This is a genomic window from Streptomyces sp. NPDC002057, from assembly GCF_040296665.1.
In the GTDB taxonomy this organism is placed as follows: Bacteria; Actinomycetota; Actinomycetes; order Streptomycetales; family Streptomycetaceae; genus Streptomyces.
Window position 1 is genome coordinate 111,944 of sequence record NZ_JBEOXR010000002.1, and the last position, 114,682, is coordinate 226,625.

Annotated in this window: 106 protein-coding genes and 1 tRNA gene (2 of these 107 cut by a window edge); 61 read left to right on the plus strand and 46 right to left on the minus strand. The window is 71.5% G+C overall.

The annotated features are described in order from the left end of the window. Nucleotides 1–575, plus strand: the 3' portion of a protein-coding gene (locus ABT129_RS02340) for a DUF4240 domain-containing protein (RefSeq protein WP_351895513.1). The gene continues 31 nt to the left of window position 1, outside the view; only the last 575 of its 606 coding nucleotides appear in the window; its start codon lies off the left edge, out of view; it ends in the stop codon at nt 573–575. Here the strand turns inward: ABT129_RS02340 and ABT129_RS02345 are convergent. Both ABT129_RS02345 and ABT129_RS02350 read right to left on the minus strand, forming a co-directional pair. Then, nucleotides 572–1,447, minus strand: coding sequence for a lytic polysaccharide monooxygenase auxiliary activity family 9 protein (locus ABT129_RS02345; RefSeq protein WP_351895515.1), 876 nt, complete (start codon nt 1,445–1,447; stop codon nt 572–574). The two genes, ABT129_RS02340 and ABT129_RS02345, sit on opposite strands and share 4 nt — an antisense overlap. Before the next feature lie 190 nt (nt 1,448–1,637). Continuing rightward, nucleotides 1,638–2,468 (minus strand): lysozyme, encoded by an 831-nt coding sequence (locus tag ABT129_RS02350; RefSeq protein ID WP_351895518.1) that lies wholly within the window; start codon nt 2,466–2,468, stop codon nt 1,638–1,640. 229 nt (nt 2,469–2,697) lie between these two features. Between ABT129_RS02350 and ABT129_RS02355 the strand changes: the two genes are divergently transcribed. Further along, the gene (locus ABT129_RS02355) at nt 2,698–3,303 is read left to right on the plus strand and encodes a MarR family winged helix-turn-helix transcriptional regulator (RefSeq protein WP_502981636.1); all 606 of its coding nucleotides are present in this window, start codon (nt 2,698–2,700) and stop codon (nt 3,301–3,303) included. Here ABT129_RS02355 and ABT129_RS02360 read toward each other — a convergent pair. Beyond that, the gene (locus ABT129_RS02360; protein ID WP_351895522.1) at nt 3,281–4,090 is read right to left on the minus strand and encodes a hypothetical protein; all 810 of its coding nucleotides are present in this window, start codon (nt 4,088–4,090) and stop codon (nt 3,281–3,283) included. The genes ABT129_RS02355 and ABT129_RS02360 overlap by 23 nt on opposite strands. A gap of 358 nt (nt 4,091–4,448) precedes the next feature. Between ABT129_RS02360 and ABT129_RS02365 the strand changes: the two genes are divergently transcribed. Genes ABT129_RS02365 through ABT129_RS02385 form a run of 5 tightly spaced genes read left to right on the plus strand, consistent with a single transcriptional unit; the run spans nt 4,449 to nt 10,326 of the window. Next, the gene (locus ABT129_RS02365; RefSeq protein WP_351895525.1) at nt 4,449–7,457 is read left to right on the plus strand and encodes a sensor histidine kinase; all 3,009 of its coding nucleotides are present in this window, start codon (nt 4,449–4,451) and stop codon (nt 7,455–7,457) included. Next, complete coding sequence (locus tag ABT129_RS02370) at nt 7,454–7,945, plus strand: roadblock/LC7 domain-containing protein (RefSeq protein WP_351895527.1); 492 nt, start codon at nt 7,454–7,456, stop codon at nt 7,943–7,945. The genes ABT129_RS02365 and ABT129_RS02370 overlap by 4 nt, the downstream gene beginning before the upstream one ends. Continuing rightward, nucleotides 7,942–8,373, plus strand: a complete 432-nt coding sequence (locus ABT129_RS02375) for a DUF742 domain-containing protein (RefSeq protein WP_351895529.1) — start codon at nt 7,942–7,944, stop codon at nt 8,371–8,373. Before ABT129_RS02370 ends, ABT129_RS02375 begins: the two co-directional genes overlap by 4 nt. Next, the gene (locus ABT129_RS02380) at nt 8,354–9,061 is read left to right on the plus strand and encodes a GTP-binding protein (protein WP_502981625.1); all 708 of its coding nucleotides are present in this window, start codon (nt 8,354–8,356) and stop codon (nt 9,059–9,061) included. The genes ABT129_RS02375 and ABT129_RS02380 overlap by 20 nt, the downstream gene beginning before the upstream one ends. 29 nt (nt 9,062–9,090) lie before the next feature. After that, entirely contained in the window at nt 9,091–10,326 is a 1,236-nt protein-coding gene (locus ABT129_RS02385) for a styrene monooxygenase/indole monooxygenase family protein (RefSeq protein ID WP_351895532.1), read from the plus strand. A gap of 245 nt (nt 10,327–10,571) precedes the next feature. On the opposite strand, the gene ABT129_RS02390 is transcribed toward ABT129_RS02385, so the two are convergent. The 4 genes from ABT129_RS02390 to ABT129_RS02405 form a co-directional block, all read right to left on the minus strand. Then, complete coding sequence (locus ABT129_RS02390) at nt 10,572–12,035, minus strand: C40 family peptidase (protein ID WP_351895534.1); 1,464 nt, start codon at nt 12,033–12,035, stop codon at nt 10,572–10,574. A 74-nt stretch (nt 12,036–12,109) separates the two neighbouring features. Then, nucleotides 12,110–12,394 (minus strand): DUF8847 domain-containing protein, encoded by a 285-nt coding sequence (locus tag ABT129_RS02395; RefSeq protein WP_351895536.1) that lies wholly within the window; start codon nt 12,392–12,394, stop codon nt 12,110–12,112. 82 nt (nt 12,395–12,476) lie between these two features. Beyond that, entirely contained in the window at nt 12,477–13,199 is a 723-nt protein-coding gene (locus ABT129_RS02400; protein WP_351895540.1) for a TetR/AcrR family transcriptional regulator, read from the minus strand. Nucleotides 13,200–13,245: 46 nt separating this feature from the next. Further along, nucleotides 13,246–14,181: an AurF N-oxygenase family protein gene (locus tag ABT129_RS02405; RefSeq protein ID WP_351895543.1), complete on the minus strand. Its 936-nt coding sequence runs from the start codon at nt 14,179–14,181 to the stop codon at nt 13,246–13,248. A gap of 225 nt (nt 14,182–14,406) precedes the next feature. Here ABT129_RS02405 and ABT129_RS02410 point away from each other — a divergent pair, with 225 nt between their 5' ends. Next, nucleotides 14,407–15,516, plus strand: a complete 1,110-nt coding sequence (locus tag ABT129_RS02410; RefSeq protein ID WP_351895545.1) for a ferritin-like domain-containing protein — start codon at nt 14,407–14,409, stop codon at nt 15,514–15,516. A gap of 56 nt (nt 15,517–15,572) precedes the next feature. Further along, the gene (locus ABT129_RS02415) at nt 15,573–16,412 is read left to right on the plus strand and encodes a hypothetical protein (protein ID WP_351895547.1); all 840 of its coding nucleotides are present in this window, start codon (nt 15,573–15,575) and stop codon (nt 16,410–16,412) included. Nucleotide 16,413: 1 nt separating this feature from the next. On the opposite strand, the gene ABT129_RS02420 is transcribed toward ABT129_RS02415, so the two are convergent. From ABT129_RS02420 to ligD, 7 genes are all read right to left on the minus strand, one after another. Next, a complete protein-coding gene (locus ABT129_RS02420; protein WP_351895550.1) occupies nt 16,414–17,889 on the minus strand; it encodes a penicillin-binding transpeptidase domain-containing protein in 1,476 nt (491 codons plus the stop codon). Between the two features lie 66 nt (nt 17,890–17,955). After that, nucleotides 17,956–19,335: an FtsW/RodA/SpoVE family cell cycle protein gene (locus tag ABT129_RS02425; protein ID WP_351895552.1), complete on the minus strand. Its 1,380-nt coding sequence runs from the start codon at nt 19,333–19,335 to the stop codon at nt 17,956–17,958. 145 nt (nt 19,336–19,480) lie between these two features. After that, complete coding sequence (locus tag ABT129_RS02430; RefSeq protein WP_351895555.1) at nt 19,481–20,752, minus strand: ATP-binding protein; 1,272 nt, start codon at nt 20,750–20,752, stop codon at nt 19,481–19,483. Next, nucleotides 20,749–21,549 carry a hypothetical protein gene (locus tag ABT129_RS02435; protein ID WP_351895557.1) on the minus strand — a complete coding sequence of 267 codons (801 nt, stop codon included), beginning with the start codon at nt 21,547–21,549 and terminating at the stop codon, nt 20,749–20,751. Before ABT129_RS02435 ends, ABT129_RS02430 begins: the two co-directional genes overlap by 4 nt. A 358-nt stretch (nt 21,550–21,907) precedes the next feature. Then, complete coding sequence (locus ABT129_RS02440) at nt 21,908–24,040, minus strand: HEAT repeat domain-containing protein (protein WP_351895559.1); 2,133 nt, start codon at nt 24,038–24,040, stop codon at nt 21,908–21,910. 185 nt (nt 24,041–24,225) lie between these two features. After that, complete coding sequence (locus ABT129_RS02445) at nt 24,226–25,113, minus strand: ATP-dependent DNA ligase (protein WP_351895561.1); 888 nt, start codon at nt 25,111–25,113, stop codon at nt 24,226–24,228. Between the two features lie 194 nt (nt 25,114–25,307). Continuing rightward, entirely contained in the window at nt 25,308–26,204 is an 897-nt protein-coding gene (gene ligD, locus ABT129_RS02450) for a non-homologous end-joining DNA ligase (protein ID WP_351895564.1), read from the minus strand. Between the two features lie 60 nt (nt 26,205–26,264). Here ligD and ku point away from each other — a divergent pair, with 60 nt between their 5' ends. After that, on the plus strand, nt 26,265–27,299 hold the full coding sequence (gene ku, locus ABT129_RS02455) for a non-homologous end joining protein Ku (protein ID WP_351895566.1): 1,035 nt from the start codon (nt 26,265–26,267) through the stop codon (nt 27,297–27,299). Nucleotides 27,300–27,344: 45 nt separating this feature from the next. Here ku and ABT129_RS02460 read toward each other — a convergent pair whose 3' ends face one another. The 3 genes from ABT129_RS02460 to ABT129_RS02470 form a co-directional block, all read right to left on the minus strand. Beyond that, a complete protein-coding gene (locus ABT129_RS02460; RefSeq protein WP_351895569.1) occupies nt 27,345–29,072 on the minus strand; it encodes an AAA family ATPase in 1,728 nt (575 codons plus the stop codon). A 169-nt stretch (nt 29,073–29,241) separates the two neighbouring features. Next, nucleotides 29,242–30,225 carry a quinone oxidoreductase family protein gene (locus tag ABT129_RS02465; RefSeq protein WP_351895571.1) on the minus strand — a complete coding sequence of 328 codons (984 nt, stop codon included), beginning with the start codon at nt 30,223–30,225 and terminating at the stop codon, nt 29,242–29,244. Nucleotides 30,226–30,626: 401 nt separating this feature from the next. Beyond that, a complete protein-coding gene (locus tag ABT129_RS02470; protein ID WP_351895573.1) occupies nt 30,627–31,319 on the minus strand; it encodes an HAD family hydrolase in 693 nt (230 codons plus the stop codon). A gap of 954 nt (nt 31,320–32,273) precedes the next feature. On the opposite strand from ABT129_RS02470, the gene ABT129_RS02475 reads away from it, so the two are divergent. Then, complete coding sequence (locus ABT129_RS02475; protein WP_351895576.1) at nt 32,274–32,936, plus strand: hypothetical protein; 663 nt, start codon at nt 32,274–32,276, stop codon at nt 32,934–32,936. Further along, on the plus strand, nt 32,937–33,386 hold the full coding sequence (locus tag ABT129_RS02480) for a hypothetical protein (protein ID WP_351895578.1): 450 nt from the start codon (nt 32,937–32,939) through the stop codon (nt 33,384–33,386). Nucleotides 33,387–33,669: 283 nt separating this feature from the next. On the opposite strand, the gene ABT129_RS02485 is transcribed toward ABT129_RS02480, so the two are convergent. The 3 genes from ABT129_RS02485 to ABT129_RS02495 all read right to left on the minus strand — a co-directional run bounded on the left by ABT129_RS02485 (nt 33,670) and on the right by ABT129_RS02495 (nt 35,806). Further along, nucleotides 33,670–34,065 (minus strand): hypothetical protein, encoded by a 396-nt coding sequence (locus ABT129_RS02485; RefSeq protein ID WP_351895580.1) that lies wholly within the window; start codon nt 34,063–34,065, stop codon nt 33,670–33,672. A gap of 480 nt (nt 34,066–34,545) precedes the next feature. Further along, on the minus strand, nt 34,546–35,292 hold the full coding sequence (locus ABT129_RS02490; RefSeq protein WP_351895582.1) for a hypothetical protein: 747 nt from the start codon (nt 35,290–35,292) through the stop codon (nt 34,546–34,548). Nucleotides 35,293–35,587: 295 nt separating this feature from the next. Next, nucleotides 35,588–35,806, minus strand: coding sequence for a GntR family transcriptional regulator (locus tag ABT129_RS02495; protein WP_351895584.1), 219 nt, complete (start codon nt 35,804–35,806; stop codon nt 35,588–35,590). Nucleotides 35,807–35,868: 62 nt separating this feature from the next. On the opposite strand from ABT129_RS02495, the gene ABT129_RS38025 reads away from it, so the two are divergent. The 3 genes from ABT129_RS38025 (at nt 35,869) to ABT129_RS02505 (ending at nt 37,461) form a co-directional block, all read left to right on the plus strand. Next, nucleotides 35,869–36,108: a hypothetical protein gene (locus ABT129_RS38025; protein ID WP_502981626.1), complete on the plus strand. Its 240-nt coding sequence runs from the start codon at nt 35,869–35,871 to the stop codon at nt 36,106–36,108. Nucleotides 36,109–36,709: 601 nt separating this feature from the next. Beyond that, nucleotides 36,710–37,084, plus strand: coding sequence for a hypothetical protein (locus tag ABT129_RS38030; protein WP_502981627.1), 375 nt, complete (start codon nt 36,710–36,712; stop codon nt 37,082–37,084). Between the two features lie 32 nt (nt 37,085–37,116). Beyond that, a complete protein-coding gene (locus ABT129_RS02505; RefSeq protein ID WP_351895586.1) occupies nt 37,117–37,461 on the plus strand; it encodes a hypothetical protein in 345 nt (114 codons plus the stop codon). A gap of 210 nt (nt 37,462–37,671) precedes the next feature. Here ABT129_RS02505 and ABT129_RS02510 read toward each other — a convergent pair. Next, nucleotides 37,672–37,743 (minus strand) — tRNA-Arg (locus ABT129_RS02510). A 160-nt stretch (nt 37,744–37,903) separates the two neighbouring features. Here ABT129_RS02510 and ABT129_RS02515 point away from each other — a divergent pair. The 25 genes from ABT129_RS02515 to ABT129_RS02635 all read left to right on the plus strand — a co-directional run bounded on the left by ABT129_RS02515 (nt 37,904) and on the right by ABT129_RS02635 (nt 63,655). Next, complete coding sequence (locus ABT129_RS02515) at nt 37,904–38,386, plus strand: response regulator (protein WP_351895588.1); 483 nt, start codon at nt 37,904–37,906, stop codon at nt 38,384–38,386. Between the two features lie 98 nt (nt 38,387–38,484). Next, nucleotides 38,485–39,576, plus strand: coding sequence for an ArgS-related anticodon-binding protein NrtL (nrtL, locus tag ABT129_RS02520; RefSeq protein ID WP_351895590.1), 1,092 nt, complete (start codon nt 38,485–38,487; stop codon nt 39,574–39,576). A gap of 18 nt (nt 39,577–39,594) precedes the next feature. Then, complete coding sequence (gene lysA, locus ABT129_RS02525) at nt 39,595–40,986, plus strand: diaminopimelate decarboxylase (RefSeq protein ID WP_351895592.1); 1,392 nt, start codon at nt 39,595–39,597, stop codon at nt 40,984–40,986. 136 nt (nt 40,987–41,122) lie between these two features. Further along, on the plus strand, nt 41,123–42,412 hold the full coding sequence (locus ABT129_RS02530) for a homoserine dehydrogenase (RefSeq protein ID WP_351895915.1): 1,290 nt from the start codon (nt 41,123–41,125) through the stop codon (nt 42,410–42,412). Between the two features lie 7 nt (nt 42,413–42,419). Further along, nucleotides 42,420–43,490 (plus strand): threonine synthase, encoded by a 1,071-nt coding sequence (gene thrC / locus ABT129_RS02535; protein WP_351895595.1) that lies wholly within the window; start codon nt 42,420–42,422, stop codon nt 43,488–43,490. A gap of 292 nt (nt 43,491–43,782) precedes the next feature. Beyond that, nucleotides 43,783–44,700: a homoserine kinase gene (gene thrB, locus ABT129_RS02540; RefSeq protein WP_351895596.1), complete on the plus strand. Its 918-nt coding sequence runs from the start codon at nt 43,783–43,785 to the stop codon at nt 44,698–44,700. Between the two features lie 417 nt (nt 44,701–45,117). Further along, a complete protein-coding gene (gene rho / locus ABT129_RS02545) occupies nt 45,118–47,175 on the plus strand; it encodes a transcription termination factor Rho (RefSeq protein ID WP_351895598.1) in 2,058 nt (685 codons plus the stop codon). 194 nt (nt 47,176–47,369) lie between these two features. Then, on the plus strand, nt 47,370–48,467 hold the full coding sequence (locus tag ABT129_RS02550) for an LCP family glycopolymer transferase (RefSeq protein WP_351895600.1): 1,098 nt from the start codon (nt 47,370–47,372) through the stop codon (nt 48,465–48,467). A 167-nt stretch (nt 48,468–48,634) separates the two neighbouring features. Then, the gene (gene rpmE / locus ABT129_RS02555; protein ID WP_351895602.1) at nt 48,635–48,853 is read left to right on the plus strand and encodes a 50S ribosomal protein L31; all 219 of its coding nucleotides are present in this window, start codon (nt 48,635–48,637) and stop codon (nt 48,851–48,853) included. A 97-nt stretch (nt 48,854–48,950) separates the two neighbouring features. Further along, complete coding sequence (gene prfA / locus ABT129_RS02560; protein ID WP_351895605.1) at nt 48,951–50,027, plus strand: peptide chain release factor 1; 1,077 nt, start codon at nt 48,951–48,953, stop codon at nt 50,025–50,027. 56 nt (nt 50,028–50,083) lie between these two features. Next, entirely contained in the window at nt 50,084–50,929 is an 846-nt protein-coding gene (prmC, locus tag ABT129_RS02565) for a peptide chain release factor N(5)-glutamine methyltransferase (protein WP_351895607.1), read from the plus strand. 49 nt (nt 50,930–50,978) lie between these two features. Beyond that, nucleotides 50,979–51,626 (plus strand): L-threonylcarbamoyladenylate synthase, encoded by a 648-nt coding sequence (locus tag ABT129_RS02570; protein WP_351895610.1) that lies wholly within the window; start codon nt 50,979–50,981, stop codon nt 51,624–51,626. Further along, entirely contained in the window at nt 51,623–52,270 is a 648-nt protein-coding gene (locus ABT129_RS02575; RefSeq protein ID WP_351895612.1) for an arsenate reductase/protein-tyrosine-phosphatase family protein, read from the plus strand. The genes ABT129_RS02570 and ABT129_RS02575 overlap by 4 nt, the downstream gene beginning before the upstream one ends. Nucleotides 52,271–52,313: 43 nt before the next feature. Beyond that, nucleotides 52,314–53,585 (plus strand): serine hydroxymethyltransferase, encoded by a 1,272-nt coding sequence (gene glyA / locus ABT129_RS02580; RefSeq protein WP_351895614.1) that lies wholly within the window; start codon nt 52,314–52,316, stop codon nt 53,583–53,585. Between the two features lie 118 nt (nt 53,586–53,703). After that, entirely contained in the window at nt 53,704–55,017 is a 1,314-nt protein-coding gene (locus ABT129_RS02585; protein WP_351895617.1) for an MraY family glycosyltransferase, read from the plus strand. A gap of 262 nt (nt 55,018–55,279) precedes the next feature. Next, nucleotides 55,280–55,693, plus strand: a complete 414-nt coding sequence (locus ABT129_RS02590) for a Cg1360 family ATP-synthase-associated protein (RefSeq protein ID WP_351895619.1) — start codon at nt 55,280–55,282, stop codon at nt 55,691–55,693. Nucleotides 55,694–55,915: 222 nt separating this feature from the next. Beyond that, nucleotides 55,916–56,725 (plus strand): F0F1 ATP synthase subunit A, encoded by an 810-nt coding sequence (atpB, locus tag ABT129_RS02595; RefSeq protein WP_351895621.1) that lies wholly within the window; start codon nt 55,916–55,918, stop codon nt 56,723–56,725. Nucleotides 56,726–56,817: 92 nt separating this feature from the next. Beyond that, a complete protein-coding gene (gene atpE, locus ABT129_RS02600) occupies nt 56,818–57,051 on the plus strand; it encodes an ATP synthase F0 subunit C (RefSeq protein ID WP_030553531.1) in 234 nt (77 codons plus the stop codon). Between the two features lie 41 nt (nt 57,052–57,092). Further along, nucleotides 57,093–57,638 carry a F0F1 ATP synthase subunit B gene (locus ABT129_RS02605; RefSeq protein ID WP_351895624.1) on the plus strand — a complete coding sequence of 182 codons (546 nt, stop codon included), beginning with the start codon at nt 57,093–57,095 and terminating at the stop codon, nt 57,636–57,638. Further along, complete coding sequence (locus ABT129_RS02610; protein WP_351895626.1) at nt 57,635–58,450, plus strand: F0F1 ATP synthase subunit delta; 816 nt, start codon at nt 57,635–57,637, stop codon at nt 58,448–58,450. Before ABT129_RS02605 ends, ABT129_RS02610 begins: the two co-directional genes overlap by 4 nt. Before the next feature lie 146 nt (nt 58,451–58,596). After that, nucleotides 58,597–60,195, plus strand: a complete 1,599-nt coding sequence (gene atpA, locus ABT129_RS02615) for a F0F1 ATP synthase subunit alpha (RefSeq protein ID WP_189834234.1) — start codon at nt 58,597–58,599, stop codon at nt 60,193–60,195. A 20-nt stretch (nt 60,196–60,215) separates the two neighbouring features. After that, the gene (locus ABT129_RS02620; protein WP_267045870.1) at nt 60,216–61,133 is read left to right on the plus strand and encodes a F0F1 ATP synthase subunit gamma; all 918 of its coding nucleotides are present in this window, start codon (nt 60,216–60,218) and stop codon (nt 61,131–61,133) included. Further along, nucleotides 61,133–62,575 carry a F0F1 ATP synthase subunit beta gene (gene atpD, locus ABT129_RS02625; protein ID WP_351895629.1) on the plus strand — a complete coding sequence of 481 codons (1,443 nt, stop codon included), beginning with the start codon at nt 61,133–61,135 and terminating at the stop codon, nt 62,573–62,575. Before ABT129_RS02620 ends, atpD begins: the two co-directional genes overlap by 1 nt. Before the next feature lie 112 nt (nt 62,576–62,687). Further along, on the plus strand, nt 62,688–63,062 hold the full coding sequence (locus tag ABT129_RS02630; protein ID WP_317873976.1) for a F0F1 ATP synthase subunit epsilon: 375 nt from the start codon (nt 62,688–62,690) through the stop codon (nt 63,060–63,062). A gap of 146 nt (nt 63,063–63,208) precedes the next feature. Then, nucleotides 63,209–63,655, plus strand: a complete 447-nt coding sequence (locus tag ABT129_RS02635) for a DUF2550 domain-containing protein (RefSeq protein ID WP_351895631.1) — start codon at nt 63,209–63,211, stop codon at nt 63,653–63,655. A gap of 72 nt (nt 63,656–63,727) precedes the next feature. Here ABT129_RS02635 and ABT129_RS02640 read toward each other — a convergent pair whose 3' ends face one another. From ABT129_RS02640 to ABT129_RS02650, 3 genes are all read right to left on the minus strand, one after another. After that, nucleotides 63,728–65,575, minus strand: coding sequence for a glycosyl hydrolase family 18 protein (locus tag ABT129_RS02640; RefSeq protein ID WP_502981629.1), 1,848 nt, complete (start codon nt 65,573–65,575; stop codon nt 63,728–63,730). 123 nt (nt 65,576–65,698) lie between these two features. Continuing rightward, complete coding sequence (locus tag ABT129_RS02645) at nt 65,699–66,352, minus strand: response regulator (RefSeq protein WP_351895634.1); 654 nt, start codon at nt 66,350–66,352, stop codon at nt 65,699–65,701. Continuing rightward, nucleotides 66,349–67,545 carry a sensor histidine kinase gene (locus tag ABT129_RS02650; RefSeq protein WP_351895636.1) on the minus strand — a complete coding sequence of 399 codons (1,197 nt, stop codon included), beginning with the start codon at nt 67,543–67,545 and terminating at the stop codon, nt 66,349–66,351. The genes ABT129_RS02645 and ABT129_RS02650 overlap by 4 nt, the downstream gene beginning before the upstream one ends. A 151-nt stretch (nt 67,546–67,696) precedes the next feature. Between ABT129_RS02650 and ABT129_RS02655 the strand changes: the two genes are divergently transcribed. Continuing rightward, nucleotides 67,697–68,320 carry a hypothetical protein gene (locus ABT129_RS02655; RefSeq protein ID WP_351895638.1) on the plus strand — a complete coding sequence of 208 codons (624 nt, stop codon included), beginning with the start codon at nt 67,697–67,699 and terminating at the stop codon, nt 68,318–68,320. Here ABT129_RS02655 and ABT129_RS02660 read toward each other — a convergent pair. Next, nucleotides 68,240–68,812 (minus strand): cob(I)yrinic acid a,c-diamide adenosyltransferase, encoded by a 573-nt coding sequence (locus tag ABT129_RS02660; RefSeq protein WP_351895640.1) that lies wholly within the window; start codon nt 68,810–68,812, stop codon nt 68,240–68,242. The genes ABT129_RS02655 and ABT129_RS02660 overlap by 81 nt on opposite strands. Nucleotides 68,813–69,155: 343 nt before the next feature. Between ABT129_RS02660 and ABT129_RS02665 the strand changes: the two genes are divergently transcribed. From ABT129_RS02665 to ABT129_RS02675, 3 genes are all read left to right on the plus strand, one after another. Then, nucleotides 69,156–70,004, plus strand: coding sequence for a 3-hydroxyacyl-CoA dehydrogenase family protein (locus ABT129_RS02665; RefSeq protein WP_351895641.1), 849 nt, complete (start codon nt 69,156–69,158; stop codon nt 70,002–70,004). A gap of 126 nt (nt 70,005–70,130) precedes the next feature. Further along, nucleotides 70,131–70,454: an STAS domain-containing protein gene (locus tag ABT129_RS02670; protein ID WP_030210572.1), complete on the plus strand. Its 324-nt coding sequence runs from the start codon at nt 70,131–70,133 to the stop codon at nt 70,452–70,454. A 329-nt stretch (nt 70,455–70,783) separates the two neighbouring features. Further along, on the plus strand, nt 70,784–73,453 hold the full coding sequence (locus ABT129_RS02675; protein WP_351895644.1) for an ATP-binding protein: 2,670 nt from the start codon (nt 70,784–70,786) through the stop codon (nt 73,451–73,453). 81 nt (nt 73,454–73,534) lie between these two features. Here ABT129_RS02675 and nucS read toward each other — a convergent pair whose 3' ends face one another. Further along, nucleotides 73,535–74,206 carry an endonuclease NucS gene (gene nucS / locus ABT129_RS02680; RefSeq protein ID WP_351895646.1) on the minus strand — a complete coding sequence of 224 codons (672 nt, stop codon included), beginning with the start codon at nt 74,204–74,206 and terminating at the stop codon, nt 73,535–73,537. A 250-nt stretch (nt 74,207–74,456) separates the two neighbouring features. Here nucS and ABT129_RS02685 point away from each other — a divergent pair, with 250 nt between their 5' ends. Then, a complete protein-coding gene (locus ABT129_RS02685; RefSeq protein ID WP_015036224.1) occupies nt 74,457–74,849 on the plus strand; it encodes an SCO5389 family protein in 393 nt (130 codons plus the stop codon). A 170-nt stretch (nt 74,850–75,019) separates the two neighbouring features. On the opposite strand, the gene ABT129_RS02690 is transcribed toward ABT129_RS02685, so the two are convergent. Beyond that, nucleotides 75,020–76,054 carry an LLM class flavin-dependent oxidoreductase gene (locus ABT129_RS02690; RefSeq protein ID WP_351895650.1) on the minus strand — a complete coding sequence of 345 codons (1,035 nt, stop codon included), beginning with the start codon at nt 76,052–76,054 and terminating at the stop codon, nt 75,020–75,022. A 198-nt stretch (nt 76,055–76,252) separates the two neighbouring features. Between ABT129_RS02690 and ABT129_RS02695 the strand changes: the two genes are divergently transcribed. Then, entirely contained in the window at nt 76,253–76,582 is a 330-nt protein-coding gene (locus ABT129_RS02695) for an Rv1322 family protein (RefSeq protein WP_351895652.1), read from the plus strand. Nucleotides 76,583–76,766: 184 nt separating this feature from the next. Here the strand turns inward: ABT129_RS02695 and ABT129_RS02700 are convergent, their stop codons facing one another. From ABT129_RS02700 to mce, 7 genes are all read right to left on the minus strand, one after another. Then, on the minus strand, nt 76,767–77,603 hold the full coding sequence (locus ABT129_RS02700; protein WP_351895655.1) for an ABC transporter permease: 837 nt from the start codon (nt 77,601–77,603) through the stop codon (nt 76,767–76,769). Beyond that, complete coding sequence (locus tag ABT129_RS02705) at nt 77,600–78,754, minus strand: ABC transporter ATP-binding protein (RefSeq protein WP_351895657.1); 1,155 nt, start codon at nt 78,752–78,754, stop codon at nt 77,600–77,602. The genes ABT129_RS02700 and ABT129_RS02705 overlap by 4 nt, the downstream gene beginning before the upstream one ends. A gap of 310 nt (nt 78,755–79,064) precedes the next feature. Continuing rightward, nucleotides 79,065–79,844, minus strand: coding sequence for an ABC transporter permease (locus ABT129_RS02710; protein WP_351895659.1), 780 nt, complete (start codon nt 79,842–79,844; stop codon nt 79,065–79,067). A 3-nt stretch (nt 79,845–79,847) separates the two neighbouring features. Continuing rightward, the gene (locus ABT129_RS02715; RefSeq protein WP_351895662.1) at nt 79,848–80,816 is read right to left on the minus strand and encodes an ABC transporter ATP-binding protein; all 969 of its coding nucleotides are present in this window, start codon (nt 80,814–80,816) and stop codon (nt 79,848–79,850) included. Between the two features lie 89 nt (nt 80,817–80,905). Then, nucleotides 80,906–81,841 (minus strand): coiled-coil domain-containing protein, encoded by a 936-nt coding sequence (locus ABT129_RS02720; protein WP_351895664.1) that lies wholly within the window; start codon nt 81,839–81,841, stop codon nt 80,906–80,908. A gap of 114 nt (nt 81,842–81,955) precedes the next feature. Beyond that, the gene (gene scy, locus ABT129_RS02725; protein WP_351895920.1) at nt 81,956–86,446 is read right to left on the minus strand and encodes a polarized growth protein Scy; all 4,491 of its coding nucleotides are present in this window, start codon (nt 86,444–86,446) and stop codon (nt 81,956–81,958) included. A 185-nt stretch (nt 86,447–86,631) separates the two neighbouring features. Then, the gene (mce, locus tag ABT129_RS02730) at nt 86,632–87,084 is read right to left on the minus strand and encodes a methylmalonyl-CoA epimerase (RefSeq protein WP_351895666.1); all 453 of its coding nucleotides are present in this window, start codon (nt 87,082–87,084) and stop codon (nt 86,632–86,634) included. A gap of 137 nt (nt 87,085–87,221) precedes the next feature. On the opposite strand from mce, the gene ABT129_RS02735 reads away from it, so the two are divergent. Both ABT129_RS02735 and meaB read left to right on the plus strand, forming a co-directional pair. After that, nucleotides 87,222–88,424: an acetyl-CoA C-acetyltransferase gene (locus ABT129_RS02735; protein ID WP_351895669.1), complete on the plus strand. Its 1,203-nt coding sequence runs from the start codon at nt 87,222–87,224 to the stop codon at nt 88,422–88,424. 35 nt (nt 88,425–88,459) lie between these two features. After that, entirely contained in the window at nt 88,460–89,416 is a 957-nt protein-coding gene (meaB, locus tag ABT129_RS02740; RefSeq protein WP_351895671.1) for a methylmalonyl Co-A mutase-associated GTPase MeaB, read from the plus strand. Nucleotides 89,417–89,508: 92 nt separating this feature from the next. Here the strand turns inward: meaB and ABT129_RS02745 are convergent, their stop codons facing one another. From ABT129_RS02745 to ABT129_RS02760, 4 genes are all read right to left on the minus strand, one after another. Further along, nucleotides 89,509–89,985: a MarR family winged helix-turn-helix transcriptional regulator gene (locus ABT129_RS02745; protein WP_351895674.1), complete on the minus strand. Its 477-nt coding sequence runs from the start codon at nt 89,983–89,985 to the stop codon at nt 89,509–89,511. An 83-nt stretch (nt 89,986–90,068) separates the two neighbouring features. Beyond that, the gene (locus ABT129_RS02750) at nt 90,069–90,854 is read right to left on the minus strand and encodes an AIM24 family protein (protein WP_351895676.1); all 786 of its coding nucleotides are present in this window, start codon (nt 90,852–90,854) and stop codon (nt 90,069–90,071) included. After that, the gene (locus ABT129_RS02755; protein WP_351895678.1) at nt 90,851–91,501 is read right to left on the minus strand and encodes an AIM24 family protein; all 651 of its coding nucleotides are present in this window, start codon (nt 91,499–91,501) and stop codon (nt 90,851–90,853) included. The genes ABT129_RS02750 and ABT129_RS02755 overlap by 4 nt, the downstream gene beginning before the upstream one ends. Next, nucleotides 91,501–92,139 carry an AIM24 family protein gene (locus ABT129_RS02760; protein WP_351895681.1) on the minus strand — a complete coding sequence of 213 codons (639 nt, stop codon included), beginning with the start codon at nt 92,137–92,139 and terminating at the stop codon, nt 91,501–91,503. The genes ABT129_RS02755 and ABT129_RS02760 overlap by 1 nt, the downstream gene beginning before the upstream one ends. Nucleotides 92,140–92,246: 107 nt before the next feature. Between ABT129_RS02760 and ABT129_RS02765 the strand changes: the two genes are divergently transcribed. Both ABT129_RS02765 and ABT129_RS02770 read left to right on the plus strand, forming a co-directional pair. Continuing rightward, nucleotides 92,247–92,591: a DUF3817 domain-containing protein gene (locus ABT129_RS02765; RefSeq protein WP_351895683.1), complete on the plus strand. Its 345-nt coding sequence runs from the start codon at nt 92,247–92,249 to the stop codon at nt 92,589–92,591. Then, on the plus strand, nt 92,588–92,881 hold the full coding sequence (locus ABT129_RS02770; RefSeq protein ID WP_351895685.1) for an MTH1187 family thiamine-binding protein: 294 nt from the start codon (nt 92,588–92,590) through the stop codon (nt 92,879–92,881). Before ABT129_RS02765 ends, ABT129_RS02770 begins: the two co-directional genes overlap by 4 nt. A gap of 83 nt (nt 92,882–92,964) precedes the next feature. Here the strand turns inward: ABT129_RS02770 and ABT129_RS02775 are convergent, their stop codons facing one another. Beyond that, nucleotides 92,965–93,957 (minus strand): ArsR/SmtB family transcription factor, encoded by a 993-nt coding sequence (locus ABT129_RS02775; protein ID WP_351895687.1) that lies wholly within the window; start codon nt 93,955–93,957, stop codon nt 92,965–92,967. A 79-nt stretch (nt 93,958–94,036) separates the two neighbouring features. Here ABT129_RS02775 and ABT129_RS02780 point away from each other — a divergent pair, with 79 nt between their 5' ends. The 4 genes from ABT129_RS02780 to icmA all read left to right on the plus strand — a co-directional run bounded on the left by ABT129_RS02780 (nt 94,037) and on the right by icmA (nt 98,117). Then, nucleotides 94,037–95,449: an MFS transporter gene (locus ABT129_RS02780; RefSeq protein ID WP_351895689.1), complete on the plus strand. Its 1,413-nt coding sequence runs from the start codon at nt 94,037–94,039 to the stop codon at nt 95,447–95,449. A gap of 9 nt (nt 95,450–95,458) precedes the next feature. Continuing rightward, nucleotides 95,459–95,968 carry a MarR family winged helix-turn-helix transcriptional regulator gene (locus tag ABT129_RS02785; protein ID WP_351895692.1) on the plus strand — a complete coding sequence of 170 codons (510 nt, stop codon included), beginning with the start codon at nt 95,459–95,461 and terminating at the stop codon, nt 95,966–95,968. A gap of 43 nt (nt 95,969–96,011) precedes the next feature. Further along, nucleotides 96,012–96,344 (plus strand): DUF3817 domain-containing protein, encoded by a 333-nt coding sequence (locus ABT129_RS02790; protein WP_351895694.1) that lies wholly within the window; start codon nt 96,012–96,014, stop codon nt 96,342–96,344. A 72-nt stretch (nt 96,345–96,416) separates the two neighbouring features. Further along, on the plus strand, nt 96,417–98,117 hold the full coding sequence (gene icmA / locus ABT129_RS02795; protein WP_351895697.1) for a coenzyme B12-dependent isobutyryl-CoA mutase large subunit: 1,701 nt from the start codon (nt 96,417–96,419) through the stop codon (nt 98,115–98,117). A gap of 178 nt (nt 98,118–98,295) precedes the next feature. Here the strand turns inward: icmA and ABT129_RS02800 are convergent, their stop codons facing one another. Next, a complete protein-coding gene (locus ABT129_RS02800; RefSeq protein ID WP_351895699.1) occupies nt 98,296–98,928 on the minus strand; it encodes a TetR/AcrR family transcriptional regulator in 633 nt (210 codons plus the stop codon). Between the two features lie 328 nt (nt 98,929–99,256). On the opposite strand from ABT129_RS02800, the gene ABT129_RS02805 reads away from it, so the two are divergent. The 5 genes from ABT129_RS02805 (at nt 99,257) to ABT129_RS02825 (ending at nt 104,821) form a co-directional block, all read left to right on the plus strand. Then, nucleotides 99,257–100,234: a tetratricopeptide repeat protein gene (locus tag ABT129_RS02805; protein WP_351895702.1), complete on the plus strand. Its 978-nt coding sequence runs from the start codon at nt 99,257–99,259 to the stop codon at nt 100,232–100,234. 592 nt (nt 100,235–100,826) lie between these two features. Further along, nucleotides 100,827–101,489, plus strand: a complete 663-nt coding sequence (locus tag ABT129_RS02810) for a DUF6230 family protein (RefSeq protein ID WP_351895704.1) — start codon at nt 100,827–100,829, stop codon at nt 101,487–101,489. A gap of 104 nt (nt 101,490–101,593) precedes the next feature. Beyond that, nucleotides 101,594–102,145, plus strand: coding sequence for a DUF6114 domain-containing protein (locus ABT129_RS02815; protein ID WP_351895706.1), 552 nt, complete (start codon nt 101,594–101,596; stop codon nt 102,143–102,145). After that, complete coding sequence (locus tag ABT129_RS02820) at nt 102,135–103,427, plus strand: hypothetical protein (protein WP_351895709.1); 1,293 nt, start codon at nt 102,135–102,137, stop codon at nt 103,425–103,427. Before ABT129_RS02815 ends, ABT129_RS02820 begins: the two co-directional genes overlap by 11 nt. A gap of 455 nt (nt 103,428–103,882) precedes the next feature. Beyond that, entirely contained in the window at nt 103,883–104,821 is a 939-nt protein-coding gene (locus ABT129_RS02825) for a hypothetical protein (RefSeq protein ID WP_351895711.1), read from the plus strand. Nucleotides 104,822–104,906: 85 nt separating this feature from the next. On the opposite strand, the gene pyk is transcribed toward ABT129_RS02825, so the two are convergent. The 3 genes from pyk to pta all read right to left on the minus strand — a co-directional run bounded on the left by pyk (nt 104,907) and on the right by pta (nt 109,763). Then, a complete protein-coding gene (gene pyk, locus ABT129_RS02830; RefSeq protein ID WP_351895713.1) occupies nt 104,907–106,337 on the minus strand; it encodes a pyruvate kinase in 1,431 nt (476 codons plus the stop codon). Nucleotides 106,338–106,419: 82 nt separating this feature from the next. Then, nucleotides 106,420–107,673: an acetate kinase gene (locus ABT129_RS02835; protein WP_351895715.1), complete on the minus strand. Its 1,254-nt coding sequence runs from the start codon at nt 107,671–107,673 to the stop codon at nt 106,420–106,422. Next, on the minus strand, nt 107,670–109,763 hold the full coding sequence (gene pta / locus ABT129_RS02840) for a phosphate acetyltransferase (RefSeq protein ID WP_351895717.1): 2,094 nt from the start codon (nt 109,761–109,763) through the stop codon (nt 107,670–107,672). The genes ABT129_RS02835 and pta overlap by 4 nt, the downstream gene beginning before the upstream one ends. A 332-nt stretch (nt 109,764–110,095) precedes the next feature. On the opposite strand from pta, the gene ABT129_RS02845 reads away from it, so the two are divergent. Together ABT129_RS02845 and ABT129_RS02850 are read left to right on the plus strand one after the other, a co-directional pair. Further along, complete coding sequence (locus ABT129_RS02845) at nt 110,096–111,121, plus strand: ATP-dependent 6-phosphofructokinase (protein WP_351895720.1); 1,026 nt, start codon at nt 110,096–110,098, stop codon at nt 111,119–111,121. Nucleotides 111,122–111,478: 357 nt separating this feature from the next. Then, the gene (locus ABT129_RS02850; RefSeq protein ID WP_351895722.1) at nt 111,479–112,642 is read left to right on the plus strand and encodes a helix-turn-helix domain-containing protein; all 1,164 of its coding nucleotides are present in this window, start codon (nt 111,479–111,481) and stop codon (nt 112,640–112,642) included. A gap of 13 nt (nt 112,643–112,655) precedes the next feature. Here the strand turns inward: ABT129_RS02850 and ABT129_RS02855 are convergent, their stop codons facing one another. From ABT129_RS02855 to ABT129_RS02865, 3 genes are all read right to left on the minus strand, one after another. Then, complete coding sequence (locus ABT129_RS02855) at nt 112,656–113,402, minus strand: tyrosine-protein phosphatase (RefSeq protein WP_351895724.1); 747 nt, start codon at nt 113,400–113,402, stop codon at nt 112,656–112,658. A 105-nt stretch (nt 113,403–113,507) separates the two neighbouring features. Continuing rightward, nucleotides 113,508–114,116: a helix-turn-helix domain-containing protein gene (locus tag ABT129_RS02860; RefSeq protein ID WP_351895922.1), complete on the minus strand. Its 609-nt coding sequence runs from the start codon at nt 114,114–114,116 to the stop codon at nt 113,508–113,510. A 281-nt stretch (nt 114,117–114,397) separates the two neighbouring features. After that, a protein-coding gene (locus ABT129_RS02865) for a response regulator (RefSeq protein WP_351895726.1) crosses the window boundary here: on the minus strand, nt 114,398–114,682 show its 3' portion. It continues 411 nt past the right edge of the window; the window shows 285 of its 696 coding nt (coding positions 412–696); the start codon falls outside the window, past its right edge; it ends in the stop codon at nt 114,398–114,400.

A 114,682-nucleotide genomic window follows, 5' to 3' on the forward strand; every position in this document is an offset into this window, starting at 1 on the left:
ACGAGTTGAGCCGCCGCCCCGGTGACCGGGACGAGCGGCTGGAGTGGCTGCGGACGGAGTTGCTCCGCCGACCTGCCGCGGAGAGCGTGGAGTTCCAGGTGCGCCTCGAGGACGCGGGCGAGGCCGCGGCGACGCACGCGCTGTGGCGGGCGGCGAACCGGATCGAGGGCGGTGGCTGCACCGACGACGGCTTCGACTACTTCACGCTCTGGCTGGTGGGCCAGGGGCGGAAGGTGTACGAGTCGGTCGTCGCCGACCCGGACGCGCTGGCCGACGTGCCCGAGGTGCGGGGCCTCGTGGGGCGCCACCAGGACGAGTGGGACGACGACGAGTGGCCCGAGTGGGAGGAGCTCGACTATGTGGCGCAGGACGCGTACGACGAGCTGACCGGCCAGGAGGACGACGACGGCGAGGAGTTCCTCGACGCCGTCGAGGAGCTGGCCGAGGAGCTCGCGGACGAGCTCGCCGACGGCCGGGGTTGGGAAGAGGACGGCGAACCCCAGGGGGCTCGACCGGAGGGGTTGGCGCTGCCCCGGCTCACCGCCCTCTTCCCGCTCGGGAGATCCGGCTCCTAGGAGGCGGACGTGTTCCGGCGGCGGCCCAGGAGGAGGCTGCCCGCCGCGAAGACGGCGAGGCCGCCCGCGCCCGCCAGGGCGAGGGGGAGCGGCGAGGAGGGGGTCGTCGTGGTCTCGGCCGAGAGGGCCGGCGCCTGCTCGTCGCCGCCGTGGCCCGCGTGGCTCACGGTGGACAGGGACGCGCCCGCAGCGATCTTCGCCTCGGTCGGGGCCTTGGCCTGCGCGGGCGCGGCCGCGGCGCCGAAGGTGACGTCCGAGCAGCTGTAGAAGGCCTCGGGGCTGTCGTTGCGCTGCCACACCTTGTAGACGATGTGGCGGCCGGTGCGGGCGGGGAGGGTGCCCGTGAAGTTGTAGAAGCCGTCGGTGGCGGTGCGGGAGGTGTTGTGGACGGCGACGGGGGTCGCGTCCAGGTCCGACCACTTGAGGGGCTGCGTGGGGTCGAAGCCCGGCTTGGTGATGTAGACGGTCATGGTGCCGGCGTGGGCGGCGGTCACCCGGACCTTGAAGTCGAAGGAGCCGGCGGCGACGGCGGTCGCCGGCCAGTCGGTGCGCGCCCAGTCGAGGGCCCGGTACTTCTCGCGGTTCGCCGAGCAGAGCTTGCCGTCCGGGATGACCGCCTGGTGCCGGCCCGCGGCGTTGGCGATGTTGACCTCGTTCCAGTCGTAGAGCGGCTGGGTGCCGGAGTCGGCGACGAGGTCCTTGCACACCTGTGACCTGGGCGTCTCGGGGCCCTCGGCGTAACAGGCGGCCACCCGGCTGACGGGGTTGAAGACGGCACCGTGGGCGCTCGCGGTGGTGGGGGTGAGGCTGACGAGTGCGGCGGCGGCGGACAGGGCGGCCACGCCGGTGGCGGTACGGCGGGAGGACTGCATGCGGGGGCTCTCTCTCGTGCGTGGGGGAGGACGGAACGAGCAACGCGCGCTGAGCGCCGGGAAGTTGAATACCGGGCGATCGGCGTAGAGCGTCGCATTGGTCCATACCAATAGGCAAGGGGGTCGGCCGGAAAAGCCGAAGCGGCCCCCGGGGTGCCGCACACCCGGGGGCCGCTTCGTGAGACGCGCGTCAGCCGTTCGCGAGCGCCTGCACCCGCGAGAGATCGCCGTTGAAGTGGTTGTGGTCGCCGACCGTGGGACCGGAGGACGTGTACTGCCACATCGTGTAGTACTGCCAGCCGGCCGGGAGTTCGCCCACGGTGGCGGCGTACCGCGCGACCCACAGCGGGTTGGTCGCGGCGAAGCCGGCGTAGTTGCCGGTGCACTGGGTCCACCAGCTGGTCGCCGTGTAGATGACGGCGTCCCGGCCGGTCCGGGCCTTGTACCGGTTCAGGAAGTCGCGGATCCAGGTCACCATCCCGGCCTGGGTCTTGCCGTAGCAGGTCGCGCCGTACGGGTTCCACTCGATGTCCAGCACCCCCGGCAGGGTCCGCCCGTCCGGCGACCAGCCGCCGCCGTTGTTGACGAAGTAGTCCGCCTGGGCCGCGCCGGTCGTCGTGTCCGGGGTGGCGAAGTGGTACGTGCCCCGGATCATGCCCACGTTGTACGAGCCGTTGTACTGCTGGGCGAAGGAGGTGTTCTTGTAGTACGTGCCCTCCGTCGCCTTCACGTAGGCCCACCTGACGCCGCTGTTCCACAGCGTGGCCCAGGCGACGTTCCCCTGGTGGCTGGAGACGTCCACGCCTTCCGTCTGCGCGGCCCGGCCGGAGCCGCCGCCGGGTGCGCCGTCGCGCCCGTCGTGGGCGAGGACGCCCATGCCCATGCTGGCGGAGCCCCGCGCGGGAACCTGCCGGACGCCCGGGTCCTGGGCGGCACCGGCGGATCCGGCGAGGGGGAGGAGGAGGGCCAGGGCCGCGAGCGCGGCACCGGCGAGGGTCGTTCCGGATCTGTGCACACGCATTGCGTGCCTCCGAAAGGATCGGTGGGGGAGCGATGTCGACAGGCCTGGTGTGGACATGTCAGCGATGACGCCGGGGACGACGCTACGCACGTAGACCCGGCCGGCGGAAGGGGGCCCGGACGCCGCCGTTGGTCTACTCCTGCGAAACTCTGAAGGAGCTGCGGCGATGGCCTCGGCCGGAAGAAACTTTCAACGGCCGGAAAGCCGTCGGCGGGCCGTGAGAGAACTCCTGAGAGGTGCTGACGTGCACGGAAGCGGTACGGGAAGCGAACACCGGGACACCCCGTCCGTGAGCGGTACGGGAAGCGGGCGCGGGGACACCCCGTCCGCGAGCGGTACGGGAAGCGGGCGCGGGGACACCCCGTCCGCGAGCGGTACGGGCCGGGCCGCCCCGCCCGTCGCGGTCGACCGGGAGTTCCTCGCGCTCGAACGCGAACTGGCGGTCTTCCTGCGCCGCGCCCGCGCCCAGTCCGGCGAGATGGCCCGCGAGGTCCACCCCGAGCTGGAGCCCGCCGCCTACGGCCTCTTCGTCCGGCTCGACGACGCCGGCCCCCAGCGGGCCACCGAACTCGCCGGATACTTCGGGGTCGGCAAGGCCACCATGAGCCGGCAGCTGCGCGCCCTGGAGGACCTCGGGCTCGTCGCCCGCGACCCCGACCCCGCCGACGGCCGCGCCTCGCTCGTCCGTCTCACCGAGGAGGGGCGGAACCGCTTCCGGCGCGTCCGCGACGCCCGGCGCGAGCGCTACGTCCGCAAGCTCGCCGACTGGGACCGCGCCGAGGTCGCCGAACTCGCCCGCCTCCTGAACCACTTCAACGTGCGCGCGGAAGGCTGACCGGGCCGAGCTCCAGGAACGCGGCCGTCGCGTCGTCGTGCAGCTTCCAGCGGCGTATCCCGCCCGCCCTCTCGTCCGCCGCCTCCAGGGTCCGTACCCGCTGGAGCAGACCGAGCGCGCCCTCCTTGCGCAGGACGCCGTGGCACTCCGCCCAGTCGCCCTCGGCGAACAGCTCCACCCAGCGGCTCGCCCCGTCCGTCAGCGCGGCCAGGGACCGCACCTCCGCGCGCGGGCTCGTCCCCGTCACCGCCCGCTCCGCCACCGCCGGGTCGGCCGCCGCCGTGAAGAAGCCGCCCTCCCGGTTCCGCAGCCGGTCCGTCGCCGCGAGGGAGCGCAGGATCTCGTCCGGTACCCGGTCGAGCCGGTCGTCGAGCACGGCCCGCACCGCCCCCTCCGGCGACTCCAGGAGGAGGACGGAGTCGGAGAGGACGAGGTGTTCGACCGAGGTGTCGCCCCAGCGGGCGAGCACCACGGTTGCCTGAGGGGTACGTACGTGAGAAAGGTCACAGGTGTCCCGGTGGGCTTCCGCGGTGCGCCGGATTGCCCGCGACAGGATCTCGGACAGGGACATGTCCGGCCGGGAAGCGGACAGTTCGGTCAAAGCCCCGCCGAGCCGCGCGGTGAACCACGGCACGGTGTGCACACAACCGTCATCACCGGCGGGTGGTGTGACGCCGTCGAGGAGGACGACGGTTCCCCCGCCGCCCGAAGCGGGCAGGGCGGTGGCCACCCAGTCCTCGTTGGGGCGTTCGGGGCTGCCGGGGAGGGAGGCGACATCGCTGCGCATGACGACCAGTGTGCCCGGCCCCGCACACTCCTTCACCGGACCTGCAAATGACCGGAAATGGCCTGTACCAACCCGCGGAGGGCGGCGGGAGAGGCGGAACAGCCACCTCCGCGGAGCTGCGGGCGGGCATCCTGCCAAAGCCCGCCCGGAAGATCCAACCGAGGGCTTTCCGGGCCCCGGCGCGCCACCCGGAGAAGTTGTTCGCCAACTCATGAGTGTTGTTCACTCGTTCGGGTGGCGGAGCGGCCGATGCGCGCCCCCTTCCCAGAAGCGCTGGAATGGTCGGAAGCCGTACCAGGGGTGGGGGCGCTCCATGTGACCGGCCGTCACCTCTGCTTTGTGGGCGGACGAGTCAAGAATGCGAGCACCGGTGCAGATGAAGCGGCCTCGGAGCAAGAACGGCACGCGGAGCCAGACCCCCGGTGCAGCGCCGACCGCGGAGGGCACCGCCACGGCACCCCCCGCGCAGACGCAGCCCCAGGACCCCGCGCGGTCCCAGCCTCCCGCCGGCCGCGCCAAGCGCGTCCGCAACCGGCTGGTCGCCGGTGTCGCCCTCGTGGGCATCACGGTCCTCGTCGCCGGAGCCCCCGCGATCCTCACCTCCTCCGCCCAGCTCAACGACGCCCAGAGCCTGGTCACCCTCGCCGAACTCGACCGGCAGGCCGTCACCCTGGCCCACTCCCTCGCCGACGAGCGCGACGAGGTCGTCGCGTACATCGCCGCGGGCCGTGACAACCAGACCGGCGACACCAAGGACAAGCGGCAGATCACCAGCACCCGGTCCACCCGGGTCGACCGCCAGATCGACGAGATCCGGCCCGCCGCCTCCGTCGAACTCCGCCGCGACCTCGCCGGGATCCCCTCCGTCCGCCGCACCGCCCTCACCGGCAAGGGCACGGCCCTGGAAGCGCACCGGGCCTACACCCAGGTCATCGGCAAGCTCCAGGTCCTCGCCGACGAACTGGCCGACCAGACCCCGGCCCGCGCCGCCGACACCGCGCTCACCGAGGCCACCCGCGCCCCCGCGGCCCTCGGCCGCGCCGTCGAGCAGGCCTCCGCCGCCCGCGGGCTGCTCCTCGCCGCGCTCGCCGTGCCGCAGCCCGAGCCCACCGGCGAGGTCAGCTACGACCCCGAGACCGGCACCTACGTCCCCGACGTGCCCGCGGGCGCCGCCGAGGCCGACCGGGCCCGCGACAACCTCACGGCCGCCGCCCAGCAGGCCCGGGTCCGCGAACTCGCCGCCCTCGGCGACTTCGACCAGGCCGCCGGCTCCGCCGCCCGTGACTCCTTCGCGGCGACCGTCGCGGGCCCCGACGTCAAGAGCGCCGAGCGCTCGCTGGCCTCCCTCACCGACCAGCCCCGGCTGACGGAGACCGAGCGCGAGACCGACCCGGCCGGCCTGGAGGCCGCGCTCTCCGCCCGTATCGAGCAGATGCGCGGCGTCGAGTCCGCGCTCGCCGCCGAGCGGGTCGAGCGCCTCGGCGCCCTCCGCGACGACGACGTCACCGCCCTCGAACTGCGCATCGCCTTCCTCGGCGGCTGTCTGCTGGTCGCGATCGGCATCTCCACGTACGTCGCCCGCACCCTCACCCGGCCGCTCGCCGTCCTCCGCATCGGCGCGGCCCGGCTCGCCGGCGCCCCCGCCCCGCAGGCCGAGGAGCCGATCCGCTTCACCGGCCGCAACGACGAGTTCGCGCAGGTCGTCCGCTCCCTGAACACCCTGCACGGCAAGCTCTCCGGCCTCGCCGTCCACAGCGAGCGCCTCAGCGACGGACAGGCCGACCTGACCGCGGCCAAGGAGGCCCTCGGCGCCGAGCTGGCCACCCAGCGCGCCGAACTGCAGGGCCAGGTCGCCCTTCTGACCGCCGACCTCGAACGGCTCAGGAGCACCGTCCACCACACCTTCGTCAACCTCTCGCTGCGCAGCCTCGGGCTCGTCGAGCGGCAGCTCGGCGTCATCGAGAAGCTGGAGGAGCGCGAGCAGGACCCGGACCGCCTCGCGACCCTCTTCAAGCTCGACCACATGGCGACCGTCATGCGCCGACACAGCGAGAACCTGCTGGTCCTCGCCGGACACGAGCACGTCCACGGCCACGCCGGGCCCGTCCCGCTCGTCGACGTGCTGCGCGCCGCCGTCAGCGAGATCGAGCGGTACGAGCGGGTCACCATCCAGTCCCTGCCGCCGCACGCCCAGATCGCCGGCTTCGCCGCGGACGACCTGAGCCACCTGATCGCGGAACTCCTGGAGAACGCGACCTCCTTCTCGCCGCCCGACGCCGAGGTCCAGCTCTCCGGCTGGCTCCTGGAGTCCGGTGAGGTGATGCTCTCCGTGCAGGACGCGGGCATCGGCATGACCTCCTCCCGGCTCGCCGAGCTGAACGCGCGCCTGGCCGAGGCCGACCCGGCCGCCTTCGAGGGCGAGGGCCTCGGCATGCGGGTGACGGCGCTGCTCGCCGCCCGCCACGGCGTCCGCGTCGAGCTGCGCGAGCAGCAGCCGGGCGGTACGGCGGCCGTCGTGGTCCTGCCCCGGCCGCTGCTCCCCACCGCCCCGCCGGCCGCCGTGACGGAGCCGGTACGGGTGGCGGGCGCGCCGCCCGCGCTCCAGCTGCCCGGTTCGGCCGCGGAGGCGAACTCCAACACCCTGCAGTCCCGGAACCGCGACCCCCTCGTCGAGGCGGCCGAGCGGGCGTTCCTGGCGGCCGAGGTGAACGCGGCGAAGGAGCGGCACGAGCCGGAGCCGGCCGCGCCGGTGGAGCCGGGGCCGGGGACGCCGTTCGAGCCCGCGTACGACGCGGCGACGCCCGCGTACGCCCCCGAACCCGCGTACGAGGAGCCCGTTCCCGACGCGCCCCACGACGAGCCCGGCGCCCCCCGCGAGTCCGTCTCCGAGACCACGCTCCAGGTCCGGCTGCCCGACCCGCCGCCGGAGCCGGACGCCCACGAGCGCGCCGCCGACGTGGCCGCCGACCCCGCGCCGCACACCGGGCCCGCACCGGCGGAGCCCGTACCCGCGGAGCCGGTACGCACCGGCACCGGACCCACCGGGCCCCCGGCGCCCTCCGACCCGGAGCCGGTCACCGACCAGCCGGTTCCCGGGCCGCGCGGCCCGCGGGGGGAGCGGGTCACCGACAAGGGCCTGCCCAAGCGCACCCCGCAGGTGGTCCGCCCGGCCGGCGCCGCCACCACGCCCCGTCAGGGCGGCGTGGACGCGGAGGCCCTGCGCCGCCGGCTCGGCGGCTTCCACCAGGGCGCCAAGGCAGGGCGCCGCGACGTGGAGGCCGAGATGGACACGGCGGGCACGGAAGCCGTAAGGACTGCACGTACAGAGGAGATGACGGGGGACACAGTCGAGGAGGCACGCAGTTGACTGCGACGGGAACGTTCGGACTGAGCACGGAAGCCCGCAACCTGCAATGGCTGCTGGGGAATCTGGTGGAGGAGGTGCCCGGGGTCCACTCGGTCGCCGTCGTCTCCTCCGACGGCCTGATGCTGCTCTCGTCGGACCCGGCCGCCCAGCAGAGCACGACGGCCGCCGCCGAAGCCGGCCGTCCCGACGGGCCGCGCGGCTCCAGCGCCGATCTGGCCACCATCGTCTCCGGCATCGGCAGCCTGACCATCGGCGCCGCCCGGCTGATGGACGGTGGCGGGGTCAAGCAGACCATGGTGGCGATGGAGGAGGGCAGCGTCTTCGTGATGTCGATCAGCGACGGCTCGCTGCTCGGCGTGCACGCCACGCCCGACTGCGACATGAGCGTCGTCGCCTACCACATGGCGCTCTTCGTGGGCCGCGCCGGTCACGTACTCACCCCCGAAGTCCGCAGCGAGCTGCGCAAATCGATGGAGAGCACCCAGTGACGTCAGTTTCGTCGGCCTACCCCGGGCCCCACGCCCACCGGCTGCCGGTACGGGGAGACGGGCGCCGCCCCGCGCGCGTGCGCCCGTACTCGCTGACCGGCGGTCGTACCCGCTTCGGCCACGTCCTGCTCGTCGAGACCTTCGTGGCGGCGCTCGAAGCGCCCGCCGTGCGCAAGGTCCTGACGGACGGCGGGCCCGGCGCCCGCGGTCTGATGCCGGAGATGCGGGCCATCGTCGAGATCTGCCGCCGGATGCGGACGGTGGCGGAGATCTCGGCGCTGTTGAAGATGCCGTTGGGGGTCGTCCGGGTGCTCCTCAGCGACCTGGCCGACCAGGGAAAGATCCGTGTGTACGGGACCGGTCACGGCACCGGCCAGCCCGACCGCGCGCTCCTCGAAAGGGTGCTGAGTGGACTCCGTCGTCTCTGACGCCTCCGCCGTCTCCGATGCTCCGGCGGTGGCGGGCATTCCCGCGCAGCCCCAGGCGCCCGACACCGATCTGTTCCGACGGGATACCGCCGGCCCGGACCCCGAGGACGGCGCGCGGGACTGGCAGCTCGACCACACCCGTGCCCCGATCGCGACGAAGATCGTCGTCGCGGGCGGCTTCGGTGTCGGCAAGACCACCTTCGTCCGCGCGGTCTCGGAGATCACCCCGCTCCAGACCGAGGCGCTGATGACCCGGGCGAGCGAGGACACCGACGACCTCACCGCCACCCCGGACAAGATCACCACCACGGTGGCGATGGACTTCGGCCGGATCACGCTCGACAACGACCTGGTGCTGTACGTCTTCGGTACGCCGGGGCAGCAGCGCTTCTGGTTCATGTGGGACGACCTGGTGCGCGGGGCGATCGGGGCGATCGTGCTCGCCGACACCCGGCGGCTCACGGACTGCTTCCCGGCCCTGGACTACTTCGAGAGCTGCGGACTGCCGTACATCGTGGCCGTCAACCACTTCGAGGGCACCGAGCTGTTCGAGGCGGACGACGTCAGGGAGGCCCTGACCGTGCCCCCGCACGTGCCCGTCGTGATCATGGACGCGCGCAAGCGGTACAGCGTCGTCGAGAGCCTGCTCGCGATGGTCGCGCACGCGCTCGAAGCCACCCCCGAATAGTTCTCCCCGTCACGCCAGGAGCACCACCCATGCGGAAGATACTCATAGTCGGCGCCGGTCAGTCCGGTCTGCAGCTCGCCCTCGGCCTCCAGTCGCAGGGGTACGAGGTCACCCTCATGTCGAACCGGACGGCGGACGAGATCCGGGCCGGCCGGGTCATGTCCACCCAGTGCATGTTCGACACCGCGCTCCAGCACGAGCGGGACCTCGGCCTCAACTTCTGGGAGTCCCAGGCCCCGAGGATCGAGGGTCTGGGCGTCTCCGTGGCCGCCCCCGACTCCAGCCGCGCGATCGACTGGGTCGGCAGGCTCGACGGGCACGCCCAGTCCGTCGACCAGCGGGTGAAGATGGCCGGCTGGATGGAGACCTTCGCCCAGCGCGGCGGCCAGCTGGTGATCCACGGCGCGGCCGTCGGCGACCTGGACTACTTCTCCCGCAGCTACGACCTGGTGCTGGTCGCGGCGGGCAAGGGCGAACTGGTCTCGATGTTCGGCCGGGACGCGTCCCGCTCGCCGTACGACGCGCCGCAGCGCGCCCTCGCCGTCGCCTACGTCCACGGTCTCGGCCCGCGCCCCGAGCACCCGGAGTTCGACGCGGTCCGCTGCAACCTCGTCCCGGGCGTCGGCGAACTCTTCGTCATGCCGACCCTGACGACCGGCGGCCGCGCCGACATCCTCTTCTGGGAGGGCGTCCCCGGCGGCCCGCTCGACGTCTTCCAGGGCGTCAAGGACCCGGCGGAGCACCTCTCCCTGACGCTCGAACTGATGGAGAAGTTCACGCCCTGGGAGTACGCGCGGGCCACCCGGGTCGAACTGACCGACGCGGGCGGCACCCTCGCCGGCCGGTACGCGCCGACCGTCCGCAACCCGATCGGCCGCCTCCCCGGCGGCGGTCTGGTCCTCGGCGTCGCCGACGTGGTCGTCGCCAACGACCCGATCACCGGCCAGGGGTCCAACTCGGCCTCCAAGTGCGCCGCCGCGTACCTCGCGTCCATCGTCGAGCACGGCGACAAGCCCTTCGACGAGGAGTGGATGCAGGCCACCTTCGACCGCTACTGGGACACCGCCCAGCACGTCACCAAGTGGACGAACGCGATGCTCGGCGTCCCGCCGGAGCACGTCCTCAACCTGATCGGCGCCGCGGGCCAGCTCCAGCCCGTCGCCGACCGCTTCGCGAACGGCTTCAACGACCCCTCGGACTTCGAGAACTTCTTCTTCGAGCCGGAGAAGACGTCGGCGTACCTGGCCGAGGTCACGGGCGCCTGACGGCCGAGCGCCCACGGCCGGCGGCCCACGGGCTGCCGGCCCCCCGGCTCCGCCGCGCTACAGCGGTCCGGACGTCCGGGACAGGGACGGTGTGCCGCGGCACCCCGCACGCGTGACCGCGGCTACGGCCGGCCGTTCGAGCCGCGTGAACGCATCGGCGGTGGACGTACGACCCGCCCCGCCCCTCCGGACACACCGGCCGCCACGTCCGGCGGGGGCGCCTCGCGCCGACGCGGACGTGTGGTTCAGCCGCGGTCGTAGCCCTCGTCCCCGCCGTCCCGCGCCCCCGCAGGAAGCGGCGGCGGGGTGTACGACGCCAGGGTCTCGCCCTCGGGGTCGGGGCGAACGGCGCCGAGCAGCGGGTTCGCCGCGATCGGGGAGACCTTCACCTTCCCGCCCGGCCGCGGCGCCTGCACCACCAGGCCCTCGCCGAGATAGACCGCCACATGGGTCGCGCCCGGGAAGTACACCACCAGGTCCCCGGGGCGGAGCTCCGCCAGCTCCACCCGGGGCAGCGTCGCCCACTGCTCCTGGCTGGTGCGCGGCAGCTCCCGGCCCGCCGCCGCCCACGCCCGCTGGGTCAGGCCCGAGCAGTCGTACGTCCCCGGGCCCTCCGCCCCCCACTCGTACGGCTTGCCGATCTGGTCCACCGCGAACCGCAGCGCCTCCGCGCCCGCCCGGGACGGGGTGCGCCGGCCGTCCAGGACACCGGTGTCGAGCAGTTCGCGCTGCGCGCCCGCCGTCTGGACCCGCTCCAGCTCGGTGAGCCGGGCCAGCTGCCCGGGGGAGAGCCCGGCCAGCAGCTTCTCGACCTCCGCGAGCCTGGCCCGTACCTCGTCGCGCCGGGTGCGCTGCGCGGCGGCGAGGGTCTGCTGACGGTCGAGCGCCTTCCGGGAGGCGCTCGCCAGGGTGCCGGCCTGCCGCTCGGCCCTTTCGAGCCGGGAGACGGCCGTGGCCCGGTCGCGGGCCGCGCGGGACATCAGATGCCCCTGGTCCAGGGCCGACTGGGGGTCCGGCGCGAGGAGCAGCCGCAGGTACGAGGAGAACTCGGACCTGCCCTGGTACTGGCCGCGGGCGATCCGGCCGGCGGCGGCACGGCCCTCGGCCAGCGCGGTACGGGCGGCGGTGAGCCGGGAGGTGACCTTCCGGGTGTCGGTGGTCTGGAGCCTCAGCGCCTCCTCGGCGGCGTTGAACCGCTCGGTGGCCTCCTCCGCCTGCTGGTAGAGGGTGCGCATCCGGGTCAGCAGGGCGGTGACGGAGTCGCCGCCGGGGGGAGGGAGGGCGTCGGCGTCGACGGTGGCGTCGGCCGTGGCCCCGTCGGTGGTCGGGGTGGGGGAGACGGCCGGGGAGGTGGCCGGGAGCTCGGGGGGCGGGTCGACGGGGCCGAGTCCCGCCGCCGCCCCGACCGGGTCGATTCCCGCCGCCCCGACCGGGTCCGACTCCGTCTCCGTCTCCGACTTCGTCTCCGTGTCCGCGTCCGGGGCGTTCTCCCGCTCGACCGGTGTCGTCGCCCCCGCCTCCGGGTCGACCGGCCCCACCGGCTCCGCCGCCGGGTCGGCCCAGGCGATGGGCGCCTCCACCGGGGGGTCGACGGGCGGTTCCGGCGCGGCCGCGCCCGCCGGGCCCGCGCCCATGAGCGCCACTCCCGTGAGCGTGCTCGCCACGGCGAGCGCCCCCGTGCGGACCGTACGCGGCAGCCTTCGCGACACGTCACCACCTCCACGGGGATGATGACGCGTCACTTCATCCGATTACCGTACGGATGGGGGCGCGCCCGGCGGCCTCACCCGTTCGGCTCCGTGCCCTTCGGCTTCGACCACGGCCACCTCAGCTCCCGCCGCTCCCGGCCCTCGGGCGCGTACTGGTAGACCCAGCCCCGCTGGAGACCCAGCCGCTTCGTGTACCCCGCGGGCTCGCGCCGGTACGTGTACAGGGTCGGCGGGCGTCCGTCGTGGGCCGGGACCGGGACCTCGTACCACTTCGGCGGGTGGCCGGTCGGGCCGAGCAGGATCGGCAGGGCCCGGCCGTCGAGGGGGCCGCCACGGAAGGGGGTGTTCTCGCTTCTCACCCCTCCAGTGTCCCCTCCGGTCCCCCGGCCCGCGTTCTCCCCCGTCTCCTCCCCGTCCCCTCCCGGAGGGCCTCGCCGCCGGTCAGATCAGGTGGGCCGCCTCGCCGACCACCGGCGCCACCCGGCGGGCCAGCCTCGCCACCGGCCCCTCGGGCGTCTCCTGGGCGAGGAGCCGGGCGACGACCCCCGCCGTCTCCTCGTCGCTCGCCGTGGTCGCCGCGAGCAGGGCGACGAGATGGTCGACGAGCCAGTCCCGCAGCTCCGGGGCCGGGGGCCGCTTCTCCTCGTCGAGCCAGATGAGCGAGGCCGCCTCCACGGCGGCGATCCACGTCCTGACCATCATGCTCAGCCGGGGTCCTGGCCGCTCCGCCCCGAGGTGGACGAGGATCTGTTCGGCGGCGGCCCGCCGCACCTCGTCGACGATCGCGGTGGTCCGGGAGGTCTCGGCGACGCTGCCGCCGCGCAGCAGCGCGCTGAACCCGGCGTCGTGCTCGTCGACGAAGGCCAGGTAGCGGTCGAGCACCCGGCCCAGCCGCTCGGTGGGCGGTCCCACCGGCGGCTCGGTGAAGCAGTGGTTCAGCGCGTCGGCGGAGGAGCGCAGGGCGGCCTCGTACAGCTGCTGCTTGCCGCCGGGGAAGTAGCGGTAGACGAGGGGCCGCGAGACGCCGGCCGCCTCGGCGACGTCGTCGAGCGAGACGTCCTCGGGCGTCCGGTGGGCGAAGAGCCCCTGGGCGGCGTCGAGGAGCTGCCCGCGCCGCTGCTCGACGGTGAGTCTGCGGTACGCGGGAGTGGCGGCACTCGTCATGACCGCAGCGTAACCGCGCGGTGGCCCGCCCGGTCAGGGGGAGCCGTCAGGCGAGCAGCCCCGAGGACTTCCAGAGGCGGCGTCCGGGGCCGCGCAGGAGGCCGATGTCGTCGAGGAAGTCCGTGAGGCGCCCGGCGCCGGACCGCATGATCTCGCGCCGGTGTCCGCTCGCCTTCACCTGGGCGACGGCCTCGCGCCGGTCCAGGCCCACGGCCTCGTACACCCGGGGGTTGACGAAGCAGGTGGAGAAGACCCGGGCGGCCTCGCCGCAGCTGAGCCGGGTGAACTCCCGCTCCCAGCGCGGGGCGGTCGCCATCTGGCGCCGCAGCTCCTCGCGGGCGTACCGCACGTGGCGGGCCTCCTCGACCACGTGGATGCGGGTCACTCCGCGCACCAGGGTCTGCACCCGCTCGTCCGGGAAGGTCAGGCGCTGCATCCAGTCGAGGATCTCCTCGCCGAGGAGGGTCGCGGCGAAGGAGCCGGGGGTGGTGGAGACGGTCTTCAGGACGCGCGCGAGGTTGTGGTAGACCCTCGGCACCGGGTAGGCGGGGGTGCCGCCCTGCTCGATCAGCCGGGCGAACATCATCGAGTGCCGGCACTCGTCCGCGATCTCCGTGAGCGCGTAGCGGACGTGATGGCTGGTCAGCGACTTGTCGTAGATGTGCCGGACGAGCAGCTGCATCAGGATGATCTCGAACCAGACGCCGAGGGAGGCCAGTGAGGCCGCCTCGTGGCGCGAGAGCGCGATCCGCTGCTCCTCGGACATCCGGTGCCACAGCGGGGTGCCGTAGAGGGAGAGGAGCTCGGGCGGCCAGAACCACTTGCCCTCCTCGAACGGCGCGTCCCAGTCGAGCTCGGTGTCCGGGTCGTAGGAGTGCTTCCGGGAGGACTCCAGGAGGCGTTCGGCGACCTGTTCGCGGTCGCGCAGCGGACCCAGGGCGTCCCGGAGGAGGCTGAAGTCGGGCTCGGTGAAGGGGGTCATGGTCGCGCACCTCGCTGTGCTGGCCGTCGTGGCGTCACCGGTGGTCACCTCTTATGAGACTGCCCGTCAGTAAGCCCGTCAATCCCTCCCGCACGGCAACTCCCGCTCCCGTCGCACTTGTTGACGATCCGTCTACCAACGTGTGAGCCTGGCCGGAGGACCCGCACGGCCCGCACCACCGCAGCGCACCACGGGAAAGGCCCGACCCCACCCAAGGAGGCGTCAGTGTCGACGCGCGACCTCTACACCACCGCCCCGTCCTCCCCGGGCTGGCAGGTGCCCGCCACCGGCGCCGCCCGGTTCTCCTGGGAGTACGGCGACGGCCGCGAGCGCCTCCTCGCCCTCTACCAGAAGGGCAAGGACAAGCAGTGGGACGGCGCCACGCGGATCGACTGGGACCTGGAGGTCGACCCGTACGACCCGCTCGGCACCCCCGACGAGGTCCTGACCCTCCACGGCACCCGCCACTGGGCGAAGATGACCGAGAAGGACAAGGGCGACCTGCGCCGGCACTACACCTCCTGGCAGTTCAGCCAGTTCCTCCACGGTGAGCAGGGCGCCATGATCTGCGCCGCCCGGATCGTCGAGTCCGTGCCCGACCTGGACGCCAAGTTCTACTCGGCCACCCAGACCATGGACGAGGCCCGGCACGCCGAGATCTACGGCCGCTTCCTCCAGGACAAGGTCGGCATGCTCTACCCGATCAACGACAACCTGCGGGGCCTGCTCGACGACACCCTGCGCGACTCCCGCTGGGACATGCCCTACCTCGGCATGCAGGTCCTCATCGAGGGCCTCGCGCTCGCCGCGTTCGGCATGATCCGCGACACCACCGACAAACCGCTCCCCAAGCAGATCCTCGCGTACGTGATGCAGGACGAGGCCCGGCACGTGGCCTTCGGACGGATGGCCCTGCGCGACTACTACAAGCAGCTGTCCGATGCCGAACTCCGCGAGCGCGAGGAGTTCGTCATCGAGGGCTGTCACCTGATGCGCGACCGGCTGCGCGGCGTCGAGGTCCTGGAGAACTTCGGCATCCCGCGGAAGGAGGCGGAGGAGCTGACCGAGCAGAGCGAGTTCCTGCACCTCTTCCGCAAGCTCCTCTTCAGCCGGATCGTCCCGTGCGTCAAGGACATCGGCCTCTGGGGCGAACGCCTCCAGAAGGCCTACCTCGACATGGGCGTCTTCGACCTCGGCGACTCCAGCCTCGACCTGCTGATGACCCAGGACGAGGAGATCGCGGAACGGCTCGACGCGGAACGCTTCGCGCGGGAGGAGCGGGCCAGGGTGACGGAGGTGGCGGACGCGATCGCGGAGGGGGCGGCGGGGGAGTGAGCCCGCCCCCGCACCCGGAGAGCGGCCTGTCACAGGGGTGACGTAGCGTGCCCGTCATGACCATGCCGCCTCCGCCGCACCAGCCGCCCCACAACCCGTACGGCGGACCGGTACCGCCCCCGGGGCAGCCCGGCGCCTTCGGCGCGCCGCAGGGCTACCCGCCGCAGGGCTTCCCGCAGCAGGGGGTTCCGCCGCACGGCGTCCCGCCGCACCACCAGGGGCCCGGCCCCGGAGGCTGGGGACAGCCGCCCGTGGGACGGCCGCCGAAGAAGGGCCTTTCGGCCGGCGCGATCGTCGCCATCGTCATCGGATCCCTGGTCCTGGTCGGCGGTCTCGGCTACGCGGTCAAGGCGGGGCTCGACGGCGTCGCCGGCGACTTCCCCGAGCCGACGCACAAGCTCGTCGTCCCCAAGACCCTGCTCGGCGGCGAGTACACGCTGGTCTCCGACCTCTCCGACACCCAGGGCAAGGAGATCGAGGAAGCCCCCGATCTCACGGTGAAGGACGCCACGGCGGCGGTCGGGCAGTACGGCGCCGAGGACGACTCCGTCCTCGTCCTCTCCGGGCTGTACGGACGCATCAGGAACGGCGAGTCCACCCGTGGCTCCATCCTCAAGGGCGCCGCCACCGAGAAGGGCTCCGAACTGGTGGTCAGGCCCAAGGACTTCACCCCCGCCGGGTACGGCGTGACCATCAGGTGCCAGGTCACCACCTCGCGGAGCGGACTCACCACGACCACGCTCCCCATGTGCGCCTGGGGCGACGGCAACACGGCCGCCGCCGTGGCCCTCGTCACCCCGGAGTCGGCCACCGCCGACCCGCGGGACATGGACCTGGCCGGGCTCGCCGAGAAGACGGCCAGGATCCGCGCGGAGATCCGCAAGCCGATCGCCTGACCTACCCCCGCGCCTCGGCCTCCAGGCGGAGCGCCTCCTCCATCACCGCCTTCGCGATCGGGGCCGCGCTGCCGCCCCCGCTGATGTCCGTACGGGCGGCCTCCGCGTCCTCCACGACCACCGCCACCGCGACCGCCGGCTGGGCCGCGTCGTCGGCCTGCGCCCAGGCGATGAACCAGGCGTACGGGGTCCCCGTGTTGCCGAAGCCGTGCTGCGCCGTGCCCGTCTTGCCACCGACGCGGGCCCAGGGGATCGCCGCGTTCGTCCCGGTGCCCTCCTCGACCGCCTTCACCATCAGCCGCTGGAGCTGGATCGCCGTCGACGGGTTCATCGCCTGCCGGTAGCTGCGGCGGCCCGTGCGGTCGACGGTCGTGCCGCCCGAGGTCGTGGTGCGGTCGACGAGGTACGGCTGGGCGATCTCGCCGTTGTTGGCGACGGCCGCCGCGACCATGGCCATCTGGAGCGGGGTCGCCGTCGTGTCGAACTGCCCGATGGAGGAGAGCGCCAGCTGGTCCGGGCTCATCTCCCGGTCGAAGTTGGACTTCGCCACCCAGGACGGCACCCGCAGCCCGGTGTCGTTGAAGCCGAACCGTTCCACCGCGTCGACCATGCCGGTCAGCCCCACCTCCACCCCGAGGCCGGCCATCACCGTGTTGCACGACCACTGGATGGCGTACGCGAGGGAGGCGTCGGCGCAGCCCGTCGCCTCGTTCGGCAGCACCTGCCGGGTGCCGGGCAGCACGAACGGGTCGGGGGTGTCCGTCGGCGCGTCCACGTCCCGCACCGCCCCGGAGTCCAGCGCCGCGGCGGCCGTCACGATCTTGAACGTGGAGCCCGGCGGGTACGTCTGCCGCAGCGCCCGGTTCAGCATCGGCTGGTTCGGCGAGGTGTTGAGCCGCCTCCAGGCGTCCTCGACCTTCCTGCCCGTCCCGGAGAGGACACCGGGGTCGTACGAGGGCGAGCTGACGAGCGCCAGGAGGCGACCGCTGTGCGGCTCCACCGCGACGACGGCGCCGCGCTTCCCGCCGAGCCCCCGGTAGGCGGCCTCCTGCATCGAGGAGCGGATCGTCGTCACGACGTCACCGCCGGGCTGCCGGCCCCGGGTGAGGTCGTTCCAGAGCGGCAGCGGCGCCAGCACGGACGCGGTGCCGGACAGGATCCCGTCCTCGGCGTGCTCGACGAGGGTCGTGCCGTAGGTCTGGGAGGAGTAGCCGGTCAGCGGGGCGTACAACGGCCCCTGCCGGTAGGTCCGTTCCCAGCGGAGCTGCTGCCCGCTGTCCCGCGAGCCCGTCACCGGCTTCCCGTCGACGACGATCTCGCCGCGCGGCTCCGCGTAGCGCTTGATCGCGATCCGCCGGTTGGCGGGGTTGTCGTCGAGCGACTCGGCCTCGAAGACCATCACGCGGGCGGAGTTGACGAGGAGGGCGACCAGGAGGACGAGACAGAGCGCAGCGGCCCGCCGCGCGTACCGGATCACGGGGCGCCCCCCTGCGGGCCGTACGACCGTTTCACCGGGCGCCCTCCTCCGCCACGTACGACCGGGTCACGACGCGCCCTCCTTGACGGGCGCGAGGGTCCCCGTGTCCGCGTCGTCGGGCTGGGGTGCGCGGGCCGAGTCGCTGACGCGGATGAGGAGCGCCACGATCACCCAGTTGGTGACGACCGAGGAGCCGCCCTGCGCCAGGAACGGCATCGCCATGCCGGTGAGCGGGATGAGCCCCATCACCCCGCCCGCGATGACGAAGACCTGGAGGGCCACGATCGAGGCGAGCCCGATCGCGAGGAGCCGTCCGAAGGGGTCGCGCAGCGAGAGGCCGGCGCGGTAGCCGCGGGCGACGAGCAGCGCGTACAGCAGGAAGAGCGCGGTGAGGCCGACGAGTCCCAGCTCCTCGCCGGCCGTGGCGAGGATGAAGTCGGACTTGGTGGCGAAGCCGATGAGGACGGAGTGGCCGAGGCCGAGCCCGGAGCCGAGCATTCCGCCGGCGGCGAAGGAGAACAGCGACTGGGCGAGCTGCCCCGGCCCCTCGCCCGCCCGGATCGAGGCGAAGGGGTCGAGCCAGTCCTCCACCCTGCTGTGCACGTGCGGTTCGAGGGAGCCGACGAGGAAGGCCCCGGCCGAGGCCAGGACGAGTCCGACCGCGATCCAGCCGGTCCGTCCGGTCGCCACGTACAGCATGATCACGAAGAGGCCGAAGAAGAGCAGCGAGGTGCCCAGGTCCCGTTCGAGGACCAGCACGCCGACGCTCAGCAGCCAGATCGCCACGATGGGTCCCAGCACCCGGCCGGTCGGGAACTGGAACCTCCAGATCTTGCGGCCGGTGTACGCCAGCGCGTTGCGGTTGGCGGCGAGGTACGCGGCGAAGAAGACGGCGAGCAGGATCTTGGCGAACTCGCCCGGCTGGAAGGAGAGGCCGCCGATCCGGATCCAGATCTTGGCGCCGTTCACGGCGGGGAAGAAGATCGGCAGGATCATCAGGGCGAGCGCGGCGGCCACCGACACGTACGCGTACCCCTGGAGCGCGCGATGGTCGCGGAGCAGCAGGACGACCACGATGAAGAGCGCCACCCCGAGCGTCGACCAGACCAGCTGCGTCGCCGCCGCCTGGTCGTTCGGCGTCTCCAGGTCGAGCCGGTAGATCAGGACCAGGCCGAGGCCGTTGAGCAGCACCGCGATCGGCAGGAGCAGCGGATCGGCGTACGGGGCGCGGAACCGGACCGCGAGATGGGCGACGAGCGCGAGCAGGCCGAGCCCGGCTCCGTAGCGGGCGGCGTCCGGCGGTACGGCTCCGCTGCGGGCGAGTCCGACCTCGGCGTAGCCGCAGACGGAGATGAGGACGGCGCAGACGAGGAGGGAGAGTTCCACGCCGCGGCGCTTCGGCAGGCGCACCCCCGGCGGGGGGGCGTCCGTGCGCGGTGCGGTCATGGCCGCAACGTAGCAAGCGGTATGCCCTATGTCCCTTTTGTGTGACGGTGTGCCGTGGGCGGTCTGTCCGGGCCGTGGACGGTCCGTCCCCGCGACGGGCGGTCCGCGCGGGCCGCGAGGGGCCCGTCCGGACCGCGCGGCGCCGTCAGTCCTCCCGCGCCGGGTCCGCGAAAGCCACGTACTCGGGCAGCCTCAGCCGGGCCTCGGCTCCGCCGCCCTGCGCCCCGGTGAAGCGCAGCTCGGCACCGATCACCTCGGCCTGCCCCACCGCGATCGTCAGCCCGAGGCCGTGCCCCTTGCCCCCGCTCTCGGTGCGGAACCGCTGCGGCCCCGACTCCAGCAGGTACCCGGGATAGCCGGGCCCGTGGTCCCGCACGGAGAGCACCGGCCCGTCCACCGTCACCACCACGGGCGGGGACCCGTGCTTGTGCGCGTTGGCCACCAGATTGCCGAGCACCCGCTCCAGGCGCCGCCGGTCCGTCTCCACCGTCGTGTCCCGGACGACCCGCACCTCGGTGTCCGTGCCCGACGCGCGCACCACCCGCTCGACGAGCGGACCGAGCTCGTGCACCGCCAGGTCCACGGTCTCGTTGCGGGCGTCGAGCCGCGAGATCTCCAGGAGGTCCTCGGTGAGGGCGCGCATCGCCCGCACCCGGTCCCGTACGAGCTCCGAGGGCCGCCCCTCCGGCAGCAGCTCCGCCGCGGCCGAGAGCCCGGTCAGCGGGGTGCGCAGCTCGTGCGCCACGTCGGCGGTGAACCGTTGCTCGCTCTGCAGCTTGCTCTGGAGCGAGGACGCCATCGTGTCGAGCGCCCCGGAGACCGTGGCCACCTCGTCCTGGGGGCGCGAGGGGTCCTTCGTACGGGGGTCGTCGACGCGCGCGTCGAGGTCGCCGGCGCTGATCCGGCGGGCCACCTGGGCGGTGAGGTGCAGCCTCCGGGTCACCCGGGTGACGGCGAAGGCGCCCACGAGCAGCGTCGCCCCGATCGCGAGGACGGAGGAGCCGACGATCGAGCGGTCGAGCGCGTCGATCGTCTCGGCGCTCTGGGTGTAGTCGACGCGTACGGCGAGGGCGCGGCCGTCGGCGGGACCAGCCGCCCACATCGTCGGCCGGCCCCGGTCCTCGGCGACCACCGTGCCGCGCTCGCCCCGGACGGCCAGCGCGCGGAGGGAGGCCGGCAGGCCGGGCGGGTCGATCCCGGCGAACCGGGGGAGCGGCTCGCCCGCCTCGTAGAGGCGGGTGACGTCGGTGAGCCGCGCCAGCGCCTTCTCCCGGGAGTCGTTCACGGTCTGGCCGGTCACCGACACGTGGACGAGGATGCCGAGCAGCGCGGCGAGCGCGCAGCACATCACCGCGATGAAGACCGCGGCCTTCCAGGTCAGGGTCGCGGTCCAGGCGGGCAGCCGGGGGGCCCTCACGGGCCCGGCTCGTCGGGCACGGGGAGCGGGGCGGGCGCGTCGGCGGCGGGCTCCGGCAGGGTGGGCGTCGGGGTCGGTGTCGGACTCACGAGGCGGGGCGCGGGCACGGTCGAGGGCCCGGTGCCCGCGGGCTTCACCCGGATGATCTCGTCACGGGTCGGCAGCATGCTGTGCTGCTGCTCGTCCCAGGACCAGGCGGTGCGGTACTCGTACCCCGGGATGCCCGCCGAGCCGACCCGCATGATCAGGTCCCGGCCGGCCAGCTCCACGCTGATGACCTGGTCGACGGTGGACATGATGCGGGTCAGCCCGCCGTTCTCGGCGAGGTAGACCCGCACCCCGATCTGCTGGTCCGGCATGCGGATCCCGACGATCAACTCGTCCCGGCCGTTGCCGGTGAGGTCGTGGTAGTACGGCCGCATCACCGGACAGGCGGCGGGCGCGGTGCCGCAGGCCTCGATCGCGCGGGCGGTCTCCTCGTACATCCCGTCGCCGCCGGTGTACGTGTCGGGGTGGGCGCGCACCTCGGCGGCGACGACCTTCACGGCGTCGAGGGAGTGGACGTCGTTGTCGGGGACCTGGACGCCGGGGACGCGCGCGGTGTCGGTCTCCCCGTAGTCGATGGGCGGGTTCGTGGCGGGCGGCAGGTCGGGCCAGAGCCGCACGGGCCCCACGGCGGTGGGCGTGGCCCCCGCGCTCCGGAGACCGCCCTCGGAGCGCCCGCAGCCGGCGAGGCCGCCGAGCGCGAGGGCGCACAGGACACCGGCGGCGGCGATCTGCACTCCGCGCGGTCTCACACTGCTCCTCGTTCGGTCGGCCGACGGGGCGAGGCCGGTCCGGGCCCGCCGCTCCTTGTAGACCCTATGCGGAATCCGAGGGGAAGTCCCTTTTGTCTGTTCGTAGGGTTGTCCGATACGCAACGGACCCCACGGCCCTCCTGGACGGCGAGCGGGCCGCCTCAGGGGCGGGCGCTCGGGGCCGGGCCTCCGCCGCGGGCCCGGGAACGCCTTCCGCCGCGAGCGCCCGAGCGGCCTCGCCGGAGGGAACGGAAGCCGCGCTCGGGCGCCGCCCCCGCGGGCTTCGGACACGGGCCCCGGAGCCGGGCGAGAGCGCGTTCAGGGCGTCGCGGGGCGGACGGGAGTGCGACGACAGGGCCTAGAACCCGCCCCGCTCCATCCTCGCCAACGCCGCCCGGCACACGGTCAGGAGCTTCTCGTCGAGGTGGATGTCATGGCTGCCGGAGGCGCCCTCGCGGGCGTTGTGGCGGCGACGGCGGGTCAGCTCGGTGAGGATCACCAACTGCGCCTCCGAGGCGGCGGGACCCATCTCCGCCAGGCACTCGGCCACGTCCACGCGCGCGTGCCGGTTCTCCTCCCAGGCCGCCAGCAGCACCGGCAGCGTCGCCGCCGTGTCCCCGGACACCCGCCACAGCGCCGCCGCGCTGCGGACCCGCACCCACAGGTCCCGCGAGGCCAGACCGGGCCGCAGGGCCGGGGCCAGCGCCGCCGCGGCCGGGCCGATCTCGCCCAGGGCCTGCGCGGCCGCGCACAGGTCCGCGCCCGGAGCGCCCGGCCGCAGCCACCGTTCGAGCGCCGGCAGGACCTCGCCCAGGTCACCCTCCGCCGCCCACAGGGCGCGCGCCGCCGTCGTGGAGACCGTGGCCGACTCGGCGGCCAGGAGTCTTCGGATGTCCGGCAGGGCGTCCGAGGCGGCGGGACCGAAGGCCGCCAGCGTCCGCAGGGCCGCCTCCCGCACCCAGTCGCGCCGGTTCGGCGGCGCCCCCCGCAGGACCCGCAGCACCTCAGGCACGGCCTGGTTGCCCCGTACCGCCGCGAGGGCGTACAGCAGCGGCGCCGCCCGGTCGTACAGCCGCTCGTCCAGCTCGACCTCGGCGAGCCTGCGCCGCAGCAGCGGGGCCAGCATCGCCGCCGAGGGGCCGAGGCCGTCCATGGCGTACAGCAGCTCCCGCCGCACCTTGGGCTCCTCCAGGGCGCGGGCGAGCAGCGGCACCGCACGGGTGTCCCCGGCGCGGGCCAGCGCGAGGAGCGCCGCGTCCCGCCCGGACCGTCCGACGAAACCGCCCTGACCTCCGCCCTGTCCCCGGCGCGGCGCGGTCCCGCCGCCCCCGGGCCCGCCCGCGCCCGTGGCCAGACGGTCCACCAGCGCGTCGGCGGCGGGCGCGCCCAGCTCGAAGAGCCGCTCCAGGAGCGAGGCGGCGGCCTCCCGCAGCCGGGGCTCGGGATCGTGGAGCTGCGCGCCGACGAGCCGGACGACCTCCTCGTACCGCCCGCGCCAGATCCGTATCAGCCCGCCGCACAGCCAGATCGCGTCCGAACGCTGCCCCCAGTCGGGGCTGCGCAGCTGCGCGAGGATCAGCGCGATGCGGTCGTCGACCCGGTCGTCGAGCGCGGCGTGCAGGGTCCGGAGCAGCTCCTCCGTCCAGGGGGCCGGCCGCCCGGCCGCGTGCTCCTCCAGGAGCTCCCTGACCTGCCCGATGAGGGTCGGCGTCGCGGCCCGCTCCGTGCCGGGGGAGACGGGCCGGTGGGCCGAGGTCCGGATCTCCTCCAGGAGCCCCGTCACCCACGGCACGATGTCGTCCGGGATCTCCGCGGGCGCGCACCGGGCCTGCTGCGCGAGGGCCGCGAGCCGCAGCCCGGGGTCCTGCGCGGCGCGCGCGAGCCACCCGAGCCACTCGACGGTCTCCGTGCGCAGCGCGGCGTGCCGCAGGGCGATCCGTCCGACGGCGGCGACCAGGGCGAGCCGCACCTCGGTGTCCCGCTCGACGGTGAGCCGCTCCCTCAGCAGGGTCAGCACCGTGGCCGGCTCGGGGTGCAGCGAGGCGAGCGCGCAGGGCGCGGCGAGCCGCACCTCGGGGTCGGCGTCCGACACCAGCCCGAGGAAGACGTCGGCGCCGGCGGCGATGGCCGCGGCGGCCATCGCGTAGTTCGCGGCGGGGATGAACTCCTCGTCGTCGGGGTCGAGCGCGTCGAGGAGTTCCTCGTCGTCGTCGAGTTCGATGCCGCCGATGCTGGTGAGCAGCTCGACGATGCTGCCGCGGTCCTGGACGGCGGGGTCGGCGACGAGTTCGAGGAGGAAGGGGATACAGGCGAGCGTGGAGTCGTAGACGTCACCCTGGTGGTGCACCGCCCCGTACATGCCGTCGAGCGCCGTCTCCCGCTCCGCGAGGTCGGCCGAGGCGAGTCCGCGGAGCAGCTCCGGCACGTCGTCCGCGGGGCCGTACGCATGCCCCAACGAGGCCCAGTCGACCTCCTCGATCCCCGTCAGCATTACCGGCCGCCTTCCCCGTGAGCGCCATACCAGGCAGCAAGTGTGCACCACGGGAAGGACGGCAAGGCCTTACCGACGACACCGGCCGCGCACGGGGCCCGAGTTGCGGTCTCTTTGCGCCATGTACGGTGCGCAGCAAGGCAGTTGCACTCCGTGCCGACCCCGAGCGGGGGCGCGGCGGCGGTTCATCCCTCCGACCGCACCCGGACGAACGCCGCGTTCTCCTGCCGCTGCCTCCCCGCGCGCTGCCGCAGCTCCACGGGAACCGGCGGCTCCACCCACCGCACCGGTCCGTGCTCCGGGTCCCGGGCGAGCGGACCCGCGCGGTCGCCGACCAGCGAGCCGACCTCGCGCGCCTGCGCCGGGGTGAGCCGGGGCGAGGTGGTCACCGTACGCCCGTCGGGGAGCCGCACGACCAGGGCCCGGGGCCGGTCGGCCGGGCCGACGACACCGAGCAGCACGCCGTCGCTCGTGTCCACGTGCCGGATCTTCCGCCAGGCCCAGGTGGAGCCCGCCCGGTAGGTCGAGCCCAGCGACTTCGTGACGATCCCCTCGACCCCCGCCTCCCGCAGGTCCCGGAACCACGCGCGCGCGGTCCCCTCGTCCAGGGTGGCGAGGACGCGCTGGAGCGGCGGCCCGGCCTCCCGGAGGGCCGCGCCCAGCAGCTCCCAGCGGTCCCGGAGCGGCAGGCCGCGCACGTCGCGCCCGGGGACGGCGAGCAGGTCGAAGGCGATGTACGAGACCGGCACCCCCTCCCGCGCGCGGTCCGCGGGCGAGCGGAGCAGGTCCGTGAAGCTCAGCCGTCCCTCCCGGTAGGCGCACAGCTCCCCGTCGAGCACGATCCCGGGCGGCAGCCGGTCGCGCAGGTGCGCGGCGATCCCGGGGAACTCGGGGGCGAGGTCCCGGCGGGAGCGGGACTGCAGGACGACCCTCCCGTCGCCGAGGACGAAGGCGAGCGCACGGAACCCGTCCAGCTTGAGCGAGTACTGGAGCTCCCGGGGCGGCTCCTTCTGCGCGGGGATCTCGTCGGCGGACCGGGGCCGCATGACGTCGACGGGCGGCGTGAGGACCACGGTCCGGGGCTCCGCGGCGCCGCCGCCGGGGGCGGTCCCGCTCGCTGCCGTACGCCCCGGGACGCCGTCCCCGGCCCTCCCGTCCCCGGCCCCACGGCCCCCGCCCCCGCGCCCCCCGACCCCGTGTCCCTCGGTGCCACCACCGGCGGGGCCGGGGGCCCCGCCGGTGTCCGCCGCCCCGCCCGCGCCGCCCTTCACGGCACCTCCCCCGCCCGCCCGGCCGCGAAAAGAGGGGCCAGGAGCTCCCCGTACCGCTCCAGACGTGGCGCGATGTCGTCCATGAGGAAGACCATGACCCCGGGGTCCGAGCCGGGGCGGGCGCACTCCTCCACCTCGTCCCAGGTGACCGGGGCGGAGGCGGCGGGCCGGGCCCGCGCCCGCAGGGTGTAGGGAGTGGCGGTGGTCTTGGCGGCGGCGTTCTGGCTGTGGTCGACGAAGACCTTCCCCGGCCGCAGCGCCCTGGCCATCCGGTGCACGACCAGCTTCGGCAGCGCGGCCTCCGCCTCGACGGCGAGCAGGCGCGCGTACGCCGAGACGCGCTCGGACGGCGTCGGCACCACCGGGACCAGCAGGTGCAGCCCCTTGGCCCCGGAGGTCTTCGCGAAGGCGTCGAGACCGTCGGCGGCGAGCCGCTCGCGCAGGTGGAGGGCGACCCGGCAGCACTCGACGACCGTCGCGGGCGGCCCCGGGTCGAGGTCGAACACGAGGCGGTCGGCGACGGCGGGCGAGGCGGCCCGCCACTGGGGCGTGTGGAACTCCACGACGAGGTTCGCCGCCCACATCAGCGAGGGCAGGTCCTCGATCACTACCTGCCGCGCCCGGGGGTCCTCGGAGCGGGGCACGGGGGTGGTCCTCACCCAGGAGGGTGTGCCGGGCGGCGGATTCTTGGTGAAGAACAGCTGCCCGTCCGGACCGTCGGGGTAGCGCAGGAAGGAGACCGGACGATCGCGCAGATGCGGCAGGATCGCGGCCCCCACGGTGGCGTAGTAGTGGAGCAGCTCGCCCTTGGTGGTGCCGGTGGCCGGGTGGAGGACCTTCCCCAGGTTGCTCAGCGTGAGGCGTCGCCCCTCCACCTCCGTGATCGGCGTCATACGATGAGAATCCCACGATTGCCGACAAACCGTGCTGATCCGACCTGGAAGGGACAACACGTGCGATCCATCTGGAACGGCGCCATATCCTTCGGCCTGGTCAGCATCCCGATCAAGCTGGTGAACGCCACCGAGAGCCACTCCGTCTCCTTCCGCCAGATCCACACCGAGGACGGCGGCCGCGTCCGCTACAAGAAGGTGTGCGAGCTCGACGGCGAGGAGGTCCCCCAGGCGGAGATCGGCAAGGCGTACGAGGACGCCGACGGGTCCATGATCCCGATCACCGAGGAGGACCTGTCCGCGCTGCCGCTGCCCACGGCCAGGACCATCGAGATCGTGGCCTTCGTGCCCGCCGGCGAGATCGACCCGCTCCAGATGGACGCCGCCTACTACCTCTCGGCGAACGGCGTCCCCGCCGCGAAGCCGTACACCCTGCTCCGCGAGGCGCTCAAGCGCAGCGACAAGGTGGCCGTCGCCAAGTACGCCCTCCGGGGACGGGAACGGCTCGGCATGCTCAGGGTCGTGGACGACGTGATCGCCATGCACGGCCTGCTCTGGCCGGACGAGATCCGGGCCCCCGAGGGAGTCGCCCCCGAGACCCCGGTCACCGTCCGCGACGCCGAACTCGACCTGGCGGACGCCCTGATGGCCACCCTCGGCGAGGTCGACATCACCACGCTGCACGACGACTACCGCACCGCGGTGGAGGAGCTGATCGCGGCGAAGGCGGAGGGCGGCGAGGGCGTCCCGGCCCCGGCCCCGGGGGAGGAGTCCGGCGGCGGCCAGGTCATCGACCTGATGGCGGCACTGGAGAACAGCGTGAGGGCGGCGAAGGAGGCCCGCGGCGAGGACGCGGTGGTGACCGAGCTCAAACCGCGCGCGACGCCGAAGGACACGGACACGAAGAAGTCCACGTCCCGCGCCACGGCGAAGAAGACGGCGGCCCCGGCCCACAAGTCGACGTCGACCAGGAAGACGGCGGCGAAGAAGACCGCGACGAAGTCGACGGCGAAGACCACGGCGAAGAAGACCCAGGCGAAGACCACGGCGAAGACCCAGACGAAGAAGCCGACCCCACGCAAGCGGACGGCATGACGGTGGGGGGCTGGCCTCGACCGCGTGAGGCCGCCGCCCCGGGTCTCACCCGGTGGCGGAACGCAACTCCTCATAGGCCGTGTTGATGTCCACGAAGCGCACGGTGGTGAGGTCCTCCCGGCTCGGGGCGCTGCTCTCGCCGTGCGTGTCGTACAGGCGCAGATCGCGCGCCGAGGCCGCCTTGCGGCAGAGCTCGCGCGCGAACCGCCCGTTGCCGAGCTGGTCCACCAGGCCCTCCCGCACGACGCGGTGGAAGTGCGCGTCGAGCACGGTGGCCGCGTCCTCGTCGAGCGCGTCGCCCTGGGACTCCAGCACGCCGCGCGCGATCCGCAGGAGTTCCTCCGCCGCGTACGAGGGGAAGTCGACCCGCGTGTTGAAACGCGAGGTGAGCCCGGGGTTCGCGGCGAGGAGCCGGGTCATCTCCTCGGGGTAGCCGGCCAGGATCACGACGAGCCGGTCGCGGTCGTCCTCGGCGCGCTTGAGCAGCACCTGGAGGGCCTCGTCGCCGAAGGCGTCGCCACCGGAGTAGCCGCTGTTGCTGAGCGCGTACGCCTCGTCGACGAAGAGGACGCCACCGAGGGCGGAGTCGATGACCGCGCTGGTCTTGAGGGCCGTCGAACCGAGGTGCTGCCCCACGAGGTCGACCCGCTGGGTCTCGACCACCTGACCCGTCTCCAGCATGCCGAGCCCGGCGAAGATGTCGCCGATGATGCGGGCCACGGTCGTCTTGCCCGTGCCCGGCGGACCCGCGAAGACGAAGTGCTGCGGCCCGGCGGTCGCCGGAATACCCTGCTCCTTGCGGACGGTGGCCATCCGGAGCTGGGCGACGAGCGTCCGCACCTGCCGCTTGACCGGGTCGAGGCCGATCATGCGGTCGAGCCGGGCGAGGGCCTCGTCGAGCAGGCTCTCCGTGGCGCCGGCGCCGTCGGCCCCGGACGGAGGGGTCGCGGCCGAGGGCCCCTGCCGAGCCGGCGCCGGGGCGGGGACGGGTGCCGGCGTGGGAGCGGGGACGGAGGGCGGCTCGGGGACGCGGGCCCGGGCGCGCTGGGCGACATCGAACAGGTTGGGGGAGCAGCGGTAGGCGTACTGGAACTGGCGCAGGGCCTTGTCGTGCTCGCCGAGGCCCTCGTGGGCGAGACCGCGCAGATAGGCGACCTCGGCCTCGAACCTCCCGCCGCGCTCCAGGGAACGGGGGAGCGGGGCGACGGTGCTCAGGACCTCGTGGAAGATGTGCTGGTCGGCGAGGGCGTAGCCGACGTACAGCAGGGCCTCGTCGCTGAGGAACGTGTCGCCGATCCCGCGCGAGTACTCCAGGACCAGGGGCCAGTTCTTCTTGAGGAAGGCGTAGCGGGTACAGAGGAACCGGGTCTCGTCACAGTCGAGGAGGGCGGTCAGCAGTCTCGGCTCGGCCACGTCGACACGGCCCTCGGTGAGCAGCTTCGCCAGGCCGGCCAGCCAGAGGTCACGCGCGGTCTCCAGCCGGAAGGTGACGTAGACGCCCAGGTCGAACCGGGAGTGCAGCGTCAGCCCGGCCTGCGCGCGCAGCGCCCCGAAAGACCGCCGGTGCGCCTCCATGGCGTCGACCGCCTCGTCCCGCCGCCGACCGGTGGCATGGAGCCCGAGCCACGCGTCGGCGGCCGTCGGATCGTGCTCCAGGGCCTCGTCGAACCGAAGCGCCGCCCGGTCGAACTGGCCCTGCCGGAGCAGCGCCACCCCTTCACCCCAGGCCCGCTCGCACTTCCTGGCGGACCGCCTGGACACGTCGCCGGGCATGGTTCCTCCTGTACTGACCCTCATGACGTCCCATCAGCACGTCACCCCCGAAAGCGATCTGGTCAGAGCGTAGTACGCCTCCACCCGGCCAGGCCCTCACGAGGTCACGGACCGACGCACGGAGTCCGCGACCTCGCGGGGGCCACCGCCATCACCGCCATCACCGCCATCACCCCCGAACCCTCAGCACGGCCTTCCCGATGTTCCGGCCGGCTTCGAGCAGCCGCTGGGCCTCCGCCGCGTCGGCCAGGTCGTACTCGGCCGTGATGTCGATCCGTACGGCACCGGAGGCCACACGTCCCAGCGCGGCGAGGGTGTGCCGACGGAGGGCCTCGGGGTCCCGGCGGGAGAGGTCGCCGATGTTGTAGCCCGCCAGGACGCGGTTGTTCTTCCACACGGGAAGGACCGGAAGGCTCAGGTCGGGGTGGCCGCCCGCCTCGCCGTAGACGACCACCCGGCCGAACGGGGCCAGTGCCTCGAAGCTCTCCAGGCGGGTGGCGCCGCCGACCGGATCGAGGACCAGGTCCACGCCCCGCCCGGCCGTCGCCTCCCGTACCGCGTCCGCGAAGCCGTCCCTCAGGAAGACCTCGTCGTAGCCGAAACGGCGCGCGTACTCCGCCTTCTCCCCGGTGCTCACGGTGCCGTACACCGCCGCCGCCCCGAGCGACCGGGCGAGCTGCGCCGCCGCCGACCCGACCCCGCCCGCCGCGGCGTGGACCAGCACCGTGTCACCGGCCGCGATCCGGCCGGCGCCGGCGAGCACGCCGTAGGCGGTCGTCAGAACGAGCGGGGCGGCACCGGCGGTCCGCAGATCGAGCCCCAGGTCACCCAGGGGGAAGACGAACGACGCCGGCGCGGACACGTACTCCGCGTAGCCGCCGCGGTCGGGGAGGTACGCGGCGACCTCCGCGCCGACCGCCGGCGCCGTGACGCCCGCACCCAGCGCCACCACGGTCCCCGACACCTCCAGACCGGTCACGGTCTCACCGTCGGGCGCACCGAAGTCACCCAGGCGGTGCTGCACCTCGCCGTAGTTGACCCCGGCGTACGCGACCCGGACCAGCACCTCACCGGGCCCGGGCTCCGGCTCGGCCAGCTCCACCAGCCGAAGAACCTCCGGCCCCCCGACCTCCTTGAACGCGACCGCCCTCATACGTCCCCCCTCCACAGGCGCCCCGAACCCGCCGACACCCCTGCTCGTCCCGACCACTTCCACGCACCGGAACCCACCCCACCCCACCCGAATTCCCAGCCCCGCAACACGACACGAGCCCGCAACAAACAGCCAGAGATCCACGGGCCCACCGCGATCCAGCGTGTTCTGGAGTACAGGACGTCCCCGGTCCGCCAGGCCGTGGAGATCGACGATCCGGAAGAGCTGACCCGGCCGTGCGACTGCTGGGGGCGCACATGGCCCGCTGCCGAACGGCGGATGCACGCCGACTTCGGTGAAGCGGCTTCGAGCGGGACCAGCCGCGGTGCCTGCCCGCCGTCTCCGGCCCGTGTCTGCTCAACTCTGCCCGGGTCGACGGCGGGCGGCGTGGGAACCCCTGGCTACGTCGTGGTGAGGGCGTCGGCGATGGCCTGCATGTCCCCGGTGATGACGTCAGCCTGCTCCTCGGCGAACTGCACCGCCTTGTCAGGCGTGTTGGCATAACCGATCACGGTTGCGCCTGCCGCGTGGGCCGCCTGGATGTCCGTGAGCGAGGCGCCGATCAGGGTGCAGCTCGTGACGTCGATGTGCATCTGCTCGGCTGCCGTGATGAGCGGGAAGGGGTTCGGCTTCATCAGGTGCGGCTGCTCGGAGGGCCGACCCACGATCTTCGTGACGCACTCCTCCAGGCCGTGGAGCCCCAGGAAGACCCGCACGCACTCGGCCGAGTTGTCGCTCACCACCGCGACGCCCCGGCCGGCCGAACGCGCGGCCTGGAGCGCTTCCGCGGCTCCTGGCGTCGGCCGTCCCGCCACCGCCACGGCTCGGACCTCGGCGGCGGTGAGGGCCTGCTCGATCTTCTGGCCCAGCCCTGTGTCGGCCTCGTGCGCGATGCGCAGGACCTCGATGGGGTCGTCCGTCCGGGCGGCCTTCGCGCCCGCGGCTTCATCCTGGGCGGAGAGCAGGGCGGCCAGCTCCCGCGCGACCTCGGACGCCGGCAGTCCCGCGAACACGTCGCACACGGGCCCGTCGAAGTCGAAGAGGATGACGCGGGCGTCCGCCAGGATCTCGATGAGCGGGTCAGCGTGTGTCACGGCCGAAGTTCCTTCCGAGGTCTCCCGGACGCTGCGGAATCACATCCGGGCTTGCTGGGACGAGCGGGAGAAGAGGACGGGTCCTCGATCGTCTCGCCCCGGGCGACGACCTTGTCGCGGCGGACCGGGCAGCACCCGAAGATCGCGCCCGCGAACGCCGAGCCGGTCTCCGCGACCACACCGAGGTATCCAAGCTCGGTGATGGCATCCAGGCCGCTGCTCGTCCGGCCGACCATGATGTCACGCATGCGACCGCGTGCCGCTGTCCGCCGACGCCGCCCTCCACCCGCACCCGCACACACAACAAGACCCCGTCCTCAGCGTTTCCGCTGTTGACGGGGTCTGTGTGGCACTTCTCGCGAAGTGCCCCCGGCAGGATTCGAACCTGCGCACACGGCTCCGGAGGCCGTATGAAATAGCGCTATGGCAGCAGCTCAGCTGCTTGTAGTGAGTAGGCCGCTGCCCTTCAGTCCACCAATAGGCCACGCCATCGGATGCCTGCGCGAGCAGCTAGGGGGACCGCCCTTCACCCGTCTGATGTAACTTTGGCGGCAGTATGCGACTCTATGTAGTCAGCGATGCACTGTAGGGGGACCTTAGTGGGGGAAGAGCTGCTGCCCCGGAGTCACAAGGACAAGGCCGTGAGAGCTGCCTTGGAAGAGATCCTGGGTGGCGGGGGCTGGAGCCTGCGGAAGGGTGGCCACTGGGGCCTCCTCACCTGCGACGTCGGATGCCATCGGATCTCGATCAGCGGGACACCCCGAGTCGCGGAGCGACACGCGCGTGACGTGCTTCGGGAGGCTCGCACCTGCCCGCTGCCGGATGGGGACCCGAGATCCAAGAAGCGCGCGACCTGAAGGGTGGATGGCTTTCCGCTTGACGGGACCCGCTGCGGGTACCGTACTGTTGACGTGTGTCAACAGGTTGCATCGGAAGCTAGCTGGGGGAGCAACGATGAAGACCTACAGCTTGAAATTTGAGGTACAGGACGTCTCTGACGTTGCACGAGTCGAAGAACTTTTCTACAACCACTTTGATGGATTGGTTGCTGAGTCCTTCGGGCGCCTTCTCCTCACCGTCTACATGGACGGTCACGAGAACGGCCCCATGGCTGCTAAGTGTGCTGCGACAGAGCTTGAGAAGTTGCTCGGCGTTACCGTAGCCCGACTCGATAGGGACTTGGTGGACGCTGCGGAGATTGCCCGCAGGTGTGACAGAAGTCGCGAGAGTGTTCGGCAGCTGATTGAAGGAACGCGGCGTAAGGGGACGCCTTTCCCCACGCCAGCCGGAGCGCCCAATGGGAAGCGCATCTGGGAATGGTCGGTGGTGAACGAGTGGCTTCGCGTAAACGTTCCGGAGTCTGCGGAGCCAGAATTCGGGTTGTCCCGGGATGAGATGACGCTCGTTGATGGTTGGCTCCTGCGGTGGCGTTCCCTGCCGTGGGAACAGCACGTAGGGATGGAATTCCGTGAGATCACTGCAACGCTCAGAAATGAGTCTGTGCAGACTAGATCTCCCCGAATTAACCAAGCCTGGGTCAAGTCATGGAACGTCAACGTCACCAGTCGAGTCATCAGGGAGCCGGCTGCTGCCGCGGCTCCGGAATGTGGTGAATAGATGGCGTTTCTGATTCCTCGCGCCGAAGAGCAGAGGCAGCTAGCGGCTCCGGTAAACGCGTGCGCGGAACTACTGGATGTTCGAATCTTCTTGCTGCATGGGGAGGCCCTGAAGGTTGACGTAACGTCCGACCTTCAGGAAATCGAGACTTTGCAGACCAATATGGGGATCGGGCGAGATGGTTCTCATATTACGTACCAGTTTGAGCATGTGCTGACGGCGCAAGACTTGGATGGCACGGATGCGCTGAAGGTCCAGGTCAACCTCGGTGTGCTCTTTGGGTTCCCTGACGAGAGTGACCCCAAGGGTGCTGTTTCCGAAGAGAGCCTTGTCGCGTTTGGTTACACGACGGCCCAACTTGCTGCACATCCTTATCTCAGGTCGGCAGTAGCTGATGTGACTTCGAAGCTAGGATTTCCGCAGGTAACGCTGGGCCTGCTTAAGTCGTAACTCGCGTTGCGGCGATGCGGCACTTTTTCGTAGCGACTGGTGTCCTCCTGTCGAAGGTCCCGAGCCGTAGTCGCTTCGGGACCTTCGACATGGCGCCCCGGCAGGATCCGAACCGGCGACCCCCGCTTCGCAAGAGCGGGAGGGCGTCCCTACACCTGTCCTGCACGATTGAGGGCTGTGCTGATCCCCTGCGCAGGCTCCGACAGCTCCCCTCTTCCACCGTGGTTCCCCGCCCTATCTGGCACGGGTGTGGCACGACCGTGAAGCCGTCGACGGGGGGTACCTACCAGTCGCGCCACTTGTCCGTGAGCTCGTATCGCCCGAGCCCGTGCCGGGCGGCCAGCGCCACCACATCGATGCCGTGCTGAGTGAGAGCCTTGTCGATGTAGTCACACAACGCCTCGCGTTCGTCCGTCTCGTAGCCGCAATGGATGTCGTCCACGGCATTCAGGGCCAGGACGACGCGCTCCACCGCGGCGAAGACCTGGACATCCTCTGCGCCATCCAGCCCGGCTACCTCCTCGTCGAAGGAGTCGAGGACGGTGTCGGTCGCCACCAGGAGCTCATCCGGGTACAAGTCAGCCATGCAATCACAGCCAGGATCCAGGGTGCCGGCAGCCAGTTGCTCAGCCTCACGCGCTATGCCCTCGCGCCAGCTTGTTGTCGGTCTCTCAGCCATGGCGCGGACCGTACAACTCGCCTCTGACAGCAGGGACGCTGCGGGACCGACATGAGCTTGGGAATCACCGATCTTTGACGCCTGATAGGTGCTTTGAACTGCGGAAACGGGCGCCGAGCCGAGCCGTGCGGCCCCTCTCGGCACCCGTCGTTATCCGTGGTTCCGTCGTACCTGGCACGGAAATGGCACGGCGACCTCTTCGTCTCGAAGCAACTCGGGTGGGAGTTCTGCCTTGGGCCGATGCCTCTCTCACCTGCGCTAATGGTCCGCAGACGTCCACGCCCGTCCGCCACTGTTCGTCGGCGTTGTCACGCAGTTAGACACTCACCGCGCAACGTCCTCTGATGGCAGGGCTGCTTTCAGTACCAGCTTCTATGGTCTCAAGCGCGCGGTCGGCTTCCGGGGACCCATGGGAGTCAGGGTGGGAACGGCACCGGTTGTTGAGGTCAGCAGTCCGCCAGTGGACCGTGCACGTATCGGTCAGAAGGGAGGTTCGAGATCACCGCGACCATCCCTGTGTGGCCCCCAGTCCCAGGACTCCTCCTGGATAAGTTCAGGGTCGGGGACGTCATGGCCCCATGTCCTGAGTGCCTTCCAGGCAACGCGCCGGTTGAGGTCGTCACTGCTGGTGCCCAGGATGTGGCGCGCGTGCACGGCGAGGTGATCGCGGTGCTCGGCGAGCGCGGGGTGTTCGGCGAGGATGATCACGGCGAGGGCGGCGGCTTCACTCACGTCCTCGTGGCTGTTCTGCAAGAAGGGCGCGACAGCTCGATAAAGCATCGTGCGCAGGTCTCGGAAGGCCGTCACGGCGGTGTCGTGGGTGAGGAAGCCAGGGAAGTACTGCTCGGTGCGGTCGACAATCTCGTCGGAGGCGTCGTAGGCCGTGGAAGCCAGCCAGTTCAACAATGTCGCGCGGATGGGGACGTTGCGATAGGGCCGTAGGGTCATGGCCGCCGGGTGGGTGAGGATGCCGGCGACATACATGGCGACGGGGGCTGTGGCTTCGTAGATGCTGTTCTGGTGCCCGACCAGCTCACTCAGTTCCGACAAAGCGGTGACCTGCACCTTGGGGTCGGGCTCCAACAGCCGCGACAGGATCTTGGGAAGGTCCTCACCGTTCCCGAAAGCTGTCTGGAGCGAACCCCAATCGGTCTCCGCCAGGACTACCTGGTAAGGCGGCAAGCCAGCCTCGTGAGGCGCCCTGGCCTTGGAGCTGTTGTGGTTCACAGGCCAAACCTAAACCAGACTTCTGACGCGATTCCCTTCAGGTCAACTCGGTCTGCGGTCCTGCTGTCGTGGCTTCCTCCTGTCTCCGTCTGATCGGACACGCATGGGGTACGGCTTGGAGTGCTCGTGACTGGACGACACACTGATCGACCACGGCGATAGCGGTACCGACGCGGAGCGACCACACCGGCCTCTGCCACTTCGCGGCAGCAGCTGCTCCTCATCCGCCCCTTCCCGGTGGTGCGGTCGCCTCACGCTCCCGTCATCCGTGACGGCGGGGGTACGGCGCCCCGCCCTACGGCCGCAGTCCCGCCGGCCGTTCCGTCCGGTTGCGCACGTAGACGCCGCTGCCCTTGCGGGAGATGACTAGACCTTCGTCTTCGAGGTCCCGCAGCGCGCGCTGGATCGTGGCCCGCGCGAACCCGTAAAGCTCCGTCAGTTCCTTGTGGGACGGAAGCTTCTCGCCGGGAGCCAGCCGCCTCGTTCGGATGGCAGCGCCGCGGCTGGTGGCCACCTGCTCGTAGGGGGCACGGTCGTAGTCTGGGTCGAGGGGCTCGGGGGCAAAGGTCCAAGCTGATGCGAGCGGCTCGCGACGGCGAGGAATTCGACACCAAATCCGGCCTTCCGGGCTCCATGGAGGAGAAGAAGTCTGCTCTGATTTGGTACGTCTTCGCCCTGAAATACCTGGCCATGAAGTGGCCGCACGCGGAGCCGAACACGCGCGACGGGATCAACGAATCGCTGACCTCGGTCACGACGGCCCTTCTCGGTGATCGTCCGGGCGCCCGTCAGATGAGTTGCTCCGTCGGGCGCTGAGGAACTGGGTGTTTGTTCTGCCCGGGCCTGACGACCGCGAACTGCCGACCGAGATCGGCAATGCACTGCTCTGGGTGGCGAAGGCTTCCCGCCCGCTCTCCGACCTTGCCGACCCGGTGACCGGGCCTCGACTCGCTCAAACTCAAGCTGGACGGCACGGCGGCTGCTGCCGAGACTGTACGGCGAGCGTCGGACCCTCGTAAAAGCCGTGCACTACGCCGTTGATCTGGTGGAGTTCACCGAGAACCCCTCTTGCAGCGATCCGCTGGCAGAAGCCCAAGGTGTCCAGCGAGGTGGACCCGAGGGTCGTCGCCAACCCTGAGCAAGCCAGGTCCATCCTCCGCGCGGTCTCGTACATCGGCGGCTACCGACGCGCCCGCGGCCGGCGCCGTGTCGGGCTGTTCGCGGGTATGTACTTCAGAGGCTTCCGGCCCGCCGAAGTCGTAGGCCTGGCGGAGTCGGATCTTTCCCTTCCCAACTCCGGCTGGGGCTCCGCACTGCTTCACCGGACTCGCCCGAGCGTCGGGAAGCAGTGGACGGACACAGTGAGAGCCGCGACAACCGCGGCCTGAAGAATCGGCCGACCGAGGACGTCCGCCGGGTGCCCATCCCGCACCGGCTCGTGTCCGTCTTCCAGGAGCACATCGAGACGTTCGGGACGGCCGAGGACGGACGCCTGTTCTTCAGCGAGAACGGGGGAGCGGTCTCCTCTTCGACGTACTACCGGGCGTGGCGGGAAGCCCGCGCGCTCGCGCTCCCGCTGGCCGCTGTCGCCTCCCCGCTCGCTCGGCGCCCCTACGATCTCCGGCACTCTGCCCTCTCCACGTGGCTCAACGCGGGCGTGGACGCCACCGAGGTCGCCGAGCGAGCCGGCAACAGTGTGGAGGTGCTGCTGAGCCGGTACGCGAAGTGCCTGGACGGTTGCCAGGAGGTGGCGAATCGGCGCATCGAAGATCTCCTGAGGGAGTACGAGTGAGTGCGGTTGGCCACCTGCTGCATACTCCGGGCGTGGACATATCCGATGAAGGGCCGACGCTCGATCGCCAGTGGATCGACCTGGGCAACAACGTGTGTGGCATGCTCCGCGGTTGCCGTGACGCTTCCGCCGTGGCTGCTCGCTTCGTCGGTGCAGGCTGGAACTCCCTTTCATCGTCCTGGCACGGCTACGAGCTGGAGACCAGCTGGTGTCAGATCGAGATCGATCCGATCGACGGCCCGAACGTACTGCTCAACGGCGTTGTCGACCCTGCTCGCCTTGATGATCTGGGGCGGCTTCTCAGCTACTTCGGGTTGCCCTACGAGCTGGAACTGAGCGATGAGGACGACGTCCTGGTGCGAGAGATCAGAGGGTGATCCGCCACCGACTGCAAGACCCCTGGAGCTGTCCGGGCGCCTTCGTCGTTCCCTGGACCGACCTGCGCTGATGCCGCGAGATCCTGTCCACGAATAGTCCGCGGACCCCGACATGCGACCGCTCAGCCCTGCTCACGCCCGCACACACAACAAGACCCCGTCCTCAGCGTTTCCGCTGTTGACGGGGTCTGTGTGGCACTTCTAGCGAAGTGCCCCCGGCAGGATTCGAACCTGCGCACACGGCTCCGGAGGCCGTTGCTCTATCCCCTGAGCTACGGGGGCGTCCGCCGCGTTCGGCGGCGACGGGTAGAACCCTACCAGCTCTGCGGGAGTGGCTGTGAACAGGTATTTCCGGGGTGTCACCAGGGGCTCGGTCCCCCGCACGGGTCAGAAGTGGGTAAAACCCGGACGCGGCCGTCGGGGGCGGCCTACTCTCGTTCGTGTGTCAGGCGTGCCCGGCCGGGTGCTCGTTGTCGACGACAACAAGGTGATCCGGCAGTTGATCAGGGTCAATCTCGAACTCGAGGGGTTCGAGGTCGTGACCGCGGCCGATGGTGCCGAGTGTCTGGATGTCGTACATCGGGTTCGTCCTGATGTCGTCACCCTCGACGTCGTCATGCCCCGTTTGGACGGGATCAAGACGGCGGAGCGGCTACGCGCCGATCCGCGGACCAGTCATCTCCCGGTCGCGATCATCAGCGCCTGCGGCGAGCACGAGGTCGCCGGTGGGGCCGCCTCCGGTGTCGACGCGTTCCTCGCCAAGCCCTTCGAACCCGCCGAGCTGGTGCTCGTCGTACGTCAGTTGATGCACCGCGAGCGGCGTGAGCGGCCGGAGGCGGCCGGGCCCGACGGGGGAGAGGAACCGGCCGCAGTCGACGGCCGGCAGGAGCCCCGACGCGCCGGGAGCGCGACCCGTCCGCACTGAGCCCGGTCTCCTGGGCCGTGGAGCCCCGTCGCGGCCAGGGTGCCCGCATGGCGAAACCGGTTCGCTTTCCGCCCCCCCTCCTCCCCTACGCTTGTCCCGTGACCCCCGCGGACCTCTCCCTCACCGTGCTGCACGCCGTGCGCCGCGCGGTCGACGACGGCGCGCTGCGGGTCGACGTACCCCCGGTCGTCAAGGTCGAGCGGGCCCGCCCCGGCGGGGTCGGGGAGTACGCCAGCAACATCGCCCTCACCCTCGCGCGGCCCGCCGGGCGCACCGCCCTCGACGTGGCCGGGATCCTTCGGGAACGCCTCCGTGACGCCCCCGGGCTCCGGGGCGTCGAGATCACCGGGCCCGGATTCCTCAACTTCACCCTCCGCCGCGACGCCGGCGCCGAGCTCGTGCGCGCGATCCGCGAGGCCGGGAGCGCGTACGGGAGCGGCACCGCCCTCGCCGGGACCGCTCCCGTCCGCTTCGCCGGCCCGGACGACCTCGCCCGCCCGAGTGGCCTCGGTGAGCGGAGTGACCTCCATGGCCTGGGTGAGCCGGCCGGGCCTGCCCGCACCACCCGCACCACTGGCACCGCCCGTACCCCCCGCCCCGCCGACCTGACAGAGTCGCGGGCCCTGATCGTCACCTCGACCGTCGTTCGGCTGCTGCGGGGGCAGGGGGCCGACGCGGGGTTCGGTGGGGGCGAGCGGGTTCATGTGCGGGCGGGGGAGTACCGGCCCGAGGTGCTCGGTGTCGACGCCGCCCGGTGGGCCCTGCTCCGGCCCGCGCCGCAGGACCGGCCCCTCGACGGGGCGCCCCTCCTCGTCCAGCACGAGCGCAACCCGCTCTTCCGCGTCCGGTACGCCCACTCCCGGGTCCGTAGGCTGCTCGTCAACGCGGCGCAGCTCGGCTTCGGTCCCGCGTACGAGACACCCGTCGACGCCCCCGTACTCCTCGGCCTCCTCGGCGACCACCCCACCGTCCTCCTGGCCGCCGCCCGCCACCGCGCCCCCGACCGGGTCGCCCGGCACCTGGAAGCCACCGCCGACGCGCTGCTCGCGTTCCAGCACACCGTTCTGCCGCTCGGCGACGAGAAACCCTCGGCCGCCCACCGTTCCCGGCTGGCGCTCGCCGAAGCCGCCGGGACGGTGCTCGCCGGTGGCCTCTCCGTGCTCGGCATCAGCGCACCCGACCGGATCTGAGAGAGCAGAAGAACAGACATGAGCCGTTCCGCCCACCCCGCAGGGCCCCGTCACGCCGACGTCCTCCCCGAGGGCCACTACTCGGCGCCGCCCGCCGACCTCAACGTCCTCGACCCCAAGGTGTGGTCCCGGACCGTCGAGAGGGACGAGCGCGGCGTCGCGACCGTCGGCGGGCTGAGCGTGACCGACCTCGCCGAGGAGTTCGGGACCCCCGCCTACTTCCTCGACGAGGCCGACTTCCGCGCCCGTTGCCGCGCCTGGGGCGACGCCTTCGGCAAGGACGCCGACGTGTTCTACGCCGGGAAGGCCTTCCTCTCGCGTGCCGTCGTGCGGTGGCTCAAGGAGGAGGGGCTGAACCTCGACGTGTGCTCCGGCGGGGAGCTCACCACCGCCCTCTCCGCCGGGATGCCGGCCGAGCGCATCGCCTTCCACGGCAACAACAAGAGCGAGGACGAGATCCGTACGGCCGTCGAGGCCGGCGTCGGGCGCATCGTGCTCGACTCCTTCCAGGAGATCGTCCGCGTCGCCCACGTCGCCCAGTCCCTCGGCCGCCGCCAGCCCGTGCAGATCCGGGTGACCGTCGGCGTCGAGGCCCACACGCACGAGTTCATCGCCACCGCCCACGAGGACCAGAAGTTCGGCATCGCGCTCGCCGGCGGTCAGGCGGCCGAGGCCGTGCGCAGGGCCCTGAAGCTCGACGGTCTCGAGCTCATCGGCATCCACTCGCACATCGGGTCGCAGATCTTCGACATGGCCGGGTTCGAGGTCTCCGCGCGGCGCGTCGTCCAGCTCCTCGCCGAGGTGCGGGACGAGCACGGCGTCGAGCTGCCCGAGATCGACCTCGGTGGCGGCCTGGGCATCGCGTACACCTCGGACGACGACCCGCGCGAGCCGCACGAGATCGCGAAGGCGCTCAACGAGATCGTGGCGCGGGAGTGCGAGGCCGCCGGGCTCCGTACCCCTCGTATCTCCGTCGAGCCCGGGCGGGCCATCGTCGGGCCCACCGCCTTCACGCTCTACCGGGTCGGCACGATCAAGCCGCTCGAAGGGCTGCGGACGTACGTCAGCGTCGACGGCGGCATGTCGGACAACATCCGCACCGCCCTGTACGACGCCGAGTACAGCGTCAGCCTCGTCTCGCGGACCAGCGACGCCGCTCCCATGCTCTCCCGGGTCGTCGGCAAGCACTGCGAGAGCGGTGACATCGTCGTACGGGACGCCTTCCTCCCCGCGGACCTGGCGCCCGGCGACCTCATCGCCGTGCCGGCCACCGGCGCGTACTGCCGCTCCATGGCCAGCAACTACAACCACGCGCTCCGGCCGCCCGTCGTCGCCGTCCGCGACGGCGAGGCGCGGGTGATCGTGCGGCGCGAGACGGAGGAAGATCTCCTGCGCCTCGACGTCGGATGATGAAATAGTCGAGTGATGAAATAGATGTCTCAGGATCCGGACGAGGGGCGGAAACCCCCGTCCGGTGAGTGAGACTGGTTCCACCGTAGAGATACGACCGTAGAGATACGAAGTAGGACGAGAAAGAGGTCGGATGATGCGTACGCGTCCGCTGAAGGTGGCGCTGCTGGGCTGTGGAGTGGTCGGCTCAGAGGTGGCGCGCATCATGACGACGCACGCCGACGACCTCGCCGCGCGCATCGGCGCCCCGGTCGAGCTCGCCGGCGTGGCGGTCCGCCGCCCGGACAAGGTCCGCGAGGGCATCGCGCCCGAGCTGATCACCACCGACGCCACGGCCCTCGTCAAACGGGGGGACATCGACGTCATCGTCGAGGTCATCGGCGGGGTCGAGCCGGCCCGCACCCTCATCACCACCGCCTTCGAGCACGGCGCCTCCGTCGTCTCGGCGAACAAGGCGCTCCTCGCCCAGGACGGCGCGAACCTCTACGCCGCCGCCGAGGAGCACGGCCAGGACCTCTACTACGAGGCCGCCGTCGCCGGCGCGATCCCGCTGATCAGGCCGCTGCGCGAGTCCCTCGCCGGCGACAAGATCAACCGCGTGATGGGCATCGTCAACGGAACGACGAACTTCATCCTCGACAAGATGGACAGCTCGGGCGCCGGGTACTCCGAGGCGCTCGACGAGGCCACCGCCCTCGGGTACGCCGAGGCCGACCCGACCGCCGACGTCGAGGGCTTCGACGCCGCCGCCAAGGCCGCCATCCTCGCCGGGATCGCCTTCCACACGCGCGTGCGCCTCGACGACGTCTACCGCGAGGGCATGACCGAGGTCACCGCCGCCGACTTCGCCTCCGCCAAGCAGATGGGCTGCACCATCAAGCTGCTCGCCATCTGCGAGCGCGCCGCCGACGGCGGCTCGGTCACCGCGCGCGTGCACCCCGCGATGATCCCGCTCAGCCACCCGCTCGCCTCCGTCCGCGAGGCGTACAACGCGGTCTTCGTCGAGGCGGAGGCGGCCGGGCAGCTCATGTTCTACGGCCCCGGCGCCGGTGGCGCTCCGACCGCTTCGGCCGTCCTCGGCGACCTCGTCGCCGTCTGCCGGAACAAGCTCGAGGGGACCACCGGTCCCGGCGAGTCCGCGTACACCCAGCTGCCCGTGAGCTCCATGGGCGAGGTCGTGACGCGGTACCACATCAGCCTCGACGTGGCCGACAAGCCGGGCGTCCTCGCCCAGGTGGCGACGGTCTTCGCCGAGCACGGCGTATCCATCGATACGGTGCGCCAGCAGGGCAAGGACGGCGAGGCCTCCCTCGTCGTCGTCACCCACCGCGCGCCCGACGCGGCCCTTTCGGGGACCGTCGAGGCGCTGCGCAAGCTCGACACCGTGCGCGGTGTCGCCAGCATCATGCGTGTTGAAGGGGAGTAAAGGACCCATGACCCACAAGGGCACCCACCAGTGGCGCGGCATCATCGAGGAGTACCGGGACCGCCTTCCGGTCACGGGCACGACGCCGGTCGTCACGCTCCGTGAGGGCGGCACGCCGCTCGTTCCCGCTCAGGTCCTCTCCGAGCGCACGGGCTGCGAGGTGCACCTCAAGGTCGAGGGCGCCAACCCCACCGGCTCCTTCAAGGACCGGGGCATGACCATGGCCATCTCCAAGGCCAAGGAGGAGGGGGCGCAGGCCGTCATCTGCGCCTCCACCGGCAACACCTCCGCCTCGGCCGCGGCCTACGCGGTCCGCGCCGGAATGGTGTCGGCCGTCCTCGTGCCGCAGGGCAAGATCGCGCTCGGCAAGATGGGCCAGGCCCTCGTGCACGGCGCGAAGATCCTCCAGGTCGACGGCAACTTCGACGACTGCCTGACCCTGGCCCGCAGCCTCTCCGAGAACTACCCGGTGGCGCTGGTCAATTCGGTCAACCCGGTCCGCATCGAGGGCCAGAAGACCGCCGCGTTCGAGATCGTGGACATGCTGGGCGACGCGCCCGACATCCACGTCCTCCCCGTGGGCAACGCCGGCAACATCACGGCGTACTGGAAGGGGTACCGCGAGTACGCCGCCGACAGGCTGGCGACCCGCACCCCGCGCATGTGGGGCTTCCAGGCCTCCGGTTCCGCCCCGCTGGTGCGCGGCGAGATCGTCAAGGACCCGTCGACGATCGCCACCGCGATCCGCATCGGCAACCCGGCCTCGTGGGACTACGCGATCGCCGCGCGCGACGAGTCGGGTGGCTTCATCGACGAGGTGACGGACCGTGAGATCCTGCGCGCCTACCGCCTGTTGGCCGCCCAGGAGGGTGTCTTCGTCGAGCCCGCCTCGGCCGCCTCGGTCGCCGGTCTGCTGAAGGCCGCCGAGCAGGGCAAGGTCGACCCCGGCCAGACGATCGTCTGCACGGTCACCGGCAACGGGCTCAAGGACCCCGACTGGGCCGTCGCCGGCGCGCCGCAGCCGGTCACCGTTCCGGTCGACGCGGCCGCCGCCGCCGAGCGCCTCGGCCTGGCCTGATCCCCACCCCCGCGCGAGGAGCGGCACCCGTTCCCCGCGCGGGGAAACGCACTGATCGAAACCCGATCAGGAACGTACATAGGCGCACAGGTTGGCTCGCGACACGCATCGTGCGCCTCCTGTGCGCCCTATGTCGCGGCAGAACCTTCCTTCGATAGGCTGTACCGAACCCGCCCCGACGCATATGCGCGGTGTTGTTGCCGTTGTCGCCTCCGTGGCCGAAACGGACCCCGGGTTTCCGAGTACTTCTCTTGAACTACCCGTTGTCGCAATCAAGGAGAGTCATCGAGCGATGGCCGGTCCAGCGTTCCGCGCCGCCGCCGTACGGGTGCGCGTCCCCGCCACCAGCGCCAATCTCGGTCCGGGCTTCGACGCCTTCGGCCTGTCGCTGGGTCTCTACGACGACGTCGTCGTCCGTGTCGCCGACTCCGGACTGCACGTCGACATCGCCGGCGAGGGGGCCGAGACGCTCCCGCGCGACGAGAGCCACCTGCTCGTACGCTCCCTGCGCACGGCCTTCGACCTGCTCGGCGGGCAGCCGCGCGGCCTCGAGGTCGTCTGCGCCAACCGCATCCCGCACGGCCGCGGCCTCGGCTCCTCCTCCGCCGCCATCTGCGCCGGCATCGTCGCCGCCCGCGCCGTGACCATAGGCGGGGACGCCAGGCTCGACGAGGCCGCCCTCCTGGAGCTGGCCACCGAGATCGAGGGTCACCCCGACAACGTCGCCGCCTGTCTCCTCGGCGGATTCACGCTCGCCTGGACCGAGTCCGGTGCCGCGCGGGCGATCAGGATGGATCCCTCGGATTCCATCGTTCCGGTGGTTTTCGTCCCCGGGAAGCCCGTACTGACCGAGACCGCCCGCGGTCTGCTCCCGCGCACCGTCCCCCACGTGGACGCCGCGGCCAACGCCGGGCGCGCCGCCCTCCTCGTCGAGGCCCTGACCCGCCGCCCCGAGCTGCTGCTCGCGGCCACCGAGGACCGGCTGCACCAGGAGTACCGGGCGCCCGCGATGCCGGACAGCATCGCCCTGGTGAACCGGCTGCGGGCGGACGGCGTCCCCGCGGTCATCTCCGGCGCCGGCCCCACCGTGCTCGCGCTGGCCGAACACGGGACGGCCGACAAGGTCGCCCTACTGGCGGGCGAGGGATGGGCCGCGAACCGGCTCGACCTCGACGCCTCCGGAGCGAGCGTCCTTCCGCTCGCGCCCTAGGCGCGCGGCGGCCGGACGCCGGGCGGCGTCCGGGACAGGAGATTGCCGGTGAGGGAGAGGGGGAATGTTTGTCGGAGCCGGTAGTGTTAACCTCAAGTCAGCACCCGGCGCCTTTGTGGCGCGGTGCTGAGTGTCCCCATCAGGGACCACCGATTCTTCCGGGAGCCTCCCCAACTGCCTGAGCAGCCTGCCTGAGCAGTTTCGAGCACGCTCCGGAACCGGCACGACACCCCTCGCTCTATTTTCCAGTGAGGGCCGAGCAGGGGGCGCTCGGGCCGGACCCACAGCACGTTTCTCTCCGCCGTACCCGGCGGGACCACCGCCCCGGACACGGTCCACCCACACGGGACCGCTGCCGGACAGCACAACCGGTCGCCGAGCCAGATGGCCGACGTCCGCTCCAGGGAAGGACCCTTCGTGAGCGACACCACCGATCTGATGGGCGTGACTGCCGACAGCAGTGTCGACGCCGCCGCGCCCGCCGCAGGTGCTGCCACCGGCGGCACCGCACGGCGCCGCCGCTCCGGCACCGGCCTCGAGGGCATGGTCCTGGCCGAGCTGCAGCAGGTCGCGTCCGGCCTCGGCATCAGGGGCACCGCGCGCATGCGCAAGAGCCAGCTGATCGAGGTCATCAAGGAGGCGCAGGCCGGTGGAGGCTCCGCCGCCCCCGCCAAGGCCGCGGACGCCGCCGAGACCAAGCCGAAGCGCCGCGCCACCTCCAAGACCCGTACGGGTGAGACCGCTGCCGAGGCCGCCGAGCCCAAGGCGGAGAAGGCCGAGAAGGCCGTCGCCCAGCAGCAGATCGACATCCCGGGCCAGCCCGCCTCCGACGACCAGCCCGCGGGCGAGCGTCGTCGTCGCCGTGCCACCGCCCCCGCCGGTTCGCCGGAGGGCGAGGCCAAGGCCGAGGCCGCGCAGGTCGTCAAGACCGAGGCCCGTACCGAGGTCAGGACCGACGCGGGCACCGACACCAAGGCCGAGGCCGCCGTCGACGGCGCCGAGGGCCGTGGCCGCCGTGACCGCGGCGAGCGGGGCGAGCGCGGGGAGCGCGGCGAGCGCCGTGAGCGCCGTGACCGTCAGCGCGACCGCGGCAAGGGCGACGAGCAGCAGGGCGGTGGCCAGGGCGGCCAGCGCCAGCGCCAGGGCGGTCAGGGCCAGGGTCAGGGCCAGCAGGTCCAGAGCCAGGGCCAGCAGGGCGGCCAGCAGGCCGGCCCGCAGGACGACTACGACGACGAGGCCGGCGGCCGTCGCGGCCGTCGGGGCCGTTACCGCGACCGTCGCGGGCGCCGTGGCCGTGACGACTTCCAGGCCGGCGAGCCGCAGGTCGCCGACGACGACGTCCTGATCCCCGTCGCGGGCATCCTCGACATCCTCGACAACTACGCGTTCATCCGGACCTCGGGCTACCTGCCCGGTCCGAACGACGTGTACGTCTCCCTCGCCCAGGTCCGCAAGAACGGTCTGCGCAAGGGTGACCACGTCACCGGTGCCGTGCGTCAGCCGAAGGAGGGCGAGCGCCGCGAGAAGTTCAACGCGCTGGTCCGCCTGGACTCGGCGAACGGCATGGCCGCCGACTCCGGCCGCGGCCGCCCCGAGTTCAACAAGCTGACCCCGCTCTACCCGCAGGACCGGCTCCGTCTGGAGACCGACCCGGGCGTGCTGACCACGCGGATCATCGACCTCGTGTCGCCGATCGGCAAGGGCCAGCGCGGTCTGATCGTGGCCCCGCCGAAGACCGGCAAGACCATGATCATGCAGGCGATCGCCAACGCGATCACGCACAACAACCCCGAGTGCCACCTGATGGTCGTCCTGGTCGACGAGCGTCCGGAAGAGGTCACCGACATGCAGCGGTCGGTCAAGGGCGAGGTCATCTCCTCGACCTTCGACCGTCCGGCCGAGGACCACACCACCGTCGCCGAGCTGGCCATCGAGCGCGCCAAGCGTCTCGTGGAGCTGGGTCACGACGTGGTCGTCCTGCTCGACTCGATCACCCGCCTGGGCCGCGCGTACAACCTCGCGGCGCCGGCCTCCGGCCGCATCCTGTCCGGTGGTGTCGACTCGACCGCGCTCTACCCGCCGAAGCGCTTCTTCGGTGCCGCGCGCAACATCGAGGACGGCGGCTCGCTGACCATCCTCGCGACCGCGCTCGTCGACACCGGTTCGCGCATGGACGAGGTGATCTTCGAGGAGTTCAAGGGCACCGGCAACATGGAGCTCAAGCTCGACCGGAAGCTCGCCGACAAGCGCATCTTCCCGGCCGTCGACGTCGACGCCTCGGGTACGCGCAAGGAAGAGATCCTGCTCGGCGCCGACGAGCTCGCCGTCACCTGGAAGCTGCGTCGCGTGCTGCACGCGCTCGACCAGCAGCAGGCGATCGAGCTGCTGCTCGACAAGATGAAGCAGACGAAGTCGAACGGCGAGTTCCTCCTCCAGATCCAGAAGACCACCCCTGGAGGGAACAGCAACGACTGACGCGAGAGCTGCGTCACACGACGGAAGTCGGACCCCGCGTCCGTAACCCTGTCGTGACCTGCGTAAACACCGCGCCCACCGTGCCCCGCACGGTGGGCGCGGTGCTGTGCTCACCCAAACCTCACAGGCCCGTATGCAACCCTTTCGGGTGCTTCGCCGTCACACATGGTGAAACCGAGGGCCGAGGGAAGACGATGACCGAGCAGAGCAAGAGCGGCCGAATAGGCGGCGCGGGAAGCGGCCGCCGCCGCAAGCCCGCCGCCAAGCGCAGCCGCCGAACGGCGATCCTGGCGTCCGGGGCCGCAGCCGTCCTGGTGCTCGGCGGCGCCGGACTCGGATACGTGTACGTCAAGCTCGACGGCAACATCGAGGGCGTCGACATCAACGCCCAACTGGGCACCGACCGCCCCGACGACGTCGACGACGGCTCCATGGACATCCTCGTCCTCGGCTCCGACTCCCGCTCCGGCGACAACGGCGCCTACGGCGAGGACGAGGGCGGCGCCCGCTCCGACACCGCGATGGTCGTCCACGTCTACGAGGGCCACAAGAAGGCCAGCGTCGTCTCCGTACCCCGCGACACCCTCGTCGACCGGCCGGCCTGCACCGACCAGCGGGGCACCGCCGTCGCCGCCGAGCGGCGGGCCATGTTCAACACCGCGTACGAGGTCGGCGGCCCCGCCTGCGCCGTCAAGACCGTCGAGTCGATGTCCGGCATCCGCATGGACCACTACATCGAGGTCGACTTCACGGGCTTCAAGAAGCTCATCGACGAACTCGGCGGCGTGGAGATCACCACCACCGCCGCCATCAAGGACAGCAAGAGCCACCTCGACCTCGCGCCGGGCACCCACACCCTGGACGGCGAGCAGTCCCTCGGTCTCGTCCGCACCCGCAAGAGCGTCGGCGACGGCAGCGACCTCGGCCGCATCCAGCTCCAGCAGGCCTTCATGAAGGCCTTCATCGACCAGGTCAAGGACGTCGGCGTCTTCACCAACCCGAAGAAGCTCCTCGACCTCGCCGACGCCGCCACCAAGGCCATCACCCCCGACTCCGAACTCGACTCGGTCCAGGAACTCATGGGCTTCGCCAAGGGCCTCTCCGGCATCGGCGCCCAGAACGTCCACATGGTCACCCTGCCCGTCGAGTACGACCCCCGGGACCCCAACCGCGTCGTCCCCCTCGAAGCCCAGTCGCGGCAGGTCTGGACGGCCCTGAGGAAGGACCTGCCCATCCCCGCGTCGGCGACGAAGGACGCGGCCACCGGCAAGGCCGACGGTGTCGTGAAGTAGCCGCCCGACCACGGTCGTGAACCGTCAGGGACGCCCAGGAATACCTGCGGCCCGACCCCGGTTTTGGGAGATACGGCCGGTCCTGGCAGACTGGTACGTCGGCCCCGGTTCACGTCTGCCGCAATCCGCGGCGGCGACCCGGAGCCCTCCCGAAACTAGGAGACACCTTGAAGCGCGAGATCCACCCCGAGTACGTCGAGACCCAGGTCAGCTGCACCTGTGGCGCGTCGTTCACCACCCGGAGCACCCTGACCGACGGCACCATCCGTGCCGAGGTCTGCTCCGAGTGCCACCCGTTCTACACGGGCAAGCAGAAGATCCTCGACACCGGCGGCCGCGTCGCCCGCTTCGAGGCCCGCTTCGGCAAGGCCGCCGGCTCCAAGTAGCGAGCCCCTGCGCCGGTCCACGGTCGCCCCGCGCGGGTGACCGGGACCGGCGCTTTGCCGTCCCCGTAGCAACTGACGAAAACCCCAGGAGCCCCCGATGTTCGAGGCGGTCGAGGACCTGGTCGGCGAGCACGCCGGCCTTGAGACGAAGCTCGCGGACCCCTCGGTCCACGCCGACCAGGCGAACGCGCGCAAGCTGAACAAGCGCTACGCCGAGCTGACCCCCATCGTCGCCACCTACCGGTCCTGGAAGCAGACCGGTGACGACATCGAGACCGCCCGCGAGCTGGCGCACGACGATCCCGAGTTCGCCGCCGAGGTCAAGCAGCTGGAGAAGGACCGGGAGGAGCTCACCGACAAGCTCCGCCTGCTCCTCGTCCCGCGCGACCCGAGCGACGACAAGGACGTCATCCTGGAGATCAAGGCGGGCGCGGGCGGCGACGAGTCCGCCCTCTTCGCCGGCGACCTGCTCCGCATGTACCTCCGGTACGCCGAGCGCGTCGGCTGGAAGACCGAGATCATCGACGCCACCGAGTCCGAGCTGGGCGGCTACAAGGACGTCCAGGTCGCCGTGAAGACCAAGGGCGGCAACGGCGCCACCGAGCCCGGCCAGGGCGTCTGGGCCCGGCTCAAGTACGAGGGCGGGGTGCACCGCGTGCAGCGCGTGCCCGCGACCGAGTCGGCCGGCCGCATCCACACCTCCGCCGCCGGCGTGCTCGTCACGCCCGAGGCCGAGGAGGTCGAGGTCGAGGTCCACGCCAACGACCTGCGCATCGACGTCTACCGCTCGTCCGGCCCCGGCGGCCAGTCGGTCAACACCACCGACTCCGCCGTCCGCATCACCCACCTGCCGACCGGCATCGTCGCCTCCTGCCAGAACGAGAAGAGCCAGCTCCAGAACAAGGAGCAGGCCATGCGCATCCTGCGGTCCCGGCTCCTCGCCGCCGCGCAGGAGGAGGCCGAGTCCAAGGCCGCCGACGCCCGCCGCAGCCAGGTCCGCACCGTCGACCGGTCCGAGAAGATCCGTACGTACAACTTCCCGGAGAACCGGATCTCGGACCACCGCGTCGGATTCAAGGCGTACAACCTGGACCAGGTGCTCGACGGAGACCTCGACACCATGATCCAGGCGTGCGTCGACGCCGACTCCGCCGCGAAGCTCGCCGCGGCGTAAGCGGCCCCATTGGCGTAAGTTCCCCAAGCCCCACCCCCGCACCACGGAGGACCAGCGTGAACCTGCTGCTTGCCGAGGTGGCCCAGGCCACCCAGCGGCTGGCCGACGCCGGCGTTCCCTCACCGCGTTTCGACGCCGAGGAGCTCGCCGCGTTCGTGCACGGCGTCAAGCGGGGGGAGCTGCACAACGTCAAGGACGCGGACTTCGACGCCCGCTACTGGGAGACGGTCGCCCGCCGCGAGGCCCGCGAACCCCTCCAGCACATCACCGGGCGGGCGTTCTTCCGGTACCTGGAGCTCCAGGTCGGACCCGGGGTCTTCGTGCCCCGGCCGGAGACCGAGTCGGTCGTCGGCTGGGCCATAGACGCCGTCCGCGCCATGGACGTCGTCGAACCCCTCATCGTCGACCTCTGCACCGGCTCCGGCGCCATCGCCCTCGCCATGGCCCAGGAGGTGCCGCGCTCGCGCGTGCACGCCGTGGAGCTCTCCGACGACGCCCTCGTGTGGACCCGGAAGAACGCCGAGGGCTCCCGGGTCACCGTCCACCAGGGGAACGCGCTCAGCGCCCTCCCCGAGCTGGACGGCCAGGTCGACCTGGTCATCTCCAACCCGCCGTACATCCCGCTCACCGAGTGGGAGTACGTCGCCCCCGAGGCCCGCGACCACGACCCGGAGATGGCCCTCTTCTCCGGCGAGGACGGCCTCGACACCATCCGCGGCATCGAGCGCACCGCCCACCGGCTGCTGCGCCCCGGCGGCCTCGTCGTCATCGAGCACGCGGACACCCAGGGCGGGCAGGTGCCGTGGATCTTCAACGAAGAGGCCGGCTGGGCCGACGCCGCCGACCACCCGGACCTGAACAACCGGCCGCGCTTCGCGACCGCCCGCAAGGCAATGCCATGACTGTCATGACCGCCATGACGAACGACGTGTACGAGGAGGCCGGGAACTGATGGCACGGCGATACGACTGCAACGAGGCGACCGACCGCGTGACGGGTCTGCGCGAGGCCGCGTCCGCCGTCCGCCGGGGCGAGCTGGTCGTGCTGCCCACCGACACCGTGTACGGGATCGGGGCGGACGCCTTCAGCAGCGAGGCCGTGGCGGACCTGCTCGCCGCCAAGGGCCGGGGCCGCAACATGCCCACGCCCGTGCTCATCGGCTCCCCGAACACCCTCCACGGCCTGGTCACGGACTTCTCCGAGCAGGCCTGGGAGCTCGTCGACGCCTTCTGGCCCGGCGCCCTCACCCTCGTCGCCAAGCACCAGCCGTCCCTCCAGTGGGACCTCGGCGACACCCGGGGCACCGTCGCCATCCGCATGCCGCTGCACCCGGTCGCGATCGAGCTGCTCACCGAGGTCGGCCCGATGGCCGTCTCCTCGGCCAACCTCACCGGCCACCCGTCGCCGGAGGACTGCGACGCCGCCCAGCAGATGCTCGGCGACTCCGTCTCCGTCTACCTCGACGGCGGCCCGACCCCCGGCATCGTCCCCTCGTCCATCGTCGACGTCACGGGCAAGGTCCCGGTGCTGCTGCGCGAGGGCGCGCTCTCGCCGGAGGAGCTCCGGAAGGTCGTACCCGACCTCGAGGTGGCACATTGACCGCCCCTGAGGGGCGTGGCATAGCGGGGTTCGACGACAGCAGCACCTTCCGCATCCTCCACGTCAGCACCGGCAACGTCTGCCGCTCGCCGATCACCGAGCGGCTGACCCGCCATGCCCTGAGCGACCGCCTCGGCGACCCTCTCGGCGGCGGCCTGATCGTGGAGAGCGCGGGCACCTGGGGCCACGAGGGCGCCCCGATGGAGGCCAACGCGGAACTCGTCCTCGCCGACTTCGGCGCGGACTACAGCGGCTTCGTGGGGCGCGAGCTCCTCGACGAGCACGTCATCCGCGCGGACCTCGTCCTGACCGCGACCCGCGACCACCGCGCGCAGGTCATCTCCATGGGCCACTCGGCGGGTCTGCGCACCTTCACCCTGAAGGAGTTCACCCGCCTGGTCCGCGCGATCGACCCGGCGACCCTCCCCGACGCCCACGACGAGGGCATGGTGGAACGCGCCCGCGCCCTGGTCCGCGCGGCGGCGGCTCTACGCGGGTGGCTCCTGGCCCCCTCGGTGGACGCGGACGAGGTCAACGACCCGTACGGCGCCCCCATCACGTTCTTCCGCTCGATCGGCGACGAGATCAACCAGGCGCTCGACCCCGTGGTGACGGCGCTGACGGGTGTGCGGGCGCGCGACTGAGTCTCGACGGGCGGGCCGGGGGGTGGCTGCCTACATTGGGGACATGCCGGTCACCGCGCCCCCCGATGAGGATCTCGACGTCCTGCGCCGACAGGACCCCGAGGTCGCCGACGTGCTGCTCGGTGAGGTGCGGCGGCAGGCCGACAGTCTGCAGCTGATCGCCGCCGAGAACTTCACCTCGGCCGCCGTCCTCGCGGCCCTCGGCTCCCCCCTCGCCAACAAGTACGCCGAGGGCTATCCCGGCGCCCGGCACCACGGCGGCTGCGAGTACGTCGACGCCGCCGAGCGGATCGCCGTGGAGCGGGCCACCGCGCTCTTCGGAGCCGACCACGCGAACGTGCAGTCCCACTCGGGCTCCTCGGCCGTCCTGGCGGCGTACGCGGCCCTTCTCAGGCCCGGTGACACGGTCCTGGCCATGGGCCTGGAGCACGGCGGGCACCTCACGCACGGTTCGCCCGCCAACTTCTCCGGTCGCTGGTTCGACTTCGTCCCGTACGGCGTCGACGCCGAGACCGGGCTCGTCGACCACGAGCAGGTCGCCGCGCTCGCCCGACACCACCGCCCCAAGGCGATCGTCTGCGGCTCGATCTCGTACCCCCGCCACCTCGACTACGCGGTCTTCCGGGAGATCGCCGACGAGGTCGGCGCCTATCTGATCGCCGACGCGGCCCACCCCATCGGCCTGGTCGCCGGGGGAGCGGCCCCCAACCCCGTCCCGTACGCCGACGTGGTCTGCGCGACCACCCACAAGGTGCTGCGCGGCCCGCGCGGCGGACTGATCCTCTGCGGCGAGGAGTTCGCGGGACGGATCGACCGGGCGGTGTTCCCGTTCACCCAGGGCGGCGCCCAGATGCACACGATCGCGGCGAAGGCGGTGGCCTTCGGCGAGGCGTCCACCCCGGCGTTCACCGCGTACGCCCATCAGGTGGTCGAGCACGCCCGGGTGCTCGCGGCCGCCCTCGCCGCCGAGGGCTTCGCGCTGACCACCGGCGGCACCGACACCCACCTCATCACCGCCGACCCCGCGCCCCTCGGCATCGACGGCCGGACCGCCCGCGCCCGGCTGGCCGCCGCCGGCATGGTCCTCGACACCTGCGCCCTGCCACGCGCCGGAGGCGCATATGACACGGCCGGGGACGGGCGCGGCATCCGGCTCGGTACGGCCGCGGTCACCACACAGGGCATGGGCGCCCCCGAGATGGCCCGGATCGCCGCGCTGTTCACCGTCGCGCTGCGCGACGACGCCTCGGAGACCGCTCGGGTACGGGCGGAGGTACGGGCGCTGACCGGGCGTTTTCCCCCGTATGGACGCTGATCGGAAGCCGGGGAAAGTCCCCGTGCAACCGTTCTCGGGGTACAGGTGTCTCCAAGCACATGGACGGCACGGCTAGGGTGTGGGGCTGAGATGGCCAGCTATTCCTGTGGGGCAGCCCGTGCGTGATTACCTGCTGACGCTCTGTGTCACGGCCGCTGTGACCTATCTGCTCACCGGTCCGGTGCGGAAGTTCGCCATCGCGACCGGGGCGATGCCGGAGATCCGCGCCCGTGACGTACACCGAGAACCGACACCGCGGCTCGGTGGCATCGCCATGTTCTTCGGGCTGTGCGCGGGACTCCTCGTCGCCGACCACCTGCAGAACCTGAACAGCGTCTTCGAGCTCTCCAACGAGCCCCGGGCGCTGCTCTCCGGTGCCGCCCTGATCTGGCTGATCGGCGTGCTGGACGACAAGTTCGAGCTGGACGCCCTGATCAAGCTGGGCGCGCAGATGATCTCGGCGGGCGTGATGGTCGCGCAGGGTCTGACGATCCTGTGGCTGCCGATCCCGGGTGTCGGCGTGGTCTCGCTGACCCCGTGGCAGGGCACGCTCCTGACCGTCGCCCTGGTCGTCCTCACCATCAACGCGGTCAACTTCGTCGACGGTCTCGACGGTCTCGCCGCCGGCATGGTCTGCATCGCCGCCGCCGCCTTCTTCCTGTACGCCTACCGCCTCTGGTACGGCTACACGATCGAGGCCGCCGCCCCCGCGACGCTCTTCACGGTCATCCTCATGGGCATGTGCCTGGGCTTCCTGCCGCACAACATGCACCCGGCGCGGATCTTCATGGGCGACTCCGGCTCCATGCTGATCGGTCTGATCCTGGCGGCCTCGGCCATCTCGATCACCGGTCAGGTCGACCCGGACGCGCTGAAGATCTTCGAGGGCTCGACCCGGCAGGCCACCCACGCCGCCCTGCCCGTCTTCATCCCGCTCCTGCTGCCGCTGACGATCATCGCGATCCCGATGGCGGACCTGGTCCTCGCGATCGTGCGCCGCACCTGGAAGGGCCAGTCGCCGTTCGCGGCCGACCGCGGGCACCTCCACCACCGGCTGCTCGAGATCGGGCACTCGCACAGCCGCGCGGTGCTGATCATGTACTTCTGGTCGGCGCTGATCGCCTTCGGGACGCTGGCCTACTCGGTCCACTCGGCGTCGATGTGGATCGTCCTGTGCGTCGTCGCGCTGAGCGCGATCGGTCTGGTGCTGCTCCTGCTGCCGCGGTTCGCGCCGCGCGCCCCGCGCTGGGCCGAGTCGGTCGTACCGCCCCGTTACCGCCGGCGCAAGAGGGTTCCCGTCGTGGAGGCCGTTCCGGAGCCCGTCGTGGTGCCGGAGGAGCGGATTCCGGTGCCCGCGGGCATCAACGGAGCCACCGCCATCGGCAACCGGGCGCGCTTCACCGACCGGCGGAAGGCCGGAACGCCGAGTTGACGAAAGCCGCATCGGCGGCCAATAGCAGACAAGGCGCCTTCCTGTCGCGCACACACGCGCGGTGTAACTCTCATGTGTGACAGTTGGCACACCTTATGGGTAAAGACCTATTCAAATAGTTTGTGATACGGTTCACGAGACCCGGCGACAGTGCCGAAAGACCGTAGTGCGACGGTCCGTTGGCCCCGAGACCCACCTCGGACCGGGCTTACGCTCGTCCATGACGACACCATCGCCCCCTCCATCAAGCGGAGACACCGCCATGCCGTCCAACGACGCACGCACCCTGCTGCACGCCGCCATCCCCACCGCTGCCGTCGGCGCGATCGCCACGGTCATCAGTGGCGTGATCGCCGGTGGCAAGGGAGCGCTCGGCGCCGTCGCCGGCACTCTGGTCGTGATCCTCTTCATGGGTATCGGGCTCGTGGTGCTGCAGCGGACGGCGAAGAAGTTCCCGCAGCTCTTCCAGGCCATGGGGCTCTTGCTCTACACGACCCAGCTGCTGGTCCTCTTCGTTTTCCTCGCCCTGCTGAAGAACACCTCCGTGTTCGACTTCAAGGCGTTCGCCTTCACGCTGCTCGCGACGACCGTGGTGTGGGTCGCCGCACAGGCCCGGGCCTACATGAAGGCCAAGATCATGTACGTCGACCCCGAGAACACGGGGTCGAAGTCGTGAAGGGTAGGGCCGGGATAAAGCCGCGTTCGGCTTCCTGCTATCGTCCGGTGCCAACTGCGGCACTGCGGGCGCGGGCATCCGAGACGCCTGTCCCAGCGCGAGGCTCGATGCCGAACCGCCGCCCCCTTATCCGTAAGACCAGTCCAGTGCCGACCCGCGGCTGCGTGCCGCGCCGACACAACGAGGTTGCCGTACCTATGCGCCACGCTGAAGGAGCCCGCGGTGAGTGCTGACCAGACGCTTGCCTTCGACCCGGATTGCCACATCTTCACCGGATGTGGCTTCCCGGCGCCGGGCCTGCACACGTTCATGTACGAGCCGATCGCGACGTGGGGTGGCTTCGAGCTGACGAAGCCCATGCTGCTCGCGGTCCTGGGTTCGATCGTGGTCGTCGGGTTCTTCTGGGCCGCCTTCAACAAGCCCAAGCTGATCCCCGGCAAGATGCAGATGGTCGGCGAGGCCGGCTACGACTTCGTGCGCCGCGGCATCGTCTACGAGATCATCGGCAAGAAGGACGGCGAGAAGTACGTCCCCTTCATGGTGTCGCTGTTCTTCTTCGTCTGGATCCTGAACCTCTGGTCGATCATTCCGCTCGCCCAGTTCCCGGTCACCTCGCTGATCGCGTTCCCCGCGGCGCTCGCCCTGATCGTCTACGTGCTCTGGGTCTCCCTGACCTTCAAGAAGCACGGCTTCGTCGGCGGCTGGAAGAACATCGTCGGCTGGGACAAGTCCCTCGGCCCGATCCTGCCGCTCATCGTGGTCCTCGAGTTCTTCTCGAACCTGATCATCCGACCCTTCACGCACGCGGTCCGACTGTTCGCGAACATGTTCGCCGGTCACCTGCTCATCGTGATGTTCTCGCTGGCCTCCTGGTACCTGCTGAACGGCATCGGCATCGTCTACGCCGGTACGTCGTTCGTGATGGTCGTGGTGATGACCGGCTTCGAGCTCTTCATCCAGGCCGTCCAGGCGTACGTCTTCGTGCTCCTGGCCTGCAGCTACGTACAGGGCGCGCTCGCCGAGCACCACTGAGCCGGCCCCTGACAGGCAGCAGCACCCCCAAAACCAACAGTCGTCCGGTGGCCAACCCCCACCGGGTCCTTGAAAGAGAAGGAAGAACCGGCATGTCCCAGACCCTCGCCGCTGTGACCGGCAACGTCGCCTCCATCGGCTACGGCCTCGCGGCCATCGGCCCCGGCGTCGGCGTCGGCATCATCTTCGGTAACGGCACCCAGGCCCTCGCCCGTCAGCCCGAGGCGGCCGGCCTGATCCGTACCAACCAGATCATGGGTTTCGCCTTCTGTGAGGCGCTCGCCCTCATCGGCATCGTCATGGGCTTCGTCTACCCGTCCGCCTAAGACGGAACCGACAGCCCGACATTTTCACGGAAGGCACTGATGTGAACGCTCTGCTTCTTGCGGCAGCGGAGGAGCCCCAGCCTCCTCTGATCCCGCATCTTGACGAGCTCGTCATCGGCCTGATCGCCTTCGTCATCGTCTTCGGTTTCCTCGCCAAGAAGCTCCTCCCGAACATCAACAAGGTTCTGGAGCAGCGTCGCGAGGCCATCGAGGGTGGCATCGAGAAGGCCGAGTCGGCCCAGATCGAGGCTCAGAGTGTGCTGGAGCAGTACAAGGCCCAGCTCGCCGAGGCCCGCCACGAGGCCGCGCGTCTTCGCCAGGAGGCGACGGAGCAGGGCACCGCGATCATCCAGGAGATGAAGGCGGAAGGCCAGCGCCAGCGCGAGGAGATCATCGCCGCCGGCCACGCGCAGATCGCGGCGGACCGCAAGTCCGCTTCCGCGTCGCTGCGTCAGGACGTGGGCAAGCTCGCGACCGACCTGGCCGGCAAGCTGGTCGGCGAGTCCCTCGAGGACACCGCCCGCCAGAGCCGGACGATCGACCGCTTCCTCGACGAGCTCGAGGAGAAGGCCGAGGCCGTCCGATGAACGGAGCGAGCCGCGAGGCACTGGCCGCCGCACGTGAGTCCCTCGACGCGCTGACCGACAACACGACGGTCGACGCGGCGAAGCTCTCGGACAAGCTGGCCGCCGTCACCGTGCTGCTCGACCGCGAGGTGTCGCTGCGCCGGGTCCTGACCGACCCCGCTCAGTCGGGTGAGGCCAAGGCCGAGCTCGCGCAGCGACTCCTGAGCGGTCAGGTCGACGGCGAGACCGTCGACCTGGTGTCCGGCATGGTGCGTTCCCGCTGGTCGCGCTCGCGTGACCTGGTCGACGCGGCCGAGGAACTGGCGAACATCGCCGACCTCACCGCGGCGCAGAAGGCGGGCTCGCTCGACGATGTCGAGGACGAGCTGTTCCGGTTCGGCCGGATCGTGTCCTCCAGCCCCGAGCTCCGCTCGGCGCTGACGGACAAGGCCGCCACGGCCACCGCCAAGGGCGAGCTGCTCCGCAGCCTGCTCGGCGGCAAGGCCAACGCCACCACCGAGCGCCTGGTCGTCCGTCTGGTGACCCAGCCCCGGGGACGTAGCCTGGAAGCGGGACTCGAGTCCCTGTCCAAGCTCGCCGCGGCGCGCCGGAACCGGATGGTCGCCGTCGTCACCTCGGCGGTGCCGCTGTCCGACCAGCAGAAGCAGCGCCTCGGTGCCGTCCTGGCCAAGCTGTACGGCCGCGAGATGCACCTGAACCTGGACGTGGACCCCTCGGTCCTCGGCGGGATCACCGTGCAGGTCGACGACGAGGTCATCAACGGTTCGATCGCGGAGCGCCTCGACGAGGCGACCCGGCGACTGGCCGGCTGACGGCAGCCACCAGCACAAGGCATCACAGCATCACAGCAACACCAGCGGCCCGGTTGGGCCGTGCAGAGATTGCAGAAGATTCCTGGGGGTCGGCCCCCAGACCCCTTAAGAAACTTCGGGCCCAACAAGGAGAGCAGGGAACCCAGATGGCGGAGCTCACGATCCGGCCGGAGGAGATCCGGGACGCACTGGAGAACTTCGTCCAGTCGTACCAGCCGGACGCGGCCTCGCGCGAGGAGGTCGGCACGGTCAGCCTGGCCGGTGACGGTATCGCGAAGGTCGAGGGTCTTCCCTCGGCCATGGCGAACGAGCTGCTGAAGTTCGAGGACGGGACCCTCGGTCTCGCGCTGAACCTCGAAGAGCGCGAGATCGGTGCGATCGTCCTCGGCGAGTTCAGCGGTATCGAGGAGGGACAGTCGGTGCAGCGCACCGGCGAGGTCCTCTCCGTCGGTGTCGGTGAGGGATACCTGGGTCGCGTCGTCGACCCGCTCGGCAACCCGATCGACGGTCTCGGCGAGATCGCGACCGAGGGCCGCCGCGCCCTCGAGCTGCAGGCCCCGGGCGTTATGGCCCGTAAGTCGGTGCACGAGCCGATGGAGACCGGCTACAAGGCCGTCGACGCCATGACGCCGGTCGGCCGCGGCCAGCGTCAGCTGATCATCGGCGACCGTCAGACCGGCAAGACCGCGCTGTGCGTCGACACGATCATCAACCAGCGTGACAACTGGCGCTCGGGCGACGTGAACAAGCAGGTTCGCTGCATCTACGTCGCCGTCGGCCAGAAGGGCTCGACCATCGCGTCCGTTCGCGGCGCCCTGGAAGAGGCCGGTGCGCTCGAGTACACGACGATCGTCGCCGCCCCGGCGTCCGACCCGGCCGGCTTCAAGTACCTGGCGCCGTACACCGGTTCCGCCATCGGTCAGCACTGGATGTACCAGGGCAAGCACGTCCTGATCGTCTTCGACGACCTGTCGAAGCAGGCCGACGCCTACCGCGCCGTGTCCCTGCTGCTGCGCCGCCCGCCGGGCCGTGAGGCCTACCCGGGTGACGTCTTCTACCTGCACTCGCGTCTCCTCGAGCGCTGCGCGAAGCTCTCGGACGAGCTGGGTGCCGGTTCGATGACCGGTCTTCCGATCGTCGAGACCAAGGCGAACGACGTGTCGGCGTTCATCCCGACCAACGTCATCTCCATCACCGACGGCCAGTGCTTCCTGGAGTCCGACCTGTTCAACGCCGGCCAGCGTCCGGCCCTGAACGTCGGTATCTCGGTCTCGCGTGTCGGTGGCTCCGCCCAGCACAAGGCGATGAAGCAGATCTCCGGTCGCCTCCGTGTGGACCTCGCCCAGTTCCGTGAGCTGGAGGCGTTCGCCGCCTTCGGTTCCGACCTGGACGCGGCCTCCAAGGCGCAGCTGGAGCGTGGACAGCGCATGGTCGAGCTGCTCAAGCAGGCTCAGTACCAGCCGATGCCCACCGAGAACCAGGTCGTCTCCGTCTGGGCCGGCACCACCGGCAAGATGGACGACGTCCCGGTCGCCGACATCCGCCGCTTCGAGGCCGAGCTCCTGGCGTACCTCCGCCAGAGCCACTCCGGTCTCATGACCTCCATTCGCGAGGGCGGCAAGATGTCCGACGACACCCTGCAGTCCGTCGGTGACGCCATCGCGGAGTTCAAGAAGCAGTTCGAGACCTCTGACGGCAAGCTGCTGGGCGAGGACGCTCCTGCCGCCGTCAACGTCTCGAAGTGACGACGGAAGGGACCTGACTCATGGGAGCGCAGCTCCGGGTCTACAAGCGTCGCATCAAATCCGTCACCGCGACGAAGAAGATCACCAAGGCGATGGAGATGATCGCCGCCTCGCGTGTCGTCAAGGCGCAGCGCAAGGTACAGGCGTCGACTCCGTACGCGACCGAGCTGACCCGCGCGGTCACTGCGGTGGCCACGGGTGCCAATGACAGGCACCCGCTGACCACCGAGGCGGAGAACCCGATCCGTGCCGCGGTCCTGCTCCTCTCGAGCGACCGCGGTCTGGCCGGCGCCTTCAACTCCAACGCCATCAAGGCGGCGGAAAAGCTGACGGCGAAGCTGGAGGGCGAGGGCCGCGAGGTCACCGTCTACGTCGTCGGCCGTCGTGGCATCGCGCACTACAACTTCCGCGAGCGGAAGCTGGCCGGTACGTGGACCGGGTTCACGGACCAGCCGTCGTACGGCGACGCCAAGACGATCGCGGCACCGCTGATCGAGGCGATCGAGAAGGACACGGCCGAGGGTGGTGTGGACGAGCTCCACATCGTCTACACCGAGTTCGTCTCGATGATGACGCAGACGGCGGTCGAGGCCCGGCTGCTGCCCCTCAGCCTCGACGAGGTGGCGAAGGAGGCCGGCGAGTCGGACACGCTCCGCCCGCTGTACGACTTCGAGCCGTCGGCGGAGGACGTCCTCGACGCCCTGCTGCCCCGGTACGTCGAGAGCCGTATCTACAACGCGCTGCTCCAGTCGGCTGCTTCCAAGCACGCCGCCACGCGCCGCGCGATGAAGTCGGCCACCGACAACGCGGGAGACTTGATCAACAATCTCTCCCGACTTGCCAACGCGGCCCGCCAGGCCGAAATCACCCAGGAAATCAGCGAGATCGTCGGTGGCACCGCAGCCCTGGCCGACGCGACCGCGGGGAGTGACAAGTAATGACGACCACTGTTGAGACGGCCGCCGCCACGGGCCGCGTCGCCCGGGTCATCGGCCCGGTCGTCGACGTGGAGTTCCCCGTCGACGCGATGCCGGCGATCTACAACGCGCTGCACGTCGAGGTCATGGACCCGACCGAGGAGGGCGCGACCAAGACGCTGACCCTCGAGGTCGCCCAGCACCTCGGTGACGGCGTCGTCCGCGCCATCTCCATGCAGCCCACCGACGGCCTGGTCCGCCAGGCCCCGGTGACCGACACCGGCACGGGCATCACGGTGCCCGTCGGCGACGTCACCAAGGGCCGCGTGTTCAACACGCTGGGTCAGGTGCTGAACGCGGACGAGTCCACCGTCGCCGACGCGCCGCGCTGGACGATCCACCGCAAGGCCCCGGCCTTCGACCAGCTCGAGTCCAAGACCGAGATGTTCGAGACCGGTCTGAAGGTCGTCGACCTTCTCACCCCGTACGTCAAGGGTGGAAAGATCGGTCTGTTCGGTGGTGCCGGTGTCGGCAAGACCGTTCTGATCCAGGAAATGATCGTCCGTGTGGCCAAGCTGCACGACGGTGTCTCCGTCTTCGCCGGTGTCGGCGAGCGCACCCGTGAGGGCAACGACCTCATGGTCGAGATGGAGGAGGCCGGCGTTCTCGACAAGACCGCGCTGGTCTTCGGCCAGATGGACGAGCCCCCGGGCACCCGTCTGCGCGTGGCCCTCGCGGGTCTGACCATGGCGGAGTACTTCCGCGATGTGCAGAAGCAGGACGTGCTGTTCTTCATCGACAACATCTTCCGCTTCACCCAGGCCGGTTCCGAGGTCTCGACCCTGCTCGGCCGTATGCCCTCCGCGGTGGGTTACCAGCCGAACCTGGCCGACGAGATGGGTCTCCTCCAGGAGCGCATCACCTCGACCCGTGGTCACTCGATCACCTCGATGCAGGCGATCTACGTCCCCGCGGACGACCTGACCGACCCGGCTCCGGCCACCACCTTCGCCCACCTCGACGCGACGACGGTTCTCTCCCGTCCGATCTCCGAGAAGGGCATCTACCCGGCCGTGGACCCGCTGGACTCCACGTCCCGGATCCTGGACCCGCGCTACATCGCGCAGGACCACTACGACGCCGCCACGCGCGTCAAGGGAATCCTGCAGAAGTACAAGGACCTCCAGGACATCATCGCGATCCTCGGTATCGACGAGCTGAGCGAGGAGGACAAGCTCGTTGTCCACCGCGCCCGCCGTGTCGAGCGCTTCCTGTCCCAGAACACCCACGCGGCGAAGCAGTTCACCGGTGTGGACGGTTCGGACGTTCCGCTCGACGAGTCGATCTCCGCGTTCAACGCGATCTGCGACGGTGAGTACGACCACTTCCCCGAGCAGGCCTTCTTCATGTGTGGTGGCATCGAGGACCTCAAGAAGAACGCCAAGGAGCTTGGCGTCTCCTGAGCCCCGTGCTCGCCCGAGAGGGGCGGGATCCGTCCCGCCCCTCTCACCACGCCCACTAGAATTGACCCCAACACCCGGCACGACCGCCGGGTGGTGACCCGAGGAGCCACCCTTGGCTGCTGAGCTGCACGTCGAGCTGGTCGCCGCGGACCGGAGTGTCTGGTCCGGCGAGGCCACCTTGGTCATCGCGCGTACCACCTCCGGCGACATCGGCGTCATGCCCGGCCACCAGCCGCTGCTCGGTGTGCTGGAGTCGGGCCCGGTGACCATCCGTACCAGCGAGGGCGCGACTGTCGTCGCCGCCGTCCACGGCGGATTCATCTCGTTCGCCGACGACAAGCTGTCTCTGCTCGCGGAGGTCTGCGAGCTGGCGGACGAGATCGACGCCCAGCGCGCCGAGCGCGCGCTGGAGCGTGCGAAGTCGGACTCCGACGCCGCCGCCGAGCGGCGCGCCGATGTCCGGCTGCGCGCGGTGTCGGTCCGCTGACGGACCGCGCCGAGTAGAAGTGCCCTCAGCCGCGGCACGGTCCGGAATTTTCCGGACCGTGCCGCGGCTGAGGCGATGCATATGCAGGTTGTATTCGGTTCTGCCGGCGGTGCCGGCTACGGGACGCAGCGAGGAGGTCGGTGAAGATGTTCCTCGCTCTGCTCGTGTGCGGCCTGGTCGTCGCACTGGTGGTGATCGGGCTCTTCGTCTTCGGACTGCGCCGCAGACTGATCCAGCGTGCCGGCGGCACCTTCGACTGTTCCCTGCACTGGAACGTCCCGGACGCGCCGGATCCGAGCGGCAAGGGCTGGGTGTACGGCGTCGCCCGCTACAGCGGTGACGAGATCGCCTGGTTCCGTGTGTTCTCGTACGCGCCCCGCCCGCGCCGTGTCCTGGAGCGCTCGTCCATCGTGGCCCTGGAGCGCCGGATGCCGGAGGGCGAGGAGGAGCTCGCGCTGCTCGCCGACATGGTCGTCCAGCCCTGTATGTACGAGGGCGTCCGCCTGGAGCTCGCGATGAGCGAGGACGCCCGGACGGGTTTCATGGCCTGGCTGGAGGCGGCGCCTCCAGGGCAGAGAGTGAACGTGGCCTGAGTTCCTCTGTGGCCTGATGCGTGAGGAAGCGGGGGACGGCGTGCTGCGCCGTCCCCCGCTTCCTTGTGTGTGCTAGTTCAGACCGGTGTTGATGGCGCCGACGAGCTCGCCGTTGCCGGTGTCACCGCTGAACTCCCAGAAGAACGCGCCACCGAGGCCCTGGTTCTTCGCCCAGGCCATCTTGGACGTGACCGTGGCCGGGGTGTCGTAGCTCCACCAGTTGCTGCCGCACTTGGCGTAGGCCGTGCCCGCGACGGTCCCGGTGGACGGGCAGGAGGTCTTGAGGACCTTGTAGTCCTCGATGCCCGGCTCGTAGGTGCCCGGCGCGGGGCCGGTCGCCGTGCCGCCCGGGGCGGCCTGGGTGACGCCGGTCCAGCCGCGTCCGTAGAAGCCGATGCCGAGCAGCAGCTTGTTGGCGGGGACGCCCTTCGCCTTGAACTTGGCGATCGCCTCGGCGGAGTTGAAGCCCGCCTGCGGGATGCCGGCGTACGAGGTGAGCGGGGAGTGCGGGGCCGTCGGGCCCTGCGCCGCCCAGGCGCCGAAGAAGTCGTACGTCATCACGTTGAACCAGTTCATGTACGGCGCGGCGCCCGCGTAGTCGGCGGAGTCGATCTTGCCGCCGGTGGAGGCGTCGGCCGTGACGGCCGCGGTGACCAGGTAGGAGGGGCCGAACTTGGCACGCATGGCCTGCATCATGTTCTTGAAGGCGGCGGGCCCGCTCGTGTCGCAGGAGAGACCGCAGGCGTTCGGGTACTCCCAGTCCAGGTCGATGCCGTCGAAGACGTCGGCCCAGCGCGGGTCCTCGATCAGGTCGTAGCAGGACTGCGCGAAGGCGGTCGGGTTCTGCACGGCCTGGCCGAAGCCGCCGGACCAGGTCCAGCCGCCGAAGGACCACAGGACCTTGATGTTCGGGTAGGCCTTCTTCAGCTTGCGCAGCTGGTTGAAGTTGCCGCGCAGCGGCTGGTCCCAGGTGTCGGCGACGCCGTCCACGGACTGGTCCGCGGTGTAGGCCTTGTCGTAGTCGGCGTAGGCGTCACCGATGGTGCACTTGCCGCCCTGGACGTTGCCGAACGCGTAGTTGATGTGGGTGATCTTGGACGCGGAGCCCGAGGTCACGATGTTCTTCACGTGGTAGTTGCGCCCGTAGACGCCCCAGTTGGTGAAGTAGCCCAGCTTCACCGCGTTGGGGAGCGGCTGGCCGCCGCCGCCACCGGTGGTGCGGACGGGGACCGGGCCGGCGGCGGGGCCGGTCTGGTCGATGGTGTCGCGGGCGACGACCGTGTAGCTGTAGTCGGTGCCGGCGGTGAGGCCCTGGTCGGTGTGGGTGAGGCCGGTGACCGTGGCGATCTTGGCGCCGTCGCGCAGGACGTCGTAGTTCTTGACGCCCTTGTCGTCGGTGGCCGCGGTCCAGGTGAGCTTCACCGAGGTGTCGGTGATGTCGGAGGCGACGGGGGTGCCGGGTGCCGAGGGCGGGTTGTCGCCGGGCTGGGTGGTGCCGTCGCAGGCGGCGCCGTTGATCTTACAGCCGGTGGGCGCTCCGGCCCCGGTGCCGTTGTAGCCGAAGGAGACGGAGGCGCCGGGGGCGAGGGTTCCGTTCCAGCCGACGTTCTTGGCGGTCCAGTGGGTGCCGGAGCTGGTGACGGTGGCGTCCCAGGCGGAGGTGACGGCGGTGCCGGTGGGGTAGTCCCACTCGACGGTCCAGGAGTTGATGGTGGTGGTACCGGTGTTCTTGACGGTCCAGCTACCGCCGAATCCGGTGCCCCAGTCCTGGGTCTTGGTGTACGTGGCCGTGGCGGAGGTGGCCGCTTCGGCGGGGGTGGCGAGGCCGACCATGGCGGCCAGGGGCAGGATCAGGGCGGTCAGGCCGGCGGCGGCCCGGTGTCTGAACCCTGTTCTGCGCGTCGGTGCTTGAGTGCTCAACGGTGCTCCTCAAGTTGCGGACGGACATGGGTGGGGGTGGTCCGTGAAGATGCGCGCGCCCCGCGAGCGTAGGAAGGTCTGGACCAATCGTCAAGAGGTCCAGACCAACGTCGGTGACGCCCGCTACACCCCCAACTCCTGTGCCAGAACGGCCGCTTGGACCCTGCTCCGCAGCTCCAGCTTCCCCAGTACCTTGCTGACGTGCGTCTTCACCGTCGCCTCCGCCATGTCGAGCCGTACCGCGATCTCCGCGTTCGACAGACCCTGGCCCAGCGTCGACAGCACCTCCCGCTCACGTGGAGTCAAAGCCTCCAGAACCGCCGGGTCCGTCCCCGACGGCGCCCGCACCGGACGGCCCGTCGCGGCGAACTCCGCGATCAGCCGCCGGGTGACCGCCGGCGCGATCAGACCCTCCCCGCGCGCCACCGTCCGCACCGCCTCGATCAGCTCCCGCGCCTCCGCGTTCTTCAGCAGGAATCCCGAGGCCCCCGCCCGCAGCGCCCCGAAGACGTACGCGTCCAGATCGAAGGTCGTCAGGACCAGGACGTCGGCGAGCCCCTCCGACACGACGATCCCGGTCGCCGTCACCCCGTCCATCCGGGGCATCTGCACATCCATCAGGACCAGGTCCGGGCGGAGTTCGCGCGCCAGCTCCACCGCCCGCTCACCGTCCGCCGCCTCCCCGACGACCTCGATGTCCGGCGCGCTGCCCAGGATGAGCACCAGCCCCGCCCGTACCGCCGACTGGTCCTCGGCGACCACCACCCGCACTGTCATGCCCGCTCCTCGTCGCTCGCGTCCACGGGCAGTTCCGCCCGTACCCGCCACACTTTCCGTCCCCCGCCGTCCGCCGCCGGACCCGCCTCGAAGACCCCGCCGAGCAGGGCCACCCGCTCCCGCATCCCCACCAGGCCCGCGCCGGAACCCGGCGCCGTCGGGCCGGGGCGCTCCCCGTACGGGCTGGTCACCTCGACCGCGAGGGCTCCCTGCCCCCGGGCGAGCGTCACCAGGACCTCGCCCGGCGCCGCGTGCTTGAGCGCGTTCGTCAGCGACTCCTGCACGATGCGGTACGCGGCCAGCTCCACCGGAGCCGGCAGCCCCGCCGTGCTCTCCCGGGTGTCCTCCAGGACGAGGACGAGTCCGCTCGGCCGGGCGTTCACCCGCGCCTGGTCGACCAGCGTGTCCAGGCCGGCGAGCGTGGGCGCGGCGGCCGGTTCCGCGTCCCCGCTGCTGTCCCTGAGGATGCCGATGAGGCGGCGCATCTCCGACAGGCCCGCCACGCTGTTCTCCCGGATGACGGTGAGTGCCTGCCGGGTGGTGGCCGGTTCGTCGAGGGAGAGCGCCGCCGTGGAGTGGATGGCGATCGCCGAGAGGTGGTTCGCCACCATGTCGTGCAGCTCGCGCGCCATCCGGGCCCGCTCGGCGACCACGGCCTGCGCGCGGTCCATCTCGGCGAGCAGGGCCGTCTGTTCGGCCCGCAGCCGGGCGGCGTCCGCCGCCTCGCGGTGGTTGCGCACGACGGCGCCCGTCATCGCGGGCATGAAGGAGATCATGCCGGTGATCACGCCGACGAGCAGGGCGATGGCGTTCTGCCACCAGACGAGGAAGCCGACCGTCACCGCGACCGTGATGAGCCCGGTCGTATAGGGGACCCGGCGGGCGGTGGCGGGGTTGCCGTACACGACGGCCGCGTAGACCACGTCCGTGAACATCAGGACGGTGACCAGGTTCCCGTTGGTGAACTGGTCGCCGACGATCGCGAGCGTGCCGACGGTCACCGCCGTCTGCGGCATCGTCCGGCGCACGGCCTCCGCCGAGGCCATCGCCGCGAGCGGGATCAGCGTCGCCCACCGCTGGTCGAAGAGGCGGTCGCCGGTCGTGTAGAGCCCGAAGGACCACAGGAGCAGTCCGCAGGAGAACCCGAGGAAGCCCATGAGCAGGTCGAAGCGGTGCGGGCGGGGGAGAGTCACGTACTCATCCAACACGCCCGTACCCGCCCCGCCCTCCTCGTCCGGGCCGATCCGCCCCTCCGTCGAAGGATGTAGACGTACTTCGTCACCGGCGACGACGAACCGGGCCGGATCGCGCGGGACGCTGAGGGGGACCGAAAGGGGAACCGTCGTGATCGTCACGTTGATCATCGTCTGCGAGGTCGGATTCTGGGTCCTGCTGGCCGCCGGCCTCGCCGCCCGCTACCTCCTGAAGATGCCCCGGACGGGTATCGCGCTGCTGCTGTGCGAGCCGCTCCTGGAGGTCCTCCTCCTCGTCGTCACGGCGATCGACCTGAAGAACGGCGCCGACCCCAGCTGGAAGCACGGCCTCGCCGCCCTCTACATCGGTTACACCGTCGGTCACGGCCACCGCACCGTGAAGTGGCTCGACGGTCACGCCGCCCACCGCTTCGGCGGCGCCCCGCCGCCCGTGAAGCCGCCGCGGTACGGCAAGGCCCGAGCCCTCCACGAGGCCAAGGTCTGGTTCGGCTCGGTGGTCGCCGCGTCCGTCGCCTCCGTGCTGCTGCTCCTGGCGATCTGGTACGTCGGTGACGACGGCGACACCGAGGGGCTGCGGAGCTGGATCTTCGGCGCCTGGCGGGCGGCGGGCATCCACGGCCTGATCGCGCTCAGCTACGCGGTCTGGCCGAAGAAGGCTCCGGCGGGCGAGGGCTCAGCGGTCCCCGCCCGGGACCCAGAGGACGTCCCCGACCTCCTTGTTGGCCGTACGCGCAAGGATGAAGAGCAGGTCTGACAGCCGGTTGAGGTACGTGGCGGTCAGGGTGTTCATCGACTCGCCGTGCACCTCGAGGGCCGCCCAGGTGGAGCGCTCCGCGCGCCGGACCACCGTGCACGCCTGGTGCAGCAGCGCCGCACCGGGCGTGCCGCCCGGCAGGATGAAGGAGCGCAGCTTCTCCAGCTCCTCCAGGAAGCGGTCGCAGTCGGCCTCCAGCTTGTCGACGTAGCTCTGCTCGACGCGTAGCGGCGGGTACTTGGGGTCCTCCACCACCGGCGTACAGAGGTCCGCGCCCACGTCGAAGAGGTCGTTCTGGACCCGGACGAGGACCTTCACGACCTCCTCGTCGAGCTGCCCGAGGGCGACGGCCGTACCGATGGCGGCGTTGGCCTCGTTGGCGTCGGCGTAGGCCGAGATCCGCAGATCGGTCTTGGCGGTCCGGCTCATGTCACCGAGCGCCGTGGTGCCCTGGTCGCCGGTGCGGGTGTAGATGCGTGTCAGATTGACCATGGGGTCCAGCCTAGTGAGGCACCGGCCCCGCGGAACGTCCGTGTGCCGACCGTCACGGCGAGCGCGCCGACAGGGCGAGGGCGGCGAGCACCCCGTACGGCAGGGCCGGTGTCGTGCGGTGACCGATGCCGCCCCCCACACGCGACGGCGGACGGGCGGCACGCTCGGTCATATACCCCCGAGAGGTATGTGGCGTCCCTGGGGGCGCCCGAACGGGGTGCTGTGAGTGTGACGTCCGTCAAAGAGGGCGTGACGCGCATTACTTCACGGTCACATGACGCCTCCCGACCGCTAATCTCCGCCGGAGAGCCAGAAGTGAACAGGCGTTAAGGGGTGGAACATCGTGGCCAGGAAGCTCGCCGTCATCGGGGCCGGACTCATGGGGTCCGGCATCGCGCAGGTCTCGGCACAGGCGGGCTGGGACGTCGTCCTGCGTGACGTCACCGACGCCGCCCTGACCCGCGGCACCGACGGCATCAAGGCGTCGTACGACCGGTTCGTCGCCAAGGGCAAGCTGGACGCCGCCGACGCGGAGGCCGCCCTCGGCCGCATCACCGCCACCACCGAGTTCGAGGCCGTCGCCGACGCCGACATCGTCGTCGAGGCCGCCTTCGAGAACCTCGACGTCAAGCACGAGATCTTCCGCTCGCTCGACAAGGTCGCCAAGGACGGTGCCGTCCTCGCCTCCAACACCTCCGCGATCCCGATCACCAAGATCGCCGCGGTGACCGGGCGTCCCGAGGCCGTGGTCGGCGCCCACTTCTTCTCGCCGGTCCCGATGATGCAGCTCTGCGAGCTCGTCCGCGGCTACAAGACCAGCGACGAGACCCTCGCCGCCACCAGGGAGTTCGCCGAGTCCGTCGGCAAGACCTGCATCGTCGTCAACCGCGACGTGGCCGGCTTCGTCACCACCCGGCTCATCGCCGCCCTCGTCGTCGAGGCCGCCAAGCTCCAGGAGTCGGGCGTCGCCACCGCCGAGGACATCGACATCGCCTGCAAGCTCGGCTTCGGCCACGCCATGGGCCCCCTCGCCACCGCCGACCTCACCGGCATCGACATCCTGGTGAACGCGGCCAACAACATCTACACGGAGTCCCAGGACGAGAAGTTCGCGCCCCCGGAGCTGATGCGCCGGATGGTGGACGCGGGTGACATCGGCCGCAAGAGCGGGCAGGGCTTCTACAAGTACTGAGCCGTACCCGCCACCCCGCATCACCCCGTGGGGTGAATTTCGGTACCGGTTCGCTGACAAGGCGCAACGCTTCTGCCGGTGCGGCAGTCAGTTGTTGCGAAGACGGAGCACTCTCGGGGAGCGCATATGCACATCAGGGGCGACCATGTCGAGCTGGTCGTCGGGGGCCGCCTCGACGTCCGCAGCGCGGCGGACGCCCGTACGGTCCTGCACTCGGCCGTCGACGACGGAGTCGGCGACCTGGTGCTCGACCTGACCGGCCTCGACTCCTGGGACGCGACCGGGCTCGGCGTCATCATGGGCGCCCACCGGAGGGCCGGCCGCTGCGGCCGGCGTCTCGTCCTGCGCGGGGTGCCGCCCCAGATGCAGCGACTCCTCGTCGCCACCCGGCTGCACCGCATCCTCGCCATCGAGGGCGGCCTCGCGCTGGAGTCCCTGCCCCGGGTGTGACGCCCGGTCGTCGTCGACGGTCGTCGGCGCCAGGTGCCGCAGGCCGTCGCCGGTCGGCGCCGGCCGGGAGCGTACGGGACACACGGACGCGCGGAGCCGGTGGGACGCGCGAGGGCGCCCGGACCCGGTGGGACGCGCGGGACCGGCGAGCGTGTGAAGCAGCTGTGTGAACCAGGCGTCACACCCAATCCTCACAAGACCATGACGTCTTGGTCTCCGGGGCACCCCAGCTGTTCCCGCCCGCCTGGCCACGGTCTAGGGTTCGGTCGCCTGCACATTGACGGACCCACCCGGCGGGCACCGGACACCGCTTCTTGGGGGCTTGGACCATGGACCCGATCAACCGGGGGCCGGAGGAGTACGGACACGACGCCGAGGGCGACGACGCCCGCCAGGGACGCGGTACCCCCGCGCCCGCACCCGCGCGTGCCCGCGTCGTCCGGCTCGTCTCCGGCGACCTGCTCGTCACCGTCAACCCCGTCGACGGCAGCGAGATCGAACCCTGCCCGCCCGGCCAGGAACCGCCGGCCCCCCGCCCCCGTACCCCCGAGGAGCGCGCCGAGGCGGCCCAGGCCGCCGCCCCGCCCGTCCCGCCGGGACCGGTCGCGCCCGAGCTGCCCCTCCTCGAACGCCAGGAGCAGCGCGAGCGCCTCGTCGCCGTCCTCGGCCGCGGCCGCTCCGCCCGCCTCACCGGACCCGCCGGATCCGGCCGCACCGTCCTCCTCGACGCGGTCGCCGCCGACTGCGCCGGCCTCGCCCCCGACGGCGTCGTCCGGCTCTCCGGCCACCACCGCACCCCGGCCGAACTCCTCCACGAGCTCTTCGCCGCCGTCCGGTACGCCCCCGACCACCGGCCCGGCCGGACCGAGCTCCTCGACCGGCTCCGCGAGATCGGTGCCGTCGTGGTCGTCGACGACCTGGAGTTCGGCGGCGCCGCCCTCGACGAGCTCCTCGCCGCCGCCCCCGAGTGCGCCTTCCTCCTCGCCGCCGGACCCGACGCCCCCGCGCCCTCGCCCGACGCGCACCTCGACGAGATCCACCTCTCCGGCCTCGGCCGCGGCGCCGCCCTCAAGCTCCTGGAGAGCGCCGTCGGCCGCACCCTCACCGACGACGAGGCCAACTGGGCCGGCGACCTCTGGTTCGAGTCCGAAGGCCTTCCGCTCCGCTTCGTCCAGGCCGGGGCGCTGCTCCGCCAGCGCGACCGGCTCCGCGTCACCCCCGCCGAGTTCGACGCCTTCGGCGCCCTCGAAGAGGCCTTCGGGCCGACCGACCCCGACGCGGCCGCGGCCGTCGCCGCGGCGGCCTTCGACGGAATCGACGACCCCGACGTCGAACTGCGGGAGATACCCCTGCCCAGCCTCGGCGAGGGCGCCGCCCCCGCCGCGCTGCTCGCCTCCCGGCTCAGCCGCTCCGCCCAGACCGCCCTGCGCTTCGCCGTCGCCCTCGGCGGCGAGGTACCGCACCAGGCGCATCTGCCGGCCCTGGTCGGCGACACCCACGCCGACGCGGCCCTCGGCGAACTCATGGCCTGCGGCCTGCTCTCCCCGGTCGGCCCCCGCTACCGGCTCGCCGCCGGGGTCCTCACCCAGCTCCTCGCCCAGGGGTACGAGGCCGAGGCCGCCGACCGCGCCCACACCGTCGCCCAGCACTACGCCTGGTGGGCCGCCCACCCCTCCGTCACCCCCGAGCGGGCCGCCGCCGAGTCCGACGCGCTCCTCGCCGCCCTGGGCGCCCTCGTCTCCGCCACCGGAGGCGACGAGGCCACCGGTGCCGAGCGCCGGGCCACCGCCGTCTCCCTCGCCCGAGCCGCCGCGCCCGCCTTCGCCGCCGGCCTGCACTGGGGTGCCTGGGAGCGGGCCCTGCGCGCCGGACAGGAGGCCGCCCGGCTCACCGGGGAGGTCGCGGAGGAGGCCTACTTCCACCACGAGCTCGGTGTCCTCGCCCTGTGCGCCGGAAACCTGGAGCGGGCCCGCGCCGAGCTGGAGGCCTCCATCGGCATGCGCGGGGTGATCGCCGACAAGCGCGGCACCGTCGCCGGCCGCCGGGCGCTCGCCCTCGTCGCCGACCTCTCCGGGGAGCACGCCACCCCGGCCCGCGGCGAGGAGCCGGTCTCCCCGCCGCGCGGCACCCCGGTCTCGCGCGGCCCGGCGGCCACCCGCCCCGCCCGCCCGGCCCCCGAGCCCGCCACGGCCCCGCTGCCGGGCGGAGCCGTACGGCCGTCCCCGCTGTCCGGCGCTCCCGTGGGTGGCCTCGCGAAGGCCCCGGCCCCCGGCTTCCCCGGCTTCGCCACCGAGGGCCCCACGCTCATCACCCGCCCCGACACCGAAGGCGGCGGCCGGCCGAGCCTCAAGGGAGGCATCCTCAACGGGGCGCGCCGCAACCTCGCCGCCGTCGGCGCGGGCGCGCTCCTGGTCGCCGTCCTCGGCACCGTGGTGACCCTCGGCGCCACCTCGGGCAACGGCGAGGACCCGGCCACCAACCGCGTCACCTCCGACAGCACGGCGACCGAGGGCGCCCCCGACGACGAGGGCTTCGAGGACGGCGAGCAGCCGGCCGAGGGCGAGGCGGGGGAGCCGGGCGAGTCCGGCGACCCCACCGGCTCCGGCTCCCCGGGCCCCTCCGTCTCCGGGAGCGCCTCCCCGTCGGACCCCTCGGGCTCGGGCACGCCCGGCACTCCGGGCACGTCCGGCACCCCGTCCTCCTCGGACGACCCGACCACCACCACGGCCCCCACGACGACGGCCCCGCCGACGGGCCCGTCGACCCGGCCGCCGCGTCCGACGACGACGCGTCCGACGACGACGTCGACCCCGCCGAAGCCGACCCCGTCGGACTCGTCCACGTCTCCGACCGAGCCGCCCACGACCGCTCCGCCGACCACGGCCCCGCCGACCACCGATCCGGCGGAGGAGGAGAACAGCCCCAGCAACTCCGCCTCCTCGACCCTCGGCGGCCCGCCCGCCCCGGGCGACCCGGCCGGTCCGGAGTCGCCCGCCTGACGGACGTACCGGAGTACGGGAACGGGGAAGGCCCCGGGCGCGCTCACCGCACCCGGGGCCTTCCCCGTACCGCCGCCGTCTCTAGAACAGCCGCAGCTTGTCGTCCTCGATGCCGCGCATCGCGTTGTAGTCCAGGACCACGCAGCCGATCCCGCGGTCCGTCGCGAGGACCCGCGCCTGCGGCTTGATCTCCTGCGCCGCGAAGACGCCCCGCACCGGCGCCAGGTGCGGATCGCGGTTGAGCAGCTCCAGGTAGCGGGTCAGCTGCTCGACGCCGTCGATCTCGCCGCGCCGCTTGATCTCCACCGCGACCGTCGCGCCGTCCGAGTCCCGGCACAGGATGTCCACCGGGCCGATGGCGGTCGGGTACTCGCGGCGGATCAGCGTGTACCCCTCGCCGAGGGTCTCGATGCGGTCGGCGAGGAGCTCCTGGAGGTGGGCCTCGACGCCGTCCTTGATGAGACCCGGGTCCACACCCAGTTCGTGCGAGGAGTCGTGGAGGATCTCCTCCATCGTGATGATCAGTTTCTCGCCCGCTTTGTTGATCACCGTCCACGTGCCGGCCTCGGCGTCGACACCCTCCTTGAGGGTGCACGGCGGGGACATCCAGTTGAGCGGTTTGTACGCCCTGTCGTCCGCGTGGATCGAGACACTGCCGTCTGCCTTGATCAGGATCAGACGGGGTGCGGAGGGCAGGTGGGCCGTGAGCCGGCCCGCGTAGTCCACGGAGCAACGGGCAATGACGAGACGCATGGTCGGCAACGCTACAAGACGGGCGCTCGTCCGCGCGATTCGGGCGTCGGCCGGGTACGCCGGGGGTGCGGTCCTGAGCCGAACACCCGTCGGTTATCAGCCGGTTGTGTTCCCAATCTCCTGGTGCGGTCAGGACTGCGCGCTTACCGTGGAAGCTGGAGGTCGTCGTCCGTGCACGCTGCGTGGCGGGCGGCCCGGCCCTCGCCCCTGCCCGCAAGACCCCGTCCGCGGGGTCGCGAGAGGAGAACCCATGTCGCTCGACGTCTCACCGGCACTGTTGGAACAGGCCGAGCGAGGCGAGGTCGACGAAGCCGACTTCGTCGACTGCGTCCGGACCTCCCTGCCCTACGCATGGGAGATGATCAGTTCTCTGGTGGCCCAGCTGAAGGTCGACGGCGGAGAGTTCGCCGACAACCAGACGCCGCCGCCGAATGAGCAGGCACGTGGTCAGCTGCTGCGCGCGCTCGCCAGCGACGCCATCCGTGGTGCGCTGCAGCGGCACTTCGGGGTGCGTCTCGCCTTCCAGAACTGCCACCGGGTGGCGGTGTTCCCGCTGGACCCGTCGGTGGACGAGCGGCTCGCCCGCTTCACGTCCGTCCGGGGGCAGCTGCTGAACCAGTCGCCGGAACTGCGCGACTGCTGAGACATGGTGCTGCCGCTCCGCATCGCGGGAGACGCGATCGATGCGTGTCGACGCGCATCGCCGCGCGGAGGTGCCGGAGCGGCAGCACAGTCCCACGCCCCGCCCGTACGGACCGCTCCCCGTGCCGTACGGACCCCGCCACCCCCCGTCCGTACGGTTCCGGCTCCACATCAGACGAGCAGCGGCAGGACCTCCGCGCCGAGCCGCCGTACGTTCTCCTCGGTCGCCGCGAGGTCGCCCGTGCCCTCGGCGAGCAGCGCGAAGCGCGTGATGCCCGTGCGCTCCGCGGTCGCCGCGAGCCGGTCCGCCGCGCGCCGCGGAGTCCCCACCGGGTGCAGCCCGCAGAGCAGCTCCGTGTACGCCACGGGGTCGCGCATCGCCCGCTGCCGCCCGTCCACCGTCACGTGCGCGTCGAGCCCCTGCTTCAGCCAGCCCGGCATCGCCTTCACCAGCGCCTCGGCCGCGTCGGCCCCCCGGTCCGCGAGCTGGGCCACCCCCGCCGAGACGTGGCAGGCCCCGATCCGCGCGATCTCGTCCGGGTCCCGACCGGCCTCCCGCGCGCACCGCGTCCAGGCCGCGACCATCTCGGCCTTGTCCTCGTCGCCGCAGTGCATGCCGAGCAGCATCGGCAGACCGCGCTCCGCGGCGAGCTTCACGCTCCTCGGCGAGGTGCAGGCGACCACGACCTCGGGGGCGGGGTCGCCGCCGATCAGCTCGTCGGGGCGGGGCACCACCGGCACCTCACGGAAGGCGAATCGTTCTCCCTCGGCGCCGACGCTCGACTCGGTGAGCCAACGCAGCAGCAGGTCGAGCGATTCCGGGAAGCCGTTCTCGTACGCGCCGAGGCCCGCGCCGAACACCTCCAGGTCGACCCACGGGCCGCCCCGGCCCACCCCCAGGGTGAATCTGCCGCCCGATGTGAGGTGCAGCAGCGCCGCCTGCTCGCCCAGGGCGACCGGGTGGACGGTCGGCAGCACGCTCACCGCCGTGCCCACCCGCAGCCGTCGCGTGCGCCCCAGGAGCAACGCGGCCAGTGTCACGGCCGACGGGCAGACCCCGTACGGCACGAAATGGTGCTCGGCCAGCCAGACCGAGTCGAGCCCCGCCTCCTCGGCGACCTCGGCGGTCCGCACCGCCCGGTGCAGGGCCTCACCCTGTCCCTGGCCCGGGAACTGGGCGGCCAGAACGAACGTACCCACGCGCATCGCCTTCTGCCTCCTTGCGGCCGACGCGTATCTCCCCTCGCACTGGCAACAACGTCTGACACGTGCCAAAGGCAACGGCCGTTCATGAAGTTCTTGCGATTTTCGGCTAAGCCGCCTCGGAGGGGGCCCGGGGCACCGTGTCGCGGCCCGTAGGCTTGAGAGAACGGTCCGTGTTCCCAGACCCCGTGAGGTGTGCCCGTGTCCCCGCGCCACAACCGCTCCCGAGGCGGCGAGAAGCCCTTGCAGCAGCAGGGCGACAACGACGACCGGTACGGCGGCGCGCAGCGCACCGAGACCTGGCAGGGCGAGGAGTGGTTCGTCCGCCTCGTCGCCGGGGCGAGCGCACCCGGCAAGCGCTACCGCTGCCCCGGCTGCGACCAGGAGATCCCGGGCGGCGCCCCGCACGTGGTGGCCTGGCCCGAGTACGGCGGAGTGGACGACCGGCGCCACTGGCACAAGGCGTGCTGGAGCGCGAAGGACCGCCGCACCAGCAGGGTGCAGCGGTCCCGTAACGCGCCGAAGTACTGAGCCGGAGGAACCGGACCGGAAGAACCGGACCGGAAGAACCGGACCGGAAGAACCGGACCGGAAGAACCGGACCGGAAGAACCGGACCGGAAGAACCGGACCGGAAGAACCGGCCGGTGGGCCCCGGCCGGGAGAACCCGACCGGTGGACCCGGGCCGCGGGGCCCGGGCGCCGGTGGACCGGCCCTACACGTCCCGGCTGTTGAGCAGCGCGAAGGCGCCGGCCAGCGCGACCCCCGCGACCCCCGTCATGATCAGCAGCGGCTCCCAGCCCGCGGGACCCTTGTCACCGAACGGCGGCTGCGCGGCGTACAGCGCGATCATCTGCGAGGGGATCGCGTACGTGAAGAGCCACTCCTGCACCGACTTCAGCGCCTCGGAGAACATGAACATCGCCGCCACCAGCGGCAGCAGCAGCAGACCGATCATCACCGTGATCGCGCCCGCCGAGTGCCGGATGAGCGTGCCGAGCGCCAGCGAGAGCAGCCCGAGCATGGCCAGGTAGGCGCCCGCGCCGACCGTCGCCCGCAGCCACTCGCCCGCCGTCGGGGCGTCCGCCGAGTCCACCAGGGCGACCTGCCCCGCGCCCACGATCGCGGCGACCACCGTCGTCACCGTGAAGACGAGCAGGAAGAAGACGATCGCCTTCGCCGTGAGCACCCGCGCCCGGCTCGGGCAGGCCGTCAGGGTCGTACGGATCATGCCGGTGCCGTACTCGGAGGCGATGGTCAGCACGCCGAGCGTGATCACGCAGATCGAGGCCGGCAGCATCCCGAAGAACCCGAAGCCGAGCGCGGACTCGTCGCCCATCGGGGCCTCGGAGCTCGCGGCGATGGCCGCCACCCCCAGGCCGATGAGGAGCATCAGCAGGACCATGACACCGAGCGTCCACAGCGTCGAACGCACCGAGCGGATCTTCGTCCACTCGGAGGCGAGGGCGTCACCGAGGTTCGCCCTGCGGACCGGGATGGGGGAGACGTAGGAGTGCGGCGCCGGAGCGTGGTGCTGGGCGGGGGCGGTCATCGGGCGTCCTTGGTGGTGTCGCTCGGCTGAGGGGTGCCCGGCTGCGAGGCGGCCGGAGGGGCGTACGGGCCCGGCGCGGGAGCCTGGCCGGGAGCACCGGCGTACGGGTTCTGCCCGGGCGGCGGCGGCGCGTACCAGCCCTGCTGCGGCACGTCCTGGACCGGCTGCTGCGGCGGCATCCCGTAGCCGGGGTGACCGGGCTGGACCGGCGGCTGGAGGTGCGCGAGGCGGTCGTCGGTGGAGCGGTAGTCCACGGCGCCCTGCGTCAGCCGCATGTACGCCTCTTCGAGGGAGGCCTGGTGCGGGGACAGCTCCCAGAGCCGTACGTCCGCGTCGTGCGCCAGGTCGCTGATCCTCGGCAGCGGCAGACCCGTCACCCGCAGCGCGCCGTCCGGCTCGGAGAGGACCTGGCCGCCGGCCTCCATGAGGGCCGCCGTCAGCTTCTCCCGCTGACCCGGATCGGTCTGGGGGGTCCGCACCCGGGCGAAGTCGGCGGAGTTCGCCGAGATGAAGTCGGTGACGCTCATGTCGGCGAGCAGCTGGCCGCGGCCGATCACGATCAGGTGGTCGGCGGTGAGGGCCATCTCGCTCATGAGGTGGCTGGAGACGAAGACCGTCCGCCCCTCGGAGGCCAGCTTCTTCATCAGGTTGCGGACCCAGAGGATGCCCTCGGGGTCCAGACCGTTGACCGGCTCGTCGAAGAGCAGCACCTGCGGGTCGCCGAGGAGCGCCGCCGCGATGCCGAGCCGCTGGCCCATGCCGAGCGAGAAGCCGTTGGAGCGCCGCTTCGCCACGTCCTGGAGGCCGACGACCCCGAGGACCTCGTCGACGCGCTGCGCCGGGATGCCGGCGAGCTGCGCGAGCGACAGCAGATGGCTGCGCGCGCTCCGCCCGCCGTGCACGGCCTTGGCGTCGAGGAGCGCGCCGACCTGACGGGGCGCGTTCGGCAGCTGCCGGAAGGGGTGGCCGCCGATCGTCACATGACCCGTGGTGGGCTGGTCGAGCCCCAGGATCATGCGCATCGTGGTCGACTTGCCCGACCCGTTGGGTCCCAGGAACCCGGTGACGACACCGGGCCTCACCTGGAAGGAAAGGTTGTACACGGCCGTTTTGGCGCCGTAGCGCTTCGTCAGGCCGACTGCCTCGATCATTCTCCAGCCCCATCGACAGGTCGATCGCATCCATGTCGGGGCGTGGCGGCCGTCGGCCGGAGCCCCCCGTATGAGCTAGGAGCTTATCCAGCCGTTGACGGTTCCGGCGAAGTGGAGACGGCCTCCGGGCGGTCTCCAGGGGAACGTCGGGGTTCTCCCCCAGGGGACGGGGCCCCGGGGCACCGCTTCCGGGCGCCGTCTCCCGTCACCGCTTCCGGGCCGCCGTCTCCGGGCCCGGACGGTGGGGCGTCGTCTCCGGGCGCCGTCCCCCGTCACAGCTTCCGGGCCGCCGTCTCCGGGCCCCGGACGGTCAGGCGTCCCGCTTCTTCAGCACCAGGTAGCCGCCGAGCAGCGCGGCCACCACCCAGAGGACCATGATCCCGAGTCCGCCCCACGGGCCGTACGGAGCCTCCTCCGTGTTCATGGCGTCCGGCACGACCTGCATGATCTTCGCGCCGGCCTGGTCCGGGAAGTAGCGGGCCACCTCCTTGACCTTCGGCACGGCCGCCAGGATCTGCGAGACCAGGAAGAAGAACGGCATCAGGATGCCGAGCGACAGCATCGACGAGCGCAGCATCGCCGTCACACCCATGGAGAACAGCGCGATCAGGCCCATGTAGAGCCCCCCGCCGATCACCGCCCGCAGCACGTTCTCGTCACCGATCGAGGCCCGGTGTTCACCGAGCAGCGCCTGTCCCAGGAAGAAGGCGAGGAAGCTCGTCGCCAGCCCCACGGCGAACGCGAGCCCGCCCGCCACCGTGATCTTGGAGAAGAGGAAGGTCGCGCGCTGCGGCACGGCCGCCAGCGAGGTGCGGATCATGCCCGAGGAGTACTCGGTCCCCACCACCAGGACACCGAAGACCACCATCGCCAGCTGCCCCAGGGTCATCCCGAAGAAACTGACCAGGGTCGGGTCGAAGGTGGCCCGCTCCGCCTCGCTGAGGTCGTCGAAGGTGGAGTTGAACACCGCGGACAGCGCCGCGCCGATCGCCACCGTGACGAGCAGGGCGCTCGCCAGTGTCCAGACGGTCGACGACACCGTCCGGATCTTGGTCCACTCGGACTGCAGGACCGCGGATGCCGCTGCCATCGTTCAGGCTCCCTGGGAGGTCGTGCCCCACTGGGGGCCGGGCGCCGGGGCGCCACCGTGTACATCGGTGCCGTGCGCGTGGTACTCCACCGCACCTGCCGTCATCTGCATGAAGGCCTCTTCGAGCGAGGCCCGCTGGGAGCTCAGCTCGTGCAGCACGAGCCCGTGCTCGGCGGCCAGTTCACCCAGCTTCTCGGTCGTCGCCCCGTCCACCTCCAGGGTGCCGTTGCCCGCCTCGACCGCGACGAACCCATTGGTGTGCAGCACGTCCCGGAGGCGCTCCTGCTGCGGCGAACGCAGCCGCACATAACTCCGGGAATTCTGCTGGATGAAATCCGCCATCGACGTGTCGGCCAGCAGCTTTCCCTGGCCGATCACGATCAGATGATCGGCCGTCAGCGCCATTTCACTCATCAGATGACTGGAAACGAAGATCGTCCGGCCCTCGGCCGCCAACGCCTTCATCAGATTGCGGATCCAGTGAATTCCCTCGGGGTCCAGTCCGTTGACGGGCTCGTCGAACATCAGGATCTCGGGGTCGCCGAGCAGCGCGGACGCGATGCCGAGCCGCTGCCCCATGCCGAGGGAGAAACCCTTCGACTTCTTCTTGGCGACCGGCGTCAGACCCACCAGGTCCAGGACCTCGCTCACCCGGCGCTCCGGGATGCGGTTCGACTGCGCGAGGCACAGCAGGTTGTTGTACGCGGAGCGGCCGCCGTTCATCGCCTTGGCGTCGAGCAGCGCCCCGATGTACTTCAGCGGCTCCGTCAGCTCCCGGTAGTGCTTGCCGTCGATCCGGACCGTCCCGCTCGTCGGGTTGTCCAGGTCCAGCATCATCCGCATCGTCGTCGACTTGCCCGCCCCGTTGGGCCCGAGGAAGCCGGTGACCACCCCAGGACGCACCTGGAAGGAGAGGTGGTCGACCGCTGTCTTTGCCCCGTAGCGCTTGGTCAGGCCCTCAAGCTCGATCATGCGTCCCAACCTACGGGCGCGCAAAACCCCCCGCCACCGGAATGACGAGGGGTTAGGGGCAACGCTACGTACTTGTTACCGGGCGTGCGTCAGCGGGACTGCTGGGCCGGGACGCCGGCCGGGCGCTCGTCGTCGATCGGGGAGCCGGCGGCCGCCACGGCGGCACCGGTCAGCGTCGCCAGCATCTCGCGGACGTTGGTCAGCTGCGCGTTGATCGAGTCCCGGCGGTTCGTCAGGGCCGCCAGCTCGCGCTCCGATTCGCTGCGGATCCGGTCGGCCTTGGCGTTCGCGTCGGCCACGATGTCCTCGGCCTGGCGCTGCGCGGTCTCCACCGTCTGGCGGGCCCGGCGCTCCGCGTCCGTACGCAGCTTCTCGGCCTCCAGGCGGAGCTGCTCGGCGCGGTGCTCGATCTCCGCGAGGCGCTTCTCGGCCTTCGCCTGACGCGAGGCCAGGTCCCGCTCCGACTGCTCGCGGCGCTTGGCCAGGTTGGTCTCGAAGTCCGCGGCGGCCTGGGCGGCCTTGGCGCGGGTCTCCTCGAAGAGGGCGTCCGCCTCCTCGCGCTTCGACTGCGCGTCCTTCTGCGCCTCGGCGCGCAGCGTGTTCGCCTCGCCCTGCGCCTTCTCGACGATCCGGACGCCCTCGTCCTCGGCCTTCGACTTGCGCTCGGCCGCGAAGGACTCCGCGTCGTTGCGCACCTGCTGGGCGGCCGACTCGGCCAGCTCGCGGTGCTGCTCGGCGGCGCGACGGGCCTCCTCACGCAGGTCCTTCGCCTCCTCCTCGGCGAGCCGGAGGATCTTCTCGACCCGGGCGCCGAGCCCCGCGTACGACGGCTCGGCGTCGGTGACCTGCGCCTGGGCGTTCTGCGTCTCGAGGTGGAGTTCCTCGATTCGCTTCTCCAGAGAGGTGATACGGGACAGAGCACTGTCGCGGTCGGCCACGAGCTTGGTAATGCGGTCGTCCACCTGACCGCGGTCGTAACCGCGCCGCACGAGCTCGAAGCCGAAGGGGGAGGAAGTGTCGCTCATGGGGTTCCTGTCGAATGAGACCGGTGAGGTGTTAGAGGGAATCCTAGGGGCCGAAGCGGCGTGTCATCGAGCGTATGCCCGTTTGATCTGGAGAATGTCCAGCCTTTTGAGTGGCTAGCCGTCCTGGGACTTGCCACTCGAACGAGTGGACCCCGCCGACGCACCCGCCTTGGCGCCCACGGCCCCGGCCGACTTCGCCCCGGCCGACGGAGTCTCGAAAGACTCCAACGCCTCCAGTACGTCCTGGACACGGGAGATCTCGGCATTGATGTCCTTGCGGCGTCGCACCAGCACCTCCAGTTCGCGCTGGCCCTCCTCGACCGTCTTCTCGGCCTCGGCCTCCGCCTCGGCCCTGATCCGCTCGGCCTCCGCCTTGATGCCCTCGGCCTCCGCGACGAGCGAGGCCTTCTTCTGCTCGGCCTCCTTGAGGAGCGCCTCGGCCTTGCGGACGGCGGCGATGCGGACCTTGCTCGCCTCGGAACTCGCCTCGGACACCAGCTCCTTGGCCTTCTCCTCGGCCTCGGCGCGCTGCTCCGTCGCGGCCGTCACCAGCTTGTCGACCCGCTCGCCCGCCGTCTTCATCTGCTCGGCGTTCTCGCGGCGCGCCCGCTCGTGCAGCTCCTCGATCTCGCCCTCGACGCGGCCCCGCAGCTCCTCGGCCCGTTCCCTTATGGCCGTCGCGTCGCCGCGCGCCCCGACGAGGAGCTCGTCCGCGTCCGTACGGGCCTTCTCCACCAGCGAGTTGCCCTCGACGGTGGCCTCGGCGACGATCCGCTCGGCCTCCTTGCGGGCCGCGCCGACCATCGTGTCCGCCTGCGACTCGGCCTCGGTGGTGGCGCGCAGCGCCTCCTCCTGGGCCTTGGCCATGAGCTGGTCCGCCTGCTCGGCCGCGTCCGAACGCTTCCGGGCACCGGCCTCCCGCGCGTCGTCGAGCGTCCGGTCCGCCTCCTCGCGGGCCTCCGAGCGCATCTGCTCGGCCGCCGCCTCGGCGTCCGCCCTGACCCGCTCCGACTCGGTACGGATCCGCTCGGCGTCCTGCCGCGCGGAGCCGACCGTCGCCTCGGCCTCGGCGCGCGCGTCCGCCGTGACGGCGTCGGCGAGCTCGCCGGTCTCCCGGGTGACCCGCTCGGCCTCGGCGTTCGCCTCGCGGGTGATCCGCTCGGCCTCGCTGGTGGCCTCGGCGAGGAGTGCGTCGGCCTGTTCGGCGGCGTCGCCGCGCCGCTTGTCGGCGGCCTTGCGGGCCTCGTCGAGGACCTGCTCGCCGTCGGCCAGGGCCGCGTTCCGCAGGGCCTGGGCGTGCGCCTCCCCGTCGATCTTGACCTGTTCGGCCTCGGTGCGGAGCCGCTGGGCGTCCTGCTCGGTGGTCTCCATGAGCTCGACCGCCTCGGCGGTGAGCCGCTCGGCCTCGGCGTTCGTCTCGCGGGTGATCCGCTCGGCCTCGCTGGTGGCCTCGGCGAGGAGTGCGTCGGCCTGTTCGGCGGCGTCGCCGCGCCGCTTGTCCGCCGCCTGACGCGCCTCGTCCAGGACCCGCTCGCCGTCGGCGACCGCGGCCGCCCGCAGCGCTTCCGCGTGCGCCTCCCCGTCGGCCTTGACCTGTTCGGCCTCGGTGCGGAGCCGCTGGGCGTCCTGCTCGGTGGTCTCCATGAGCTCGACCGCCTCGGCGGTGAGCCGCTCGGCCTCGGCGTTCGTCTCGCGGGTGATCCGCTCGGCCTCGCTGGTGGCCTCGGCGAGGAGTGCGTCGGCCTGTTCGGCGGCGTCGCCGCGGCGCTTGTCCGCCGCCTGACGCGCCTCGTCCAGGACCCGCTCCGCCTCGGCGCCGATCCGCTCGGCCTCCGTACGGGCCTCGCCGACCAGCGACTCGGCACGCTCGGCGGCCTCCGAACGGATCCGGTTCGCGTCCTCGCGGGAGTCGGCCCGGGTACGGGCCGCGTCCTGCTCGGCCGAAGCCAGCGAGTCCGTCACCTCGGTCCGGATCCGCTGCGCGTACTCGGCGGTGTCCGCCCGCAGCTTCTCGGCTTCGGCGAGCGCGTCCGTGACGGTCCGCTCGGCCAGCGCCTTCGCGGCCTCCGTCTCCTCCTGGGAACGCGTCCGGGCGCGGGTCGCGTCCTCGGACGCCCGCTCCCGCTCCTCGTACGCGTCGGCGCGGACCCGGTCCGCCTCCTCCTGCGCCTCGGTACGGGTCCGCTCGGCCGCGTGCTCGGCGGCGCTGCGCAGCCCGGTGATCTCCTCCTCGGCCTGCTCGCGCAGACCCGCCACCGAGTCCCGTACCTCCTGGGCGGCTCGCGAGGCGGCGGTGACCATCTCGGTCGCCCGCGCGTCCGCCTCCTCGACCAGGCGCTGCGCCTCGGTCTGGGCGTCCTCGACCCGCTTGCGGGCGGCGGCGAGGAGCTCCTCGGACTGCTCGCGGGCGTGCTCGCGCTCCCGGCCGGCCTCGGAACGGGCCGACTCCAGGGTCGACTCGGCCTCCCGGCGGCGCCGGACGGCCTCCTCCTGCGCGGCGGCCAGGGCCTCGGCGGCCTCGGCGGCGACCCGCTCGGCGGCCGCGGCGGCCTCGGCCCGCACCCGGTCGGCGGTCTCCTGGGCCTCCGACCGCAGGCGCTCGGCCTCCTCGGCGGCCTCCTTGCGGAGCCGTACCGACGCGGTCTCGGCCTCGGTACGCGTGGTGGACGCGTCCGACGCGGCCTCGGCGCGCAGCCGCTCGGCCTCCTGCTCGGCCTGCTCCTGGAGCGTACGGATGCGCTCGGCGGCCTCGGTCCGCAGCCGCTCGGTCTCCTCCGCGGCCTCGCGCCGGATCAGCTCGCCCTCGGCGCGCGCGTCGGTGAGCTCCTCCCCGGCGGCCGCCACCTTCGCCTCGGCGTCGGTGTGCAGCCGGGTCAGCTCGTCGGCGGCCTCGGCGCGGCGGGCCTCGGCGGCCCGCTCGGCGTCCGCGCGCATGCCGTCGGCGGCCTGCTCGGCCGCCGCCTTCACCGCGTCGGCCTGCTCCTCGGCCTCGACGCGCAGCCGCTCGGCCTCGGCGCGGGTGCGCTCCAGCGTCTCCTCGGCCTGGGTCCGCAGCGTCTGGGCGCGCTCGACGGCCTCCGACTTGACCCGCTCGCTCTCGGCGCCGGCCTTGGTGCGCAGTTCCTCGGCGTCCGTGCGGGCCCTGGTGAGCAGCCCCTCGGCGGTGCTGGCCGCCTCCTCGATCTGCTGGACGGCCTCGCGGCGGGCCTCGCCGCGGATCCGCTCGCCCTCCGCGATGGCCTCGGCGCGCAGCTGCTCGGCCTCGCCGCGCAGCCGCCGCGCCTCCTCCTGGAGCTCGACCGTCTTGGCGCGGTACTCCTTGGTGTCGTCCTTCGCCGAGCCGAGCAGCTCGTCGGCCCGCTCCTCGGCCTGGGAGCGCAGCCGGTCGATCTCGGCCTCGGCCTCGCGGCGGATCCGCTCGGCCTCCTCGGAGGCCTTGCGGGTGGTCTCGCGGGCGTCGTCGGACGCCTTGGTGAGGATCTCCTCGGCGTTGCGCGCGGCCTTGGCGAGGGCGGCGGCGGAGTCCTCCGCGGCGGCCGTACGGGCCTTGTCCGAGGCCTCCGTGACGAGCTTCTCCGCCTCGGCGTTCGCCTCGCGGAGCTTCTCCTCGGCCTCGGCCTTGAGGGCCTCGGCGTCCTTGGTGGCCTCGCCGACGAGCCGGGCGATCTCCGCCTTGGCGGTACGGGTGCGCTGCTCGTTGACCGACTCGGCGGTGGCGAGCTGCTTGGCGGCGGCGTCCTTGGCCTCGGCGAGGGACTTCTCGGCCTCGGCGCGGGCGAGCCGGAGCTTCTCCTCGGCCTCCTGCATGCGCTGCTCGGCGGCGCGGGAGAGCTCGGTGGCCTGCCGACGGGCCTGGTCGGTCTCGGCGGTGGTGGTCGAGCGGAGCTGCTCGGCGTGGCTGGTGGCCTCCTGCGCCTGGCTGGAGGCGGCGCCGAGGAGCCGCTCGGCGTCCTTGCGGGCGCGCAGCAGAATCGCTTCGGCCTCGGCACGGGCGGACTCGGCCTCGCTGCCGACGCGGCGGCTGGTCTCCTCGGCGAGCCGGGTGGCCTCGGCGCGGGCGGCGGCGAGCGACTGCTCGGCCTCCGCGCGGGACTCCTCCATCAGGCGGCGGGCCTGGGACTCGGTGCGGGCGCGGAGCTGCTCGGCCCAGGCGACGTTCTCGTTGACGTGCGCCTCGACGGTCTGCCGGCGCTCGTTGAGTTCCTGGTCGAGCTGCTGGCGGCGCTGGACCGCCTCGTTGTGCAGCTCGGCCTGGAGCCGGGACTGGTGCTCGGCGTGCTCCTGGAGGATGCGCTGGGTCTGGGCGCGGGCCTCGCGCAGCTCGCGCTCGGCGTCCTGGCGCAGCTGCTCGGCCTGCGCCTGCGCGTTCCGCAGCAGCTGCTCGGCCTGGTAGCCGATGTCAGCGCTGTCGTACGCGGGCCGGGACGCGATGGTGCGGCGCGCCTCGTGGAGCTTGGCACGCAAGACCTCGACCTGGTAACCGAGGTCCTCGGCGTGCTGAACGGCCTTCTCCCGCTCGGTCTTCAGCCGGTCCATCTCGGCTTCGAACCGGGCGAGATGGTCGTCTTCAGCTCGGTGGCTCTCCTGGCGTTCGTAGCCCCGCACTGCGCGGTCCATCCGTCCCCTGGTCGCAACACTCCTACGAGCACCGCCCTCACGGCCGAGGACGGACCCCCGGGGAATCGTGGCAGATCGGACGACCCCGACATCCCGACTTCGGTGCCGCACGGAGCGGCCCCGACCGGCCCCGGCCCGGAGTCGCCCACTCTACCGGGCCAGGAATCCGGAGGTCAGTGCTCCGCTGAGGAGTGGTCAGCGGACGGCTTCGCCGAGGTGACCAGTTCCGTGAGGACGCCGTGGCAGTCCTTGGGGTGCAGGAAGGTGATCCGGGAGCCCATGGAGCCGGTCCTCGGCTCGTCGTAGAGGACCCGGACGCCCTTGGAACGGATGGCCTCGGCGTCCCCGTCGACGTCCGCCGTGCCGAAGGCGATGTGGTGCACGCCCTCGCCGTTCTTGGCGAGCCACTTGCCCACCGCCGAGTCCTCCCGGGTGGGCTCCAGGAGCTGGAGGTACGAGGCCCCGCCGTCCGAGGTGTCGTTGATCTTGAGCATGGCCTCACGGACACCCTGCTCCTCGTTGACCTCGGAGTGGAAGACCTCGAAACCGTAGGTCGCACGGTAGAACTCGACGGTCCTGTCCAGGTCGAAACAGGCGATCCCGATGTGGTCGATTCGCGTCAGCATGCCTCCAGTGCACTGCCGGGAGGGTGGTTACGCAACGTGCGCGCCGTCACACCGGCTGGCCGGTGACCGGGCGCGGCGCCCCTCAGTACATTGGCGGTAAACCCTCGTTCACTCCTCATCCCTAGGGGCCGTGCCTCATGTCTGGAACGACCGGTACCACCTCAGTGATCGTCGCGGGCGCCCGTACGCCCATGGGTCGCCTGCTCGGCTCGCTCAAGTCCTTCTCGGGCGCCGAGCTCGGCGGCTTCGCGATCAAGGCCGCGCTCGACCGGGCCGGCATCGGCGGCGACCAGGTGCAGTACGTGATCATGGGCCAGGTGCTCCAGGCGGGTGCCGGTCAGATCCCCGCCCGCCAGGCCGCCGTCAAGGCCGGCATCCCCATGAACGTCCCCGCCCTCACCATCAACAAGGTGTGTCTGTCGGGTCTCGACGCCATCGCCCTCGCCGACCAGCTGATCCGCGCCGGCGAGTTCGACGTGGTCGTCGCCGGTGGCCAGGAGTCGATGACCAACGCCCCGCACCTGCTGCCGAAGTCCCGTGAGGGCTTCAAGTACGGCGCCATCGAGATGCTCGACGCCATGGCGTACGACGGTCTCACCGACGCGTTCGAGAACATCGCCATGGGCGAGTCCACCGAGAAGCACAACACCCGCCTGGGCATCCGCCGCCCCGAGCAGGACGAGATCGCCGCCCTCTCGCACCAGCGCGCCGCCGCCGCCCAGAAGAACGGCATCTTCGAGGCCGAGATCACCCCGGTCGAGATCCCGCAGCGCAAGGGCGACCCGGTGATCTTCGCCAAGGACGAGGGCATCCGCGCCGAGACCACCGCCGAGTCCCTCGGCAAGCTCCGCCCGGCCTTCGCCAAGGACGGCACGATCACCGCCGGCACCTCCTCGCAGATCTCCGACGGCGCCGCCGCCGTCGTCGTGATGAGCAAGGCCAAGGCCGAGGAGCTGGGTCTGGAGTGGATCGCCGAGATCGGCGCCCACGGCAACGTGGCCGGCCCCGACAACTCGCTCCAGTCGCAGCCGTCCAACGCGATCCTGCACGCCCTCAAGAAGGACGGCCTGAGCGTCGACGACCTCGACCTGATCGAGATCAACGAGGCCTTCGCCGCGGTCGCCGTGCAGTCAATGAAGGACCTCGGCGTTACCCCCGAGAAGGTGAACGTCAACGGTGGCGCCATCGCGCTCGGTCACCCCATCGGCATGTCCGGCGCCCGGGTGGTGCTGCACCTGGCCCTGGAGCTCAAGCGGCGCGGCGGCGGCATCGGCGCGGCCGCCCTCTGCGGCGGCGGCGGTCAGGGCGACGCGCTGATCGTCCGCGTCGCCGGCAAGTAAGTCACCTCGGCAAGGTCAGGCAAGGAGCTCTGCACATGGTGGACGTCCCCGCTCTGGTCACCCAGGCACGGGAGGGCAGGCCGCGGGCCGTGGCCCGGCTGATCTCGCTCGTGGAGGGGGCGTCCCCGCAGCTGCGCGAGGTGATGGCGGCGCTCGCGCCGCTCACCGGCGGCGCGTACGTGGTGGGTCTGACGGGCTCGCCCGGCGTCGGCAAGTCCACGTCGACGTCCGCGCTGGTCTCCGCCTACCGGCGGGCGGGCCGGCGGGTCGGGGTCCTGGCCGTCGACCCGTCCTCGCCGTTCAGCGGCGGGGCGCTCCTCGGCGACCGGATCCGGATGGCGGACCACGCCTCCGACCCGGGCGTCTACATCCGGTCCATGGCCACCCGCGGACACCTGGGCGGTCTCGCCTGGTCCGCCCCGCAGGCCATCCGCGTCCTGGACGCGGCCGGCTGCGACGTGATCCTCGTGGAGACCGTCGGCGTCGGGCAGTCGGAGGTCGAGATCGCCTCCCAGGCCGACACCTCCGTCGTCCTCCTCGCGCCGGGCATGGGCGACGGGATCCAGGCCGCGAAGGCGGGCATCCTGGAGATCGGCGACGTGTACGTGGTGAACAAGGCCGACCGGGACGGCGCGGACGCCACCGCCCGTGAGCTCAACCACATGCTGGGTCTGGGCGAGGCGCGCGGTCCCGGCGACTGGCGGCCGCCGATCGTGAAGACGGTCGCGGCGCGCGGCGAGGGCATCGACGAGGTCGTGGAGGCCCTGGAGAAGCACCGCGCCTGGATGGAGGAGCACGGGGTCCTGGCGGAGCGCCGCCGGGCCCGTGCCGCCCGCGAGGTCGAGACCATCGCGGTCACGGCCCTGCGCGAGCGGATCGGCGACCTGCACGGCGACCGGCGCCTGGACGCGCTCGCGGAGCGGATCGTGGCGGGCGCCCTCGACCCGTACGCGGCCGCGGACGAGCTGGTCGCGAGCATCACGGGCAACTGAGCGACGGGACGCGGCCGTGACCGCGTGACGGTACGGAGAAGGGCCTCGCCGGGAAACCGGGGAGGCCCTTCTCCGTACGGACGGGTCCGCGGCTACGGCTTGCCGCGCCGCCCGCGCAGCTGCTCGGCGACCGGCTTCAGGGACTCGTGGAGGTCGGAGAGCGCCTCCGGGCCGACCTGGTCGATGAAGTGCTTGCGCACCGACTCGACGTGGTGCGGGGCCACCTTCTGCATGGTCTCCATGCCGTGGTCGGTCAGGACGGCGTACAGTCCGCGCCGGTCGGACTCGCAGTTCTCGCGCCGGACGAGTCCGGCGTTCTCCATGCGGGTGATCTGGTGGGAGAGCCGGCTCTTCGACTGGAGGGTGGCCGCGGCGAGGTCGCTCATGCGCAGCCGCCGCTCCCCCGACTCCGAGAGGTTCACCAGGATCTCGTAGTCGTTCATCGTCAGGCCGAAGGGCTGGAGGTCCCTCTCCAGCTGGTACGTCAGCATCCTCTGCACGTCCAGGAACGTGCGCCAGGCGCACTGCTCGCCGTCGGTGAGCCACGGGGTGGCGGTCTCGGTCTCCATATATGGATTCTACCTAAGAAGTTGAATACTTGACGAAGTCTGCGAGCGCGCGTTCGACGGCGTCACACTCCGCAGACTACCGCTCACAGACCGAAGCGCCGCTGTAGGTCCCCGAGCTGGCCGGGAAGGCGCGGTACCGAGCCCGGCACTCCCTGGCCTGAACCGGGTGCCCCGTGGCCGCCCGGCACGCCCGCCTGCCCCGGAGGCGCCCCGATCGCGCGGTCCGCCATCAGCAGCTCCGTCGACTGGAGCAGTACCGTACCCGCCCCCACGAACTCGAACTGGTGCTCCTCGCCCGAGGTGCCGCCGATGCCCGTCAGCGCCCGGACGCCACCCATCACGCCCGTCATGTAGCCGTGGTCGTAGTGGTGGCAGGGGGACGGGCAGTCCGCCCAGCCCACCAGCGCCTGCGGGTCCACCCGCATCGGCGGCTCCATGAAGACCACCGGACCGTTCGAGGCCGCCACGAACTTGCCCGTGCCGATCAGCGTCACGAACCCCGGCACGATCGACTGCTTCAGCGCCAGCGTCGGCTGGTAGGCGAGCAGGTTCCCGGAACGGATCGTCAGGTTGCCCTGGTCCAGGTCGAACGAGTTCACGTCGAAGGCCCGGTCCGCCAGCAGCATCTTGCCGCTGCCCTCCGCCACCACCCAGTCGCTCGCGTGCAGCGGCGAGTGGAAGGACGTCCGGACCAGCCGGTCGAGCCGCCCGTGCCCGATCCCGTTGAACTCGATCCGCCCGTAATAGGCGATCATCTTGCCCTTCTGCAGGAACCACTGGGAGCCCTTGAGCTCCACGCAGAAGGTGTACGGGTTCACGTTGTCGTCCGACGGAAGCGTCGACGGATCGTGGATCACCGGGGTGCTCACAGCTTCTCCTCCGAGGCCTGGACGTACACCGCGCCGCTGCCGCTCAGCTCCAGCTGGAAACCCTCGCCCGAGCCGCGCCCCACCATGTCGCGCCAGCCCAGCGCGGTGGAGAGCTTGTTCCGCACGTCGCCGTGGTGGGCCACGTACGCCTGCGGGTCGACGTGGACCGGACGGCCCGGCGCGATCGGCAGCTCGATGACCCCGCCGTGCGCCATGACGGCCACCGCGCCGTGACCCTTCAGGGTGGTGGTGAAGAGGCCCTGGCCGGTCACCTGGCCGCGGACCATGCCCATGACCCCGCCCTGCGAACCCATGAACATCGTGCCCTGCTCCAGGGTGCCGTCGAAGGCGAGCAGCCGGTCGGCCTCCACGAACAGGGTGTCGCCCGTCAGGCCGATCACCTGGATGTGGTGGCCGCCGTGCCCGAACATCACCGTGCCGTTGCCCTCGACGGTCATCAGCGGGGTCGCCTCGCCGGCCACCCGGCGGCCGATCATCGACATCACGCCGCCCTGGCCGCCGGCCATGTTCGGCGTGAAAGTGACGTCACCGCGGTACGCGAGCATCGCGCCCCGCTGGCTGAACATCCGCTGCCCGGGGACGACGGTCGCCTCGACCATCTTCGAGTTGATCTCGCGGAACGGCATCAGACGTCGCCCCCGATCGTGTTCCGCTCGCTCGGCTGGACGTACACGAGGCCGTCCCCCTCGAAGCGGATCTGGAAGGCCTCGCCGCCGCCCTCGCCCATGAGGGTGCGGAAGGTCACACCCGACTGGAAGTGCTGCTGGAGGTTGCCCTGGTGGGCGATGTACGCGCCGGGGTCGACCTGGAGCGGGTACTGAGGGGTCACCCGCAGCACCACCGCCGGGCCGTCGGACATGATCGCGGCCTGGCCGGTGCCCTCGACGGTCGTGGTGAAGAGGCCGTTGCCGGTGGCCCCGCCGCGCATCCCCGTGAAGGTGGTGCCGGTGCGCAGCCCCGCGTCGGTGCAGAGCAGATTGCTCGCCTCGACCCACAGCTTGTCGCCGTGCAGGGAGACGAGGCTGATCTCGGAGGCCCGGTCGGCGAACCAGCAGGTCCCCTGGCCGCGTACCTCCATCACCTCCATCTGCTCACCCGTGAGCCGGCGGGTGACCATGCCGCGCAGGCCCTCACCACCGCCACTCATCTTCTTGAACGCCATCTGGCCGTCATAGGCGACCATCGAGCCGTTCTTCGCCTTGACGGCGTCGCCGGTCATGGAGACGGCGAGCACCTTGCTGCCCTGGAGTCGGAACGTTGCCACCCGCTGAAGGTACTGGGGACCCGGATAAAGAGACAGCAAAGTCGGCGTGCACAATGGACGGGCCCTTGTGCATCCGTTCACAAGATCGAACGAAGGTGACCCCCTCCGTGGACCTCAAGACCGCTTCCTCCCTCCACCGGCTCCGGCTCGTCTCCGCGCCGGAAGCCGTCTCGTTCCTGCTCCTGCTGGTCTGCTCGGTGCTCAAGCGGACGACGGAGTTCAACGCGGTGCCGGTCATGGGCGCGATCCACGGAGTCCTCTTCGTCGTCTACGTCCTGTTCTGGCTGGACGCCTGGAACCGCACCAGGTGGAGCATCGGCACCGCCGCCCTCTACTTCCTGCTCTCCGTGCTGCCCCTGGGCGGCTTCTACGCCGAGCGGAAGCTGAAGGCCGAGGCCGAGAACGCGGTCATCGCCTCCCGCGCCCGCGCCGAGAGCGCGGTGAAGGCGTGATCGTCGCGTTCTCGGTGACCCCGCTGGGCGTGGGGGAGGAGGTCGGCGAGTACGTCGCCGACGCCGTCAGGATCGTCCGCGAGTCCGGGCTCCCGAACCGCACCGACGCCATGTTCACCTCGATCGAGGGGGACTGGGACGAGGTCATGGACGTCGTGAAGCGCGCCGTGGCCGCCGTGGAGGCGCGCGCCCCGCGCGTCTCGGTGGTCATGAAGGCCGACATCCGGCCGGGCGTCACGGACGGGCTGACCTCGAAGGTCGACACGGTCGAACGCCACCTCGGCGCCTGACGGCCCCGATCCCGGCCAGGGCCCCGGCTCCGCGTCGGAGCCGGGGCCCTCGCGTCCCCCGACCGCCGGGCCCGGCCCCGCGGTCAGCCGGCGCCGGGCTGCGACAGCGCGATCCCCAGCGGGGTCCGCTCGTAGAGCACCTGGTGGCCGTACCTGCGCGAGGTCAGCAGCCCCGCGTCCCGCAGCACCGACAGGTGCGCGGAGACGGAGGAGGGCGCCCGGCCGAGGAGGTGGGCCAGCGCCGTGGTCCCCATCGGCTCCGCCAGCGCGCACAGCACGTCCGCCCGCACCGGGCCGAGGAGCCGCCCGAGCGCCTCCGGGACGCGGTCCCGCGGCTCGGCCCACAGCCCGCCGATCCCGCGCGCCGGATACGCCACCGTCGGCTGCCACGGCGGATCGAAGCCGCTCACCACGTCCGGCCAGGTGAACACCGACGGCATCAGGACGAGCCCCTGCCCGTCCAACGGACGCACATGCTCACCGTGGTAGTCGACCCGGAGCGTCGCGGTCTCCGCGGCCCAGTCGAAGGCCGGGTGCAGCTCGGCCAGGAGGCGTTCGAGGCCGCCCTCCGCGAGCCGCCGCGAGTGGTACGCCACGTCCGCCTCCAGGAGCGCCCGCAGCCGGGGCCAGTCGGGCGCGACCAGCGCCTCCCAGGCGGCCTCCAGCAGATCCGCGAGGCGGTCCACCGCGCCCGCCGGATCGGCGAGCAGCCGCCGCCCCTCCGCCGTCGCGGCCGCCCCCGGCGTCTCGGCGAGCGCCCGCCGGAAGTCGTCGAGGGCGACGTCCGGCTGGGTCTCCCGTACGGCGGCGATCTCGTCCTCGAACGAGGCGGCCGGCCCGATCGGCGGCGGGTAGAGGCAGTCCGGGCTGTGCCCGTGCAGGGGCATCAGCAGCTGCAGCGGCCCCAGGTCGAGGCCGCGCGCGGCGTCCGCGATCCGCCGCAGCCACGGCAGGTGGTACCCCTGCTGCCGGGGCCGGGCGAGGACCCGCACGGCGGTGTGGGTCTCCCAGAGCGGCGAGATCGCGAACCGGATCCGCAGGGGGTCGGCCTCGCCGAAACGCAGGTGGTACGGCACGGCCCCGCCTCCCTCCGGAAGATTCGTCCGGACCCGAAAGTCTAGGGCGGAACCCCTCCCCGCGGGCACGCTGCGCCCCATGCCGAAGCACCACCGCCTCACGACCGCGCCGACGACGCCGGACCCGGGACCCGAGCCCGCGCCCGGGGCCCCGGCCGGCCTCGGTCCGTCGGCCGGGGCCGCGCCCGTCATCGCGCCGGCGATCACCGCGCCCGTGCCCGCACGCGGGCCCGAGCCCGAGGCCGTCCGGGCCCCCGGGCCCGAGCCCGAGGCCGTCCGCGCCCCCGGCTACCGGGCCGTCTTCCGGGTCCGTGAGTTCCGGGTGGTGTTCGTCGCGCACCTCTGCTCGCTGCTCGGGGTCGTCGTCAGCGAACTCGCGCTCACCGTGCTCGTCTACGAGCTCACCCGGTCCCCGCTGCTCTCCTCGCTCACCTTCGCCCTCGGCTTCCTGCCGTACCTCGTCGGCGGCACCCTGCTCGCCGGGGTCGCCGACCGGTATCCGCCGCGCCGGGTGCTCGTCGTGTGCGACCTGGTCTGCGCGGGGTGCGTCGCCGTCATGGTGCTGCCCGCCACCCCCGTCGCCGGGCTGCTCGTGCTGCGCTGCGCGGTCGCCGCCGTCGCGCCCGTCTTCCAGGGGACCCGGATGGCGACCCTGGCCGACGTCCTGGGCGAGGGCGACCTCTTCGTCCTCGGCCGCTCGCTCCTGCGGATCGTCTCGCAGACCGCCCTGCTCGCCGGGTTCGGCGTCGGCGGTCTGCTGCTCACCGCGGTCGCGCCGCGCGGCGCCCTCGCCCTCACCGTCGCCACCTTCCTGGTCTCGGCCGCCCTCCTCCGCCTCGGCACCCGCCGCCGGCCCGCCCGCGCGGCCGGGGGCGGCCGGCAGGGCCTCGGCGGGACCTGGGGCGTGCTGCGGAACCGCCGGATCCGGGCCCTGATGCTGCTCTTCTGGGTGCCGCCGCTGTTCGTCGTCGTGCCGGAGGCGCTGGCCGCTCCGTACGCCGACGAGATCGGGGTCTCCACGGCCGCGCTCGGGCTCCTGATGTGCGCGATGCCGGTCGGCACCATCGCGGGCGAGCTGTTCGCCGGCTCCGCGCTGAGCGCGGCCACCCGCTCGCGGATCGTCCAGCCGCTGCTGCTCGCCGGCTTCCTGCCGTTCCTCCTCTACGCGCTCCGGCCCGGCCTCGCCCTCGCGGTCCTCGCGCTCGCCCTGGCGGGCGCGGCCGGCGCGTACACGCTGGGGCTCGACGCCTGGTTCGTCGAGGCGGTTCCCGAGGAGCAGCGCGGGCGCGCGATGACCCTGATGACGGCGGGCATGATGACCGTCCAGGGCGTCGGCATGGCGGGCGCGGGGCTCGCCGCCGAGTTCCTGCCGGTCCACGTGGTGGTCGCGGGCACCGGGGTCCTCGCCACGGTCGGCGTGGTGGCACTGGTCGCGGAGGTGCGGGCGACCGAAAGGCGAGACGGGGCTGACCGGCATATGACCAGTCGGTAAGGTCGACGCGTGCCGAAGCCGCTCAGTCTCCCCTTCGACCCCATCGCCCGCGCCGACGAACTGTGGCAGAAGCGCTGGGGCCCGGTCCCCTCGATGGCCGCGATCACCTCGATCATGCGCGCCCACCAGATCCTCCTCGCGGAGGTCGACGCCGTCGTCAAGCCGTACGGACTGACCTTCGCGCGGTACGAGGCCCTGGTGCTGCTCACCTTCTCGAAGGCGGGCGAGCTGCCGATGTCCAAGATCGGCGAGCGGCTGATGGTGCACCCCACCTCGGTGACGAACACGGTGGACCGGCTGGTGAGGTCCGGTCTCGTCGACAAGCGCCCCAACCCGAACGACGGCCGCGGCACCCTCGCGTCCATCACCGAGAAGGGCCGCGAGGTGGTGGAGGCCGCGACCCGCGACCTGATGGAGATGGAGTTCGGGCTCGGCGCGTACGACGCGGAGGAGTGCGCCGAGATCTTCGCGATGCTGCGCCCGCTGCGGGTCGCGGCCGAGGATTTCGACGAGAGCTGACCCGCGCGAAGATCGCCCGGAACGTGCCGTTACGCTCGACGGCATGAAATCCAGCGTGCTGACCCGCTACCGCGTCATGGCGTACATCACCGCCGTCATGCTCCTGATCCTCTGCGCGTGCATGGTCGCCAAGTACGGTTTCGACACCGGCGAGAGCCTGACCTTCGCGGTCTCCCAGACCCACGGCGTCCTGTACATCATCTACCTGGTCTTCGCCTTCGACCTGGGCTCCAAGGCGCGGTGGCCGTTCGGCAAGCTCCTGTGGGTGCTGGTGTCGGGGACCATTCCGTTCGCCGCTTTCTTCGTCGAGCGCAAGATCGCCGCCGAGACGCTTCCGCTGGTCAGCGGCGCGCGGCCGGAGCCGGCCAAGGCCTGACCCCCCACCTCCGCACACATGTGCGGAGGTTCGCCATCGACATTTACTAGGACGTCCTAGTAAATTCGAAGCATGGACGCTGACGCCATCGAGGAAGGCCGCCGTCGCTGGCAGGCCCGTTACGACAAGGCCCGCAAGCGGGACGCGGACTTCACCACGCTCTCCGGCGACGCCGTCGAGCCCGTCTACGGGCCCCGGCCCGGCGACACCTACGAGGGATTCGAGCGCATCGGCTGGCCGGGCGAGTACCCCTACACCCGGGGACTCCACCCGACCGGCTACCGGGGCCGGACCTGGACCATCCGCCAGTTCGCCGGCTTCGGCAACGCCGAGCAGACCAACGAGCGGTACAAGATGATCCTGGCCGCCGGCGGCGGCGGGCTCTCCGTCGCCTTCGACATGCCCACGCTCATGGGCCGTGACTCCGACGACCCCCGCTCCCTCGGCGAGGTCGGCCACTGCGGTGTCGCCATCGACTCCGCCGCCGACATGGAGGTCCTCTTCAAGGACATCCCGCTCGGCGACGTCACCACCTCGATGACGATCTCCGGCCCGGCCGTGCCCGTCTTCTGCATGTACCTGGTCGCCGCCGAGCGCCAGGGCATCGACCCCGCCGTGCTCAACGGCACGCTCCAGACGGACATCTTCAAGGAGTACATCGCGCAGAAGGAGTGGCTCTTCGAGCCCGAGCCCCATCTGCGTCTCATCGGCGACCTGATGGAGCACTGCGCGCAGGGCATCCCCGCCTACAAGCCGCTCTCCGTCTCCGGCTACCACATCCGCGAGGCCGGGGCGACGGCCGCGCAGGAGCTCGCCTACACCCTCGCCGACGGCTTCGGCTACGTCGAACTCGGCCTCAGCCGCGGCATGGACGTCGACGTCTTCGCCCCCGGCCTCTCCTTCTTCTTCGACGCGCACCTCGACTTCTTCGAGGAGATCGCCAAGTTCCGCGCCGCCCGCCGGATCTGGGCGCGCTGGATGAAGGAGGTGTACGGCGCCAAGACCGACAAGGCCCAGTGGCTCCGCTTCCACACCCAGACCGCCGGTGTCTCCCTCACCGCGCAGCAGCCCTACAACAACGTCGTCCGCACCGCGGTCGAGGCCCTCTCCGCCGTCCTCGGCGGCACCAACTCCCTCCACACCAACGCCCTCGACGAGACCCTCGCGCTCCCCAGCGAGCAGGCCGCCGAGATCGCGCTCCGCACCCAGCAGGTGCTGATGGAGGAGACCGGCGTCGCCAACGTCGCCGACCCCCTCGGCGGCTCCTGGTACGTCGAGCAGCTCACCGACCGCATCGAGGCCGACGCCGAGAAGATCTTCGACCAGATCAAGGAGCGCGGCCGCCGCGCCCACCCCGACGGCAAGCACCCGATCGGCCCGATCACCTCCGGCATCCTGCGCGGGATCGAGGACGGCTGGTTCACCGGCGAGATCGCCGAGTCCGCCTTCCAGTACCAGCGCTCCCTGGAGAAGGGCGACAAGCGGGTCGTCGGCGTCAACGTCCACCACGGCTCCGTCACCGGCGACCTGGAGATCCTCCGGGTCAGCCACGAGGTCGAGTGGGAGCAGGTCCGCGTCCTCGGCGAGCGCAAGGAGCGCCGTGACGACGCCAAGGTCCGCGCCTCCATCGACGCGATGCTCGCCGCCGCCCGGGACGGCTCGAACATGATCGTCCCGATGCTGGAGGCCGTACGCGCCGAGGCCACGCTCGGCGAGATCTGCGACGCGCTGCGCGACGAGTGGGGCGTCTACACGGAGCCCCCGGGCTTCTGACCCCTCGCACGGACAGGGGTGGTCGAGCCCTCGGACGGACGGGGAGGGTCGATCGCTCGCACGGACGGGGAGGCTCGATCCCCCGCACGGACAGCGAGGGTTGATCCCTCGTGCGGGACAGGGGCGGTACGGGAGTTCCCGTACCGCCCCTGTCGTGTTCCGCGCCCGGGTCGCGCCCCTATCGCGCGACCGCCGCCGCCGCGCCCAGGCCGCCCACCAGGAGGGCCGAGAGGCGGGCCACCCACGGCTCGTCCACCGGCTCCGCGCTGACCAGGGCCCGGTGCACGACCGCGCCCGCGATCACGTCGAAGATGAGGTCGTCGGTGGCGTCCACCGCGACCGGGTCGCGGTCCGCCGGGAGCTCGCCGCGCAGCTGCGCCCGCATCCTGCCCTCCAGGACGAGCCGCTTCTGCCGGTCGACGATCGAGGCGCGTATCCGCTCCCGAAGGGGTTCGTCGCGCGTCGACTCGGCCACCACCGCCATCAGGGCCGTCTTGGTCTCGGGCCGTTCGAGGAGGGCCGCGAACTGCAGGACCACGTGTTCGATGTCGGCCTGCAGGGAACCCAGGTCGGGCAGTTCGAGTTCGTCGAAGAGAACGGCGACGGCGTCCACCACGAGCTCGCTCTTGTTGGCCCAGCGGCGGTACAGGGTCGTCTTCGCGACCCCCGCCCGGCCGGCGACGTCCCCCATCGTGAGCTTGGACCAGCCCAGCTCGACCAGGGCCGCGCGGGTCGCCTCCAGGATGGCCGTGTCGGCCTCGGTGGAGCGGGGGCGACCGGTACGGCTGCGGGGGTTGGTGCGGCTACACATGAACGTCGACCATACCCGCCGGTAGGTAGGGCGCCAGGGGCCCGGCGTGTGAGGCAGTTCACCGTACGGATCCGGCCCGCGCCCTCCCCCCGGCTCCGCCCGGACAGTTACGCTACGACCTGTAGCGAAAGGCATTGAGCGGCCTGAGCGACAACCGCAGTGCCGGGTGGGGACCCGGTGTACGACCCGCGCCGGATGGGGATCCGGTGGGGACCGAAGACGAAGAACCGTGTCGCCCCCACGTCTCGCACACCGGCGGGAGGCCTGGGGACGGCACGGTTCAGCCATGACTTACCGGTTACGCGCGCGGAAGGGGGAGGATGTACCCATGCAGCCCCGAAACATGTCCATGAGCGGCGTCGTCGACCTCGCCGCGGTGAAGGCGGCCGGAGAGGCCAAGGCGAAGGCGGAGCAGACGCGCGCCGAAGTCGCGCGGCAGGGTGGCTCCGCCGCCGTGCCCCCCTCCGCCCTGGTGATCGACGTCGACGAGGCGGGCTTCGAGCGCGATGTGCTCCAGCGCTCCGCCGAGGTCCCGGTCGTCCTCGACTTCTGGGCCGAGTGGTGTGAGCCGTGCAAGCAGCTCGGCCCCCTCCTGGAGCGGCTCGCCGTCGAGTACAACGGCCGCTTCCTGCTCGCGAAGATCGACGTCGACGCCAACCAGATGCTGATGCAGCAGTTCGGCATCCAGGGAATTCCGGCCGTTTTCGCGGTGGTCGCCGGTCAGGCGCTGCCGCTCTTCCAGGGCGCCGTGCCCGAGGCCCAGATCCGCGAGACCCTCGACCAGCTGATCCAGGTCGGCGAGGAGCGCTTCGGCCTCACCGGCATCGCCGTCGACGCTGACGCCGACGGCTCCGGTGACGGTGCCGACCGGGCCGCGCACCCCGTGGGCCCGTACGACGCGCTCCTCGAAGCGGCCATGTCCGCGCTCGACGCGGGTGACCTGGCGGGCGCCGTCCAGGCGTACAAGAACGTCCTCGCCGACGACCCGGCCCACCCGGAGGCCAAGCTCGGTCTGGCCCAGGCCGAACTCCTCGCCCGGGTGCAGGACCTGGATCCGGCCGCCGTCCGCAAGGCCGCCGCCGATGGCCCGGCCGACGTCCCGGCGCAGATCGCCGCCGCCGACCTCGATCTGGCGGGCGGTCATGTGCAGGACGCCTTCGGGCGCCTCGTGGAGACCGTGCGCCGCACGGCGGGCGAGGACCGGGACGCCGCGCGGCTGCGGCTCCTGGAGCTCTTCGAGGTGATCGGCGCCGACGACCCGCGCGTCACGGCGGCCCGCCAGGCCCTGGCCCGGGTGCTTTTCTGATCTTGCCGGCGGGTGCCGGATCGCCCGGCGATTTGGCATCGGGATGACAAAAGGCGGCCGCGCTTTACCAAAACTTGGTAATCGCGGCCGCTGTTACTTGCAGTAAATCAAACCTGCGGTTCTGTCCGCATTCTTCCGGCGATCTGCCGATATAGAACCCCGTGCGAAGGCACCCAGCGTGCCCGTTCGATCCCGCCCCGCCATGGTGCGGTTATCCACCCGTTACTAGCCAGTAACGAACCCCCTTGTGCGGGCGACCGGAATGGACCACGATCGGCGACGCCCGGTCCGAACCGCACCACCCCGGCAACCACCCGGGAAAGCGGCGAGGGTCCCCACCGGGCGGACCGGTGTTCCGGCACCGGTCGTGGACAGGGGGGTTCCCGCTCTCACCGAACGGGGCCTGTCCAAGCAGGCCGCGTTCAATGGCGCGGCCCATGGTTGTCGCTCGGGGGTGATCGCCGGTGAATCGGACGCGCATCGCGCCGCCGTATGCCTCGGCGCTCTCCTTCCCGAGGACGTAGCTCTTCTCCCATCCCAGGACGGGCCCCCGGCCCTTCCGGAGATGTACGTCCGAGAAGGAGGAATTCTCATGAAGTCCCAGGTTCGTGGCGGGACCAGATGGAAGCGTTTCGCCATCGTCATGGTCCCGAGTGTGGCCGCGACGGCCGCGATCGGTGTCGGCCTGGCCCAGGGTGCGCTCGCCGCGTCCTTCGCCATCTCCGGCCAGGAGTTCAAGGTCTCCACCGACAAGCTCGAAGGCACCGAGTTCGTCCAGTACGGCAGTGTCGCCAAGGGCAAGAAGCTGGACGGCACGCCGTTCGGCGCCCCGGTCGCGGTCTCCGGCTTCGACACGGCCAAGATCACCAACATGTGCCAGTCGGTCGTGACGCCGGTTCCGGGTCTGGGTGACATCACCCTCCGCCTGGAGGCGGGCACCTCGGGCGCCTCCGACCTCGACCGGCGGGTCGACGCGAAGGAACTGTACCTCGACGTCTCCTACCTCGAGGCCGACGCCGAGTTCAAGCAGATCGACATCGGTGTCGCCGCCGGTTCGCTCCCGAAGAAGCCCGGTGGGCAGGGCATCCAGCCCAACACCGAGGCCAACGACCACGGCTTCGCCCAGCGCGCCGACAGCGTCGTCCTGACCAACGTCAGGCAGAAGGCGTGGGCCACCACGGCCGCCACCTTCAAGCTCCCCGACCTCAACCTGTCGCTGCACCGGGGCACTTCGAAGGAGTGCTTCAAGGGCTGATCCGCCCTCAGGGTGCGGGCCGCTCACGCGGCCCGCACCCGCTCCGGGGCGCGTCCCCGCTTCTCAACCCCTCTCAGCAACACCGCTTCCAGGGAGCTGTTTCCATGAGCGCCGAGACCCCTGCCTCCCACGGAGTCCCCAAGCAGGACAACCGGTTCAAGGTCTGGCGGCAGACCCGGCCCTTCTGGGCAGGGTTGTTCACCATCATCGGTGGACTGCCGATCGCCTATCTCCCCTACGGGGACCTGCGGCTCGGCAACATCACCATGGCCATGAAGACGACCGCGGGTTCAGGCGCCCTGATCATCGGCGTCCTGCTCATCACGCTCGGTCTCACGATGTGGTTCCAGCCCATCGTCCGGGTCTTCGCCGGTGTCGCCACGATCGTGCTGGGGCTGGTCTCCATTCCCGTGTCGAACTTCGGTGGTCTCCTCGTCGGATTCCTGTTCTCCCTCGTCGGCGGCGGCATGTCCGTGGCCTGGGCGCCCGCGCCACCGGTGGAGGAGGCCGTCGACGCCGAGGACGACGGTGAGCGCGGAACGGCCGACGAGACCGAGGCCCTGTGGGCCGCCGGTGTCCCGGAGCAGCGCGAGGCGGAGCACCACGCGACCGAAACGACGATCGACGCCAACGGCGGGAGGAACAGTGCGGGGTGACGAGACTCAGTCGGCGCTCGCGAAGGGTGGCCCGCGGCACGCGGCCCCGCGCAAGTCGCTGCTGAACAGGATCCAGGGCCCCGCGGGCAAGGCGATGGCGCTGGCCGCCATGCCGACCGCGGTGTTCGTGGGCATGGGCCTCACGCCGAAGATCGCCCTCGCCGACGACAAGGACATCCCCTTCGCGCCCGGCCCGTGCGTGACCCGCTCCGACGAGCCGGTGACCGAGGAGCCGACGAAGCCGGCCGAGACCGCGAAGCCGACCCCGTCGGCGACCGCGACCCCCTCCGCGACGGCCACCCCGACCGCCACCGCCACCCCGACCGCCACCGGGACGCCGACGCCGACCGCGACGGAGACCCAGCAGGCGACCACGCAGCAGACGCAGGAGCGGGCGAAGGCCACCGCCGGCGCGCCGACCGCGACGCCGACGCCGACGGCCACACCCACGCCGACGAAGTCGAAGAACCCGCTGGACCCGCTGGGCGTGGGCGACGCCCTGAAGGACCTGTTCGACGGCCCGGATCCGAAGCCGACACCCACGACGACGGCCCCGACCACGCAGGCCCCGGCCAAGCCGGCGACCGCCGACGACCCGACCACCGCGCCGAAGCCGACGACCGCGGCGCCGAAGCCGACCGCCGACCCGACGACCGACCCGGCCGCCGAGAAGACGAAGACGGCGATAGAGAAGGCGGCCGAGGAGGCCGGCGTCAAGGTCGAGGAGCTGCCGGAGAGCGCCCAGGGCCTCGACCCCAAGAAGGACGAGTCCATACCCGAGGGCGCCAAGCCCCGCTTCCCGTGCCCCGAGCGCGACGACGCGGCGCTCGCGGCGGCCGAGGTGGAGCCCGGCCTCCCGCTGCTCCCGGACGAGCCGTGGCGCCTGGAGAGCTCGGTGCTCACGCTGAGCGGCCTGAAGTACCACGGCATCGTCGAGGTGCGGACGTACGGCGGCAAGATCAAGAAGGTCCTGAAGTTCACCGCGAGCTCGGTGGGGATCAAGGACCTGCACCAGATGACGGAGCACTCCCCGGGACTGACGGCCCACGTCCGTTCCAAGAGGGGTTCGACGTCGACCATCACCGGCGGCACGGTGACGATGTACACGGAGGAGCTGAAGGGCAACCTCCTCGGCATCATCCCGATCACCTTCGGGCCCGAGTCGCCGCCTCCGCTCAACCTCCCGGAGATCCTCTTCACCAACGTGAAGCTCAAGCAGGCCGGCCAGTTCGGCGGCACCCTCAAGGTCGAGGACCTGCGCAACACGATCGAGCCCAGCTGATCCCGTATCTCCGGGAGCCGCACCGAACCGTGGGCCGCACTCGCTTCGCCGGGTGCGGCCCACGGCGTGGGTATCGGGGGAGTATTCACCAGGCAGAACATGGAGCAGGTCGGTGAGCCACAACCTCAGAACCCCTGCACGCTGGGCATCGGATTCGACGGTTGCACGGTCAATTTCAAGCTGACGTTCAACGTCACCGTCGACTTCTACCTCTGCCAGGACCCCGACGTCGGAGACGCTCCGACGGCCGCCAATTAAGCGGCGACCACGTGGGTGGGAAGCCAGCGGTTCGACAACCAGGTTGTCCTGACGGACGACTTCGTCCAGTGCTCCAAGGGAAGCGTCTCAGGATGCCTGTGGGCTGCGAGCAACTTCATCCCGGGGAAGAAGATCGCTGACGCGATCGACGCCGCGGAACAGCTTCCCGGCAGAAACCGGCGTGCTGATGGCCTCCGGTGTCTTCCGTCACCGATCGTCGTGATCTTTCCCCGCGGACCGTCTACGACCTGACGGTCGGTGAACTGCACACCTTCTATGTCGGCACCGTGGGCGACTATTCCAGGAATATTGTGGTTCACAATTGCCTGAACATAGTCGGCGATGAAGGTATCGGGGGAGCGCATACTCTGGGTGACGGGGAATGCCGTGGTGATGTCGCTCAAGTGTGTCGGCAAGGGGCACTCGAGAAAGTATGTCGTCTACACCTCCTACCCCGAATAGAGTTGATGATGATGTCGCGTCATGAATTTGACGAAGACTTCGGACTCAGCGGGATCGCCGGCAAGTTCCAGTACCCGCATGTACCACTGGATGACGCTGCCGCTGCGGCCGCTCTCGTCACGGCGATGGCGGAAGAACGCGATGGCACTTACGGCATCTGGCTGCTGAAGGACGTCCGCCGCCTGCTTGCGTCGCCACTACCTGACGATGTCATCGTCCGTCTGTGGCTTGCTGTGACGGCCACGCACTTCGATCCGACACGGCATGGCATGAGCGGACGGGACTGGATGGAGCGCATTGCTGAACTCTGTGCCGATCGGGTCCCTCAGGGCGATCACGCTGCGGTACCGGATCTTCCGGAGCCAGTGATCGACGAGGGGTTGACGAAATCCGTTCTCGAGCAGGTTCGCGGTGTCGGCCCCATGCTGGCCGAGGCTGCTGTGACGACTTCTCACGCGGTTCCGTTGGCGGACATCGTGGCGCCGCTGGAAAAGGTGATCGCCGAGGTCGACGCGGACCTCGGGTTCAGACTGTTCCTGCGCGCGCTGAAGGCCTACTTCGTGAGGATCAGCGCAGTACGACAGGAAAGTCTGCTCGCGTTGGGCGAGCGCTTCGGTTACAACCGTGACGTCGTCGATGAAGGTTGTCTCAACGTGTGGCCTGAGCTCGACTGACCTCGGACGACAGGCACACGTGCCCGTGGGCCGCACCCCTGGAAAGGGGTGCGGCCCACCGTCGTACTGGTGTCCGGGGAGGACGTCAGCCGCGCTCGGTGCCGCCGAGGTGGTGGACGCGGACCATGTTGGTCGTGCCGGGGACGCCGGGGGGCGAGCCGGCGGTGATGATCATGGTGTCGCCCTCGTTGTGGCGCTGGAGCTTCAGGAGCTCGGCGTCGACCAGGTCGACCATCGCGTCGGTGTTGTCCACGTGCGGGACGACGAAGGACTCGACGCCCCAGCTCAGGGTGAGCTGGTTGCGGGTGTTCTCGTCCGTCGTGAAGGCGAGGATCGGCTGCTGGACGCGGTAGCGGGAGAGGCGGCGGGCCGTGTCGCCGGACTGGGTGAAGGCGACGAGCGCCTTGCCGCCCAGGAAGTCGGCGATCTCGCAGGCCGCGCGGGCGACGGCGCCGCCCTGGGTGCGCGGCTTCTTGCCCGGGACCAGCGGCTGGAGGCCCTTGGAGAGCAGCTCCTCCTCGGCCGCGGTGACGATCTTCGACATCGTCTTCACGGTCTCGATCGGGTAGGCGCCGACCGAGGACTCGGCCGACAGCATGACCGCGTCCGCGCCGTCCAGGATCGCGTTGGCGACGTCGCTCGCCTCGGCGCGGGTCGGACGGGAGTTGGTGATCATCGACTCCATCATCTGGGTCGCGACGATGACCGGCTTGGCGTTACGGCGGCACATCTCCACCAGGCGCTTCTGCACCATCGGGACCCGCTCCAGCGGGTACTCGACGGCGAGGTCGCCACGGGCCACCATGACCGCGTCGAAGGCCGCGACGACGGCCTCCATGTTCTCGACTGCCTGCGGCTTCTCCACCTTGGCGATGACGGGGACCCGGCGGCCCTCCTCGTCCATCACCTTGTGGACGTCCTTGACGTCGTCGGCGTCGCGGACGAAGGAGAGGGCGACCATGTCGCAGCCCATGCGGAGCGCGAAGCGGAGGTCGTCGACGTCCTTCTCCGACAGGGCGGGGACGTTGACGGCCGCGCCGGGCAGGTTGATGCCCTTGTGGTCGGAGATGACACCGCCCTCGACGACGATCGTCTTGACCCGGGGGCCCTCGACCTCGACGACCCGCAGTTCGACGTTGCCGTCGTTGATCAGGACCTGGTCGCCCTTGGAGACGTCTCCGGGCAGGCCCTTGTAGGTGGTGCCGCAGATGGACTTGTCGCCGGGGACGTCCTCGGTGGTGATGGTGAACTCGTCACCGCGCACCAGCTCGACGGGGCCCTCGGCGAAGGTCTCGAGGCGGATCTTGGGACCCTGGAGGTCGGCGAGGACGCCGACGGCACGCCCGGTGTCCGCGGAGACCTGCCGGACGCGGTCGTACCGCTCCTGGTGCTCTGCCTGGGATCCGTGGCTGAAGTTGAATCGGGCCACGTTCATGCCGGCCTCGATGAGAGCCTTCAGCTGCTCATACGAGTCGACGGCGGGGCCCAGCGTGCAGACGATTTTGGAACGGCGCATGAGGCGGATCCTATCGGTTTGTTTCACTGCGGAATATTCCGACTGGCGGAAAGTACAAATGGGCGCGGGGGCGCTCAAGCGTTCACTCGTTCGAGCCCTCGGTGCTCGAAACGAGCGCGTAGCTCTGGCGCGCGATCTCCAGCTCCTCGTCCGTCGGCACCACGGCGACCGCCACCCGCGCGTACTCCGGCGAGATCAGCCTGGCCTCGTCCGAACGCACGGAGTTGAGGTCCGCGTCCACCGCGAGACCCAGCTCCTCAAGGCCCGCGATCGCGGCCTCCCGGACGGGGGCCGCGTTCTCCCCGACCCCTGCCGTGAACGCCACCGCGTCCACCCGGCCGAGCACCGCGTAGTACGCGCCGATGTACTTCTTCAGGCGGTGGATGTAGATGTCGAAGGCGAGCGCCGCCCGCGCGTCGCCCTCGTCGATCCGGCGGCGGATCTCCCGCATGTCGTTGTCGCCGCAGAGCCCGACCAGGCCGGACCTCTTGTTGAGCAGCTCGTCGATCTCGTCCGCCGACATGCCCGCCACCCGCTTGAGGTGGAAGGTGACCGCCGGGTCGATGTCGCCCGAGCGGGTGCCCATGACGAGACCCTCCAGCGGCGTCAGGCCCATCGAGGTGTCCACGCAGCGGCCGCCCTTCACCGCCGAGGCGGAGGCCCCGTTGCCCAGGTGCAGCACGATCACGTTCACCTCCTCCGGCTCCCTGCCGAGCAGCTTCGCCGTCTCCCGCGAGACGTACGCGTGCGAGGTGCCGTGGAAGCCGTACCGGCGGATCCGGTGCGCGTCGGCGGTCTCCACGTCGATCGCGTACCGCGCCGCCGACTCCGGCATCGTCGTGTGGAACGCGGTGTCGAAGACCGCGACCTGCGGCAGGTCGGGGCGGAGCGCCATCGCCGTACGGATGCCCGTGAGGTTCGCCGGGTTGTGCAGCGGCGCCACCGGCACGAGGCGCTCGATCTCCGCGAGCACCTCGTCGTCGATCACCGTCGGCTCGGTGAACCGCAGCCCGCCGTGCACCACCCGGTGCCCGATGGCGGCCAGCTCGGGGGAGTCCAGGCCGAGCCCGTCCGCCGCCAGCTCCTCGGCGACCGCCTTCAGCGCGGCCGCGTGGTCGGCGATCGGGCCGCTCTTCTCGCGCTTCTCCCCGCCGCCGCCCCGGAGCGGGGTGTGGACGAGCCGCGAGGTGTCCTCGCCGATGCGCTCCACGAGGCCCTGGGCGAGCCGGCTGTCGTCACGCATGTCGAGCAGCTGGTACTTCACCGACGAGGAGCCGGAGTTCAGCACCAGGACCCGGGAGGGGGCGGCGGGGACGGTGGGGGAGGGGGTGGTCATGCGGGGAGCTCCTGACCCTGGGCGGGGACCTGGGACTGGATCGCCGTGATGGCGACCGTGTTGACGATGTCGCTGACGAGCGCGCCGCGCGAGAGGTCGTTCACGGGCTTGCGCAGACCCTGGAGCACCGGGCCGACGGCCACGGCGCCGGCCGAACGCTGCACGGCCTTGTAGGTGTTGTTGCCGGTGTTGAGGTCCGGGAAGATCAGGACGGTCGCCTGCCCCGCCACCTCCGAGTCCGGCAGCTTCGTCGCCGCGACCGAGGGCTCGACGGCCGCGTCGTACTGGATGGGCCCCTCGATCCGCAGCTCCGGGTGCGCCTCGCGGACCAGCTTGGTCGCCTCCCGCACCTTGTCCACGTCGGCGCCGGAGCCCGAGGTGCCAGTCGAGTACGACAGCATCGCGATCCGCGGGTCGACGCCGAACCGGGCGGCGGTGGCCGCCGACTGGGCGGCGATGTCCGCGAGCTGCTCGGCGTTCGGGTCCGGGTTGACCGCGCAGTCGCCGTACACGAGGACCTTGTCGGCGAGGCACATGAAGAAGACCGAGGAGACGATCGAGGCGTCCGGCTTGGTCTTGATGATCTCGAAGGCGGGGCGGATCGTCGCGGCCGTGGAGTGCACCGAGCCGGAGACCATGCCGTCGGCCAGACCCTCCTGGACCATCAGGGTGCCGAAGTAGTTGACGTCCGAGACGACGTCGTACGCGAGCTCGACCGTGACGCCCTTGTGGGCGCGGAGCGCCGCGTACTTCTCGGCGAAGGAGTCGCGCAGCTCCGAGGTCTGCGGGTCGATCAGCTGCGTGTCGCCCAGGTCCACGCTCAGGTCGGCGGCCTTCTTGCGGATGACCTCGACGTCGCCGAGCAGGGTCAGGTCGCAGACGTCGCGGCGGATCAGCACGTCGGCGGCGCGGAGCACCCGCTCCTCGGTGCCCTCGGGGAGCACCACCCGGCGCCGGTCGGCGCGCGCCTGTTCGATGAGCTCGTGCTCGAACATCATCGGGGTGACCCGGCCGCTGCGGGCCACCGAGACCCGCTTGAGCAGGTCGGTGGTGTCCACGTGCCGCTCGAAGAGGCCGAGGGCGGTCTCCGCCTTGCGCGGGGTGGCGGCGTTCAGCTTGCCTTCGAGGGAGAAGAGTTCGGTCGCGGTCGGGAAGCTGTTGCCGGGTACGGAGACGACCGGGGTGCCGGGCGCGAGCTTGGCCGCCAGGGTCAGGATCGCGTCGGTGGGCCGCTCGTCGAGGGTGAGCAGCACGCCGGCGATGGGCGGGGTGCCGGCCGAGTGCGCGGCGAGCGCGCCGACCACCAGGTCGGCCCGGTCCCCGGGGGTCACGACGAGGCAGCCCGGGGTCAGCGCGTTGAGGAAGTTCGGCAGCATGGCGCCGCCGAAGACGAAGTCCAGGGCGTCGCGCGCGAGCCCGGCGTCGTCGCCGAGGACGACGGTGGCGCCGAGCGCGTGGGTGATCTGGGCGACGGTGGGCGCGGCGAGCGCCGGCTCGTCCGGCAGGACGTAGCAGGGCACGGGCAGCCGGGCGGCGAGCCGCTCGGCGATCGCCTCCCGGTCCTCGCCCGCCACCCGGTTGACGATCATCGCGAGCACGTCGCAGCCGAGTCCGTCGTACGCCCGGAAGGCGTTGCGGGCCTCGGCCCGTACCGACTCCGCCGGCTGGCCCTTGCCGCCGACGACGGGGATGACGGAGGCGCCGAACTCGTTGGCGAGCCGGGCGTTGAGCGCCAGCTCGTCGGGGAGCTGGGTGGCGGCGAAGTCGGTGCCGAGGACGAGGACGACCTCGTAGTCGCGGGCGACGGCGTGGAAGCGGTCGACCAGGAGCGACACCAGCTCGTCGGTGCCCTGCTCGGCCTGGAGGGCCGAGGCCTCGTGGTAGTCCATGCCGTAGACCGTCGAGGCGTCCTGCGAGAGCCGGTAGCGGGCGCGCAGCAGGTCGAAGAGCCGGTCGGGACCGTCGTGCACCAGCGGCCGGAACACCCCCACCCGGTCCACCTGTCGGGTGAGGAGCTCCATGACTCCCAACTCGACGACCTGGCGGCCGTCACCGCGGTCGATCCCGGTCACGTACACGCTGCGCGTCACGCCGTGGTCTCCTGTCCAGTGCTGCGGAAGGGGGCTCGCGGAGCACCGGGGGAGCGTGGCCTCGCGGCACGCTCGCGGTCCCCGCGCGGCCGACACGCTCGTCAACCGACTGTGCTCAGAAAGCCCCGATAGGGCGGCATTACCCCCTTGACAATACCCCCGCTGATGGTTACGACGCCCGCCGGACGAAGGGCCCCGGACCCCGGGACGAAAGGCCTCCGGCGAGGCCCCGGGAGGGACGCGCGGAACGGCCACGAGCGCGCCGCTCCGGCCGAGCGTGTGAGAATTGCGGTGCTCACAACGGAACGCGACCGAGCAGGAGACACAGCACGATGCGCATCGGAGTTCTCACCGCAGGCGGCGACTGCCCCGGCCTGAACGCAGTGATCCGGTCGGTCGTGCACCGGGCGCTCACCGGCCACGACGACGAGGTCATCGGCTTCGAGGACGGCTTCAAGGGCCTCCTCGACGGCCACTACCGGCCCCTCGACCTCAACGCGGTCAGCGGCATCCTGGCCCGCGGCGGCACCATCCTCGGCTCCGCGCGGCTGGAGCGGAACCGGCTGCGCGAGGCCGCCGAGTCCGCCACCGACCTGGCCCGCGAGTACGGCATCGACGTCCTCATCCCGATCGGCGGCGAAGGCACCCTGACCGCCGCCCGGATGCTCTCCGACGCCGGCATGCCCGTCGTCGGCGTCCCGAAGACGATCGACAACGACATCTCCTCCACGGACCGCACCTTCGGCTTCGACACCGCCGTCGGCGTCGCCACCGAGGCCATGGACCGGCTGAAGACCACCGCCGAGTCCCACCAGCGGGTGATGGTCGTCGAGGTGATGGGCCGCCACGCCGGCTGGATCGCCCTGGAGTCCGGCATGGCCGGCGGAGCGCACGGCATCTGCCTCCCCGAGCGGCCCTTCCAGATCGACGACCTCGTGAAGATGGTCGAGGAGCGTTTCGCCCGCGGCAAGAAGTTCGCCGTCATCTGCGTCGCCGAGGGCGCCCACCCGGCCCACGGTTCGATGGAGTACGCGAAGGGCGAGATCGACCAGTTCGGTCACGAGCGCTTCCAGGGCATCGGCAACCAGCTCGCCGTCGAACTGGAGGAGCGCCTCGGCAAGGAGGCCCGCCCGGTCATCCTCGGCCACGTCCAGCGCGGCGGCACGCCGACCGCGTACGACCGGGTGCTCGCCACCCGCTTCGGCTGGCACGCGGTGGAGGCGGCGCACCGCGGCGACTTCGGCCGGATGACGGCGCTGCGCGGCACGGACATCGAGATGGTGCCGCTCGCCGAGGCCGTCACCCAGCTCAAGACGGTCCCCGCGGACCGCATCCGCGAGGCCGAGTCGGTCTTCTAGGACCGGCTGTCACCTTCCCGTCGTCGCCCGGGGCAGACGGGAAGGTGACGACAGGCCCTGGCGGCTGCCGCCGACGGCCCGAGGGCTTTCGGCCCCGCGGCCGGGACCTCCGTCCCGACCTGTCCCGGATTCCGTCCCGTACCCGGTCCCGTACCCCGTCCCGGATCCCGTCCGGGACCGCACGCACCCGAGTGGCCCCGATCGTCCCCCGTGGACGGTCGGGGCCACTTCGCCGTGCCCGGCGTCACCCCCGTGAATGCCGGGTTTCCACTCTTGAGCCGGAGCGCGGGATCAACAAGGCTGGGGGCTTGTCCCGGACATGTCCCAACCCTGTCCGGCGGAAGGGATGAGGCGCGGATGGCACCGGGGCGGCACACCCCTGACCCGCGGGAGGCACACACCCCCGCCGAGTTCCTCGCGCTGCTCCAGGAACTCAAGGAACGGTCGGGCCTCACCTACCGCGAGCTGTCGGCCCGGGCGGAGGCGGCCGGGGACGTCCTGCCCCGGTCCACGGTGGCGAACATGCTGGCCCGCGCGACCCTGCCCCGAGCCGAGCTCCTGACCGCCTTCGTCCGCGCGTGCGGGGTCGCCGACCCGGCCGAGCTGGAGGCGTGGCGGACGGCACGGCGGAAGCTCGCGGGCCGGATGTGGCAGACGCCGCCGGGGGACGGGGAACCGGACGACGCGGAGGGCCGGGACGACGCGGAGGGGCGGGAGGACGCCGGGGGGCGGGAGGACGCCGGGAGTGGGGGCGCGGCCGAGGGTCTGGGTGATGCCGGCGGCGGCGCGGCCGAGGGTCCGGTTCTCGCCGGGGAAGGGGACGGCGGTTCTCCCGTCTGGCCCCGGGGCGACGATGTCCCGGGCGGCCGGGACGACGCCGCGGGCGGCGCCACCGGGGCCCGGTCGGGGGCCCCGTCCCGCATACGCCGTGCCCTCGTCGCGTCCGTCGCGGTGGCCGGGCTCGTCCTCGCCGGGGTCAGCGTCGTCGCCCTCCTCCGGGACGGCCGCGCCGGACCCGCCGGGCAGCCTCCCCGTACCGCGCCCGCCGTCCTCGTCGCCCCGGCCCCCGGCGACGTCCTCATACGGGTGGCCGGCACGGACTTCTGCCTCGCGGAGCGGCGCGGCACCCGCAGCGGGCAGGTCCACCAGGTGCCGTGTGCCGAGGCCGGCGTCCCGCTCTACTCCCTGGCCGCGCTGGGGCAGGGCCGGTGGAGGATCGTCTCCGACCACCCCGACTTCGGCCCCGGCTGCTCCGGCATACCCTCCGGCGGCCGCATACCCGGCTCCGCGTACGAGGACTCCGAGTGCGGCGACCCGAGCCGCGTCGAGGCCTTCGCCCTGGAGCCGTACGGCACCCCCGTCCGGGGCCACCGGATCGTCCCGGTCGGCTCCGCGACGCCCGGCGGCTGCGTCACCGTCGTCGGCGACCGCGCCGCCGCCTGGGCACGGCTCGCCGAGGCACCCTGCGCGCCGGACGCGGCCGGTCAGCTCTTCGTCTTCGAGCGGCGCGGCCGGGGGTGACGTGCCGTGCCGGTCAGGCCGGCGGCGCTACCACCAGCCGGGCCCTGAGCGTCGCCACCACCGACGGGTCGAGCCCGACGTGGCCGGTGACGTACGCGTCCACGGAGCCGTACCGCTCACGCAGGTCCGCCAGGAAGAGCCGGATGATGTCGGCCGGTGCCCGGCCGTATCCCGGCCAGCGGAGCTCGCGGCCCGGATGGGCCGTCCGCCAGTCGGCGATCAGCCGCTCCGTGGCCAGTTCGGTGAGGGCGAAGTCCGCGAGGATCTCCTCGTCCGGGACCCCCAGGAGGGCGAGGACGACGGCCGCCAGCAGACCCGTACGGTCCTTCCCGGACGCGCAGTGGAAGACGAGCGGTCCGTCGGCGGAGGCGATGACCTCCAGGGCCGTACGGAGTTCCACCGCGCCGTCCTCGGCGACCTCGGCGAACCGGTCGGCGAGGTAGCGCCAGGGGTCGAGGTCCGGGTCGATCTCCGCCTGGTCGTAGGGGCGGTGCTCGATGGAGAGGTTGTGCCAGGAGACGCCCTCGGTCTCCGGCAGGCGGCCCTTGGCGGCGATCTCCCACGGGTAGCGCAGGTCGATCACCGTGGCCACGCCCAGGGCGCGGAAGCGCTCCCGGTCGGCCGGATCGGCGTCGGTGAGCTTGGCGAGGGAGTCGGAGCGGTAGAGGGTCCCCCACCGCACGGAGCCGCCGTCGGCGGTCCGATAGCCGCCCAGGTCACGGAAGTTGTGGAGTCGTTCGAAGGGTATGTGTCGTCTCACGGCGCCAATCTACGGCCGTCGGGACCGATGATCCAGGCCCGATGATCATGGGATCGAGGGCCTGGGGCCCGATGGGCGGGGCGGACGGCAAGGTGACGACAGGCCCTAGGAGCCCACGGACGTCCAGAAGTGCCCGGCGATGTCGTCCAGGTACGCGCGGCCCTCGTCGCCGGTCGCCGCCGAGGCGCCCCAGCTGCTCGTCGCCACCATCCGGGCGTGGTACTCCGTGTGCAGCCGCTGCAGCGCGGACTCCAGGGTCCGCTTGGGCAGCGGCACCATCTTCACCACCGGTTTCACGTACGCCTGCCAGCGGGTGGTGGCGGCGCTGCGCAGCAGTTCGGCGAGGCGCTCGTCGCCGCCGGTCGCGGTGATCAGGGCGCGCGGGCCGAGACCGAGGACCTCCGCGAGCGCGGCGGTCTGACGCTCGGTGCCGCGCCAGCTGCTCTCGTCCTCCATCCGCTGGTACGCGGAGGCCGACACGCCCACCCGCCGGGCCAGCTCCTCGGCGGCGAGCCCGCGCGCCACCCGGTGCTCGCGCAGCGTGGTCGCGGCGGCGATCAGGTCGACGGGGGAGCACCAGAGGACACCCGCGAGGGCGGTGAGTTCCTGTTCGCCGGGGACGGCCCGGCCACGTTCCCAGGCGACGACGGTGTCGGGCTCGACGAAGAGGCCGTACTGGGCGCGGAGGCCGTACGCGACGTGGCCGGGGGCCATGCCGAGGGCCTCGCGCAGGCGGCGCGCGGCCAGGGCGTTGAAAGGCGGGGAGGGTTGGTGCACGCGGCCACGGTAGGTGCGGAGGGTGACGGCTGGATACGGTGTGTTCGCCCAAGGCCAGGAGTTCGTAGGAACATGGGAACCGGGCGGTAATGGACGGCGGGCCCTCCGGAGGAGGTCAGCGGTCCCGGGCCGGTCGTCAGCGGTCCCGGGCCGGTCCGCAGCGACCCCGCGTCGGTCCGCAGTGACCCGCGCCGGTCCCCAGTGACCCGGGCCGGTCGTCAGCGGTCCCGGGCCGGTCCGTCGAGCCAGCGGTACTGGAGCTCGGGCCGCCCGATCTGTCCGTACTGCGGGGCGCGCACCGCCCGGCCCTCGGTCACCAGGTGCTCCAGGTAGCGGCGCGCGGTGATCCGGGAGATCCCGACCGCCGTCCCGGCCTCGGCGGCGGTGAGTCCGGCCGGGGTGGACCGGAGGGTACGGGTGACGGCTTCCAGGGTCGGCGCGCTCAGGCCCTTGGGGAGGGTGGCGGGGTGCGGGGCCCGGAGGGTGGCGAGCGCCCGGTCGAC

Bases quoted from the DNA above. Each gene is read 5' to 3' on its own strand.
- ABT129_RS02345 (WP_351895515.1), bottom strand. From the start codon at position 1,447: ATGCAGTCCTCCCGCCGTACCGCCACCGGCGTGGCCGCCCTGTCCGCC.
- ABT129_RS02350 (WP_351895518.1), bottom strand. From the start codon at position 2,468: ATGCGTGTGCACAGATCCGGAACGACCCTCGCCGGTGCCGCGCTCGCG.
- ABT129_RS02360 (WP_351895522.1), bottom strand. From the start codon at position 4,090: ATGCGCAGCGATGTCGCCTCCCTCCCCGGCAGCCCCGAACGCCCCAAC.
- ABT129_RS02365 (WP_351895525.1), top strand. From the start codon at position 4,449: ATGCGAGCACCGGTGCAGATGAAGCGGCCTCGGAGCAAGAACGGCACG.
- ABT129_RS02385 (WP_351895532.1), top strand. From the start codon at position 9,091: ATGCGGAAGATACTCATAGTCGGCGCCGGTCAGTCCGGTCTGCAGCTC.
- ABT129_RS02400 (WP_351895540.1), bottom strand. From the start codon at position 13,199: ATGACGAGTGCCGCCACTCCCGCGTACCGCAGACTCACCGTCGAGCAG.
- ABT129_RS02405 (WP_351895543.1), bottom strand. From the start codon at position 14,181: ATGACCCCCTTCACCGAGCCCGACTTCAGCCTCCTCCGGGACGCCCTG.
- ABT129_RS02415 (WP_351895547.1), top strand. From the start codon at position 15,573: ATGACCATGCCGCCTCCGCCGCACCAGCCGCCCCACAACCCGTACGGC.
- ABT129_RS02425 (WP_351895552.1), bottom strand. From the start codon at position 19,335: ATGACCGCACCGCGCACGGACGCCCCCCCGCCGGGGGTGCGCCTGCCG.
- ABT129_RS02440 (WP_351895559.1), bottom strand. From the start codon at position 24,040: ATGCTGACGGGGATCGAGGAGGTCGACTGGGCCTCGTTGGGGCATGCG.
- ligD (WP_351895564.1), bottom strand. From the start codon at position 26,204: ATGACGCCGATCACGGAGGTGGAGGGGCGACGCCTCACGCTGAGCAAC.
- ABT129_RS02460 (WP_351895569.1), bottom strand. From the start codon at position 29,072: ATGCCCGGCGACGTGTCCAGGCGGTCCGCCAGGAAGTGCGAGCGGGCC.
- ABT129_RS02465 (WP_351895571.1), bottom strand. From the start codon at position 30,225: ATGAGGGCGGTCGCGTTCAAGGAGGTCGGGGGGCCGGAGGTTCTTCGG.
- ABT129_RS02475 (WP_351895576.1), top strand. From the start codon at position 32,274: ATGAAGACCTACAGCTTGAAATTTGAGGTACAGGACGTCTCTGACGTT.
- ABT129_RS02480 (WP_351895578.1), top strand. From the start codon at position 32,937: ATGGCGTTTCTGATTCCTCGCGCCGAAGAGCAGAGGCAGCTAGCGGCT.
- ABT129_RS02485 (WP_351895580.1), bottom strand. From the start codon at position 34,065: ATGGCTGAGAGACCGACAACAAGCTGGCGCGAGGGCATAGCGCGTGAG.
- ABT129_RS38025 (WP_502981626.1), top strand. From the start codon at position 35,869: ATGCGAGCGGCTCGCGACGGCGAGGAATTCGACACCAAATCCGGCCTT.
- lysA (WP_351895592.1), top strand. From the start codon at position 39,595: ATGAGCCGTTCCGCCCACCCCGCAGGGCCCCGTCACGCCGACGTCCTC.
- ABT129_RS02530 (WP_351895915.1), top strand. From the start codon at position 41,123: ATGCGTACGCGTCCGCTGAAGGTGGCGCTGCTGGGCTGTGGAGTGGTC.
- thrC (WP_351895595.1), top strand. From the start codon at position 42,420: ATGACCCACAAGGGCACCCACCAGTGGCGCGGCATCATCGAGGAGTAC.
- thrB (WP_351895596.1), top strand. From the start codon at position 43,783: ATGGCCGGTCCAGCGTTCCGCGCCGCCGCCGTACGGGTGCGCGTCCCC.
- ABT129_RS02550 (WP_351895600.1), top strand. From the start codon at position 47,370: ATGACCGAGCAGAGCAAGAGCGGCCGAATAGGCGGCGCGGGAAGCGGC.
- prfA (WP_351895605.1), top strand. From the start codon at position 48,951: ATGTTCGAGGCGGTCGAGGACCTGGTCGGCGAGCACGCCGGCCTTGAG.
- ABT129_RS02570 (WP_351895610.1), top strand. From the start codon at position 50,979: ATGGCACGGCGATACGACTGCAACGAGGCGACCGACCGCGTGACGGGT.
- glyA (WP_351895614.1), top strand. From the start codon at position 52,314: ATGCCGGTCACCGCGCCCCCCGATGAGGATCTCGACGTCCTGCGCCGA.
- ABT129_RS02590 (WP_351895619.1), top strand. From the start codon at position 55,280: ATGCCGTCCAACGACGCACGCACCCTGCTGCACGCCGCCATCCCCACC.
- atpE (WP_030553531.1), top strand. From the start codon at position 56,818: ATGTCCCAGACCCTCGCCGCTGTGACCGGCAACGTCGCCTCCATCGGC.
- ABT129_RS02610 (WP_351895626.1), top strand. From the start codon at position 57,635: ATGAACGGAGCGAGCCGCGAGGCACTGGCCGCCGCACGTGAGTCCCTC.
- atpA (WP_189834234.1), top strand. From the start codon at position 58,597: ATGGCGGAGCTCACGATCCGGCCGGAGGAGATCCGGGACGCACTGGAG.
- ABT129_RS02620 (WP_267045870.1), top strand. From the start codon at position 60,216: ATGGGAGCGCAGCTCCGGGTCTACAAGCGTCGCATCAAATCCGTCACC.
- atpD (WP_351895629.1), top strand. From the start codon at position 61,133: ATGACGACCACTGTTGAGACGGCCGCCGCCACGGGCCGCGTCGCCCGG.
- ABT129_RS02635 (WP_351895631.1), top strand. From the start codon at position 63,209: ATGTTCCTCGCTCTGCTCGTGTGCGGCCTGGTCGTCGCACTGGTGGTG.
- ABT129_RS02645 (WP_351895634.1), bottom strand. From the start codon at position 66,352: ATGACAGTGCGGGTGGTGGTCGCCGAGGACCAGTCGGCGGTACGGGCG.
- ABT129_RS02660 (WP_351895640.1), bottom strand. From the start codon at position 68,812: ATGGTCAATCTGACACGCATCTACACCCGCACCGGCGACCAGGGCACC.
- ABT129_RS02670 (WP_030210572.1), top strand. From the start codon at position 70,131: ATGCACATCAGGGGCGACCATGTCGAGCTGGTCGTCGGGGGCCGCCTC.
- ABT129_RS02675 (WP_351895644.1), top strand. From the start codon at position 70,784: ATGGACCCGATCAACCGGGGGCCGGAGGAGTACGGACACGACGCCGAG.
- nucS (WP_351895646.1), bottom strand. From the start codon at position 74,206: ATGCGTCTCGTCATTGCCCGTTGCTCCGTGGACTACGCGGGCCGGCTC.
- ABT129_RS02685 (WP_015036224.1), top strand. From the start codon at position 74,457: ATGTCGCTCGACGTCTCACCGGCACTGTTGGAACAGGCCGAGCGAGGC.
- ABT129_RS02690 (WP_351895650.1), bottom strand. From the start codon at position 76,054: ATGCGCGTGGGTACGTTCGTTCTGGCCGCCCAGTTCCCGGGCCAGGGA.
- ABT129_RS02700 (WP_351895655.1), bottom strand. From the start codon at position 77,603: ATGACCGCCCCCGCCCAGCACCACGCTCCGGCGCCGCACTCCTACGTC.
- ABT129_RS02705 (WP_351895657.1), bottom strand. From the start codon at position 78,754: ATGATCGAGGCAGTCGGCCTGACGAAGCGCTACGGCGCCAAAACGGCC.
- ABT129_RS02710 (WP_351895659.1), bottom strand. From the start codon at position 79,844: ATGGCAGCGGCATCCGCGGTCCTGCAGTCCGAGTGGACCAAGATCCGG.
- ABT129_RS02715 (WP_351895662.1), bottom strand. From the start codon at position 80,816: ATGATCGAGCTTGAGGGCCTGACCAAGCGCTACGGGGCAAAGACAGCG.
- ABT129_RS02720 (WP_351895664.1), bottom strand. From the start codon at position 81,841: ATGAGCGACACTTCCTCCCCCTTCGGCTTCGAGCTCGTGCGGCGCGGT.
- mce (WP_351895666.1), bottom strand. From the start codon at position 87,084: ATGCTGACGCGAATCGACCACATCGGGATCGCCTGTTTCGACCTGGAC.
- ABT129_RS02735 (WP_351895669.1), top strand. From the start codon at position 87,222: ATGTCTGGAACGACCGGTACCACCTCAGTGATCGTCGCGGGCGCCCGT.
- meaB (WP_351895671.1), top strand. From the start codon at position 88,460: ATGGTGGACGTCCCCGCTCTGGTCACCCAGGCACGGGAGGGCAGGCCG.
- ABT129_RS02745 (WP_351895674.1), bottom strand. From the start codon at position 89,985: ATGGAGACCGAGACCGCCACCCCGTGGCTCACCGACGGCGAGCAGTGC.
- ABT129_RS02755 (WP_351895678.1), bottom strand. From the start codon at position 91,501: ATGCCGTTCCGCGAGATCAACTCGAAGATGGTCGAGGCGACCGTCGTC.
- ABT129_RS02780 (WP_351895689.1), top strand. From the start codon at position 94,037: ATGCCGAAGCACCACCGCCTCACGACCGCGCCGACGACGCCGGACCCG.
- ABT129_RS02790 (WP_351895694.1), top strand. From the start codon at position 96,012: ATGAAATCCAGCGTGCTGACCCGCTACCGCGTCATGGCGTACATCACC.
- icmA (WP_351895697.1), top strand. From the start codon at position 96,417: ATGGACGCTGACGCCATCGAGGAAGGCCGCCGTCGCTGGCAGGCCCGT.
- ABT129_RS02800 (WP_351895699.1), bottom strand. From the start codon at position 98,928: ATGTGTAGCCGCACCAACCCCCGCAGCCGTACCGGTCGCCCCCGCTCC.
- ABT129_RS02805 (WP_351895702.1), top strand. From the start codon at position 99,257: ATGCAGCCCCGAAACATGTCCATGAGCGGCGTCGTCGACCTCGCCGCG.
- ABT129_RS02810 (WP_351895704.1), top strand. From the start codon at position 100,827: ATGAAGTCCCAGGTTCGTGGCGGGACCAGATGGAAGCGTTTCGCCATC.
- ABT129_RS02815 (WP_351895706.1), top strand. From the start codon at position 101,594: ATGAGCGCCGAGACCCCTGCCTCCCACGGAGTCCCCAAGCAGGACAAC.
- pyk (WP_351895713.1), bottom strand. From the start codon at position 106,337: ATGCGCCGTTCCAAAATCGTCTGCACGCTGGGCCCCGCCGTCGACTCG.
- ABT129_RS02835 (WP_351895715.1), bottom strand. From the start codon at position 107,673: ATGACCACCCCCTCCCCCACCGTCCCCGCCGCCCCCTCCCGGGTCCTG.
- ABT129_RS02845 (WP_351895720.1), top strand. From the start codon at position 110,096: ATGCGCATCGGAGTTCTCACCGCAGGCGGCGACTGCCCCGGCCTGAAC.
- ABT129_RS02850 (WP_351895722.1), top strand. From the start codon at position 111,479: ATGGCACCGGGGCGGCACACCCCTGACCCGCGGGAGGCACACACCCCC.
- ABT129_RS02860 (WP_351895922.1), bottom strand. From the start codon at position 114,116: ATGGCCCCCGGCCACGTCGCGTACGGCCTCCGCGCCCAGTACGGCCTC.